At 39.8% G+C, this 115,343-nt stretch carries 84 protein-coding genes, 1 pseudogene and 1 riboswitch (1 of these 86 running past the window's edge); of the genes and pseudogenes, 32 read left to right on the plus strand and 53 right to left on the minus strand.

Annotated features, from left to right (window positions below; translation table 11 throughout):
• Both BMY50_RS24395 and BMY50_RS24400 read left to right on the plus strand, forming a co-directional pair.
• Positions 1-317 (plus strand): annotated as a pseudogene (locus BMY50_RS24395) (GIY-YIG nuclease family protein); the annotation flags it as partial.
• A gap of 161 nt (positions 318-478) precedes the next feature.
• Positions 479-2,707 carry an NADP-dependent isocitrate dehydrogenase gene (locus BMY50_RS24400; RefSeq protein ID WP_093330777.1) on the plus strand — a complete coding sequence of 743 codons (2,229 nt, stop codon included), beginning with the start codon at positions 479-481 and terminating at the stop codon, positions 2,705-2,707.
• 68 nt (positions 2,708-2,775) lie between these two features.
• Here the strand turns inward: BMY50_RS24400 and BMY50_RS24405 are convergent, their stop codons facing one another.
• Positions 2,776-3,915 carry a metallophosphoesterase family protein gene (locus tag BMY50_RS24405; RefSeq protein ID WP_093330784.1) on the minus strand — a complete coding sequence of 380 codons (1,140 nt, stop codon included), beginning with the start codon at positions 3,913-3,915 and terminating at the stop codon, positions 2,776-2,778.
• 208 nt (positions 3,916-4,123) lie between these two features.
• Between BMY50_RS24405 and der the strand changes: the two genes are divergently transcribed.
• Together der and BMY50_RS24415 are read left to right on the plus strand one after the other, a co-directional pair.
• Entirely contained in the window at positions 4,124-5,425 is a 1,302-nt protein-coding gene (der, locus tag BMY50_RS24410) for a ribosome biogenesis GTPase Der (protein ID WP_093330793.1), read from the plus strand.
• Positions 5,426-5,586: 161 nt separating this feature from the next.
• On the plus strand, positions 5,587-6,639 hold the full coding sequence (locus BMY50_RS24415; RefSeq protein WP_093330798.1) for a LacI family DNA-binding transcriptional regulator: 1,053 nt from the start codon (positions 5,587-5,589) through the stop codon (positions 6,637-6,639).
• Here the strand turns inward: BMY50_RS24415 and BMY50_RS24420 are convergent.
• The 6 genes from BMY50_RS24420 to BMY50_RS24445 form a co-directional block, all read right to left on the minus strand.
• Complete coding sequence (locus tag BMY50_RS24420; RefSeq protein ID WP_093330802.1) at positions 6,603-7,334, minus strand: glucosamine-6-phosphate deaminase; 732 nt, start codon at positions 7,332-7,334, stop codon at positions 6,603-6,605. The two genes, BMY50_RS24415 and BMY50_RS24420, sit on opposite strands and share 37 nt — an antisense overlap.
• 86 nt (positions 7,335-7,420) lie before the next feature.
• Positions 7,421-8,866, minus strand: a complete 1,446-nt coding sequence (locus tag BMY50_RS24425; protein WP_093331276.1) for a Gfo/Idh/MocA family oxidoreductase — start codon at positions 8,864-8,866, stop codon at positions 7,421-7,423.
• Between the two features lie 13 nt (positions 8,867-8,879).
• Positions 8,880-10,928: an alpha/beta hydrolase family protein gene (locus BMY50_RS24430; RefSeq protein WP_093330806.1), complete on the minus strand. Its 2,049-nt coding sequence runs from the start codon at positions 10,926-10,928 to the stop codon at positions 8,880-8,882.
• 19 nt (positions 10,929-10,947) lie between these two features.
• Positions 10,948-12,504: a SusD/RagB family nutrient-binding outer membrane lipoprotein gene (locus tag BMY50_RS24435; protein ID WP_093330810.1), complete on the minus strand. Its 1,557-nt coding sequence runs from the start codon at positions 12,502-12,504 to the stop codon at positions 10,948-10,950.
• Positions 12,505-12,523: 19 nt separating this feature from the next.
• The gene (locus BMY50_RS24440; protein ID WP_093330815.1) at positions 12,524-15,637 is read right to left on the minus strand and encodes a SusC/RagA family TonB-linked outer membrane protein; all 3,114 of its coding nucleotides are present in this window, start codon (positions 15,635-15,637) and stop codon (positions 12,524-12,526) included.
• A gap of 129 nt (positions 15,638-15,766) precedes the next feature.
• Positions 15,767-17,383, minus strand: coding sequence for a S41 family peptidase (locus BMY50_RS24445; RefSeq protein ID WP_093330818.1), 1,617 nt, complete (start codon positions 17,381-17,383; stop codon positions 15,767-15,769).
• Between the two features lie 322 nt (positions 17,384-17,705).
• Between BMY50_RS24445 and BMY50_RS24450 the strand changes: the two genes are divergently transcribed.
• Positions 17,706-18,272 (plus strand): hypothetical protein, encoded by a 567-nt coding sequence (locus BMY50_RS24450; protein ID WP_093330822.1) that lies wholly within the window; start codon positions 17,706-17,708, stop codon positions 18,270-18,272.
• Positions 18,273-18,399: 127 nt separating this feature from the next.
• Complete coding sequence (locus tag BMY50_RS24455) at positions 18,400-18,966, plus strand: DUF4833 domain-containing protein (protein ID WP_093330826.1); 567 nt, start codon at positions 18,400-18,402, stop codon at positions 18,964-18,966.
• A 1-nt stretch (position 18,967) separates the two neighbouring features.
• On the opposite strand, the gene BMY50_RS24460 is transcribed toward BMY50_RS24455, so the two are convergent.
• The 8 genes from BMY50_RS24460 to BMY50_RS24495 all read right to left on the minus strand — a co-directional run bounded on the left by BMY50_RS24460 (position 18,968) and on the right by BMY50_RS24495 (position 31,990).
• Entirely contained in the window at positions 18,968-20,068 is a 1,101-nt protein-coding gene (locus BMY50_RS24460) for a formylglycine-generating enzyme family protein (RefSeq protein ID WP_093330832.1), read from the minus strand.
• A gap of 16 nt (positions 20,069-20,084) precedes the next feature.
• Positions 20,085-21,401 carry a YeiH family protein gene (locus BMY50_RS24465; protein ID WP_093330836.1) on the minus strand — a complete coding sequence of 439 codons (1,317 nt, stop codon included), beginning with the start codon at positions 21,399-21,401 and terminating at the stop codon, positions 20,085-20,087.
• Positions 21,402-21,475: 74 nt separating this feature from the next.
• Complete coding sequence (locus tag BMY50_RS24470; protein WP_238383878.1) at positions 21,476-22,432, minus strand: sterol desaturase family protein; 957 nt, start codon at positions 22,430-22,432, stop codon at positions 21,476-21,478.
• A gap of 314 nt (positions 22,433-22,746) precedes the next feature.
• Positions 22,747-23,451, minus strand: coding sequence for a thioredoxin domain-containing protein (locus BMY50_RS24475; RefSeq protein ID WP_093330839.1), 705 nt, complete (start codon positions 23,449-23,451; stop codon positions 22,747-22,749).
• 33 nt (positions 23,452-23,484) lie between these two features.
• Positions 23,485-25,317: an arylsulfatase gene (locus BMY50_RS24480; RefSeq protein ID WP_093330843.1), complete on the minus strand. Its 1,833-nt coding sequence runs from the start codon at positions 25,315-25,317 to the stop codon at positions 23,485-23,487.
• Between the two features lie 131 nt (positions 25,318-25,448).
• A complete protein-coding gene (locus BMY50_RS24485; protein ID WP_093330847.1) occupies positions 25,449-27,008 on the minus strand; it encodes a RagB/SusD family nutrient uptake outer membrane protein in 1,560 nt (519 codons plus the stop codon).
• A gap of 18 nt (positions 27,009-27,026) precedes the next feature.
• Complete coding sequence (locus BMY50_RS24490; RefSeq protein ID WP_093330852.1) at positions 27,027-30,161, minus strand: SusC/RagA family TonB-linked outer membrane protein; 3,135 nt, start codon at positions 30,159-30,161, stop codon at positions 27,027-27,029.
• Between the two features lie 380 nt (positions 30,162-30,541).
• Complete coding sequence (locus BMY50_RS24495; protein WP_093330855.1) at positions 30,542-31,990, minus strand: phytoene desaturase family protein; 1,449 nt, start codon at positions 31,988-31,990, stop codon at positions 30,542-30,544.
• A 167-nt stretch (positions 31,991-32,157) separates the two neighbouring features.
• Positions 32,158-32,257: riboswitch (SAM riboswitch) on the plus strand.
• An 86-nt stretch (positions 32,258-32,343) separates the two neighbouring features.
• Between BMY50_RS24495 and metH the strand changes: the two genes are divergently transcribed.
• From metH to BMY50_RS24510, 3 genes are all read left to right on the plus strand, one after another.
• Positions 32,344-36,036, plus strand: coding sequence for a methionine synthase (metH, locus tag BMY50_RS24500; protein ID WP_093331280.1), 3,693 nt, complete (start codon positions 32,344-32,346; stop codon positions 36,034-36,036).
• 78 nt (positions 36,037-36,114) lie between these two features.
• Entirely contained in the window at positions 36,115-36,498 is a 384-nt protein-coding gene (locus tag BMY50_RS24505) for a four helix bundle protein (RefSeq protein ID WP_093330859.1), read from the plus strand.
• Between the two features lie 47 nt (positions 36,499-36,545).
• On the plus strand, positions 36,546-37,502 hold the full coding sequence (locus BMY50_RS24510) for a methylenetetrahydrofolate reductase (RefSeq protein ID WP_093330863.1): 957 nt from the start codon (positions 36,546-36,548) through the stop codon (positions 37,500-37,502).
• A gap of 5 nt (positions 37,503-37,507) precedes the next feature.
• Here BMY50_RS24510 and BMY50_RS24515 read toward each other — a convergent pair whose 3' ends face one another.
• A complete protein-coding gene (locus BMY50_RS24515; protein ID WP_093330866.1) occupies positions 37,508-38,035 on the minus strand; it encodes a hypothetical protein in 528 nt (175 codons plus the stop codon).
• Between the two features lie 498 nt (positions 38,036-38,533).
• Here BMY50_RS24515 and BMY50_RS24520 point away from each other — a divergent pair, with 498 nt between their 5' ends.
• Positions 38,534-38,947 carry an OsmC family peroxiredoxin gene (locus tag BMY50_RS24520; protein WP_093330869.1) on the plus strand — a complete coding sequence of 138 codons (414 nt, stop codon included), beginning with the start codon at positions 38,534-38,536 and terminating at the stop codon, positions 38,945-38,947.
• Between the two features lie 255 nt (positions 38,948-39,202).
• Here the strand turns inward: BMY50_RS24520 and BMY50_RS24525 are convergent, their stop codons facing one another.
• Genes BMY50_RS24525 through BMY50_RS24535 form a run of 3 tightly spaced genes read right to left on the minus strand, consistent with a single transcriptional unit; the run spans position 39,203 to position 40,952 of the window.
• Positions 39,203-39,928, minus strand: a complete 726-nt coding sequence (locus tag BMY50_RS24525; protein WP_093330873.1) for a thioredoxin domain-containing protein — start codon at positions 39,926-39,928, stop codon at positions 39,203-39,205.
• 32 nt (positions 39,929-39,960) lie between these two features.
• Positions 39,961-40,377 carry a DUF6691 family protein gene (locus BMY50_RS24530; RefSeq protein WP_093330878.1) on the minus strand — a complete coding sequence of 139 codons (417 nt, stop codon included), beginning with the start codon at positions 40,375-40,377 and terminating at the stop codon, positions 39,961-39,963.
• A gap of 5 nt (positions 40,378-40,382) precedes the next feature.
• Positions 40,383-40,952, minus strand: a complete 570-nt coding sequence (locus tag BMY50_RS24535) for a YeeE/YedE family protein (protein WP_093330881.1) — start codon at positions 40,950-40,952, stop codon at positions 40,383-40,385.
• A 121-nt stretch (positions 40,953-41,073) separates the two neighbouring features.
• Here BMY50_RS24535 and porD point away from each other — a divergent pair, with 121 nt between their 5' ends.
• From porD to BMY50_RS24550, 3 genes are all read left to right on the plus strand, one after another.
• The gene (gene porD / locus BMY50_RS24540; RefSeq protein ID WP_093330885.1) at positions 41,074-41,982 is read left to right on the plus strand and encodes a type IX secretion system protein PorD; all 909 of its coding nucleotides are present in this window, start codon (positions 41,074-41,076) and stop codon (positions 41,980-41,982) included.
• A gap of 20 nt (positions 41,983-42,002) precedes the next feature.
• The gene (gene recN, locus BMY50_RS24545) at positions 42,003-43,658 is read left to right on the plus strand and encodes a DNA repair protein RecN (protein ID WP_093330890.1); all 1,656 of its coding nucleotides are present in this window, start codon (positions 42,003-42,005) and stop codon (positions 43,656-43,658) included.
• A gap of 64 nt (positions 43,659-43,722) precedes the next feature.
• A complete protein-coding gene (locus BMY50_RS24550) occupies positions 43,723-44,541 on the plus strand; it encodes an enoyl-ACP reductase FabI (RefSeq protein WP_093330893.1) in 819 nt (272 codons plus the stop codon).
• 137 nt (positions 44,542-44,678) lie between these two features.
• Here the strand turns inward: BMY50_RS24550 and BMY50_RS24555 are convergent, their stop codons facing one another.
• Positions 44,679-48,140, minus strand: a complete 3,462-nt coding sequence (locus BMY50_RS24555) for a metallopeptidase domain-containing protein (protein ID WP_093330898.1) — start codon at positions 48,138-48,140, stop codon at positions 44,679-44,681.
• Between the two features lie 490 nt (positions 48,141-48,630).
• On the opposite strand from BMY50_RS24555, the gene BMY50_RS24560 reads away from it, so the two are divergent.
• A complete protein-coding gene (locus BMY50_RS24560; protein ID WP_093330902.1) occupies positions 48,631-49,536 on the plus strand; it encodes a hypothetical protein in 906 nt (301 codons plus the stop codon).
• A gap of 270 nt (positions 49,537-49,806) precedes the next feature.
• Here BMY50_RS24560 and BMY50_RS24565 read toward each other — a convergent pair whose 3' ends face one another.
• Together BMY50_RS24565 and BMY50_RS24570 are read right to left on the minus strand one after the other, a co-directional pair.
• Positions 49,807-50,208, minus strand: a complete 402-nt coding sequence (locus BMY50_RS24565; RefSeq protein ID WP_093330906.1) for a hypothetical protein — start codon at positions 50,206-50,208, stop codon at positions 49,807-49,809.
• A 396-nt stretch (positions 50,209-50,604) separates the two neighbouring features.
• Positions 50,605-50,817, minus strand: a complete 213-nt coding sequence (locus BMY50_RS24570) for a hypothetical protein (protein ID WP_093330910.1) — start codon at positions 50,815-50,817, stop codon at positions 50,605-50,607.
• A gap of 143 nt (positions 50,818-50,960) precedes the next feature.
• On the opposite strand from BMY50_RS24570, the gene BMY50_RS24575 reads away from it, so the two are divergent.
• Together BMY50_RS24575 and BMY50_RS24580 are read left to right on the plus strand one after the other, a co-directional pair.
• The gene (locus BMY50_RS24575; protein WP_139202330.1) at positions 50,961-51,182 is read left to right on the plus strand and encodes a hypothetical protein; all 222 of its coding nucleotides are present in this window, start codon (positions 50,961-50,963) and stop codon (positions 51,180-51,182) included.
• On the plus strand, positions 51,176-51,547 hold the full coding sequence (locus tag BMY50_RS24580; RefSeq protein ID WP_202907935.1) for a type II toxin-antitoxin system VapC family toxin: 372 nt from the start codon (positions 51,176-51,178) through the stop codon (positions 51,545-51,547). Before BMY50_RS24575 ends, BMY50_RS24580 begins: the two co-directional genes overlap by 7 nt.
• 184 nt (positions 51,548-51,731) lie before the next feature.
• On the opposite strand, the gene BMY50_RS24585 is transcribed toward BMY50_RS24580, so the two are convergent.
• Positions 51,732-54,326 (minus strand): ATP-dependent Clp protease ATP-binding subunit, encoded by a 2,595-nt coding sequence (locus BMY50_RS24585; RefSeq protein ID WP_093330921.1) that lies wholly within the window; start codon positions 54,324-54,326, stop codon positions 51,732-51,734.
• A gap of 192 nt (positions 54,327-54,518) precedes the next feature.
• Here BMY50_RS24585 and ettA point away from each other — a divergent pair, with 192 nt between their 5' ends.
• Entirely contained in the window at positions 54,519-56,201 is a 1,683-nt protein-coding gene (ettA, locus tag BMY50_RS24590) for an energy-dependent translational throttle protein EttA (protein ID WP_093330925.1), read from the plus strand.
• A gap of 73 nt (positions 56,202-56,274) precedes the next feature.
• Here ettA and BMY50_RS24595 read toward each other — a convergent pair whose 3' ends face one another.
• From BMY50_RS24595 to BMY50_RS24605, 3 genes are all read right to left on the minus strand, one after another.
• Complete coding sequence (locus tag BMY50_RS24595) at positions 56,275-56,934, minus strand: class I SAM-dependent methyltransferase (protein WP_093330928.1); 660 nt, start codon at positions 56,932-56,934, stop codon at positions 56,275-56,277.
• Between the two features lie 99 nt (positions 56,935-57,033).
• Positions 57,034-57,672: a substrate-binding domain-containing protein gene (locus BMY50_RS24600; protein ID WP_093330932.1), complete on the minus strand. Its 639-nt coding sequence runs from the start codon at positions 57,670-57,672 to the stop codon at positions 57,034-57,036.
• A 595-nt stretch (positions 57,673-58,267) separates the two neighbouring features.
• Positions 58,268-59,095 carry a hypothetical protein gene (locus tag BMY50_RS24605; protein ID WP_093330935.1) on the minus strand — a complete coding sequence of 276 codons (828 nt, stop codon included), beginning with the start codon at positions 59,093-59,095 and terminating at the stop codon, positions 58,268-58,270.
• Between the two features lie 488 nt (positions 59,096-59,583).
• Here BMY50_RS24605 and BMY50_RS24610 point away from each other — a divergent pair, with 488 nt between their 5' ends.
• A complete protein-coding gene (locus tag BMY50_RS24610) occupies positions 59,584-60,057 on the plus strand; it encodes a ribonuclease H-like YkuK family protein (RefSeq protein WP_093330939.1) in 474 nt (157 codons plus the stop codon).
• 535 nt (positions 60,058-60,592) lie between these two features.
• A complete protein-coding gene (locus tag BMY50_RS24615; protein WP_093330943.1) occupies positions 60,593-61,099 on the plus strand; it encodes a TlpA family protein disulfide reductase in 507 nt (168 codons plus the stop codon).
• Here BMY50_RS24615 and BMY50_RS24620 read toward each other — a convergent pair.
• The 4 genes from BMY50_RS24620 to BMY50_RS24635 form a co-directional block, all read right to left on the minus strand.
• Positions 61,096-62,148, minus strand: coding sequence for an ABC transporter ATP-binding protein (locus tag BMY50_RS24620; protein ID WP_093330947.1), 1,053 nt, complete (start codon positions 62,146-62,148; stop codon positions 61,096-61,098). The two genes, BMY50_RS24615 and BMY50_RS24620, sit on opposite strands and share 4 nt — an antisense overlap.
• Positions 62,149-62,358: 210 nt before the next feature.
• Positions 62,359-63,225, minus strand: a complete 867-nt coding sequence (locus tag BMY50_RS24625) for an outer membrane beta-barrel protein (RefSeq protein WP_093330951.1) — start codon at positions 63,223-63,225, stop codon at positions 62,359-62,361.
• A 62-nt stretch (positions 63,226-63,287) separates the two neighbouring features.
• Positions 63,288-63,992: a hypothetical protein gene (locus BMY50_RS24630; RefSeq protein WP_093330955.1), complete on the minus strand. Its 705-nt coding sequence runs from the start codon at positions 63,990-63,992 to the stop codon at positions 63,288-63,290.
• On the minus strand, positions 63,973-64,545 hold the full coding sequence (locus BMY50_RS24635) for an RNA polymerase sigma factor (protein ID WP_093330962.1): 573 nt from the start codon (positions 64,543-64,545) through the stop codon (positions 63,973-63,975). The genes BMY50_RS24630 and BMY50_RS24635 overlap by 20 nt, the downstream gene beginning before the upstream one ends.
• Before the next feature lie 257 nt (positions 64,546-64,802).
• Here BMY50_RS24635 and BMY50_RS24640 point away from each other — a divergent pair, with 257 nt between their 5' ends.
• The 4 genes from BMY50_RS24640 to BMY50_RS24655 all read left to right on the plus strand — a co-directional run bounded on the left by BMY50_RS24640 (position 64,803) and on the right by BMY50_RS24655 (position 71,924).
• On the plus strand, positions 64,803-65,933 hold the full coding sequence (locus BMY50_RS24640; protein ID WP_093330966.1) for an Ldh family oxidoreductase: 1,131 nt from the start codon (positions 64,803-64,805) through the stop codon (positions 65,931-65,933).
• 143 nt (positions 65,934-66,076) lie between these two features.
• Positions 66,077-67,249 carry an efflux RND transporter periplasmic adaptor subunit gene (locus BMY50_RS24645; protein ID WP_093330969.1) on the plus strand — a complete coding sequence of 391 codons (1,173 nt, stop codon included), beginning with the start codon at positions 66,077-66,079 and terminating at the stop codon, positions 67,247-67,249.
• A gap of 48 nt (positions 67,250-67,297) precedes the next feature.
• A complete protein-coding gene (locus BMY50_RS24650) occupies positions 67,298-70,459 on the plus strand; it encodes an efflux RND transporter permease subunit (RefSeq protein ID WP_093330973.1) in 3,162 nt (1,053 codons plus the stop codon).
• Positions 70,460-70,472: 13 nt separating this feature from the next.
• Positions 70,473-71,924, plus strand: a complete 1,452-nt coding sequence (locus tag BMY50_RS24655) for an efflux transporter outer membrane subunit (RefSeq protein WP_238383879.1) — start codon at positions 70,473-70,475, stop codon at positions 71,922-71,924.
• A 73-nt stretch (positions 71,925-71,997) separates the two neighbouring features.
• Here BMY50_RS24655 and lepB read toward each other — a convergent pair whose 3' ends face one another.
• From lepB to BMY50_RS24680, 5 genes are all read right to left on the minus strand, one after another.
• Positions 71,998-73,422 (minus strand): signal peptidase I, encoded by a 1,425-nt coding sequence (lepB, locus tag BMY50_RS24660; RefSeq protein ID WP_093330980.1) that lies wholly within the window; start codon positions 73,420-73,422, stop codon positions 71,998-72,000.
• Between the two features lie 78 nt (positions 73,423-73,500).
• Positions 73,501-74,244, minus strand: coding sequence for a 4-hydroxy-tetrahydrodipicolinate reductase (gene dapB, locus BMY50_RS24665; RefSeq protein ID WP_093330983.1), 744 nt, complete (start codon positions 74,242-74,244; stop codon positions 73,501-73,503).
• A 71-nt stretch (positions 74,245-74,315) separates the two neighbouring features.
• The gene (locus BMY50_RS24670; RefSeq protein WP_093330987.1) at positions 74,316-75,020 is read right to left on the minus strand and encodes a DUF5683 domain-containing protein; all 705 of its coding nucleotides are present in this window, start codon (positions 75,018-75,020) and stop codon (positions 74,316-74,318) included.
• Entirely contained in the window at positions 75,020-75,946 is a 927-nt protein-coding gene (locus BMY50_RS24675) for a ParB/RepB/Spo0J family partition protein (RefSeq protein ID WP_093330991.1), read from the minus strand. The genes BMY50_RS24670 and BMY50_RS24675 overlap by 1 nt, the downstream gene beginning before the upstream one ends.
• 4 nt (positions 75,947-75,950) lie before the next feature.
• Positions 75,951-76,745: a ParA family protein gene (locus BMY50_RS24680; protein WP_093330995.1), complete on the minus strand. Its 795-nt coding sequence runs from the start codon at positions 76,743-76,745 to the stop codon at positions 75,951-75,953.
• A 309-nt stretch (positions 76,746-77,054) separates the two neighbouring features.
• On the opposite strand from BMY50_RS24680, the gene BMY50_RS24685 reads away from it, so the two are divergent.
• Complete coding sequence (locus BMY50_RS24685; RefSeq protein WP_093330997.1) at positions 77,055-77,576, plus strand: NADPH-dependent FMN reductase; 522 nt, start codon at positions 77,055-77,057, stop codon at positions 77,574-77,576.
• A 1-nt stretch (position 77,577) separates the two neighbouring features.
• Here BMY50_RS24685 and BMY50_RS24690 read toward each other — a convergent pair whose 3' ends face one another.
• The gene (locus BMY50_RS24690; protein ID WP_093330999.1) at positions 77,578-78,345 is read right to left on the minus strand and encodes a DeoR/GlpR family DNA-binding transcription regulator; all 768 of its coding nucleotides are present in this window, start codon (positions 78,343-78,345) and stop codon (positions 77,578-77,580) included.
• A 417-nt stretch (positions 78,346-78,762) separates the two neighbouring features.
• Between BMY50_RS24690 and BMY50_RS24695 the strand changes: the two genes are divergently transcribed.
• The 8 genes from BMY50_RS24695 to BMY50_RS24730 all read left to right on the plus strand — a co-directional run bounded on the left by BMY50_RS24695 (position 78,763) and on the right by BMY50_RS24730 (position 90,639).
• On the plus strand, positions 78,763-81,969 hold the full coding sequence (locus tag BMY50_RS24695; RefSeq protein WP_093331002.1) for a SusC/RagA family TonB-linked outer membrane protein: 3,207 nt from the start codon (positions 78,763-78,765) through the stop codon (positions 81,967-81,969).
• Between the two features lie 60 nt (positions 81,970-82,029).
• Entirely contained in the window at positions 82,030-83,778 is a 1,749-nt protein-coding gene (locus BMY50_RS24700; protein ID WP_093331006.1) for a RagB/SusD family nutrient uptake outer membrane protein, read from the plus strand.
• Between the two features lie 157 nt (positions 83,779-83,935).
• Complete coding sequence (locus BMY50_RS24705) at positions 83,936-85,210, plus strand: MFS transporter (RefSeq protein WP_093331009.1); 1,275 nt, start codon at positions 83,936-83,938, stop codon at positions 85,208-85,210.
• Between the two features lie 42 nt (positions 85,211-85,252).
• Positions 85,253-86,257 carry an NAD(P)-dependent oxidoreductase gene (locus BMY50_RS24710; RefSeq protein WP_093331013.1) on the plus strand — a complete coding sequence of 335 codons (1,005 nt, stop codon included), beginning with the start codon at positions 85,253-85,255 and terminating at the stop codon, positions 86,255-86,257.
• 10 nt (positions 86,258-86,267) lie between these two features.
• A complete protein-coding gene (locus tag BMY50_RS24715) occupies positions 86,268-87,716 on the plus strand; it encodes an FGGY-family carbohydrate kinase (protein WP_093331016.1) in 1,449 nt (482 codons plus the stop codon).
• Positions 87,716-89,155 carry an FGGY-family carbohydrate kinase gene (locus BMY50_RS24720; RefSeq protein WP_238383880.1) on the plus strand — a complete coding sequence of 480 codons (1,440 nt, stop codon included), beginning with the start codon at positions 87,716-87,718 and terminating at the stop codon, positions 89,153-89,155. Before BMY50_RS24715 ends, BMY50_RS24720 begins: the two co-directional genes overlap by 1 nt.
• Positions 89,149-89,748, plus strand: a complete 600-nt coding sequence (locus BMY50_RS24725; protein WP_093331028.1) for a histidine phosphatase family protein — start codon at positions 89,149-89,151, stop codon at positions 89,746-89,748. The genes BMY50_RS24720 and BMY50_RS24725 overlap by 7 nt, the downstream gene beginning before the upstream one ends.
• A gap of 12 nt (positions 89,749-89,760) precedes the next feature.
• Positions 89,761-90,639 (plus strand): glycerophosphodiester phosphodiesterase family protein, encoded by an 879-nt coding sequence (locus BMY50_RS24730; RefSeq protein ID WP_093331031.1) that lies wholly within the window; start codon positions 89,761-89,763, stop codon positions 90,637-90,639.
• Positions 90,640-90,736: 97 nt separating this feature from the next.
• Here the strand turns inward: BMY50_RS24730 and BMY50_RS24735 are convergent, their stop codons facing one another.
• From BMY50_RS24735 to BMY50_RS24815, 17 genes are all read right to left on the minus strand, one after another.
• Entirely contained in the window at positions 90,737-91,768 is a 1,032-nt protein-coding gene (locus BMY50_RS24735) for a GntR family transcriptional regulator (protein WP_093331039.1), read from the minus strand.
• 315 nt (positions 91,769-92,083) lie between these two features.
• Positions 92,084-93,847, minus strand: a complete 1,764-nt coding sequence (locus BMY50_RS24740; RefSeq protein ID WP_093331046.1) for an alpha-L-rhamnosidase-related protein — start codon at positions 93,845-93,847, stop codon at positions 92,084-92,086.
• A 47-nt stretch (positions 93,848-93,894) separates the two neighbouring features.
• A complete protein-coding gene (locus BMY50_RS24745; RefSeq protein ID WP_202907936.1) occupies positions 93,895-95,790 on the minus strand; it encodes a glycoside hydrolase family 127 protein in 1,896 nt (631 codons plus the stop codon).
• Positions 95,791-95,854: 64 nt separating this feature from the next.
• Positions 95,855-98,584, minus strand: coding sequence for a glycoside hydrolase family 78 protein (locus BMY50_RS24750; RefSeq protein ID WP_238383881.1), 2,730 nt, complete (start codon positions 98,582-98,584; stop codon positions 95,855-95,857).
• 21 nt (positions 98,585-98,605) lie between these two features.
• Positions 98,606-101,602 (minus strand): glycosyl hydrolase, encoded by a 2,997-nt coding sequence (locus BMY50_RS24755; protein WP_093331049.1) that lies wholly within the window; start codon positions 101,600-101,602, stop codon positions 98,606-98,608.
• A gap of 214 nt (positions 101,603-101,816) precedes the next feature.
• Positions 101,817-105,071, minus strand: a complete 3,255-nt coding sequence (locus BMY50_RS24760; protein WP_093331054.1) for a glycosyl hydrolase — start codon at positions 105,069-105,071, stop codon at positions 101,817-101,819.
• Positions 105,072-105,174: 103 nt separating this feature from the next.
• Positions 105,175-106,530: an alkaline phosphatase family protein gene (locus tag BMY50_RS24765; RefSeq protein WP_093331057.1), complete on the minus strand. Its 1,356-nt coding sequence runs from the start codon at positions 106,528-106,530 to the stop codon at positions 105,175-105,177.
• A 10-nt stretch (positions 106,531-106,540) separates the two neighbouring features.
• Entirely contained in the window at positions 106,541-107,752 is a 1,212-nt protein-coding gene (gene eboE / locus BMY50_RS24770) for a metabolite traffic protein EboE (RefSeq protein ID WP_093331062.1), read from the minus strand.
• A 13-nt stretch (positions 107,753-107,765) separates the two neighbouring features.
• On the minus strand, positions 107,766-108,947 hold the full coding sequence (locus BMY50_RS24775) for a 3-dehydroquinate synthase (protein ID WP_093331069.1): 1,182 nt from the start codon (positions 108,945-108,947) through the stop codon (positions 107,766-107,768).
• A 37-nt stretch (positions 108,948-108,984) separates the two neighbouring features.
• Positions 108,985-109,884, minus strand: coding sequence for a UbiA-like protein EboC (eboC, locus tag BMY50_RS24780; RefSeq protein WP_093331073.1), 900 nt, complete (start codon positions 109,882-109,884; stop codon positions 108,985-108,987).
• A 2-nt stretch (positions 109,885-109,886) separates the two neighbouring features.
• Complete coding sequence (locus BMY50_RS24785) at positions 109,887-110,840, minus strand: TatD family hydrolase (protein WP_238383882.1); 954 nt, start codon at positions 110,838-110,840, stop codon at positions 109,887-109,889.
• 65 nt (positions 110,841-110,905) lie between these two features.
• Positions 110,906-111,598 carry an EboA domain-containing protein gene (locus tag BMY50_RS24790; RefSeq protein WP_093331082.1) on the minus strand — a complete coding sequence of 231 codons (693 nt, stop codon included), beginning with the start codon at positions 111,596-111,598 and terminating at the stop codon, positions 110,906-110,908.
• A gap of 46 nt (positions 111,599-111,644) precedes the next feature.
• On the minus strand, positions 111,645-112,013 hold the full coding sequence (locus BMY50_RS24795) for a transmembrane 220 family protein (RefSeq protein WP_093331085.1): 369 nt from the start codon (positions 112,011-112,013) through the stop codon (positions 111,645-111,647).
• Positions 112,014-112,031: 18 nt separating this feature from the next.
• Positions 112,032-112,820, minus strand: a complete 789-nt coding sequence (locus tag BMY50_RS24800; RefSeq protein WP_093331089.1) for a 3-keto-disaccharide hydrolase — start codon at positions 112,818-112,820, stop codon at positions 112,032-112,034.
• A gap of 270 nt (positions 112,821-113,090) precedes the next feature.
• Entirely contained in the window at positions 113,091-114,260 is a 1,170-nt protein-coding gene (locus tag BMY50_RS24805; RefSeq protein ID WP_093331094.1) for a Gfo/Idh/MocA family protein, read from the minus strand.
• Positions 114,257-115,327 carry a sugar phosphate isomerase/epimerase family protein gene (locus tag BMY50_RS24810; RefSeq protein WP_093331097.1) on the minus strand — a complete coding sequence of 357 codons (1,071 nt, stop codon included), beginning with the start codon at positions 115,325-115,327 and terminating at the stop codon, positions 114,257-114,259. The genes BMY50_RS24805 and BMY50_RS24810 overlap by 4 nt, the downstream gene beginning before the upstream one ends.
• Before the next feature lie 10 nt (positions 115,328-115,337).
• Positions 115,338-115,343 carry the final stretch of a cupin domain-containing protein gene (locus BMY50_RS24815; RefSeq protein ID WP_093331100.1) on the minus strand. It continues 1,206 nt past the right edge of the window, so the window shows 6 of its 1,212 coding nt (coding positions 1,207-1,212); its start codon lies off the right edge, out of view; its stop codon occupies positions 115,338-115,340.

Below are 115,343 nucleotides of genomic sequence, written 5' to 3' on the forward strand. Positions count from 1 at the left end.
TCCTCTATTTTCAAGAATTCAACAAGATACATATCGGCTATACCTCTAATTTGGTAGAAAGGTTCAAATCACACAATGAACTTGCAAAGAAGGGATGGACAATCAGGTCAGGCCATGGATCATCCTATTCACCGAACAATTCCCTTCGAAGGAACTCGCAAGCGCACGTGAAAAACAACTCAAATCCGCCAAAGGTAGAAGTTATATCCGGCAGCAGATCAATCAATCAAAAATGTAGACCGCCGGGCTCTTATCCGCCAGCTGGCGGACATCAGTTCGAGTCTGGTCCCCGCTACTACAGCCGGTCAAGAAATTGATCGGCTTTTTTATTCAACCTAAATCTTACATTTTTACCCCCATTAGACCTTTATTAAATTGCATAATAAAAGCAATTTACATAAGTTTGTGCACCACAATCCGTGTCAAACAGACACCGGATAAAACGTTCTTATTTTGAAAAGTAAAATTTAAGTATATTATGTCAAATACATCCAAAATTATCTACACCAAAACTGATGAAGCGCCTGCTTTAGCTACCTATTCATTATTACCGATTGTTAAAGCTTTTACCGCATCATCGGGTATTGATGTAGAAACCCGAGATATTTCATTGGCCGGAAGGATTTTAGCGCTATTCCCTGAATTTTTAACAGAAGAACAAAAAGTTTCTGATGCATTAGCAGAACTAGGTGAGCTCGCTACCAAACCAGAAGCCAATATCATCAAACTGCCTAACATTAGTGCGTCTATTCCCCAGTTAAGATCTGCAATAAAGGAACTTCAAGCAAAAGGGTATAAACTACCAGACTATCCTGATGAGCCAAAAAATGACGAAGAGAAAGAGATCAGAGCGAAATACGACAAGGTAAAAGGAAGTGCAGTGAATCCAGTGCTCCGTGAAGGAAATTCCGACCGTCGTGCACCTAAGGCTGTAAAGAATTATGCTAAAAAACATCCACACAGCATGGGTGCATGGAGTGCCGACTCTAAATCCCATGTAGCGACAATGGATAGTGGCGACTTTTTCCATAATGAAAAATCGTTGACCGTAAGTGAAGAAACGGATGTAAAGATTGTCTTCACTGATAGCACAGGTACTTCAACTACCCTAAAAGAAAAGACTCATTTGTTAGCCGGTGAAATTATAGACACCACTGTAATGAGCAAAAAAGCGCTCTTGAAATTTTTAGATGAGCAAATTGCTGATACAAAAGCAACAGGTATACTTTTTTCTCTTCATATGAAAGCTACCATGATGAAAGTTTCAGATCCTATCATCTTCGGTCATGCTGTAAAAGCTTTCTTTAAAGAAGTGTTTGAAACATATGCAAGCGACTTGAAATCTGTTGGAGCAAACCCTAACAGCGGTTTGGGAGACGTTATAAGTGCCATTGAAAAACTACCTGCTGATAAAAAAGAAGCCATTAATGGTGCAATCCAAGCTGCCATTAAAAATGGTCCAGCCATTGCCATGGTAAATTCAGATAAAGGCATCACCAATTTACATGTTCCTAGTGATGTTATTGTCGACGCCTCCATGCCAGCTATGATTAGAAGCTCTGGCCAAATGTGGAATGCTGCAGGTAAACAGCAAGATACAAAAGCAGTTATTCCAGATAGTAGTTATGCTGGCATATACCAAGCCACCATAGAATTTTGCAAGAAGAATGGCGCATTTAACCCTGCTACAATGGGTACTGTACCAAATGTAGGGTTAATGGCTCAAAAGGCAGAAGAATATGGCTCGCATGATAAAACATTTGAGATCACTGCAAATGGTAAAGTGGAAGTTATTGACGCTAATGGAAACGTGCTGTTAAGTCATCAGGTGGAAGAAGGAGACATTTGGAGAATGTGTCAAGCAAAAGATGCTCCTATACGTGATTGGGTTAAACTTGCTGTAACCCGTGCTCGTGCCTCTGAAACACCTGCAGTGTTTTGGTTAGACGAAGAACGTCCACACGATGCAGAATTGATCAAAAAAGTTAAAGCGTATCTTCCCGAACACGATGTGGCTGGTTTAGATATTCATATTTTATCTCCTGTAAAAGCTACTGAGTTCACGCTCCAACGCGTGAAAGAAGGTAAAGACACCATATCTGTTACAGGCAATGTATTACGTGATTACCTTACAGATTTATTTCCTATTCTAGAGCTGGGAACCAGTGCTAAGATGTTATCTATTGTTCCTTTAATGAATGGCGGTGGTTTGTTCGAAACGGGCGCTGGTGGTTCCGCACCAAAACATGTTGAGCAATTTGTTGATGAGGGACATCTGCGCTGGGATTCGCTAGGAGAGTTCCTTGCTTTAGCGGTTTCTCTTGAACATTTGGGAGTGAATTATAATAATCCTAAAGCGCTGGTATTGGCAGACACGCTAGATCAAGCTACTGGAAAATTATTAGATAATCAGAAGTCACCTTCTCGTAAGGTGAATGAAATTGATAATAGAGGTAGTCATTTCTATCTAGCACTATATTGGGCGGAAGCACTTGCTTCGCAAAATAAAGATGCAGATTTAAAAGCACAATTTTCTGGTTTGGCAAAAACACTATCAGAAAACGAGTCTAAGATTATCTCCGAGCTAAATAATGCGCAAGGTTCTAAAATTGATATCGGGGGATATTATTCTCTTGACGATACATTAGCATCAAAGGCAATGCGACCTAGCAGTACCTTAAACGCAGTATTAGACACTGTCAATTAAATCCCCACAACAGTTGCATAAAACACAGCTCTTTAATAAGCTGTGTTTTATGCAACTTTATCCTGCAATTACAAAGAATATTCAGGGTACCTTAATGGCACATAAAACCGTTCAAATAGTACTGCATTAGCAACGCCATCCAAGCAGTTGTCTGCCAAGGTATGGTATTCACCCGTTAATAGAAGATTTCCGTTTATCTTTTTAATTTCCACTTTGAGGAAACCATAACAGTCGTCGCAGTAATTTTCCAACCTTACATCTTTTAAGATGGCTAGATCATCCGTAACGTTCGCATCATCCAACTTAGCAATCGGATGCAATCCTGCGTACCCCCCTGCCCCTGCCACTATGTATGGTACAATGGTACCGTCGGTATAGTGCTTACTGAATCGTTGATAACTGTGGACGTGCCCGCTGAACACAATATCAGGCTTTACACCTGCCTTATCATAAGATTTTTCTAAAAACGAAATCATTTGTAAGCTCGAGCCATGATTCGTATCCGCCGAATAAGGAGCATGGTGCAAACATATAATAAGTGCTTTATCTGGTCGTTCCAAATGCGCATTCAATAATTCCTGTATAAACCAAGCCTCTTGCTCTTCCGTTATCGTACCAAACTTTGTGATATTTCCATACAAGCAAATAAAATTTGCAAGCGGAGTTTTCAGGGTCCAATACACATTCGGCTGTATCATACTCAATCGATTACTTCCCTTCGAAAAAGCTATCAATTGCTGCTCACGAGCGCAAAAAACTTCGGTAAATGCCGCTAAACTAGCATAAGGTGTTTTGCTATCAGGATTTATATCGGCATCATGGTTTCCAGGAATTGCAAATATTGGAGCGGGATACTGCTCATACGGGTCAAAAAATTGAGCTGGATACTCGTTCGCTTCACCATGATTGTAAACGATATCCCCCAAATGCAGCAAAAAGGAAGGAACGGTGAAATCCTGTTCGGCCATTGAAATTTGGCTTGTCATTTCTTTGGCAACTAAACGCTGAAAATCAGAATGTTTAACACTTCCTGTATCTCCAACCATATGAAACTGCATAGAAGATGACAAGTCTTCCCCCAGTAGCACTTTATTTATATCTAATCGATAGGGCCACTTACCAGCAGCCTTAGGCAATGGCTTCCACTTAAATGAATCATCCTGCACATTATTCAATACCACAGGTCTTTTCCTTTCTACCTTTGTCATATTATACTTCTTCTTAAAGCCTAAATCAATTGCGCAAAAATACACCACAAGTATTACGCCTACATTAACAATTTTACAAAAAAAATGAATATTATGTTAAATTAAGTCAATCCAAAGAGGAATAGACATCATCATCCATACACGAAATATCAATCCTTATCATTAACTTTGCCGCCATACAGACTACACAAAGGATAAATAAGAACAAATGTCTAATATCGTTGCTATCGTAGGCCGACCGAATGTTGGCAAATCCACCCTCTATAATCGATTAACAGAAAGTAGAAAAGCTATTGTTGATGATTTTAGCGGGGTCACACGTGATCGCCACTACGGCCAAGCGGAATGGACAGGAAAAACGTTTACCGTGATAGATACTGGCGGCTATGTACATGGTTCTGATGACGTGTTTGAAGCAGCCATTAGAGAGCAAGTATTAATAGCTATTGAAGAAGCATCCATAATCCTTTTTATGGTGGATGTAACGGTGGGTGTCACAGATTTAGATGATGACATCGCAAAGCTCTTACGTCGATCCAAGAAACCCGTTTTTGTGATAGCAAACAAGGTAGACCATCACCAGTTGCATAACGAAGCTTCAGTATTTTATAGTCTCGGCTTGGGAGAAATATATAATTTGTCGTCTATGACTGGCTCCGGAACGGGTGAATTACTAGATGAAGTGGTTAAGCATTTTGACGATGTACAAGAGGAAGAGAATACATTACCTAGATATGCCATTGTTGGAAGACCAAATGTCGGCAAATCTTCTCTTATAAACGCGTTGATTGGGAAGGATCGAAATATTGTAACGCCTATCGCTGGTACCACACGTGATTCTATCCAAATCCACTACAATCAATTTGGACATGAATTTATGCTCATTGATACAGCGGGTTTACGGAAAAAAACGAAGGTTAGAGAAAATATAGAATTTTATTCGGTAATGCGTAGCATTAAAGCATTGGAAGATGCTGACGTGGTAATTTTAATGATAGATGCAGCCGAAGGTATTGAATCACAAGACATCAATATCTTCCACTTAGCAGAGAAAAACAAAAAGGGAATAGTGTTATTAGTAAATAAATGGGATTTAATAGAGAAAGACCATAAGACTACAAAAAAATTCGAAGATCAGATAAGAGAAAAGACTGCTCCATTTACTGATTATCCAATAGTGTTTACATCTGTTACAGAAAAGCAAAGAATTTTCAAAGCCATCGAAGCAGCTTCTAAAGTATATGAAAGCAAATTCAAAAAAATCTCTACTTCCAAACTGAACGATGTAATGCTTCCGATTATTGAAAACAATCCTCCTCCAGCTCTTAAGGGAAAATATGTTAAAATAAAATACATTACTCAAATTGCAGGCAAATCACCAATGTTTGCTTTTTTCTGTAATTTACCCCAATATATCAAAGATCCCTATAAACGATTCATTGAAAATAAGCTTCGCGAAAATTTCGATTTTGAGGGCGTTCCTATACAAATATTTTTTAGACAAAAATAGATAGATTCCCTTTCGTTCCATTGTTAAAATCAAGCGCGGTTAAGCAATAGCTTTTTGCTTAAATATTTGCTATATTTACCAACGTGCTACTAATTAAACCTGTGCTGTAACAAGGGACCTTACTAATATTTAAGCGCTTAAAAAGAGCGGAAGCTGCTATTATGTCAAATCCGACTACGATAAAAGATCTCGCAAGAGCCCTCAACATATCGGTTTCCACCGTATCAAGGGCCCTCCGAGATACTTATGATGTCAGTCAAGAAACAAAAGATAGGGTTCAGGCAATGGCCGCAGAACTCCGCTATAAACCTAACTTTAATGCAATGAGTTTGGTTAATGGAAAGACGCATAACATTGGTATTATTCTTCCCTTCATAACAAATTATTACTTCTCAACCGTCATCACCGGCATCCAGGAAGTAGCTTATAATCACGACTATAATATCATTTTGTATGTTACAAATGATTCACCAGAAAGAGAGCTCAATATAACCCGTAACCTTTCCGCCACGGGCCTGGACGGACTATTAGTTTCTACATGTTGCAATTCAGGGGAACATTTCAAAGAGTTAATGTCCCGGGAAATACCAATCGTCTTTTTCGATCGCGTAATTGACGACCTCATTGTTTCAAGAGTTACTCAAGACGACTACAATGGTGCTTTTCAGGCTACCAGTCACTTGGTAAAACAAGGATATACAAAAATTGCACATATTGCTGGCCCAAAGGGGCTCCCCTTTACTGAAAAGCGTTTAAAAGGCTATACGGACGCTCTTAAACGCCATTGCTTGCCCATGCATGAGGAATGGATTATATATTCAGGCTTCTCACAAGAATGCGGCGAACAAGACACGAACACTCTTCTTAAACTGCAACCGCACTTACTGCCCAATGCTATTTTTGCGGTCAACGACAGAAAGGCTATTGGAGCAACAGTAGCTTTAAAGAGAAGAAATATACAAATTGGAAAAGAGATGGGAGTCATTGGATTTACCAATGACCCTGTTTCATCACTCCTCTCTCCAACCATAAGCACAGTAGCAGAGCCGGCGTTTGATATTGGTCGTATAAGCTGCGAATTATTGTTAAAACACCTTAACAAAAAACAAACACCTATACAAGACATTATCTTACCGGGAAAACTTATTGTAAGACAATCAACACAAAAAGAAGGTAGTTACACTAGCAAAGAGGCAGAAGACGCATCTAAATAAAAAGTACAATGAGGATGCCTTTGCAGAATACTTGCCGGATAAAGATTACTCACTTCTTTTTCTATACTATCCTTAACCGCTTGTGCTTTTCTAGCATCAGGTACTGAACAAATAATATATTTGGATTTAAGTATCTGATTCACCGACATGCTTATGGCTTTTGAAGGCACTTCTTCAAGAGAATTAAACCAGCCCTCACCCAACTGTTGCTGACGGCATTGATGGTCTAAATCTACTGCCAAATAAGGTTCTTCTGTATCAAAATCTGCAGGTGGATCATTAAATGCTAAATGACCATTTTCACCGATACCCACTAAAGCAACATCTATTGGATGCTCTTTAATTAATTCACCTAGCCGTTTACGTTCATTATTTTCGTCAGCCTCACCATCAATAAGATAAGCGGCCTTTAAATTACCTACCTTGTCAAGAAAGCGTTCCTGTAAGTATTTTCTAAAACTGGCAGCATGCGTTATGGACAAACCGATATACTCATCAAGATGAAACATCGTAACTTTTGACCAATCAATATCCTCTTTGATTAACTGATTAATCGTTTCAAACTGACTGGTTCCTGTAGCTAAAATAATATTAGCTTCCCCATTTTTACGTATAGCTTCAGCAATAAGCTTTCCCGCAGCTTTACCTGCCTCTTTACCAAGCTCTGTCGGATTTTCTGTTTTAATAATATTCATATATTTTATTTTGTTTAAATGCTAAGGATAAAATAAATTACAAGTGCTGCATAAATCTAAAACCTCACCTGTCAATTGTCTAAAGCTTACATTTTTACTTCTGTTGTTCCACCACTTTTCAATGTAATATCAACGGGTGTATTATTTTTCCATGCGCCACCTGTAAAATCCGGAATATCAATCGAGCCACTTTTATTGGCAACAGACCACTCACTAAGCGGACATATTACGCTCCAGGCAGCCGCGTCATATACATCCATATCCATTGGTAAACCATTTCTTAAGCAATCAATCAACCGCCAGTCCATCATGAAGTCCATCCCACCGTGACCTCCAACTTTTTTTGCCAGCTCGCCTATTTTCTTAACGATAGGCGGTGTATAACGGTCCTCCAATTTTTTCATTTCTACTTCATCAAGCCACCCTTCATGACTAGTAGCTATCTTACCAGGTAAAGGATATTTTTGCGCAGTAGCCTTCGTACCGCTTAAAAGATGAATGCGCGAATAAGGTCGTGGTGAAGAAACATCATGTTGTACCATAATCGTGCGCCCCTTACTGGTACGAATTGTGCTTGTATTCATGTTGCCTCTAAACGGACGGTCTACAAACTCTTTAAAAGAAGCGTCCTCCTGCGCTTTTTTTTCTGCATAAGACTTCAATAAGAAATCGTTGGAAGACATAGAAACCATATATTCTAAACGATCCCCGCGATTTATGTCCATTGCCTGGCAGATAGGACCAAAGCCATGTGTAGGATACAGATTCCCATTGTGCGCAGCATTTTCTCTTAAACGCCACAAGTTCCAGCGTGCATCCTTCTTGAAGAAACTATCTAAAATATCATGGATATAAGCACCTTCTCCATGTATAAGTTCACCGAAAAAACCTTGTCTGACCATGTTAAGGGTAAGGAGTTCGAAAAAATCATAGCAACAATTTTCGAGCATCACACAATGTTTCTTTGTTTTTTCTGATGTTTCTACCAGCTGCCAGCAGTCGTCTACCGTGGTAGCGGCAGGAATTTCAACTGCCACATGTTTGCCATGTTCCATTGCATAAACAGCTATTGGTGTATGAAGCGCCCAGTGTGTGCAGATGTAAATTAAATCAATATCTTCTCTCTCGCAGACTTTTTTCCAAGCCTCTGCACCATCATGATAAAGAGTAGGATTATGTCCTGGCCGCTTAATGCGTTCTTTAGCCTCACTTACTTTCTCAGGTCTTATGTCGCACAATGCATTGATCTGTATCCCATCTAAATAACTTATTCTCTCAACAGCTGCACCCCCTCTATTCCCTAATCCTATGTAGCCAATTCGCACCGTATCGATCTTCGGAGCCCCATAACCGCTCATATTAAACTGCTGTGTATATTTCCGACTGCTCGCTTCCAAGATATGATGAAGTTTATCTTCCGGATTCTTTGCCTTCTGTTCTGTTCCTGAGCAAGACGAAATAGCACCTCCCGCTACAGTACCAAGACCGGCGATACCGGTATATTTTAAAAAATCACGTCGGTTACTTTTCATTTTCATAATTCATCTAATTATCATTGATTAAAAATTCAACCTTAATGGGTTTATGCAACTGTTTTGTGAAAAATTCAATTTCATTATGTAATACTTTTGCGCGTTCTCGACTAAGCAATCTCCCAGACATACTACGCGGTCGATAAAAACACACCTTACTTGATGATAATGCTGCCATTAGGGAAATGTCGCCCCATTGTAAAACATTTGGTAAATGAATGGCCATATTAAAAAAATCAATCCCCGCTCGTTGGTCGAATTGGTAGCTATAGGGAGCATCGTATAAATTCAATACTTCTATGTTATTCGAAGCAGAAAAAAGCAACGCAGCAACAGCAGCTTCTTTGTACGCATTCAATTCCACACGCGTATATCCCTGTTGTTCCAGCCAATCGTATATAACATTTATATCGGCAAACCACTCCGCCATCACTGTTCTTCCCAGCCAAATGGATGATCTCGATAGTGTATGAAAATCTGGTAACTGTCCGTCAATCGCACGCGCTTCAGCAGAGCTTTGTTCACCTGTACCCCAAAGATCTACTAAAAGAACATTTTCATCTTTCTTGATCGCATGGTCAATCAATTCTGTTGATATACTATCTTTACCCCCTGGATGGAAAAATACACGACATCGTTTATCCTCAGCAGCAGCCGGATGCCATAAAAAAGGGATAGATTGACCTTCTTCCGTAACTAATATTTTCTTTTGCCAGCCATCCTCCATCCCGAGCTGTCTTATTTCTTTCACTTTTCGCTTCTCAACTTGACTAATTAACAAGCTCAAATCTGCTCGCTTCTTATCTATCGACAAATCATTTTGTTTAAACACTTGGTCGTGCATCAACAAGCCTGCCGATTGGCAGAAGGAGGCGGTTGTTTCAATATTTAAGTCGCGATCACCATTCGGATAGGTAGCTAAACGAGCAGCATCTAATGGTGAAACTTCGGCAGTCGCACTAGCCTTTCCATCCCCCTTCCCCTTCAACTGTAAATTAAACCAGCCAAGCATTGCCTCTCGCATAAGGGGCCAGTAACCATGTCCCGTATCAAACGTTTCGTATGTAAGCTTGTTTTCCGCACCCATTATAGAGAAAAGAGGTTTCGCTCTTTCATAACTTTTAAGCATTTCAGAAGGAACAAATGAAGGATTAGTATCTTTATCAGCACTTAAAATTTTCAATGCCCGTGGCGCTACTAATCCAAGTACCGCAGCCTCTTCTGTAAATGTTAAACCTTTCGGCAGAAGTTCACAAACACAATTGCTGTTCATAATATATGATTGAAAAGTCCCGACACTAACAACCGGAACAGCAGCTTTAACACGTTCATCTAAAGCAGCTAACCACATTGTCTGGTTTCCTCCTCCACTTGCACCAGTAGCACCAATATTCGTAGGATCAACTTCTGGCAAAGAACAAAGTAAATCTATCCCTCGAATATTATCGGTTAACTGCATTCCCAGTAAAGACTGTCCCACATTTAGTAGCGAGGCACCTAAATTGGCGCCATGATATTCTTGCTCGCGAATGTCTGTACAACGTTCACCAGCTCCCCATGCATCTATTGTCAGCGCAACATATCCAGCTTGTACTAATACTTGTGCTACTGATTGGAATAAGTCGGATCTTCGGGCATCCGGCCAATGTCCGTGTGTAATGATTACTGCTGGAAAAGGACCTTTACCCTCAGGCAAATATAAATTCGCCGTAGCAGACACATTTGGTCTGGTTTGAAATTTTATATTCTTAATGATATAGCCGTTTTGCTGTACATGTCCTGTTTCTTTCATTTCCAATGGCAATGTTTGAGACAAGTGTACGCCCGAATAAGTCACTATATCTTTCTTGATTGCCTCCTTCTGTTTTAACCAATCTGCCTTATTGTTAGCAACCGTTAAATTCCGGAATGCACTTGTTGCCAGTAGACGATAATGAGATGCAATGAAATCAACCTTAGGTTTATCTTCAAAAACTTTTGGCAGCATATTTTCCTGTGCATTTAGCATCATTGGTAGCATTAGTATATAGAACAAATATTTTGTACTTCGAAAACAGCTCATATAAATAAATTAAACCCAATCAATCTACGTCCCACCATACCTTTGTAGCGGCATTGTCTGCACCACCAAGCAATTTCCTTCCCGCCTCTAGTGCTTCTCCATTAGTAGAAGCCTCTACAGAAGAATAGGGCAATCTATTAATAAAGCTGCCCAATGGCAAATCAGCATTGTCCGATTGCAATAGGGGATACATGACTGGGTAACCTGTACGACGAAATTCCGACCAAGCTTCTATTCCATCAGGGAAAATAGCTATCCATTTCTGTGTAGCAATTTGGGCACGCTGTACCACTTCAGAAGCACTCCAAGCAACAGGTATGTCTGATACTGCTGGTGAATTTGCCTCATCTCCAGGGGCAACAGGAATAGCATTGCTTTGAATATAAGAATTGATGATTGATGCATCCGTAACACCCCACTGTTGCAAGCTCAATGTTATACCCTTTTCATACAATTCTCTCGCAGATCCGCCCATATTCCAGCCATTTAAAGCTCCTTCAGCCCGAAGAAAATAAGCTTCCGCGGTGGCTAAAACCTCTTGTCGAGCTTCTAAATGGGCTTCCCATGCACTCCCTTCACTATTTCTTTCAACCCATTTTACCCCAATATTAGATGTCTGATTTGGCCTGTTTCCAGGCATATTAATAGCTGTGGCCGATGACCCATTTCTTAATCCTTTAAATTCACCCGTAGCTACAGCCGGTTGAAAGAACACCGCAAGGCGAGGGTCCTGATAACCCTTTAAATAAGAGGCCATGGTGGAGCTCATGCTAAACTCATTATTAGCCGCATTAAATGCTAAACCATTTGCGTCGTCTCCATTCAGGGAACGCTGTATAGTGGCACTTTCGCCATTATCAGTCATTACTCCAGCTGCTACAGCAGCTTCCGCTTCTTGTTGTGCTCTTGTCGGATTCACTTTCGAAATCCGCATCGCCATGCGCAAACGTAATGTGTTTGCGAATTTAATCCACTTCGAGACATCCCCCTCATAAATAAGATCCTGCGTTCCAAAAACATTATTCACATTTCCATTTTTCAAATTCACGACCGCTGAATCCAGACGTTTAAATAAATCATCATAAATAGCTTCCTGTGAATCATAGGGGATACTATTTGCTGTACTGCCTGCTTGAAAATAGGGTACCGGGCCAAATTGGTCCGTATAACGTTGAAAAGTATATGCTTTCATGATATTGGCTAAAGCGTATTCTCCAGATGTTGGTTCAGTATTATCAAAAATAGCCTGTAGTTGAGGCATGGTCAGCACATAGGTTATAATTGCAGGTCTAGATAACCAGGTATCATTTAGCGCATATCGATCGGTGGTAAAACTAGTCGTAGTAAGTGCATAATACTGCGCGTATAAATCTGGCATCAAAATAGAGATCGTTTGATAATAGGGTCGATGAATAGTGGCTGCAGATTGTGCACGTGAAAACATAAAAGGAATCTCTCTAGCCCCAGCTTCCGTTAATTTCGATGGATTTGTATTAATATCTTCGAAATCGCTTGTACAAGATATTACCAATAAGAGCCATACTGGTAAGCATATATATTTAAAATGTGCCTTCATTTCGTATACTTTTTATAAGTTAAAAAGATAAATTTAAATTGAAACCAAAACTGCGCGTAGAGGGTAATATCCCACTTTCGATCCCCTGAAAATTGCTCGTACCTATCGCGGCCTCAGGATCTACCGGTAATGTACGCTTTCCAATACCGGGAATATCCAATTTAGACTTTCCGCGGTAGAAGAAGAACAAGTTTCTTCCGGTAAGCGAAAATCTAGCCGTTTTAATGGGGCTATTTTTTAAGGTTAATGTATAACCTAACGACAGTTCACGTAAGCGAAAATTAGTAGCATCATAAGCAAAAAAATCACCATAGGCATTTGTTCCACCCTGTGATACTTGCGTCCATAACTGCTCAGCAGATATAGCGATATTATTTGGACTTCCATCAGGTAGTACTCCAGGCAATACCAATCCGCCTTCCCGATTTTTCGTCGTATAATCGGCTAAACCAAAATAGCCCAATAAAGCATCTGTTCCTGAAATAACAGTTCCACCAACACGCCCATCAATCATAAAAGAGAGTGTGAATTGTTTATAATCTACCTGATTCAACCAGCTGATGGTATAATCAGGATTAAAATTACCTATGTTTTGCAATTGCTGCACTACAGGCAACCCGGCGTTGTTAATTTGATAGGCGCCATTTGCGTCTTGAGCCCATTTAAAGCCATAAATATCACCATAAGATCCTCCAGGTTTAATTAATAGGCTGCCAAAATTAGTTGATGGCGATAGGTTCGCTTGTTCAATTCCAGGTAATAACGACAATACCTTATTACGGTTCAAAGCAAAGTTCAGCGTTGTATTCCATGATAAATTATCCTTTTTAACTGGATTTCCAGTTAACATAATCTCTAAACCTTTATTTTCGATATCACCCACATTTACATATTGATTATTATAGCCCGATGGTTGTGGTAAGCCGATAAAGATTAGCTGATTAACAGTATTAGTTTTATATACAGAAGCATCCAAGCCCAAACGTCCTTCAAAAAAACGCCATTCAGTACCGATTTCCCAAGCCTTTGTTTTTTCAGGCTTTAAATCATCAATATATTTTATTTGATCTCTCGCAACAAAGCCATCACCAGCACCTGGGCTATAGGAATAAGTTTGCTGTAGCAGATAAGGATCTGCATCATTACCAACTTGTGTATACGCACCACGAACTTTTGCATAACTTACCCATGATGGCATTTTTATCATTTCAGAAAGAAGTCCCGAAAGGCCGAACGAAGGATAAAAATAACTATGAGGAGCAGGCAACGTAGATGACCAATCATTCCGTGCCGTTACATCCAAGAATAGCTGCTGTTTATAGTTAAGCGTTGCGCTTCCATATACCGATTGAATTTCTTTTTCAGCCGCTATGTTTGCAAAAGTAGGTGTGCTGGCAAAATTCAAATCAAACATATTAGGAATACGCAAACCATTTGCCAATGATTGTGTATTGTAACCACTGTTATTAAGCAATGCGGCCCCAATATTATAATTTACACCGAAATCAGTTCCTATTTCATTGGTTCCGGAGAGAAGAAAATCAATATTTCGTTCCCATCGGTTCACATGATTCTCTTGATAACGCCCTCCGGCCAGTGTAGGGACGGGCAAGGTACCCTCGTGAAATGCACCCGTAATTTTATCATCGTACCTGTCTAAACTATACCGCCCTTGAGCAAATAACCAGTCCGTTAATTGATATTTCACGGAACCAACCAACATAATACGATTACGTTCCTCGTTTAATGATGTGCGACGCACATCCCAATAGGGATTTTGAAAAAAAGAACTATTCGTCCAATATAAGGGCTGTGGTTGTAAGGTCTCGGCATTTATGCTTTCAAAATTCTTTAGCTCTTCAGATGACATGTCTCTCGGCATGATCAAGGCCTCGTTTGTTACCCCATTATCTCCTAACCGTGGTTTATTTTTTATTTTTTGATTGAGATAGGTAACTTTAACATCCGTAGTTAAACCTGGTAAAATTTCATTATTCAATCTTAAATTTAATGTATTACGATCTAAGTGGTTAGTGGGAACAATACCAGCGATTGCATTATTCGTATAAGAGGCGTAGCCTTGCATTTTCGCTGTTCCTCCAGAAATATTAACGGAATTATTTATCGTAGTACCGGTGTTATAGAAGCTACGTACATTATCCGGATAAGTAGCTGCCACAGCACCCCAACTGCCTGCGGCATCCGTTCCCGCAACACCACCATTGCCCCTGCCGTATGTATTCTGAAAATCCATTAATAATAATGGTTTATCGGTTGTTATACCGCCGCTATAATTTAGCTTCACCGCTCCATCTTTACCCTTTTTAGTAGTAATCATTAAAGCACCATTAGCAGCACGACTGCCATATAAGGCGGCAGCGGCTGGTCCTTTTAAGACGGTAATTGATTCTACGTCCTCAGGATTGATACTTGCCCCACCGTCACTTCCTGAATAACCGCTACTTAAGCTCTTTTGTTGCGTGGCAACTGTATTGGCAGATCCCCCTCCCCCTTGTTCTGTACTCATTGTATTATCAATAGGCACACCATCTACTACTATCAATGCATTATTATTTCCACTAATGGATCGGTTTCCCCTTAACACCACCCTTACCGCACCGCCGGGCCCCGTTGCTGCGGGTGTGACTACTGCTCCTGCTACCTTTCCATTTAAGCTATTCATTACGTTGCCACTAGGATCTTTCACTGTAGTTAGATCCTCATTTTTCAATTCCTGAGTAGCATAGGTTAACGATTTAGTTTGTCTTTCAATCCCCAAGGCAGTTACCACCACTTCATTTAATTGAGCAGCGTCTTCTATTAACAGTACATCAACAATTGCGTCATTACCTATTGCTAGTTCTTTCGTTTGGTAACCAACCGAAGAAAAGACTAATATATCACCCGTTTTTGCTTCAACACGATAGCGTCCTTCCGTATTAGAAGAGGTGCCGGTAGTTTGTCCTTTGACTTTCACACTTACTCCTGGCAAAGTAGTATTATCTGTCTGACTTCTGATTGTACCTGCTATAGAAGTAAGATTTTGCGCAAGAATCCTTATAGGCAGAGAGATTGTCAGTACCACTAACAATAGTATAAATAGCTGGATTTGAAAAGGCTTGTTTTTTTCCATAATTTCTCGTTAGGATTGGTAATTCAAAAGGATAAACCCTTTTTATTAAAACCAAATCACCGAGAAAAATGCATGAATAACAAAAATACTAAGAGAAATCAGCGAGAACGTTATCGAGAAACGAAGCAATTATCTTTTAAGCGCTTCAACCGTTCTAACCAGCATATGGTCCGAACTATTTTTTATTCTGAAATAAGCTTCGCCTCCAAAAAAGAAGCGGGCAACGAGTGCTTTCATATCCGATTCAATTAAATTACGGGCCAATGCAGCTTGTTTATTATTTACTTCAATTCCTTTTTTTTGTGAAAGCTTCACAAAATTACTATAGGTATCTTTTGGAAGGTTGTAGTGGTTCATATAATGATCTATGGAAAAATCTGGCGGAGTGGAAACCAAGTTGCTATAAACATAATCATTGATCAGATTTTCTCTAATTACCTTTTTGTAAAAGCTATTTATACCTAAGGTGTCAATAGGCACATAAATGTCTGGCATGATACCTCCTCCTCCATATATGGGTCTTCCTGACGTAGTATGATATAGCAAGCCTTTAAACAAGGAAGTATCTACAACGTTTTCTTTGTCGCGTGTGAGTTCACCAGAGATATATCGCTTATTTATCTCATTAAAATACTGGTCAATACCGTCTTTATATGACTTTTGTATGCTTCTTCCAGATGGGGTATAATATCTTGCGATGGTAAGGTTCACGGCCGATCCATCTTCAAATTCAAACTGATCTTGTACTAAACCTTTTCCAAAAGACCTTCTCCCTACAACGATACCCCGATCAAGGTCCTGCACCGCTCCAGCAACAATTTCGCTCGCAGACGCTGATTTTTCATCTATCAGTATGGCCAGTTTACCTTGGTCAAAAATGCCATTTGCAGTCGAAAAATAATCTGTGCGGGGTTCATGCGCTCCCTGTGTATAAACAAGTAGTTTTTTATCCTTAAAAAACTCGCTGGCAAGTGCGGTCGCCGAACGTAAATACCCACCACCATTTTCTCTCAAATCTAGTATCAGACGGTTTACACCATACTGCTTCATACGATTGAGATTTTCTTTAAAATCATTGGCGGTTTGTGCACCAAAACGCTTAATTTTTATATAGGCGATAGCCGTATCAATAATATATGCCGCATCAATGCTGCTTACAACGATCTTATCACGACGTACCTTTATTGGTTCCGAAAGATCTACCCCTTCCCTATTAATCCACAAATTAACGATACTTCCCCGTTTACCGCGTACTCTGGCAGCCACCTCTTGCTCCTTCATATTGACACCCGAGATAGGCTTATCATCCACTCCTATTAATTTATCACCAATCTTTATTCCAGCTTTATCTCCAGGACCTCCCAGTGTTACAGCGGTTATCATGAGCGTATCCCTCAGCCGATAATACTCTACACCAATACCATCAAAGCTTCCATTTAAATCTTCTCCTAATGCCTTAGCCAGTGCGGGGGCCATATAAGTTGAGTGGGGATCTAAGTGAGACAAAACCTCCTTTATAGCAAAATCCTGCAGTGTATCGCTTCCTACAACATCTACATAATATTCATTTATCATCTGTACAAGCTGTTGAAGCTTCCCATTTTTATCCACTAAAACTGAAGGAAAAATACTATTATTAGGCCTCGTATTTTCATCCACAAAACTTTGTCCGAGTAATAAACCCACAAATAGCACCCCGGCGTAAGTAGCGGCAGCAAGTAAGTTTTTTCTAGTTTCAGGACTCATAGCAATTTAGAGGTGCTAAGGTAGTTATTATAACGGAATTATGCCTTGCACTATATGAAATTATCAATTCTGAAGTAATAAGATACTCTATTATAAAGATTATTCACTTAATGGATACAAATAGCATTTACTTTTTAAGAATAAATCACTTTCGATGCTTTTGCAAATCATATATAAAAGTAATTTATCTATTTTTGTAAAAAATTATTTGATGGTTGTATAGCGCCTATTAGTAAACAAATAATTCTATTTCCGTTAACAATTCAAGCTATCAAATGTTTCAACAATAAATATTTGATAATTTAAATTTATAAGGTTAAAAATGCATGAGATTGAACCATATTATCGTTGGCGCGATGATTATGTCGCCGCTGAAGACGAACAATCTCCATTTTATGGAGCAGAATATAGTGAATTTGAATTTGACAAACAGATTTACAATTTTTTATTGCATCCACAATGGGATTCCTTCGGTTCCAACACCTTATATTTAAAAGTACTATTTGCCGATTACGATCATAATTTTTCGATTATAGAATTTATCGGCGAGTGGAATGATGCCATTAATAACGATATCATGCTTTTAAAAAGAGAAGTTGTCGAAGTAATGCTTGCTGCTGGCATCAACAAATTTATTTTAATCGGTGAGAATATCTTAAATTTCCATGCATCGGATGATTGCTACTATGAAGAATGGTTTCAGGAAATTGAGGATGGATGGATTGCCGGTATTAATTTTAGACATCATGTAATTGAAGAATTTAAAAACGCAAATATTGATTACTATATCAATTTTGGCGGTTTATTAGATGATATGAGCTGGCGCAATCATAAACCTATACAGGTATTCAGAGCTATTGAAGAACAGTTAACAAAGCGCCTACACTAAACCACCTATTTTTAAATTAACATTTAGGCATTCTTTTTTTCATCTCAGATAATTATCTTTGGTACAAACCTTGTTCTTATTAAGGCGAACGATATAGTAATTTATTATCACAATAAACCAATGGCCTATGAAAACTTTTGTTTTAGTATTGGTCGCGACTTCGTTTTATAATGTACATGTGGAAGCGCAAGAAGGCAAAGACAACAAGAATAGCAAACAAGTAAATAAAGCATCTCTTCCTACACCAAAGGAAAATGAGCAACTATTCTACTTGCAGAGGGACCCGAATGCTAATACCGTGGTGTACACCTTGAATAAAAAGGATGGAAAAATAGATGAAGAAGATCCTGTTAAGGCCTATTGGATTTTATACGAGGAAGATGGCGAGCGTAAAGATCTAACCTATATACAGCGAAAGTTTGCTTATGGTGTGAATTACAAAAAATTAGCAGAAGATGAATATGAAATATCGCTAACATCCTGCAAAAAAATCCCCATGCGTTTAGCCTATTGCCCTGAAAGTAAACAATATGAAGCATTTGCTTCCATAAACAACAAGCAAACGATTATTGAGCGGATATTTGTACGCATAAATGGTGGATCATTATTTAAACCCCATATCGATTACGTCGAATTTACCGGCCGTGATAGTAAATCAGGAAAAACCGTCAAACATCAACTACAGTTAGAATAAACTATTTTTTAGGTTTTTGATCGCTTACACATCGAAATCCAAGGTTATTACTAGCGCTGCTCACTTCTCCCTTCCCCCTACTTCCAGCCTTATATCGTTCGCAATACTGATTATTGCATAAAAATGACCCTCCCCTTTGCACTCTTTTTACAAGGCCGGGTTCAGCCGGATCATAGCTATCTGCGGGGCCCTTAGGATTATCTTTCACAGATTTTTCATACGCATCAGGACGATAAAAATCAGCACACCATTCCCAAACGTTTCCATCCATATCAAACAACCCGTACGGATTTGCAGGAAAGGACTTTACTGGTGCTACGTCAGCATAACCATCTTCGGTTGTATTTTTCGAGGGAAAATCACCTTGATAAACATTCGCAACCCATTTCCCCTTTGGTTTTAATTCATTACCCCAATAGTATACATTTCCAGTTTTACCTCCATTCGCTGCATATTCCCATTCGGCCTCCGTAGGCAGCCTCTTTCCTGCCCATTTAGCAAAAGCATCCGCATCTTCATAACAAACCTGCACCACTGGTTCATTTTCTTTGCCTTCTGTATTACTGCCTGGTCCTGTTGGATGACGCCAGGACGCACCAGGTACATACTTCCACCATTGTAAGTGATTATTCAAATCAACCTGCTCCTTTGGCGGCGTAAAAACGGCTGACCCCGGGACTAATAAATCCCTGGATACACCCGGAAAATCTTCAGGATTCAGCGCCCTTTCGGCCACAGTAAGATAACCCGTTGCTTCAACAAATCTCGCAAACTGGGCATTTGTTACCTCATGTTCATCCATCCAAAAATCGTTCACCTTTACTTCGTGAATCGGTTTGGCATCGGCAAATTCTTCCGATCCCATTTTAAAAGTACCGCCCTTAATTAGTACCATATTCGCATCATCGGCCCCCATGAGAATCGCTTCCTGTGCACGCTTAGCTGCAGCAGCTCGAGAAGGGATTCCTTCAGATATGCACATTGCTACAGAGTCTGTCTCTTTTTCCTGCTTTTTCGCTGCATTATTACATCCTATGAAAAGGCCAATGCTGGCTATTCCAACCACGCAAGTAGATAAAAAACTATATATGTTAATATTCATAAACCACACATCCAAACTAGCTAAATAATAATATTGCTAGCGCTAAGGTAACTAAGATATTAAATAATTGAGCAATCAAAAATACCCAAAATGGGCGTTTACTATTCTCTTTAATTAAATCCTTAAAATTTGTTTCTAAACCAATACTTGTAAAAGCCAATGCGAACCAAAGACCTTGAACGCTCTTTATATCGCCTTTAACCGCCGCAACCGTATCTGCATGCAGCACGAACGAAAACAATAAGGATGCTGCAATAAAACCAAGCACGAATTTCGGAAAACGCTCCCAAATCACCCCTAAACCTGGTTTCGTTGCCGCTTGCTGTCCAGCTGGGTGATTAGTATAAGTCCAATATACGGAAATTGCTAAAGCCGCCACACCTAGTAAAACATTTTGGGAGAACTTTACAATAGTACTGATTTTCAAAGCCGTCTCACCTACCAATGACCCCGAGGCAACTACAGCACCGGAGGTATCGATGCTGCCACCTAACCATGCTCCAGTAACTTCTTCAGAAAAACCAAAATAGCTCGCAATATAAGGCATACCAATCATCATCGGTATAGCCGTAATGAGCACCATAGAGACCACATACGATAATTTTTTTGAGTCTCCTTGTATAGCACCTGATGTAGCGATCGCCGCAGAAACGCCACAAATAGAAACGGCACTTGAAAGCATGAGCGCCAGCTCATCATCTATTTTGAACTTTTTACAGAGCCAAAAAGCAAAATACCATACTGACAGTACTACTACCAGCGATTGAATCAATCCGAGTGATCCAGCTTTCAGAATATCTGAAAAAATCACATTGGTACCTAATAGAACTAAACCAATCTTTACCAATAATTCTGCAGACAATGCTTCTTTTAACCATACCGGCAATTTTATAGTATTACCAACAATTAACCCGATACATAAACTAAATATTACCGCCTCTAAACCCAGCTCTTCCATTTTTGAATTACCAGCAAGCAATAACGCAAGCGCGGTTAAAAAAAACACGACTGGAAACCCCAGCAGATAAGGTTTAATTTTCCGTCCCGTTAGCAATCCACCAATAACCAAAATAACGAAGGTAAAAACGAGTTGCTGCAATAAACTCACAAAATTTGCTGTAGAGAAAGCTGCAAAAAGACTATTCGCATCAGACCATTTATATTTTGGGGCGCCTATATGAAATCCTGCAACGGCCAATCCTATAATAATAAATCCTAGGATTACAACCGTCCAATCCTCCGTTAAAAAGTTTTTTTTAGGCAAATTTTGCAGCTCGGGAGATAAGTCTTCTTCCTTGGTTGTTGATTCTTTTGAAATAATTTCTTCATTCATATTTAGTATCTGATTAGTAAAACACCAAAACTATCATAATATGTTAAAAGGAAAAAGAAATATCTAAAAACATTTTAACCTGTTAAACCTGGGGTAATAGCTTTTGTTTCTAAGATAATTTCTTTATTCTCTTGCTTGTGAATAACTGGTCCCTCCTGTTTAACGATGTCTTCTCGCACCATGGGGCCATTTGCTGCCAATTCACTCCCTGCCACTTTTGATTTAAATATAGGCCAAAGAAGCTGTGCATACCATTCATCGCCTTCATAGTGCGAGATACCGTAAGATTTAGGATATTGCCGTGTTATTAAGGCTGTTCCAAAAATAATATCCCAAAGGAAAAACATATTTCCGAAATTTCCCTTATAATGTCCCACACCATCGTTTATTGTATCTGCATGATGTGCATGATGCGTAGCTGGTGTAGAAATCGTTCTTTCAAGTATCCAAGCAATAGGGTGAAGCCATTTCTTTTCATAAAAAGGCTTGTCCCATTTAATACTGGAATGCGCCATTTTGGTTATTAACGATTTAATTCCTTTTGCAAACAAAGCTGGGTAGCCCAAGCCAAGATACACCAATATAACGGTTAAATAGGTTTGAGAAAAGAAAATAGTATAAATGATATTCTGCCTTGAAGCCATGGCCATTCCCATATACGAAGCTGAATGATGCGTTCTGTGAAACCGCCATAACCAGGGGATTTCATGATGAAGTCGGTGATACCAATACTGCGTCAGGTCATCATAAATACAAATAATAATAAAACCCCAGAAAAACGGCACCCATTCGAACGCATCTTTCGAGTGTGGCAAAATAAATGGAACAAATTTCAACCCAAAATAGGCTACCAAGGGCCGTGTAACTAAACGGGGTAAGGCATAGCAAGCAAGGTCGAGCAACTTTTCATTACGATTCCATTCCTTACCGTACAAGCCAAAAGAAAATTCAAAAACGCCTATAATTAACGTGAGCACCGCCAATCCCCAAGTATTAAGGTTGGTGAAGATTGCTTCTATAAATTGTATCATGATAATGGGCCATTAAATGATTAAATAATAATAAATTCCACAAGTGTCTATTTAATCCAAGGTTTTTCGCCTGTTAAATAGAAATAGAGAAACATCAGCAAGATTGGTAGTGCATAAATAAATATACTAAGCAAAACATTTCTCACGATTCGATCTTTTACTTCTTTTTCTAATTTCATCTGCAATCCTCCTATCCGATGAGTTTTTGTAAAAAGTTAATAGCAAAAATAATAATCAGTGTCGGGATGAGTGTTACAACAATTCCCACTAGAATTTTTTTCGCCAACAAAAGAATATCTTGAAAAGTCATGTCGTTAAATTTTATGTTTGTTCAACTGGGCAATAATTTCTTCCTTAGAGCTCAACCCGTGTTTTTTCCAAACAACTTCTTTTCCTTTATATAAAATCAGTGTGGGAAGTGCATCCACAGCAAGTTCTTTTGTTAACTGCTTATTATCATAAGCCTCGATATTAACTAATTTAAATTTATCCTTATTTTCATCCGCCACATTTTCTACAATCGGTTTCAGTTTTTTGCATCCGCCACAGTACCGGGAACTCACATCCACCAATACCAATTTTTCTGAGGTGATTTGATCATGAAAGGCTGCCAACGATAAACCTTCACCAACGGTAGACTCAACTGGTTTTCCCTCCCCTATCCATTTACTAAGCCCTCCGGGAAACTCATATACCTCTTTAAAATCCTGTGCGCGCAAAGTTGCCGCCAGCTTAGCACTCCGCCCATTACCTATGGAATAAATAAATACCGGCTCGCTTTTCTTTAGTTGCGCCAATACTGATTTAAACTGCTTTTCGTCAGATACATTCTGTGCGCCCTTCACATGATTCTGAATAAATTCTTCTTCAGAACGAGCATCTAAAATCTGAGCATATGCGCCTGCATTCAATAATTTCTTTTCAAATGTCTCGAAAGGTAACAGTTTAACGCCCCTTTCCTGTGCTATTACGATTCCAACAGTGAATAGTAGTAGCGTCAATGAGATGAATTGTTTCATTCTTTTGCATTTTAATTATTTGACACTTTGTTATTATTGTTTTGGTAATGTATTTCGCCTATCCGCGACATCGTCCCAGGTGATATAGGGATAGATATTATTCTTTTTTGCCTCTTCTTCAAACAATGATTTAAGTTCCTCGAGTTTTTCGGGGTTCTTTTTAGCCAAATCGTGCTGTTCATTAAAATCTTCATTCAGATTGAATAATTGCCACTCGATATGATTTGGATCTGGAAAACTAACATTTCGTAACCTACCTCCTTTATTATCATCAATTTTAAAAGCTAGGCCTGCTTTCCAGCCATCCTTATAGATAGATCGAGAACCAAAGATGTAGTAGTACTGTGTTTTATGTCTAGAAGGCGCTTGCTTATCTGAAAACGAATACACTAATGATGTTCCTTGAATGGTATCCTGCTTAATACCTCGGATATATGCAGGTGCCTCGATGTGTAGGAACTCTAGTGTAGTGGGCAACAAATCATTTACGTAACCATATTGATTACGTATTCCTCCTTTTTCTGTAATGCCTTTGGGATAAAAAACAATCAACGGGTTACGTGTCCCACCTTCAGAATGCGCATCCTGCTTCCAGTATTTAAAAGGGGTATTAGCGGCTTGCGCCCACCCTAATGGATAATTCCCATTCGTTGCCTGTGGAGTACCTATAAGTTCTAGATTGTCAAGATTTGCTTTAACAGCCTCTTTCTCTGATAATACTTGTTGTAAAGCTGTTGCAGGTGATCGTGTAACCGTTCCGTAGAGTGTCCCCTCTTTACTCGCACCATTGTCTCCAACCACCAATAAGATCAAGGTGTTATCAAGCTGATTGATTTCTTTAAGGTGATTAACTAATCGTCCCACCTCGTAATCGGTGTAGGTTAAGTATCCTGCATACACTTCAAAAAATCTCGTATAAACTTTTTTCTCGTCGTCGGAGAGTTTTTCCCAAGCTTTGATATTAGGATTTCTAGCCGGTAATGTGGCATTAGCAGGTATGATTCCAAGTTCCTTCTGACGTTTAAATACCTGCTCACGATAGTTATCCCATCCTTTATCAAATTTTCCCTTATATAGATCTCTCCATTTCCCTTCTACTTGGTGGGGTGAATGTGTTGCACCAGGAGCATAATATAGGAAGAAAGGTTTATTTGGAGCAGCATTCTTTTGCCGATCGATAAAGCTGATAGCTTTGTCCGTAATCTGTTCGCTCAGATGCCTGCCATCTGGCACTACATGGGCATTATCTTCTACCAGATCCGGCTTATATTGATCGGTTGCCGAACCTAAAAAACCAAAGAAATGATCAAAACCTTTTCCCGAAGGCCAGCGATCAAATGGTCCAGCATCCGTTGCATCTTGATCGGGTGTTAAACCATATTTTCCTACAGCAAAAGTACTGTAGCCATTTTCTCTTAGTATTTCGGCGATCGTTCCCTTGTCAGAAGGGATCCTTCCATCCCAGCCAGGAAAGCCAAAGGCCGACCAGCGATGAGAGAACCCGCCTTCATGTACGCGGTGGTGATTGCGCCCGGTTAATAAAGCTGCTCGTGTTGGTGCACAGATCGCTGCTGTATGGAAATTCGTATAACGCAAGCCATTATTTGCTAAGCTGTCAAAGGTTGGTGTATTGATTAACCCTCCAAATGTGCTGCTCGCACCAAATCCCACATCATCCAATAAAATCCAAACAACGTTAGGAGCTCCTGAAGGAGCTGTTATGGGGTCTACCCAAGCTTCTTTAGAGCTAGCAAAATCTTTTCCAACCACACCTTTAAATGACTCCTGCTGCTGCGTAATATTTTGTGCATGCGCAAAGGAAACGGCAAACGTGAAACCGAAAATTGTTGTAATTAATTTGCTCATCTGTTTATAATTTGTTTTTAAATTATTTTCAAATCGTTACGTATCTTCTCTTTTATTGCCCGGTAAGCCAAACGGCACTTATTATACTTAAGATAGTGGCCATACTTAAACCGTCATCATTCCGTACAGCTTTAAAATCCCGGATTCTGGGTTAATAAGTGATTGTTATCTATTTCAGATTGCGGAATAGGGTACAAAGCATGTTTTTCGGCAGCATTGTTTTTACCAACTTTATGAAGGCTCTTCACAAAAATCCCATTACCAGAAGCGTCCTTTTCCCTTATTAGATCAAACCAGCGTTGGTATTCATATACCAGTTCAAGTCGCCTATCTAAGTAAACAGCATCGCGAAACTGATCTTTGCTTAAACCCGCGGTTAGGTCTGGCAAGCCTGCTCTGCGCCTTACCCGATTAATTGATTTATAAGCTTTTGCGCTAGGACCATTTACTTCGTTTTCAGCTTCAGCATGAATAAGCAACAAATCCGCATAACGTATGATGGGCACATTTGCAGCCGACTCACTGGTTACCGCTGTTGAATTAGGATCCCACCATTTGTTAAAGAAAGGTGTTGAGTCTCCCGGTACTGCCGGATTGTTTAAGGGTAAATTATAACTTCTACCATTAGACGGACTAGTAAAACTTGTCACGAACGTTACATACTTACGTTTATCGTTAGGTTTAAATAATTTGAAAATACTAAAGAAGTTATCGTTCCCTTCTTTATAGTATCTTGCCATATGTGCGTAATTCCCTCTTAGACCCGGTATACTACTTAGTATTGCACGTGGTGCCTCGTTATTTCCCTGATTTAGGGAATTTGATTTAAATTGCGCCGAAAAAATATGCTCTTTCCCATTCTTAAACGCCGGCAGAAAAACCTCCGCATAGTTCTCAATCAAATCATACCCATAACTCCCAGAGCCGCCATCCTGCGATGAAAGCACTTCCTCGGCTATTTTGACAGCATCTTCATAATGTTCTTGTATCTTAAGCGGCAATGAGGCTTCCGTAAGGTATACCTTCGCTAGCAGCGCCTTTGCGGCTCCTGCCGTTGCGCGACCTACATCGGGTGAACTATAACTAGCAGGTAAAACCGCTGCGGCTTCCTTTAAATCTTTTTCTATCTGGCCATACACTTCGGTAGCGGCGCTCCGAGGAACTGCATAGTCATTTGCATCTATATATTTCTGATATGCTACAATAAGCGGAACATCTCCATACAAACGAACCAAATTGAAGTAATAAAGCGCTCTTAAAAATTTAGCTTCCGCAAGCAATCTGTTCTTAAGGTTTTCATCAAAATCAATTTGAGGTATTTTCTCCAGCGCAACATTCGCACGCTTTATGGCAGCATAGTGTTGCTGCCAAATTTCATAAATCCTCAGATTTGTTGAAGAATGTGCCAAAACCGACAGTGAACGCACATCTGGATTCGTGGCCCCTGGTCCTGGATCCTCATCATCACCCGCCATATTCATTCCTGTATTAAACAAGGTATTATAAGGTGTTTGAACGGAAGTACCTCCAGAATTAAGGAAGAAATAAACGGCGTTAATGGCATTTAATGCATCATCTTGCGTTTTGTAAAACTGTTCTTCTGAAATGATAGCAGCAGGCTCCTCTTCAAGAAATTTCTTACAAGAGGTAACAGTAAGGCTTATGAGGATGATATAGATAATTCTTTTCATCTGTTTATTTTTTTGTTTTTATAAGGTTAACGAGACACCCAGTTGAACGGACTTATTATTCGGATAAATACCTTGATCAATACCTCTGTTAATGAGCGACTGCTCCGACTGGCTCACCTCGGGGTCAAAGCCTGTATAGTCTGTCCATGTCCACGCATTTTGTGCCGAAACATAAATTCTCAGGGAATCCAAACCCGACTTTCCAAAAACACGCTTTGGTATCGTATATCCGAACGAAACATTCTTTAGTCGAACATAAGAAGCGCTTTCTATAAAGCGATCTGAGATGGTAATGGCTGGATCCTGAAAAGCTGCTTTTACATCAGTACTTGTGTTGTTAGGTGTCCAGCGATTCAATACTTCACGGGATGCATTCACATAACCAGTTCCTAACTCCAAGTTGGCTCTATTTGCATTATATAATTTACCCCCGAACGATCCTTGGAAGAACACTGATAAGTCAAAACCTTTATAACTGAAATTATTGGTGAGTCCGGCAGTAAAACCTGGTTGATTAGCGATTACTATTCGATCACCAGCCTGTGTAATTTGGCCATCGCCGTTGAGATCCTTGTATTTTTGTCCACCTGGACTTTTATTTTGCTGCGGCGTAAGTGGGTTGTCTCCCTCCTGAATAATACCATCTGTTTGATAAACAATAAAAGAACCTAAAGGGTACCCAACTTTTGCAATAGATGGTTGTGATATCACGGGAATAATTTGATCCACACCTTCCCCTAAGTCGGTAATTTTATTGGTGTTTTTTGAGAATATGGCAATAGTTTTCCAAGTAAAATTTCCCGTTATGTTATTTGAATTTACATATACTTCAATCCCTTGATTGGATACAGCCCCAATATTTTGATAGATGGCTGCAGTTTGTCCGCCTCCAAACTCGGCTAAACCAGAAGTTCCTGGAACCGTCCTATTCAGCAGTAAATCGGTGGTTTTCTTGTAATAATAATCAGCAACCACGGTTATTCTATTATTAAATAGACCTACATCTACACCGGCATCAAATTGAAATGTCTTTTCCCATCCGAGGTTGGGATTGGGAACAGTTACGGGAGCGAACCCGTGTACGGTGGTATTAGAAAAGTTATACCTGAAATAGTCAAGTTGTGAAAGCGATTGGTAGGAAGGTATATTCTGATTACCTGTGGTACCAGCACTCAAGCGTAATTTAAGCTGACTTATATTCTTAATATCCTTAAAAAAATCCTCATTACTCACATTCCAACCAAGAGCTGCTGAAGGGAAATACCCCCACTTATTTCCCGCCCCAAATTTTGAAGAACCATCTGAACGAAAAGTAAGAGTCAATAGGTAACGATCGTCATAGACATAATTAATTCTTCCCAGAAATGAAGCGAGCGACCAATCGTTTGCAATTGAGCTGGGTGTTCGGTTAGTGATACCCGTTCCCAAATTATTAAAAGAAAAAACATCTGTCGCAAATCCAGCAGCCTCTGCCACAGCCCCCTCACTATTTGATTGTTGTGCAGTAAATCCAACAATAGCATTAATTCGGTTTTTGTCATTAATCGTTTTGTCATAACTTAAGGTATTCTCGTTAAGCCAATTGGATGTAAACAGCGAACCAACTTGCGCCAAACCTCCCAAATCCAGTCCTTCAGCCGTAGTTTTAGGCAGATAACGATTCTGCTTATTATCTACAACATCTACCCCCACTAATACTTTTGCTTTAAGTCCGTCAATAATTTCATATTCGCCTGTTATATTTCCCAAAAGTCGATTTGTTTTACTTTCATTCAGCTGATTATATAAAGAGTTGATGGGGTTTTGTAAGTTCGATTCGAAGGGGCTATAGATGACAAATGAACCATCATCCTGATAAATGGGAAGTGAAGGGGGGGTAAGCAATAAGTTAGCAACAACTGATGTTGGCGCTATAGCCGCTTTCGACCTGCTAGCCGATAAATTACTTGTTAACTTTAATCGTTCATTATAATCATGTACGACATTCACTCTACCTGATATACGTTGAAACCCCGTATTTTGTAGAATCCCGTCCTGATCAAAATAATTTCCAGATATGGCTAATCTTGTTTTCTCCCCTCCCGTCAGAATGGAAAGGTTATGATTCTGTATGGCCGCTTGTCGAAAGGCAGCATCTTGCCAGTCGGTGCCTACGCCGCTTGTATCCAACGTATAGCCTGAAACCGAAGGTAAAGAAGTAGATTTCCCTGAGTTTGCTGCAGCATCTTTGCGTAATTGCCACCACTCGCCGGCATTTAATAATGGGATGGTCTTAACAACTTCCTGCACTCCATAATAACCATCGTAATTGATGGAAGACTTATTCTTTGTTCCATTTTTTGTAGTTATAATCACCACTCCATTTGCCCCACGAGATCCATATATTGCCGTTGCTGATGCATCTTTAAGCACATCAATTGATTCAATATCGGATGTATTTATCGTCGAAAGGGGGTTGATTTTAGAACCGGTATTCACCCCAGCATCATTAACAGAATAATCGTTACTGATGGGGAATCCATCAATTACATACAAGGGATCACTACCAGCGGTTATCGAATTGTTTCCGCGAATTTGCACACTGACGCCACCTCCCGGTTGTCCGGAAGTTTGCGTAACTACGGCTCCTGGTACTGACCCCTGGAGAAGACGTTCTGGAGACGCTACAGGCTGACTCTTTACTTCTGCAGGTACCGAAGCTATTGCTCCTGTTAAATCGCCCCTCTTCTGAGTACCATATCCTACCACGACTACGTCTTCCAACTGGTTAAAATCAGGCGCTAGGCCAATTTCTATCGGACTTCCGGTGGCGACAACCTTATTTACTTTATATCCAATATAATTGACAATTAACGTATAGGGAAATTTCTGCCCAGTTATAAACTTAAATCGTCCATCTCCATCGGTACTTGCTTTGTGAGTAGTACCCTCGATGGACACTGTGGCCCCGGGCAAGGGTTCCTTCGTATTAGCATCAATTACTTTTCCATCTAATGTTGAATTGATAAGAGGTTTAGTTGTTTGGGCAGCTATCTCTCCACTTAAAAATATCGCAAACCCAATAAAGGTTGCTTTTTTAATGAAGGAACAATTTTTAACAGCCCTATTTAAGTGAAAAAAATTAAAATATCTTTTAATATGAAAATCGATCATTTTTTAGCATATAGAATGTAGGACATACGCTATCAAGTTCATTTATGAAATGAACTTAGCAAGCAACGTAAAATTTCCCGAATGGAAGATTGATTATTTTGTAGATGTTATGTACCGTTGTTTTTCAACAACAACAGGAAGGAAAGAAAAGCTTGTGAACAGATGGGGCTTTGGCCCGCCTAAAAACTGAAATGGCAACTTTAGCTTGTTTCATCGCATTATAAATTATTACACATTAAATCTATCTTTTTAGTAGATATTTAAACCAAACAAATATACATAGCATAAAGTAGCTTTGTTAGGACGAAAATATTCCTAATTAGCCCATAAATAATACGCATAAAAGGTATTATTTGTACCTACTCTATGAAAATTGGGATTTATTCTTGAAATGAGGGCACGCTCCCCTTGAAGATTTCTTGTAATGCTTTTTGAGCGGCATGATAGCCACACATGCCATGCACACCTCCACCGGGGGGCGTAGAGGAAGAACAAATATAAATCCCTTTGGCCGATGTGCTGTAAGGTGACCACTTAAGTGCCGGTCTTGTAAACAATTGCCGAATATCCATGGCACCTCCATTAATATCCCCCCCTACGTAATTCGGATTATACCTTTCATAATCCGTAGCATTGATTGTTTGTTTCATTAAAATACGATCACGAAAACCTGGAGCAAAACGTTCTATCTGCTGCTCGATAGCATTGCTCATGTCTATCGTAGATCCATTAGGAACGTGACAATAGCCCCAAACCACCTGTCTGTTATCCGGCGTCCTGCTCGTATCAAAAAGACTTTGCTGTGCCAGTAATACAAATGGCTTTTCTGGGTGCTTTCCTTTCCAAACAGCTTCCTCACCTGCAGCAATTTCGTTAAAGGTATTACCTATATGTACCGTTCCAGCCTTCTTGCATATTTCCGATGCAAAAGGTATGGGCCCGTCTAATATCCAATCCATTTTAAAAACCCCCATACCGTAACGATAAGATTTCAATTGCTTCTTATAATTTGACGAAAACTTTTGTCCCGCTATCTTCAATAGCTGCTTTGGTCCAATATCAAATATAATCGCCTTATATCTCGGAAGCTTTTCCATCGAATCTACATAATAATTAACAAGCACTTCTCCGCCTAAGGATTTAAAATAAGAGTTTAGTGCATTGGCAATACTTTGCGAGCCCCCTATAGGTATAGGCCACCCCCCCTCGTGCCCGGCTATAGAGAGCGCAAGTGCAATCGCAGAAGTCGTTGCATGAGTAAGGGGAAGCATGGAATGTGCCGCCATGCCAGCCCACAAAGCCTTCATTTCTTCACTCTTAAAGCTCCGTGCTGTGCTAGCTGCCGATTTTAATGCCTTCATGCCAAATTTCAACATTTTCAATGGAGATGAGGGTATGTGAAGGGGGGCTAAAACGTCTTCTACAATTTCGGGCCACAATTTTACTAAGGGGTCAAAAAGATGCTCGTAAGTTTTTGCATCCTTACCAAACTGACGAGCGGTCTCCAACAATGATCCGTATAACCCTACTGCCCCTCCATTGTCCAACGGATGGGCGGCTAAAACAGGTGGTTTAACATAGGTTAAACCATGCTCTTTTAGTGGTAATGATTTAAAAAAGGGAGATTGTATCGCCATAGGATGAATCGCAGAACAGATATCATATGTATAGCCAGGCAGCATCAACTCTCCCGACCTAAGTCCGCCTCCTATTGTATCACTTCCCTCAAGGAGCAAAACATCCAAGCCTGCCATTTTCATCGTTATCGCTGCAGCCAAACCGTTTGGTCCAGAACCTACTACGACGACATCATATTTATCTTTAAGCATCTTCCGTATTTCCCAATGTTAAGTATTTTCTAAAGATACCTGCTTTTAATAAGTCTCCAAAGGATTTGACAGTTTTAATAGTTCTAAGTACTGCAAGGCATTGATACGTAAATCTAGGTGTATCAAATTACATTTGATAATCACCAAATTATTACCGACATTTGCAATGCTTATTGAGAAAGACGGAGGGATTAGACCCTGCGAAGTCTTGGCAACCTGTGCTTACAAGGTGCTACATTCTACCCGATAAACTGGGACAGATAAGCGAAAGTCACTTTCTGGGCTTTTTTCTCAATGCAAGCATAATATATAAAAGAACCCACTGGGATATCCAGCGAGAGAGAGCGTGTCGTATGAGTATAAGAGAAGAATTAAACAAACGTATTTTAATAATCGATGGGGCAATGGGCACCATGATTCAGCCATATGGCTTAAATGAAGAAGACTTCCGCGGTGAGCGCTTTCGTGCGCATCCATCGGAGGTGAAAGGCAATAACGATCTTTTAAATATTACGCAACCAGCTATAATAAAAGAAATACACAAAGCCTATCTCGAGGCTGGAGCAGACATTATAGAAACCAACACCTTTAGCTCACAGATAATTTCTATGGCAGATTATCAGATGGAGTCATTGGTTTACGAATTAAACTATGAGGGAGCAAGGCTCGCAAAGGAGGCTGCTACCGAATATACTGCGCTTACGCCAAAAAAACCTCGATATGTAGCCGGCGCTATCGGACCAACTAATAGAACCGCCTCACTCTCACCTGATGTAAACGATCCGGGCTATCGAGCAGTAACTTTTGACAATTTAGTGGATGCCTATCATGAACAGGTAAGAGGTTTGATGGATGGAGGGGCTGACGTTTTGCTTATCGAAACAATTTTTGATACCCTAAATGCTAAAGCGGCTATCTTTGCCATCATAAAATATGAAAAGGAGCTCATAAGCTCGGGCAAACGCAGCACTCCTATTGATATTATGATATCTGGCACCATAACCGATGCTAGCGGGCGGACCTTATCTGGCCAAACGGTTGAGGCATTTTTAAATTCGATCAATCACGGCAACATCCTCAGTATCGGCTTAAACTGCGCTTTGGGTGCTAAAGAAATGCGTCCGCATATTGAAGAACTGGCGCGTAAAGCCGAATGCTATGTGTCGGCTTATCCTAATGCCGGACTTCCTAATGAATTTGGTGGATATGACGAACAGCCACACGAAACGGCGCATCTATTGGAAGATTTTATCGAAAATGGCTTTGTTAATATCGTTGGCGGATGCTGCGGTACTACACCAAAACATATTGGCTGTATTGCAGCGAAGGCTGCCAAGGCTAAGCCTCGAAAAATAAGTAAACAAAAACCTCATTTGCGCTTAAGCGGATTAGAGCCTGTTACATACTCCCCAGAAAGTGTTTTCATGAATATTGGCGAACGTACGAATGTAACAGGTTCTCCAAAATTTGCAAAACTTATATTAAGTGGCGATTTTGAGGCAGCACTTTCCGTGGCACGCCAACAAGTCGAAGGTGGGGCTCAGGTGATCGATATCAATATGGATGAGGGGATGCTTGATTCTGAAGAAGCTATGACACGCTTCTTGAATCTCATTGCTTCAGAGCCAGACATCGCTAAGCTTCCTATCATGGTAGATTCCTCTAAATGGAGTGTTATTGAGATAGGACTGAAATGCCTACAAGGGAAGGGCATAGTGAACTCCATCTCCCTAAAAGAAGGGGAAGAGCTTTTTAAAGACCGAGCGAGCACCATTATGCATTATGGTGCTGCAGTAGTGGTCATGGCCTTCGATGAGCAGGGGCAAGCAGATAATTTCCAGCGACGTGTAGAAATCTGTCAACGATCTTATGGCATTTTAGTAAAGGAGGTGGGATTCCCTCCTCAAGATATCATTTTTGACCCGAATATCTTAACGGTAGCAACAGGTTTAGAAGAACACAATAATTATGCAGTAGATTTTATCAATGCTACACGATGGATTAAAGAAAATCTTCCCCTTGCAAAAGTAAGTGGTGGAGTAAGTAATATTTCCTTTTCTTTTCGCGGTAACAATGTAGTACGGGAGGCAATGCATGCTGCCTTTTTATATCATGCCATCAAAGCAGGATTAGATATGGGAATAGTGAACGCTGGCATGTTAGAAGTATATGAAGAAATAGATCCTACATTGTTGGAGTATGTAGAAGATGTGTTGCTTAACCGTAGGGAAGATGCTACCGAACGCTTAGTAGATTTCGCAGAAACCGTAAAAAGTAAAGGTAAGGTAGAAGTAAAGAGCGCTGAATGGCGGAATGGTAACGTTGAGGAGCGTATATCACACTCGCTCGTAAAAGGAATAATTGATTATCTTGATGAAGATGTAGAAGAGGCAAGGTTAAAATACCCCAGACCGTTGGAAGTGATAGAAGGACCACTCATGGATGGCATGAATATCGTTGGTGATCTTTTTGGTGCCGGGAAAATGTTTTTACCTCAGGTAGTGAAATCGGCCCGTGTGATGAAAAAAGCTGTTGCTTATTTATTACCATTTATTGAAGCCGAAAAAGCAAAGAACCCGTCAGCAAGCGACCGAAAAAACGCGGGTAAAATCTTAATGGCTACTGTAAAGGGAGATGTACATGATATTGGCAAAAACATCGTCGGAGTGGTTTTGGCCTGTAATAATTTTGAGATTATTGATCTTGGCGTAATGGTTCCGAGCCAACGGATTTTGGAAGAAGCAAAAAAGCAACAGGTCGATATTATAGGCTTGAGCGGACTTATCACGCCCTCTCTTGATGAGATGGTACATGTTGCCAAAGAAGCAGAACGGGAAGGTTTCAAGATTCCTATTATGATTGGTGGAGCCACCACATCACGCATCCATGCTGCAGTAAAAATTGCACCCGCCTATTCAGGCACCATTGTTCATGTGTTGGACGCTTCCAGAAGTGTCGGTGTAGCCAGTAATCTCTTAAACGCAGAAACACACCAGGCCTACGCCGCAAATATTCGTGAGGAATATGATAAGGCTAGAGAAAACCATCTAAAAAAAAGAGCAGAAAAAAAACTTATCCCAATTGAAGAGGCTAGAAAACAATCCTTTAAAATTGACTGGACAAATTACGAAGCTCCAAAACCATCCTTTCTGGGGACAAAAGTGTTTGCTAATTTTCCGCTAGCAGATCTTCTACCCTATATCGATTGGACACCCTTCTTCCACACATGGGAATTAAGGGGTAGCTACCCCCGTATTTTAACCGATAAAACCGTTGGCGTTGAGGCAAGCAAACTTTTTGAGGATGCGAAACAACTTCTTGACAAAATCGTGTCCGACAAGCTTTTGACAGCGCGCGCGGTAATTGGATTTTGGCCAGCCAATGCGGTGGGTGATGACATCATTCTGTACACCGATGATACACGCAAGGAAAAATTAACCACTATACATACGCTTCGTCAGCAAGCAGAAAAAGCAAAAGATCAGCCTTATTATGCCCTTTCAGACTTTATTGCTCCAACGGAAAGCGGGGTATCCGACTACTGGGGAGGTTTTGCCGTAACTACCGGCATCGGTTGTGACGAATTAGTTGCCGAATATGAAAAAAATTATGATGACTATAATAGTATCATGGTGAAAGCTTTAGCTGATCGTTTGGCAGAAGCCTTTGCTGAAAAAATGCATGAGCTGGTACGCAAAGAATATTGGGGTTATGCTTCCGGTGAACAGTTGAGCAACGAAGAACTTATTAAAGAGCAATATGCAGGTATCCGACCGGCCCCTGGATATCCGGCATGTCCCGAGCATAGCGAAAAAACTACTTTGTTTACTATTTTAGATGCCGAAAAGAATACGAGTATCTACCTAACGGAGAGCTTGGCAATGCATCCTACGGCAGCAGTAAGCGGCTTTTACTTCGCAAACCCCGCTTCGCGCTATTTTGGTGTAGGAAAGATTGGCAAAGATCAAGTGGAAGATTACGCACAGCGTAAAAATGAATCTGTAGAAGTGATTGAGAAATGGCTGGGACCGAGTTTGGGGTATTAATTAGTTGTGAGTTGCTAGTCGTGAGTTGTGAGTGTTTTCGCGTTAGGTTAATGGCAGTGCTTGTAGACAAGTTATAAAATGAAAGAAAATATAAAATCTTATACTGAGTTAGAAGTGTGGAAGAAAGCCAGAGAATTGGTTAAAGAGATTTATTTAACAACCGCCAATTATCCTCAAGACGAAGTTTTTGGCCTTGTCAATCAAATGAGAAGATGCGCTGTTTCTGTCCCTTCGAATATTGCTGAAGGCTGTGGTAGAAATCATACTAAAGACAGCATTCAATTCTTTTTTATAGGGAGAGGATCTTTGTATGAATTGGAAACCCAAATACATCTTTCTTCTGATTTGAACTTCATCAACAAAGAGGAACTTGAGAAGTTATTAAGCCAGCTTCTGCATGCTAGAAAATTATTAAATGGTTTTATACGCTACTATCAACAACTAAAGGACAAGGAGCAGTAACTGTTATCCTCGCAACTCACAACAGGCAACTGACAACTATATTATAAATGAAAATAACAAACCACATATCAAACGCTAAAGGCAAAACACTTTTTTCTTTTGAATTATTACCTCCGATAAAAGGACAAAGTATACAGGGCATATTTAATACGATAGATCCTTTAATGGAATTTAATCCTCCATTTATTGATGTAACTTATCTTCGTGAAGACTATATCTACAAACAACATCCAACAGGTTTATTGGAAAAGGTTGCTTATAGAAAACGCCCTAGCACGGTTGCTACCTGTGCTGCTATTATGAATCGATATAAGGTTGATGCGGTGCCTCACCTTATATGTGGTGGATTTACCAAGGAAGAAACGGAAAATGCATTGATAGATCTCCAGTTCCTTGGCATTGATAATGTCTTGGTTTTAAGAGGAGATGCTCGTAAAAGTGATAGTTCTTTTATCCCTACACCGGGCGGACATGCATTTGCATCGGATCTTTTAGGTCATGTTGTTAATATGAACAATGGTAAATATCTACACGATCATATGGATGATATGGAAAAAACCGATTTCTGTATCGGCGTGGCAGGGTATCCTGAGAAACACTTCGAATCTCCTAATTTAGAAACAGATTTCAGGTATCTTAAACATAAAGTGGATATGGGGGCGAATTTCATTGTGACCCAAATGTTTTTTGATAATACTAAATACAAAGCCTTTGTAAACAAATGCCGTGAAAACGACATAAATGTTCCCATAATCCCAGGCTTAAAACCCATTACTACTAGCAAACAATTAATTAGTTTACCAAAGATCTTTCATTTGGACATCCCAGTAGCACTAAGCGAAGCCATCCATGCATGCAAGAATGAAAAAGATGTAAAAGAAGTGGGAATTGAATGGATGATCAACCAATGTAAAGAGCTTATTGGCATGGGCGCTCCCGTATTACATTTTTATACCATGGGCAATCCAGAGCCAACAAAACGCATTATTAGAGGGGTCTTTTAGGCCCCCTACTCCTTTATTCGCTCTTTACTATAATATGCTAATACCTTGTACTCGTCTTTTACTTTTCCAAAAATAAACGCAAAATAATCGTCACCCACCGTGCTGTCTTCCGAATATTGGCAATAAAGCTCATATAGTGTATTTTGTCCGTCTACCACCTTCGCCAACCGCCTATAGTAATCACCACTCGATTCCACATCAATTTGCTGCAAATGTTCAATGTCCATTTTTGGAATCAATCGTTTTACATCTGAATGGTAGATTTTTGAAACAAGGTGAGCAAACTCTTCCTTCTTGATCAGGCCATCAGCCTTCTCCTCCTCGTTTAATTCATTCACGCCATCTACCCAATAAATGGTCTGAAAGGGAAAGTACATGCTCTCTGATAATGCATTAATGTCATCCGTACGGATTGATCCTTGAAATGTCTTATAGAAAGTTTTTAATTTGCCATCCATTTTTTGTGCAAAGGTTGTTTGGCTTAAAACAAACAATACCACAAAGGTTCCTTTTATTTTAGTTTTAACACTCATCTAATTAAATAATATTAAAAAATTACATTTTTTGTTTGGGGCCTAATAACCTGAGTTCGATTATTCTTTGTGAGCTCAGGTTAATAACAAAGAAACAAAAATACTTCTATTCCGCGATTCATGCACCACAATGATCATAGCATCCTTGTTTCCAAACAATTTCCTCTAAAAGCAGTTTGATGCAAAACAAAATCTTTAATGACATGTTTTTAACGAACCATATGATAATATCGGATATTAATTCCTTAATTTCATCCGTAAATAATTATTCGCTAATTTTATTTTACAATTTGGCACTCATGAACCGCAAAGCGGTTTTTATCTATCGGTCAGATGGAGCTTACCATGTTTAAACCCCGAAGGGCTCATGAACACAATTGAATATTTAAAATTTGTGAATAAATTTACATTCTCTTGTGATGAATCCGCCAGCTGGCGGGTAAACATGGACGGTTCATCATTCGATATTCATAAGGTATTAAATATAAAACAGAAAAGATGAAAAGAAATGCAACCGCCATCTGGTATGGATCAGGTCAGAATGGAAAAGGTAAACTATCTACTGAAAGTGAAGCGCTCAAGGAAGCACAGTATTCTTATAAAACCCGATTTGAAGATGGTGTCGGGACAAATCCTGAAGAGCTTATTGCTGCCGCCCATGCGGGATGTTTTACGATGAAACTAGCCTTCAATATCGACTCGGCTGGATTCGAGGCCGAAAGTTTAGAAACCACCTGTAGCATTGAGCTAAAAGATGGCGTGATAACCAGTTCTTATCTGGACGTAAGAGCGAAGATTCCAAATATCCAAAAAAACAAACTGGATGAATTAGTCACAAACGCAGAAAAGAACTGCCCCATCTCAAAAGTATTAAATACTAATATTTTTGTAGATGTGCATTTGGAGAATTAATTGATAAATCGTTGTGTAGTTGGTTTGTTGAGTAGTTGAGTAGTTAAATTGTTAAGTAGGTGAGTAGTTAAATTGTCAAGTGGTTGATTATTAGAGTATTGGTAGTTTACATCTTGCTACTTGCGTCTGATATCTTGATACCACTGCTCACAACTCGTAACGGATAACTCACAACTAATATAGTCTTGATACTTCACTAATAACTAATAACTGGCAACTCACAACTAATATAGTCTTGATACTTATATCTGACATCTAGATACTTGTTATCATATCACGCAACGCAGATTCTTCTTGATAACCTTCTACTACCTTAACAAGTTTGCCATTTTTGTACAAATGAAATAATGGAATACCTTCGATTTTCAATTTACTAGATAAGGCTTTCGCTTCATCAACGTTTAATCTATATACTAACACATTATTTTTATATTCTTCTTTTAATCTATTCAAAGCAGGCTCCATTTTCTTACAGGGTATACACCAATCTGCATAAAAATCCACTAGCACAATAGGATTTTTATGCAGCATTTGGTCAAAATCTCGATCGGTAAAAAGATCAGCCTTCTCCGGAAGGATACTCGCTGTTACCGGTAATCCATCATTTTTCCATGACATGATGCCTCCTTTCAAATCATAAATCTGTGTAAATCCCAAGCTCTTTAACTGCTCGGCAGCAGCCTCGCTCCTTCCACCACCCAAACAATAAACAAACACAGGTTTTTCCCTATCCAGTGCACTGATTTTTGATTTAAACTGTTCATCTTTGAAGTCGATATTCAGCGCATTTTCTAAATGCCCTTGATCAAACTCTTCCGGCGTACGTACATCAAGCAGCTGTGCTGCTGTTTTCTCTTTTAGCGTTTGTTCAAAAGCAGTAGCAGACAGCTTCTCGTTGGTCTGTTTAACACCTGTATTACAGCTTAACAGAACCGCTAATAACAAAGCTAATCCGAAAATTTTCATGAAATCTCTAAACATAATATGCGTTTATATAAATATAATATCCACCGTTAATGAGGTAGCCTATTTCGAAATTTCCCATATACCCAAGTGCCTAAAATAGCACTTATTAATGTTACCACTACAACGGTCGCACCCGTTCCTATCTGCGCAAATAGAGGGCCAGGGCAAGCTCCAGTAACCGCCCATCCTAAACCAAACAAAATACCGCCGTAGATTTGTCCTTTATTAAATTCTTTTGGTTTTATAACAATCGGTTCACCCGATACTGTTTTAATACGAAATTTCTTAATCAGCCATATCGACAACATGGCTACCAGCACTGCGCTTCCAATAATGCCATACATATGGAACGACTGCAATCGAAACATTTCTTGTATCCTAAACCAACTAATCACCTCAGCTTTAACGAAAACAATGCCGAAAACTAGCCCAACCATTAAATATTTAAAATTATTACGAAGCATCCTTTTTAAAAGGTTAAAATGTAAGGTAAAATTAAATTCGCCATCAAAAATCCCCCAAGCATAAAACAGCAAGTAGCAATTATCGAGGGCCATTGGAGGCTAGCGATGCCCATAATAGCGTGTCCACTGGTACAACCTCCTGCATAACGCGTTCCAAAACCAACCAAGAAACCTCCTCCTACCATCATTGCAAGGCCACGCCAGCTGAATAATTGCGACCAACTAAATAATTCTACCGGCACCAAAGAATCAAAACGGGTAATCCCGTAAGGGGCCAGCTCCTTTGTAAGATCTGGGTTAAGGGCTATAGTTGTTTGATCACTTAACATAGATGAAGCGATAAACCCTCCTATTAATATTCCCAATACAAAAAATAGATTCCACATCTCCTTCTTCCAGTCGTAATGAAAGAAAGGAATTTTTGCGGGGATACACGCTGCGCAAATGTGGCGCAGATTAGCACTGATACCGAATGGTTTATTTCCAAATATAAGTAATGCCGGCACGATGAGTCCTATCAAAGGACCAGCAACATACCATGGCCATGGTTGTTTTATAAGCGCTAGGATCGACATATTTACCAACTATAAGTGCAAACAAAGCTACCTATTTTTAATAAAGATTTGGGTCTTACTGCTGTTGTCTATTAGTCATTTTATTATGTACCTTTGATGTTATTATCATAGAAACAATAAGATGACTAAACGATACGCTATTCTATTGTTCATATTAACAACCGTATTATTACAAGGGAGTGTTTTAGCACAGGGTCTGAACGCCAAGGTACAAATACTTTCCCCTCAGGTGCAATCGACCAATAAGCGGGCTTTTGATGTGCTCAAACAATCTATTACCGACTTTTTGAATAATAAAAAATGGAGCGAAGGCAACATAATGCCCGAAGAGCGGATAGATTGCAGTTTTGTTATTACTGTAAAAGAATGGGATGGCAGTTCAAACTTTAAAGCTGAAGCGCAAATTATTTCAACTCGACCTGTATTTAATAGTGCCTATAATAGTCCTATTTTAAGTGTTTCTGACAGAAATTTCGATTTCACCTATAACGAAGGGGAACCATTGGATTTTTCGGACCAGCAATACATCAACAATTTGACCTCGCTGCTAGCTTATTATGCTTATATCATTGTAGGAATGGATGCTGATAGCTTCAGTGAGGATGGCGGTTCTGCTTATTACGCAAAAGCGCAAAATATTGTCAACAACGCACAGTCGTCAAATTTCAGTGGGTGGAAATCCATTGAGAGTCTTTCGAATCGCTTTTGGCTCGCTAATAATATGCAAGATAAAAACTTCGAACCACTACGCAATTTTTCCTACAAATATCACTTGACGGTGCTCGACAAAATGGCCGACAACCAGAGCCTTTCCAGAAGGAGTATTATCGATCTATTGCCATTATTGAAACAAGTTGACCGTATGGCACAGGGAGCTATGTATAATCAGTTATTCTATACCGCAAAATCAGACGAATTAGTAGGTATTCTCAGTGGTCTTTCCGGCCCAGATCGCATAAAAGCCATTAACCTTCTTTCCGAAGCCGACCCGGCCAATATTAACAAATACGAGAGTTTAAAAAGTCTTTAACAGAAACCGTTGCTAATCCCATGCTGAGCCGCTTATCCATAAAAAATTACGCATTAATAGATGAACTTGATATCCAGCCCGCTAAAGGACTTAATATTCTTACCGGAGAAACCGGAGCAGGAAAATCAATTATACTGGGGGCTCTATCGCTTATTCTTGGCCAGCGAGCTGAAAGTAAATATTTCTATAACCAAGCGCAAAAATGTGTGATAGAAGGTTTTTTTAACATTGCAGATTATCGTTTGCAAGATTTTTTTGAAGAACAGGATTTAGACTACGAAGTGGAGACTATTTTACGGAGAGAAATAAGTGCAGATGGGAAATCACGTGCCTTCGTAAATGATACTCCCGTAACGTTAACCACCTTGAAAGCGCTCGGTGAACGTTTAATAGACATTCACTCACAACATGCCACCCTTGAAATTAATACAGAAGATTTTCAGTTGATGACTTTGGATAGCGTAGCAGAGAACAATACTCTTTTAAGTCAATACAAAACCTCTTTTAAGCAATATAAGCAAACCAACACTGCTCTAAAAGAATTGCTGGAAGAGGTTAAACAGGCCCAAACAGAGGCCGATTACCATCAATTTCTGTTCGATGAGTTAGCGGAAGCTAAACTTGTTGCAAACGAGCAGGAATTATTGGAGCAGGAGCAAAATCAGCTGAGTCATGCGGAAGAAATTAAACGGTCGTTATTAGGCGCCAACTTTGCGTTGAACGACCAAGAGCAAGCCACTATCAGTTTATTAAAGGAGGCTGTTTCCCAGTTGCAACAAGCCGAACGCTATCTTCCGAATCTGCACGAATTGACAGAGAGACTGCAAAGCTCTTTAATTGAAATAAAAGATATCGCTGAAGAAATTGAAAAGACCGAACAGCACACGTTATTTGATGAAGAGCGACTGTCTACCGTAAACGATCGTTTAAGTTTACTCTTTCAGCTACAGCAAAAGCATCATGTCGATAACGTTTCAGCGTTGATTTTTATAAAGGATGATTTGGAGAACAAATTATTAAAAAATTCTTCGAATGATGAGCAAGTTGAAAAATTAACGCTCGAGACGGCGAAGCTAAAGAAAGAATGCGAAGCATTCGCCCATCAACTAACGGAGAGTAGAAAAAAAGCTATCCAGATGGTGCAACAAGAAGTCGTAAAAGTACTAACTGAAGTAGGAATGCCCAACAGCATACTGCAGATCGAACTTTCTTCTTCCGAACACTTACGGAACTCGGGTCAAGACGCCATTCGTTTTCTTTTCAGCGCTAACAAAGGGCAAGAACCACAACCATTAAATAAAGTAGCCTCCGGTGGGGAGCTCTCTCGCTTGATGCTCGCTATTAAGTCGCTCATTGCCAAAACCTCTGCTTTGCCAACTATTATTTTCGACGAAATTGACACCGGTATTTCAGGTGAAGTTGCTTTAAAAGTAGGAAATGTAATGGAATCCATGGCTAACTATATGCAGGTCATTGCCATTACCCATTTACCTCAAATTGCCTCAAAAGGTCAATCGCATTATCAAGTTTATAAGGCGGACGAGCAAGAAAAAACACGCACCAATATGCGGAAGTTAGCACAGGGAGAGCGGATAGTGGAGATCGCACAAATGTTAAGCGGACTTAATCCGGGTGAAGCAGCCTTACAGCATGCCAAAGAGTTATTGGCAGGTTAATTTAAAAAAAAGTGTATTTTTACGGCCTTAATCTAGTATATAACAATAAATAAATAAAACCGATATGGCTTACAACCTACTAAAAGGGAAAAGAGGAATTATATCTGGCGCTTTAAATTCGAGCTCCATTGCTTGGAAAGTTGCCGAAAAGGCACATGAAGAAGGTGCTACCTTTGTATTAACAAATGCTCCTATTGCAATGCGCATGGGAGAATTGAACGCTTTGGCAGAAAAGACAGGTGCTGAAATTATTCCAGCTGATGCGACAAGTGTAGACGATATAACCAACCTTTTTACCAAATCTCAAGAAATTTTAGGTGGTAAGATCGACTTCGTTTTACATTCTATCGGCATGAGTGTGAACGTTCGTAAAAACATCCCTTATACAGAAGCGAATTACGACTACTTCCAAAAAGGTATGGATGTATCAGCTTTATCTTTTCATAAAATGTTAAGTGTAGCGAAGAAATTAGATGCTATAAATGAATGGGGAAGTGTAGTGGCCCTCACTTACGCTGCCGCACAACGCACTTATTCCTTCTACAACGATATGGCAGATATCAAGGCTGCCTTAGAATCCATTGCACGTAGCTTTGGTTACCATTATGGGGTAGAGAAGAAAGTGCGTGTTAATACCGTTTCACAATCACCAACTAAAACGACTGCTGGATCAGGCATCAAAGGATTTGGCGACTTTTTCGACTTCGCTGACGCCATGTCTCCACTAGGAAATGCTACTGCAGAACAATGTGCTGATTATTGTATTACTTTATTCTCCGACCTAACCCGCATGGTAACGATGCAGAACTTATACCATGATGGTGGTTATTCGTCAACTGGTGTTACTAGCACGATTTTGGAGAAATTTGGAATAGACTCTTAGGTCTTTTTTTAGGTTCTTTTAATAAGATACTAAACAAATCTGTTCATTTACGAAGAGCTTTTTACTAAAACGGCTGCCTCACTTTGAAGTGAGGCAGCCGTTTGAATTTCGCCGATCAATATGGAGCATTATTTTCGCTACAATTTGATTTCATTATCTGCGTCACAGGGGGCCAAGCCGGGGTTCCCACCATAATGAGCGGCTATACGTTTTGGTTTTATCTTGTCATATTGTTGTATTTCTCGAATAAAGAACTCTCCCTTTGCACCCAGATTAACCGTAATTGTGATAGCTTCCTCTATTTTTTCGGCGAAGAAAGTAATGTAGGCGTTCCCGCTAGCAGGACTACCGTCATCTACAACGATCACTCTTCCGAAAACACTATTATCAGCGTGTTCAAATTGCTCAAATTTAGTGGCACGTCCCGAACCTACGTTGATCTGAACACCTCCAAGTAATACGGGGTGCGCTGGCGTATTGGGCGGAACACCATATCCTACTAACGACATACGCGTATCTTCAGAAAAAAATCGTTCATTAATTTGTTTCTTTTTTAACTGTTCATTGAACCATTGCTGTCCGGCATATTCAGATTCAACCATTACTTTTACCTTCTTAGTCTCTCCAGGATTCAATTTGAGGGATGAATGCTCGAGATATAAGCGGTAAAAATGTGCAAAGTATCCCTTGATTTGCGGAATAACGTAAATATCCGTTATCTTGTCGAAAGGATTATGCAATGAAACCGCTGTTATTTCCCGATGAGCCGGAGAAGCTGCTGCCGAAATATAACGACTATAGTTAGTCTGCGCCATATTATTGCTATCCGTTACTTCCACAATATTTGGGTTTACTGAAGTATCAATATACAAGGGCGTTCTTGCGACGATACACTTATGACCGTCATTATTGGGTATCCACGATGTAGTAAACTCAACGAAGGGTGTCGCAGCCGATTCTGGCGGTATATCGCGTATATCACTTCCCAAGAACGCTTCCGGTGCTCCACCAACTGTAAAATCCTTAATAAAGAAGTCGACCTTTACATTTCGAGCGGTCACCGGACCTCTATTTTTAAAGCGGGCGACTAGCGTATTAGGATGTCCTATCCATGGCTGATTGTGGAGCGCAGGGTCGGCTAAAGATTTTGTATTCTGAACTTCAATATCTGGGCTTTGCCAGATATCACCTCCAGGCCAAGGACGAATGTACAGGTCAGGACGCCCATTTGTACCATAACGTATCCGTACTGTTGCAAAATCACTAGCTGTTGATAGTACAGTCATATTAAAATCACTAATGGCCATACTGGAAGTATCTGTCTCTTTGTAATCTTCACCTGCATCAAAAAAAGAGTTCTCATTTTCCGCATCGCGGGGCAGCCTCATAATTTGTGGGCGAGCAATGGGGAAGGTAAATGTAGAAGATATCATATCAGTTCCCAGCACCACATTGGTACCTGTATCATCTCCGGAGGGATTCTGAAATTGTTGATCGCCAATCTGAATAAGCTGGCCAGCTCTGTATTCGAAATAGTAATTCCAACCGTCTGCAATTCTTATCTCTATCGCCGATACTCTGCCTGCTGGGGGGGCACCTAACTCCGAAGCATGAATATTTATCGTCATATCCAAGGGGATGGTAGATCGAGAAAAGTCGAGCGGCAATACCCATTCAGGTCTTACCCACCCTAATTGCATTTTATTACCAATTGAAAAATGAGGTAATAGTTGTTCACTACTCATAAGATCAAAGCTCGTAACATCCCTCGCAGCCACCGCAGCAGAGTAAAAGGTGTTACCACTGGTATATAAATCCGGCAACCCAAGATTATGGCCTATCTCATGTGACAAGGTCTCAAAGACCGTGCGCGAATCCCTTACGGATGACCAGTCATCCGGCATCCCCAGTACACTCATAGATGCCGAACCTCCCGGAACCGTAAATGCACCTCCCCAAGCCTGGGGCCAAAAGAAATTATCTGTTGTTGCCGTACCCTGAGAGCGGACAATTAAGATGAGTGATTGCACTTGCTGAAAATTGATTAAAGCATTACCGCCACCATCTGTCAGCGTTGCGGCGGCAGAAATACAAGCTTGTGCAAAGGCAGAAGCATCTATGGGTCTAAACGAATTACTGGGCCAGGGGGACACCATAGCACTAAAATAATCTGTCCATGCATTCGGTAAATTCACAACTGGCGCTTGTCCACCAACAAGATTCAGCGTAAAAACATGCTGCGATACTTCTTGAAAATAAGCCCTTGCACTTCTCACTTTACCATCTGCATCCGGAGCGGTTCCTACCGTACCATTTACCCATTCATCTTGAATAGTGGTTAAAGCAGCGCCTCCTGGATACCTAGCGGAACTAGTGTCAACCATTAAAAGACAGACATTACGCGTTCCTGATTGTGGTAAAACATCAATATTCTGCGGTGTAGTTGGTCCGCCACCCCAGGTGTAACCGGTATTAAAGTGCGACAAACTACCTGTTAACCAATGTGAAGGGCTAGCATTATTATCTGTCCATACATCGGTTATTTCGTACTCAAGAACTCCCACTACCTCAGCTGTCCCTTTTTTGGTAATTTCAAGTTTATGATTACCTACCATGTATCCAACGAGCATCATCACCTCATTCGGTGCAGACTCGTTGTCTTTTGATAGCGAAATCCGTCCCGATCCCTCTCCGCTACTAAATGTATAAACAAGGTCTTCTAATGTTAACCCAGAAGTATCGAAATGAAAGACTAATCGTTCAAATGTGCCTATAAAAGGTGTTTTGTTATGAACTTCTATCTGAATAGGATATGGATTAAAATCATACCAAAATAAACGTTTTAGTGCGTTTACAATAATCAAGTTGCCGTGCTTCACGGCACCGGCAATGGAAGTACCTAATTTATCTTCTACCACAACAGCCGTTTCGTTGTTTAAAAGATGATAACTTTTAACAGTATCTGTAACAGATGCCTCCGTGAAAAGAATTTCTTTCTTTGCGCCATCTATCCAGGACAAATATGCAGGTTTTTTTAACCCGCTTAATACCTCGCTGTTTACCCCTGTATTTAAAACTACTTCCTGGATAGTGCCTGTTTTATGCTCACTTACGTAGGCTTTACCATTTCCATCAAGCAGTAATCCGATGGGTTTATTTAAGGCGCTGGTAATGACCTTGGCTTGCTTTTTAACAAAACTAAAAACAGAGAGGCTATTATGCGCTTGATCCACAAAGTAAAGTACCTTATCATCTATCGCGAGTTGCATAATTTGCCCGGGCTGACTCCATACTTTTTTGGCCGAGGATTTATTGGCATTTGGCAGCGATACTTGATAGATAGTAGCAATATTGGCAACAGTATCATTGTCTGCTACGAATAGTGTCTTTCCATCATCGGCTATCGCCATACCAGACACTTTTTTATAACCCTTACCAAGGAGGCTCAGCGTACCGGTTTTTAAATTCTGTGCCCTAATACGGCCCGTATTCGATGAAAAGATAAAGGCCGTTTCCTTTAGTTTAATTAGCTTGCTGGGAATTGGTGCCAATATACCACAAACAAGCGTTGCTTTAAATTCTTTTAGTTGAGTAGACATATAACATTAATTTATCGGTGAATAATTCTTTAATGTTTAGTCGTAGGGAAGGATAAAAAGGGAAACAATAAGATGCAGGACAAAACGATGATTTTGAAAAAGAAGGAAAAATCATGCAGGTAGTACCTTTAAAAATTTCCAATTTCACTTGTAATTTCTTATCTTGTCTTGACTTTTTTATGATAATAATCTTTTCAGACACCTATTAAAAAAACAGAAATTTCCTTGAAGCACAAAAACACTAGCGAGTAGTTTGCAAGGTATTTTCTTCGAGGTGAGTCCAGGGTGAGTCTACATTGAATCCAGGGTGACACTAGGTTTTTATAGTAAAAACCTGGACTTACCGTAGACATAGTGTAGAAAGTGCCTGTAGTAAACTCGAAGCAATTAGCTAGAAGGTGTTACCATGGTATGAGGGCGGGTCGCAGAAGATAGGAACAGCTATTAAGATTGCCAAGCGTATTGGCTATAACAACGAATATACGACATTATGGCGAAAATAAACAAAAAAGGACAGCCGAGTGGAAAAATAGGAAATGTTGTTTACCGGGAGTTAAACAATAAATCTATTATGCAAAGGATGCCGACAAAGGTGAAACAAACAACAAACACTCAAATTGCGGCACAGGAATTTGGTATCAGCAGCAATGCCACGAAAATTATCCGACAGATAGCAAGCTTACTTTTCGAGTATATAGATCCTTATATATCCGGCAGGTTAAACGCTATCATGCAAAAATGTATCAGCCAGATACCAGAAGCCGCGGGACACAAAAACCTAAATCATATTGACCCCAGTCCTTTCATTGGTTTCCAATTTAACCCAGATGCTGCTTTTGAGAAAACTTTCCAAGCATTTCCCCACTGTATTATCCAGCAGGACGGTTCTGTAGAGATTACGATCCAAGCCATTACACCCAAGAAAGATATTCCCTTCTTACAACGCGATATCAATCCGGATCCCGGTGCATTTTTACGCGTAGCACTTGTAAGCATAGATTATGCTCATGAAGAATATCAGATACTTGCTCATGAAGAGATTGTCCTCGCTAAAGCAAAAATGGAAAATGAACCATTACCCGACACCTTTGACGTGCAATGGAAATGCCTCAAAAAAACACCCAGAGAAGCCGTGGTATTTGTATATTTTTCCTTACACTATTACCAATTGGATTGGTTGGAACACAGAAAAATTATCGGCGAAAAAACAATGAATCCAGCCGGCTTCTTACATGCTTTTGCTGTTAATGAGGAAATGTATACGCAGAATCATGCTGTCGCCATAGGCCCGGAACACCAGCCCTTAAGGGAAGCCGAATGGTTTTACACCATACTTTCAGCAAAAAAGATTGAAATAGATCGCATCAAAACCAACGCTGGAAAGAAGAAGAAATAATTTAGAACATTCATAAAAAGAACCTTTCATCATTGAAGGTCCAATCCATTGCCTCTATGTGGCCCGCTCTACCCCTATCCATTCGACATGCCTTAGCCGTGTCCTATCCATGTTCCATATATCATACCCCTGAACAGTATGTAAAAAGCCTTAAAGATCAATATAGACAGTACCTATTAAGGTGTATATCGAACTAGCTTCAGGAGGACGACAATTATATAAAGTTCACTTTAAGTGCATTAAATAATAATGCTACCTAAAGGCAAATATCTATTGAATAAAATCAGAATCTGAGAGTACAATCTTAACAACAATTGACGCAGCTGGTGGTTGTAACTCAATTCCATCCTCAAGTAGTGGGTCTTCTACCTTAAGCGTTACAAATCCAGCCGTATAATTAACAGAATAAGAATATCCATTATAGGTGGCTGGCAGAATATCATAACTTTGCTCTTTGTCTCCACTTATAGCCACACTCACATTACCCTGTTCGAGATAATACTGTTCTAATTCTGGCAAATCAATATCATGAAATAAAGTTAAACCATCCTGTGAAAGCTGCCACTGATTACTAGTAACAGTATAAATAAATGTTCGATTTGGCATTATAGTTTCCACCACCTCCGTTTTCTTACACCCACTCATTCCCATTAAGCCTACTACTGCGATCATTAAAAATAAATACTTCTTCATTCGCTATTGTTTTGGTTATTCGTTGTTAGTTATTTGTTAATGGTATCAAGATACAGGTATCAAGTATCGAGATCTGTATATCATCCTTTTTTCAAAAATAAGAAATATCACTAGTTATCCTATTTAATATAGAGATTTCTCCGCTCCACACAGTCCCTTACACTGCCTTCGGTCGAAATGACGACTTGGGCCTTATGTCTTTCTTTCATCTTAGAGTCATAAAACTCTAAAAGGTTTAAGCAAGAATCGATCCAGCTTTATATATAAGTAGCAAGACGTAAGTATCAAGATATAAGTACTGATTGTAATCCGTTGGTGGTGTTTGAATAAGGTTATTACATTAAGACTGTTCTAATCTAGGTTGTCCCATTAAACTCACCGGTTGCACAGCTTATCATAATCCTTGTTGGTGATCTTTTTTTCGGAAACTACTAGATCTATTTCATCCCCTAATTTATCAGAATAATGCTTAACAAGTAAATCTCTGATTTCAACAGACTCTTCGTAGCTCATCTTGCGATTGAACATTCTGAGTAAGCTTAATTGAACATCGTTTAGTCCAGCTGCTTGTTTATCAATACTTGTCATATTTATTATTTTTAACAGTTAAACAAATTTAATAAATTTACCACGTAACTCGAAAGATCGTTTAAAAGACTCACCATCAATATTTCAGTATGTTTTCTTATCTTTGTAATAGTAAGAGCATTGACATTCAACATTTTTCAATTATGTCAGATATTCAATTAAAATATAATCTACTTGATGCCGCCTCTAAAAGGGAAGTAAGTGATTTTGTTGATTTTCTATTGAATAAGAAGAAGAAAAAGACGGAAAGCATCTCATCCTATAAAAAGAAAATTCTGAAGGTTTCCTCTTGGACAGACGAAGATATTGCAAAGATAGAAGAAGCACAAAAACATATGAATAACTGGACCCCTTTGCAATGGTAATAGATACAAGTGTATTTATAGAATATCTTCGCGCGCCTAATAAGCACAAAACCACTTTATTTACACTTCTGAATGATCAGGAATTTTATATTTCTTCTATATCTATCTATGAATTGCATATGGGAGCCACTAATCAGCAGAAAAAGAAGGACATTCAATTATTAACTGAAAACCTTACCGTCTTGGAATTTGATGAAATTATCGCGATAAAAGCATCTGAGATTTATTACGATCTAAGGGTCAAGAATAAAATGATTGAATTTAGAGACATCTTTATTGCAGCAACTTGCATAGTTAATAACCTTCCTATCAAAACTCTTAACCATAAGCATTTTAATAGAATTAAAGATTTATTGATAGCATAAACTTCACCGGGGAAATCTCGTACTCAAACTTTATAAATATTTTTATGCCTTGCCTCTTGGTACTTAGGTCTTCATATCCATTGGTACTTAGGCCTGACGCTAATACGACACCTTAATACTACTCAATAAAAAAAAGCGTCGCTATTAAAACGACGCTCTTTTTATTTAAATGGTTGCATTTTAATTATGCATTATCCTTCTTCTCACTACCATCTTTTTCATTATGCTCTTCATGCTCCTTTTCCTTTTTGATATCGGTTGGTTTTGAAGAGTTTTTTGCTTTTCCATTAGAACCATTTACTACAATCTCTTCTTTTTCTTTATTGTAGTCGATTTCTAATGTTGCACCATCAGCAAGATCTCCCTTCAGGATTTCTTCAGCGATCGGGTCTTCTAAGTACTTCTGTATTGCTCTCTTTAACGGACGAGCACCAAAGTTACTGTCAAAGCCCTTATCTGCGATAAACACCTTCGCGTCTTCCGTTAGCTTAACGGTATAACCTAGCCCTTGGATACGGGTAAACAGTGATCTCAATTCGATATCGATGATTTTGAAGATTTCTTCTTTTCCTAATGAATTGAATACAATCACATCGTCTACACGATTTAAGAACTCAGGTGCAAAAGCACGTTTAAGCGCATTCTCGATCACACTACGCGAATGGGTTTCAGCTTGTGTAGCTTTAGCATTTGTGGTGAAACCTACGCCTTGTCCAAAGTCCTTCAACTGACGTGCGCCAATGTTAGAAGTCATGATCACGATCGTATTTCTAAAATCAACCCTTCTTCCCAAGCTATCGGTAAGTTGGCCTTCATCTAAGACCTGCAATAACAAGTTAAACACATCTGGATGGGCCTTTTCAATCTCATCCAATAATATTACCGAATATGGTTTTCTACGAACCTTTTCAGTAAGCTGGCCACCTTCTTCATAACCAACATAACCCGGAGGCGCTCCCACTAAGCGGGATACCGCGAACTTCTCCATGTACTCACTCATGTCGATCTGGATCAGCGAATCTTCACTATCAAACATAAAGCGCGCTAATTCTTTGGCTAATTCCGTTTTTCCTACGCCTGTTGGACCTAAGAAAATGAATGAACCAATTGGTTTTTTAGGATCTTTCAATCCGGCACGCGTACGTTGAATCGCTTTCACCAATTTATGAACGGCATCATCTTGACCAATAATCCTACCTTTCATCGAGTCGCCCATACTTAATAGCTTTTGACTATCAGTCTGACCCACCCTTTGTACCGGAATACCAGTCATCATAGAAACCACCTGTGCTACATCATCCTCGGTTACCGTATAACGTTTTGTTTTCGTTTCCGCTTCCCAAGCTTGCTTTTCGCGATCAAGTTCTTCTAGTAATTTCTTTTCAGTATCTCTCAGTTTGGCCGCTTCTTCATATTTTTGGCTTCTTACAACTTTGTTTTTCTCAATTTTGATATCTTCGATTTTCTCTTCGATATCAATAATACTTTGAGGAACATGAATGTTTGTAAGATGCACTCGAGATCCAGCTTCATCCAAAGCATCGATTGCCTTATCTGGCAAGAACCGATCCGTAATATACCGTGTAGTTAAGCTCACACAAGCGTCAATAGCTTCTTGCGTATAGGTAACGGCATGGTGTTCTTCATACTTATCTTTAATTCTGTTAAGGATTTCGATGGTTTCTTCATGCGTAGCCGGTTCAATCATTACCTTCTGGAAACGACGATCTAAGGCACCATCTTTCTCAATATACTGACGGTATTCATCCAGCGTAGTAGCTCCAATACATTGGATCTCTCCACGGGCCAAGGCTGGTTTAAACATGTTAGAGGCATCCAAAGAACCCGATGCACCACCTGCACCCACAATGGTATGGATTTCATCAATGAATAAAATTACATCTGGCGATTTCTCCAGTTCATTCATTACTGCCTTCATGCGTTCCTCAAACTGTCCACGGTATTTCGTACCCGCAACCAACGAGGCTAGATCAAGCGTAACTACTCTCTTGTTAAAGAGTACTCTAGAAACTTTACGTTGAACAATACGTAAGGCTAAACCTTCTGCAATAGCAGACTTACCTACCCCTGGTTCACCAATTAGGATAGGGTTATTCTTTTTACGACGTGAAAGAATCTGAGACACACGTTCAATTTCTTTTTCACGTCCTACAATAGGATCTAAACGACCTTCCTCTGCTGCTTTGGTTAAGTCTCTACCAAAATTATCCAATACAGGGGTTTTCGACTTAATATCAGAGACTTTTTTAGGTTGACTGAAACTATCTTCATCCCGATAATCATCATCACCTGCGGTTGACCCACTGGCCTGATCAGTTACTTCCGTTTTATTCTGCTCTACCTCAGCTTTAAAGATATCGTAATTGATATGAAACTGTTGAAGTATTTGTGAGGCAATATTATCTTCGTCCCTTAAAATAGAAAGTAGCAGATGTTCAGTACCTATTATTTCACTCTTAAATATTTTCGCTTCCAGGTAGGTGATTTTCAACACTTTTTCCGCTTGCTTGGTAAGCGGGATATTCCCCAGGTTAGCAGTAGTCGATGAGGTACCCTTTACTGCATCTTCAATAGATCGGCGCAGTCTGGTGGTATCTACCCCTACATGCTTTAATATCTTGATCGCTAAACCATCTCCCTCGCGGATCAGGCCTAGCAAGAGGTGCTCGGTGCCGATATAATCGTGTCCAAGTCGTAACGCTTCTTCCCTGCTATAGGAAATAACGTCTTTTACGCGTGGCGAGAATTTTGCTTCCATGAATGTATTTACCTTTCTTTTAATGCTCTAAATGTAAAAAAATTATTAATTAAACATCTAGCGCTTTCTGTAACTTTTATCAACAATTACGCCATTTGTAATTTCTGATAAGCTTGTCAGTCCTAATGATATCTAAAGTTACGTCATTATGACTAAATATCACCATCTTTGCAGGAGAATTTTATCAAAGATATGTCAGACGAGAAAGTAATCTTTTCGATGGCTGGAGTAAATAAGATTTACCCACCTCAAAAACAAGTACTAAAGAATATTTATTTATCCTTCTTTTATGGGGCAAAAATCGGTGTTATCGGTTTAAATGGCTCCGGGAAATCCTCTCTCCTTAAAATTATAGCTGGTTTGGATAAGTCATACCAAGGTGAAGTGGTATTTTCTCCAGGTTACTCGGTAGGATATTTGGCCCAGGAGCCCATCTTAGACTCTGATAAAACGGTTAAAGAAATAGTGGAGGAGGGTGTAGCAGATACCAAAGCAATTTTGCAGGAATACGAAGAAATCAACGAAAAATTCGGTCTTCCTGAAGTCTACGAAAATCCGGACGAAATGGAAAAACTGCTTAATCGCCAGGGAGAACTGCAGGATAAAATTGATGCTACAGGCGCTTGGGAATTAGATAGCAAACTAGAAAGAGCTATGGATGCACTACGTTGTCCTGACCCCGATGCAAAAATTGTCAATTTGTCAGGAGGCGAACGCAGGCGAGTGGCATTATGTCGGCTTTTATTACAAGAACCTGCTGTCCTTCTGTTAGACGAACCTACAAACCACTTAGATGCCGAATCTATCGATTGGCTCGAACAACATTTAAAACAATACCAAGGCACTGTAATTGCCGTAACGCACGACCGTTATTTTCTGGACAACGTTGCAGGCTGGATTCTTGAACTGGATCGTGGTGAAGGAATCCCCTGGAAAGGGAACTACTCTTCTTGGCTTGATCAAAAAGCGAAGCGTCTATCTCAAGAGGAAAAAACGGAGAGTAAGCGCCAGAAAACGTTGGAGCGTGAGTTGGAATGGGTTCGTATGGCACCAAAAGCCCGTCATGCCAAATCCAAAGCCCGCTTATCAAATTATGAAAAACTTGCTTCTGAGGAAACGAAAGAGCGTGAAGATAAGCTGGAGCTCTTTATCCCACCCGGGCCTCGTTTGGGAAATGTAGTGATCGAGGCACAGGGTGTTAGTAAAGCTTATGGCGATAGAGTGCTATTTGAAAATCTCACCTTCTCTTTACCCCCCGCGGGAATTGTGGGGATCATTGGCCCCAATGGTGCTGGTAAAACAACTTTATTTAGGTTAATCACTGGGCAGGAGCACCCCGACAGCGGTTCCTTCAAAGTAGGCGAAACGGTAGCACTTGGGTATGTGGATCAACTGCACGATGATCTTGATCCAAATAAAACAGTATGGGAAAATATTACTGGTGGTCATGATAATATCGTATTAGGCAATCGCACCATTAACTCAAGGGCTTACGTATCTAAATTTAACTTTAACGGTGCAGATCAACAGAAAAAAGTAAACATACTCTCCGGAGGTGAACGCAATAGGGTCCACTTGTCTATTACGCTAAAGAAAAGTTCGAACGTTTTATTGCTAGATGAACCAACCAATGATATCGACGTAAACACGTTACGTTCATTGGAAGAAGGACTGGAAAATTTCGGCGGGTGTGCAGTTGTTATTTCCCATGATAGATGGTTTCTTGACCGCATCTGTACGCATATCTTAGCTTTTGAAGGCGATTCACAAGTACATTTCTACGAAGGAAATTATTCAGATTATGAGGAAGATCGTAAGAAACGTGTTGGGGATATCACACCAAAACGTTTTAAGTACAAGAAATTGGTGAAATAAAAGAAGTTGCGAGTTGCGTGTTGTGAGTTACGAGATTTGTCTGGCAACTCATAACTGGTAACTCGTAACCATTTTATTTCCTTAAAATAAAGAACACATCTTCTTTAACAACTGGCTCTCCAGTAAAGGTTTCTCCCTTTGTTGAAATGACTGTATAACTTATATCCTGAAACGGACTTTGTTCAAATAACGCCACCCCTTCTTCTGGGCTATACAGGGTAAAACCGTATTTTGTGAAAGGTAATGTTTCCATAAACCCCCTACTTCTAATAGCAATACATAAAGCTCCGGCTGGCTTTAAAACACGATATAACTCCTCCAGCTGTTGAGTAGGATTTCCCCAGAAATAAAGGGTGTTTACGGTCAATATTTTATGAAAAAACTGACTTTCGAAGGGTAACGAAAACCCATCGAGTAAATGAAACGAAGCCATTCCTGCTTCGCAGTAAGATTGATTATTTTTCTTCGCCTCATCAATCATCAGAGCAGATATATCTCCACCAAAATAGCGAACATCCTTAGCTTTCTCTAACACATACGACGCAAATTTTGCATTTCCAGGACCTAGCTCAAGCACCCTGTCTCCATTATTTATATTTAACAGATCAATGGCATGAAGCGTCATTTCACCGTTACTCTCATTCATCCTATTTCCAACATCAATACCTTCTGCACCAGAAGGCCTAGCTAGCTGTGCAGCAATTTTCTCAAAATCCGGTGTATTTTCACTCATACCACTATAACAATTAAGTATTTAGTCTTTGTTTTCGTTGTGATCGGATACCATAGGAACCAAATAACGAATAACTAACAACAAATAACCAGTAACCATCTATTGTAGTTCAAATTTAAGCCACGATTCACCACTTCCTCCGTATACAAAATACTGAGGATATAAGATTTCCGCCAACAGTTCCACATCATCTGCGATTTGCATTAAATTCCCCTTTAAATGTTTTGCCCCATCTACAAGAAAGATTTTATTGTTTTTGACAGCATCCGTATTTTTCCATTCGACTTGTTCAAGAGTAACAGGCAACTCACCCAGTAGTTCATACATCCCTTTCTCTTTAGTTAAAAAAACGATTAATCCCGGGTTAGTATCTCCTAATTCAGGTTTATAAGGTTTTCCTCCAGCTGTTTCAATAATGGATCGCAAGTAACCTTTTCCATCGTCGTCTAAAGCATTATGTTCAACCACAAGCACCTTTGGCTTCTGCCCCTCTTCAATAAATTTCAGCTTATGGATCACAATATTTATTCGCTCTTCCAGCTCCTCTACTAATGCCTCGGCTCTCTTTTCGACATCCAATGCTTTACCCACATCAGCAATCCATTGATAGATTTGCTCGATATTAGTTATATTTAATAGGTTAACTTCTTCATTCGTTTCCAGTAATTTAACACAGGCTTCATCTAAATCAAGTGCATTAATCAAGGGAGTCAGTATAGCTTCTTTATTTTGCATCATTTTTTTGCTTGGAGCAAACTTAGATAAATTGAGGTTTTTTCACAAATTATAAAAGAACCTTTTCTTAATCAACTTTTCTTGATAAAAGTTGAGCAAAATCAAGGCTTTGTATGCTACGTTGCACCTGATTGCAAAGTATCCGTGGCGCATATTGCAGCCGCTTCGCTTCTTCAATCCGCTTGTTTATTGCAAACTGAACGACGCTGCATATGCTTTGCTGCTCGCTGCGGCCGTATCCTCCAAGGCCGTCCAACCTTACGCTCAGAAGTCCCGTTTTGACTACCAATCAGGGCGCTTCTGCTTGCTCGCAAAAGCTCTCCGTTCTACATAAAATCCGCCTTAGAGAGTTGCGGTTAGCAATGGGATGCACTAACACTGTAGCGACTCTCTACAGCGGGAGTCTTTGCTACTTTCTGCGGAAGAAAGTAGATAAAATTAATCCTTCTTTTTTATTCGACAACAAGAAATAAATAAAACCAACTATTCTATAAGAATCCTCAAGAAATTTGCTGGACCCGAGTAAGACAAAAATGACAAAAACACAAATTAAAAAGGCCCACACATGTGAGCCTTTTATGCAATTAACGTTAGTATTTTATTCGCTTAGTTTTACTTCGCGTGTAATAGTAGTATTATCTCCTTTTACTTCATTTCCATCAGGGCCCACAAGTGTTAATTTAACTTTTAAATCACCTTTAGGAGCTCCTTTGATTTCGTAGGGACCCCATTTATCTAACGTGATAGTGGTGTCGTTAATTTCAGCCTTTACTTTATTTCCAGAAGCAGAGAGCTCGGTATTCACTAAGTAAAAATCTAACAGTAGGCTTTCAGTATCTTTTCCTTTGTATTCTCCTTTCGGGCGACTGTAAAATAACGCAGCGTCCGCTGGAACAGGTAGTTCTTGGTATTTACCGTCATCCGTAATTTTAAAATGCTTTAGAACATATGCTTTAGGTTCCTTGATAGATTCATGATATGACCTGGATAGGAACGACAACAAGTAATGCTCAGATCCCTTTTTTAAGCTTACGCTATTTTCTGGTTTATATAAAGCGGAATACGGACCGTTATCTAAAATAAAATGAATATGTTGCCCTTCCGCAGAATTAGCCATATGATCGGCATTGTGATCAGCAGTATGTTCTGTTAATGTAAAGTTTTTCACAGCATATTTAACCTCCAATTTAACGGAGTCATTAGATGCACCTGGAGCCGCTGTTATAGCCGAAACGGCTAACTCTGCTCCCGGAAATGCTTTTGAATCGGCTACTGGCGTAACTGAAATTGGGGTTTTAGTTTCGTCTACCATCGTAGTACTGTCTGTACCGCTTTCAGTATTGGTTCCAGACTGATTACATGCTGACAAAGAAGCTACAATAAATGCTCCAGCAGCCAGTGCCATAATTTGAGAATTAAATTTCATTTTTTCTTATTTTTTCAGTGAGTAAGAATTAAGATTAATACCTAACTATACAGCTAAGTAACGGATTTTGTTTAGAAAAAAACGCATAAATCGCCTGTAAAAAAACTATTAGAAATAAAATTGATTTAAAATATAACTTAATGCCTGCTCTCTTTCGACCCTCCGTCGGGTATCTCTCGCCTCCTATCCGCCCTATATACACGGTATATTCGCTGTATAGGGGCCAAAAGCGTATTATTAGCGAATAACTAGCGAACGAATAGCGGGTAAAGATGACATGACGGATCATAAAATTATCTGTAAAGCCCCCTAGTTTATTTTCAAAAAATTCACTAACAACAGGATAATCTGTTGAAAATTAGCCAAATGTTAACAAATAAACCATATCATTTTTACACCAAGCTAACATAAATGCACTAACTTTATACCAGAACAAGAGGCGGACAGGCAGCAATTTAATTAATTGACACATCCTTATATTAACTCTTATGACCTGGAAAAAATTTAGCGGCGAACCCATTCGCAAACCACTCTTAGATGAAGTAGGCTTGGCCATCTCCAAGGAATATGCATTAGGCAACAAACTCAAAGTATGTATTGGTACCGATTCACAGGTAAAAGGAAATATTACCGACTTTGCAACAGTGATAGCTTTCATCCGTGAAAAGAAAGGGGGGTTCATGTTTATCCATCAGGAAAAAACGCTTCTAAAAATGAGCATCAAAGAGCGCATGTTAGCAGAAGTACAACGAAGCATTGAAACAGCCTATGCACTTTGCGATTTGCTCGACCAATACCATGTGGATTTGGAGGTACATGCAGATATTAATACAAATCCTATGTTCAAATCAAATCAGGCACTTCATGAAGCGATGGGATATATTCTAAGTATGGGATTTGTGTTTAAAGCTAAACCTGAAGCTTTTGCCAGCTCAACCTGCGCTAATAAAATGGTTCAATAAAAGAACGTTTTTCTTAATCAACTTTTTTCATCACTTGTTGGTTTTAAGGGCATTCAAGCTTTCCCTACGGGAAGGTTCTTGATAAAAGTTGAGCAAACCGAAGAACGTAGTGATGAGTTCATGAACACCTTTAAAAATAAACAAGAGTGAATAAATCAAGGCTTGTGTAGGCTACCTTGCACCTGATGGCAAAGCATTCATGGTGCGTATTGGAGCCGTTTCACTTTCTCAATCCGCTTGGATACTGCAACATGAATAATGCTACACATGCTTTGCTGCTCGTTGCCTCGGTGTCCTCCAAGGCCGTTCTTCCCACGCGCAAAGCTATATTTCAAGGCTAAAGATATTATGTTCGGTTAAAAGTAGAGGCTATCCGTTCTAATTAAAATATCGCCTAGGAAATTTGCGGCTTGCAAGTTGATGCACTACCATTGTAGCTAAGTTCCAAGCGATGAGTTTTTTGTTACTTTTTTGCGGAAAAAAAGTAAAATATCACAGTCGATTTTCCCTAAATTTGCTAATATTTTCTTAGAAAATGCGATATATTCTCTTTTTTATAGTAGGCTTTCTGCCGATATTCTCCTACGCACAAGATCAACAAGAATGGTTGGTTAAAATAGGTGATAACGCACCCAATTTCGAATTTACCCTAGCCGACAGCAGCGTGAAAAACCTTCATGATTATAAAGGAAAGATAATCTTAATTAACTTCTTCGCCACCTGGTGCCCTCCCTGTAGAGCGGAATTACCCAGAGTGCAAAAGGAAATTTACGATATATACAAATCAAATAAGAATTTTGAGCTTTTCGTTTTCGGTCGTGAAGAAGACTGGAACAGATTAATGCCTTTTATACAAAAAACGGGTTACACCTTCCCTATCTTACCAGATGTTAAAAGAGAAATATTCTCGAAATATGCAAACAGCGGCATCCCACGCAATGTTCTTATTGATGAACAAGGAAAAATAATTTACCTATCCCTAGGATACACAGAAGAAGAATTTAATAACCTCCTTGACGTTCTAAAGAATAAATTAAATTAGTACACCACAAAATTATCTACTTTCACATCTACCCGTTGTCCAACATGATATTGTCTTGGGTTTTTATTAAGCCATCTTAACCGGAGCATTTGATCCTGCAATAAAATTTCTTCGTAAAACCCTTTAAAAAGAATTGAACGTATTTCAAAAGTGCCAATCGGATTGTCTACGATGCTTAACCACTCCGGGTGAATTATAATTTGATTTCCTTGTATATCTGGTAAAAGAAAGGACGCCTGTTTTCGTGACAGAATGTTACTATTAGCTAATAAAGTTGCAGCATAGGCATTTGGCGGATTGTTATAAATCGCTAAGGGCGACCCCGCCGCCATTAATTTCCCCTCCTTTAAAATCAATAAAGAATCTGACATGGCCAATACTTCAGCCGGATCGTGAGACACCATAATAATGGTAAGACCTATTTCGTCTACAATCTTCCGGATATCTTGTTGTAAATGATCTCGAAAAGATGCATCTACCTGATTAAAAGGCTCGTCCATCAACAATACTTCAGGCCCGGTAACTAATGCCCGAGCGATAGCAACCCGTTGTTTTTCTCCTCCACTTAAATCCACTACGCGCTGTTTGGCCAATCGTAAAATCCCTAAACTGTTAAGCGCAACTTCAGTTTTATCGTGTTTCTCCTGTAAATTAGTATTTGATAAACGAGAGGCGACATTATCCCAAACATTGGCATAGGTGTTCAAATCTTCAAAGTTTTGAGATACCAAGCGCATAGATGTATGTCCAGGGATCAGCTTCTCATCCGGCCCAGGGACCTTCCACCCCTTAAAGCGTATCTCCCCATCGTCTGGTTCTAACAAGCCATAAATTAATCGCAGCAGCGTGCTTTTACCACTACCGCTTTCTCCAATTACAGCCGTAATTTTTCCCTTATCAACGCCAAAAGATATATCTGTCAACCCTAGACTATCTGGCTTCTCAGAGAAACGCCTGGATAAATTACTTACTTGAATATACGATAGTCCCTGTTTCTGTATGTCAGAAGCTATAAAATCGCATGAAGAGAATTCTGTATTGTTTGCCATCTAAAAAACCATCCGCACCCTTAGTGCAAACGCTTCGAAGATATTAATTTTTTTTAAATCAAGTCGAAGGATTACTATACATAAGACACAAGTAATAAGATTGGACTGCGCTGTGTTTACTTATATCTAGTTTTTATTATATCTGCAAACCTGCACGGGTACATAAATACGGCAGCGTCTACATACCCTTATGCTATTTGCTTGTTTAAGCTAAAAAAACAGCATTACTCCAAAGGACAGATTCTTGAGGCCTTCCTGTTGTGGGCTATTTTCAAACATATCATTAAAGTAGTATTTGGCATATAATCCAAATGACTGATACCCTACTCTCGCAAAGGCACCATAACGAAACTTAGCGTAGTTAAAATCGTCTTTCACTTTTCTTTTTCCTTCTTCATCGCTTTTAAATTTCTGGCTTCCACTCAATAAAAAACCACCTATGGGGCCATAGGCAACTTTCAAATCTCTATCGGAGCCAAAACGATGCTCAAAAGTAATGGGAATTCTGAGATAGCTGGAACTGAATCTATTTTTCTTATAATCTATGTCCGACTGAACATAGGTTAATGGGGCAGTATTGCGCTCAAAAATTATATTCTCCTTCAATCTTATGTGCGTCCAATCAAAACCAGCAGCCATAAATAATCTGAATTTCTCATTAAACCGATAACCAAATTGAAAAACATCAAAGCCTACATTGATGGTTTTCCAGGTTCTATTCTTTAAGAAACTGTTTTCGGGACTTAAGGTAAAACTGCCATTGTCTAATAAAGTTGCCAATCCTAAATCAAAACGAGAAAAAGTGATGCCTAATATTACCTTTGGCTTTTTACTGTATGTCTTTACTTCTTTGTTATCCTTTTCCTTCCCGTCTTCTTTGGTGACCTCCAATAATTTATCGCTATCACTATCGAATTTAAAAGTTATTTTTCGCTTCCTTTTCGTCTCAGATTTAACAGTGTCCATATTCGTTGTGTCTGCCGAAAGCGACACAAGGGGAGTTTCCCGAAGCTTGTGACCAAAAACAGTCGTTCCAATGCAAAAGAAAACTATTCCAGTTAATAAAATATATTTCATATAGCTGCTTTTAAATATTTCTATAATTTATTATGAAGTTTCGATATTAGTATTAACGTGATTTATAATTTAGTTTTTAGGGCTTTTAAATCCAGTGCTATTTTTAATATCCCTTCGTCATCATTAGCGAATGAAATTACCTTTTTGTCACCTTGATTTACAGATGCCACCACATAATTGAGCACATCGCTCACAGCAAAAGCCTTTTTATTTCTTTTAAGTTTTGTCTCCTCAACCGGTTCAGAAGGGATTAATGCTAAAGAAGCGATATGCTCAGGTAATTTAACATGGTTTTCAACCAACAAAATATTCGGCCTCGTTATTTCAGCATTAATTGGTTGATGAGGAGAAGTTTGTTCATCCTGAACAGCAACGTCAATTACCGGCTTCTGTTCAATATATTCTTCCTTTAAGCCTTGAGGTTTATCCGCATGCAATTCAATTACTCCATCGTTCGTGGTGGCCACCTCAGCTATTTGGGGTTGCAAAACTTCCTTTTGTTCTACCTGTTGAATCGCTTTGCCACTTAAATAAATAACTTCATGTGGTTTCTTTACGTATAAAGTAATCGTCACGAGTACCACGCCAATAGATGCTGCAATTTTTATCCAGCCTAACGAGACATTTCTCCTTTTTAAAGATACCTTTGGTTGCTCATCGATTTCTTTCTCGATATTATACCATAAATGTTCAGGCACATTAGGTGTAAAAGCACCTATCTTTTCTCGTAATTTTTCATCAAATCCCCTATCCTGCATATGTTCCATAATTTCCTTCTCCTTCCGTAGTAATCAATTTATTTCTTAACCAAGCTCTTGCCCTAGATAATTGTGATTTAGAGGCCCCTTCGCTAATCTGAAGCGTATTCGCTATCTCTTGGTGGGAATACCCCTCAATGGCGTACATGTTAAAAACAATTCTATAGCCATCAGGCAGCTGTTGAATAAGCTTCATAAGATCCTCCGTCTCTAGATTATCCATGTCGAATACCTGTTGCTCATAGTCAAAAACTTCCGTGATGTCTGTTGTCTTTAGCATTCTTAAATTTTTACGATAAATCTCTATTGCCGTGTTCACCATAATACGCCTTATCCATCCTTCAAAAGAACCTTCACCTCTAAAGTTTGAAATATTTTTAAACACTTTTACAAACCCTGTCTGCATCATATCTTCCGCCTCAAAATCATTGGATGCATATCGTAAACAAATACCCAACATTGGAGCAGCAAGTCTTCTGTAAAGCATTTCCTGCATCTTACGTTCGCTGCGCTTACAGCCATTTACTAATTGTTCAATTGAGTATGTATGCTCCAAATCCATCGTATTTTTTAATTAGATGTTTTATTTACCTAAATGGTTGCATCCGGTGTCAAATAAAATCTTCTTTGAACATATCCATTTTATTTCGTTATATTAGTTTGAAGAATTTGTGGCCGATTCCGATAATCATTAATTATTCATCGCTTTAAGCCCTTAATATAGGCATAATAATTTTCCATCTAACAAAGCAAAAACAATTATGTTGGGGTGAACATCAGATAAAAACTGGGCATCTCAAGCAAAAAAGTTACTTTTGCATGTTAGAACAGTATCATCTCAAATATTTACACAAGAATATCTTGGAAAAAAAATATTATACCATACAAGAGACCGCACTACGTCATTTTACGGAACAAATATTTCGAGCCATGGGATGTAGCGAAGAGCATGCCGTTCTTTCGGCAGATGTACTAATTAAAGCAGACATGAGAGGCGTTGACTCGCACGGAGTCGCCCGTTTAAGCGGTTATGTGCGTCTTTGGCAAAAAGGTCGTTTAAATGCAAAGCCCGTTATGCGCATAATTCATGAGACCCCAACAACTGCAACTGTTGACGGTGATCAAGGTTTGGGTTTAGTGGTGGCTCCCTATGCAATGAAAATTGCTATTCAAAAGGCGGAAACCTATGGTTCCGGCTGGGTGGCCGTTCGCAATTCTAATCATTTCGGTATCGCTGGTTATCACGCATTAATGGCTGTTGAAAAAGATATGATTGGCTATGCGATGACCAATGCAAGTCCGCTGGTAACACCCACGTTCAGTAAGGAACGTATGCTAGGTACCAATCCCATGTGTTATGCTTTTCCAGCAGGCAAATACCCACCCGTCATTATCGATATGGCGACCTCGGCTGCCGCAAATGGAAAGCTTGAGATTGCACAAAGAAAAGATTTGCCGATTCCTGAAGGATGGGCCCAAACTTCTTCAGGTCTTTCTTCTACAAATCCAAATGAACTTAAGCAAGGAGGGTCCTTACTTCCACTTGGAAGCGACCGTCTGCATGGTAGCCATAAAGGTTACGGTTTAAGTGCCACAGTAGATATTTTGAGTGCAGTTTTATCCGGTGCTAACTATGGTCCTTGGGCACCTCCTTTTGTTTCCTATTTAGACCCTGTGCCAGATCCGGTAGGCCTGGGCCTAGGTCATTTCTTGGGGGCTATGCGGGCAGATGGATTTAGACCGATAGCAGATTTCAAGCAACACATGGACAACTGGATAACACGTTTTAAAAATGCTGAACCGATTAACAAAATCCAACCTGTTATTGTTCCCGGAGAACCTGAATTGGTTGCTGAAAGAGAAAGAAGTATCAGTGGCATACCAATTATTGAAGATGTGTGGGATGACTTAAAAAAGCTTGCTGAACATTTAAAGGTAGATCATTTATAATTACAATTAGTCCGTTTTTTTGCTGTTTGGCATCAATTCTGAGACTTACAGTAGAGCTATCAATAAAATATCAGACAAAGCAAAACGCTTTAAAATTCACTTAAAAACAAATAAAAGGCATAGCTGATAAAACAAAAAAATAAATGATTATTCTATTAAAAACAAGCATCAAAACACTCCTATTTTTAACTATACCTGTTTTTTTTACAACCTTTTTTTCAGGATGCCACTCTGGCTCCTCCAGTGAAGATGCTGATTCCACTAAACGACTTTCAGTTCCCGTATTTATGGTAGATACTGGTACGGCGATTACTGTGCGAGATTATTTAGGAACAATTGAAGGAAAGGGAAATGTAGAAATCCGTCCACAGGTTGAGGGCGTTCTTGAAAAAATTTACATTGACGAAGGCTCTTATGTAAAGCAGGGGCAAAACCTATTTAAAATTAACGAACTTCCTTATCGTGAAGCCGTAAAAAATGCTGTAGCCGAAGAGACGGTAGAAAAGGCAAAACAAAAAAATGCACAATTAGAGGTCGAAAGTTTAAAACCTCTTGTCGATAATGATGTCATTTCAGATGTACAGCTACAAACTGCCCAAGCAAACAATGAAGTTGCAAAAGCTTCTGTTGCAAAGGCTGCAACAGCTGTTGCCACCGCAAAAATTAATTTAGGCTTCACCAATTTAAAGGCTCCTTCTAGCGGCTATATAGGGCGTATTCCTAAACGTATTGGAAACGTTGTAACAAAAGGTGATTCACAACCCCTTACCATTCTATCAGACACACGGGAGGTATATGTATACTTTTCCATGAGTGAGTCAGACTTTTTACATTTTACCAAAGGTGGTCGTTCTAACGATTCACTTGCAAATAATGATAAATTAATACCTTATGTCCGCCTAATATTAGCGGACGGTACTGAGTACGCCGAGAAGGGAATCGTGGATGCCATTGACGGCCAGGTAAATCGCACCACTGGCGCAATTTCGCTTAGAGCCTCCTTCTCAAACCCAAATGATATATTACGGCAAGGAAACACAGGTACACTTAAAATGGAAGAGCGGAAACCAGGTGTTCTGTTAATGCCACAAGTGGCCGCTATTGAGCTACAAGACAAAACCACTGTGTATGTTGTTACGCGCGATAATAAAGTTAAAATGCGTGCAATAGTATTAGGCGGAATAAGTGGTTCTAATTATATCGTTAAAGAGGGATTAAAACCTGGCGATCGGGTTGTACTGGCCGGATTTGAACGTTTGGAAGATGGACTCGCAATTAATCCGCAATTACAAAACCCAAAAAACATTTCATTATAAAACTTCAATTTTAGCGGCGGCAATCCCAGGCGTCCAAAATCTGAAAATATGTTAAAAACAATCATAAGCAGGCCCGTGCTGGCCACCGTAATTTCCATTTTACTGGTAATGCTTGGCGTGGTGGGAATGATGCAATTACCTGTTACTCGTTTTCCAGAGATCGCTCCTCCAAGTGTAAGTGTTACCCTATCTTATCCCGGAGCAAATGCCGAAACTGTAGCACAGAGCGTGCTTTTACCAATTGAAGAGGCAATCAATGGTGTAGACAACATGGCATATATACGGTCTACTGCATCCAATACTGGTTCGGGCAGTATCAATGTTTTTTTTAAAGCAGGTACCAACCCCGATCAAGCAGCCGTAAATGTGCAAACACGTGTATCGAAAGCTGCCAGCCAAATTCCGGCAGAAGTAAATGAAGCGGGTATCAGTGTGATGCCCAAGCAAAATGGAATCATCATGACCATGAATATATTCAGTGATCATCCTGAAAAAATTTATGATGAAACCTTTCTGCAAGCATACGCACAAATAAACATTAACAGAGAGTTATTACGAGTGTCTGGTGTGGCTGCTATTAGCCGTATAGGCGCACGTGATTACTCCATGCGCACTTGGTTGAATCCCGAAAAGCTCGCTTCTTATGGCCTTATTCCACAAGATGTGATTACAGCCATTAAAGATCAGAATTTTGAAATAGCACCCGGAAAATTTGGAGAAGCATCAGATGAAGTATTCGAAACCGTTCTTAAACACCGGGGCCGCTTTAGTAATCCCGAGGATTATGAAAATCTTGTCATTAAAACAAATCAGGATGGATCTGTTCTTTATCTCAAAGACATTGCTCGTATCGAATTTGGGGCTTCGAATGTAGGTACAGACAATAAGGTAAACGGATTTCCTGGCCTCACCATTAATGTTGTGCAGACAAGTGGTTCTAATGCAGTGGAAATTGACGGCCAGGTACGAAAGGTATTGGAAAAACTCCAAAAAACTTTCCCTGAGGGGATAAAGTATGAAATCACTTACAGTGTACGCGATCAAATAGACGAATCTATCAGTCAAGTAAAACACACACTCTTTGAGGCTTTCTTTTTAGTTTTTGTAATTGTATTTATCTTCTTGCAAGACTTCAGGTCTACCCTTATACCGGCAATTGCCATTCCCGTTTCGTTAGTCGGCACCTTTTTCTTTTTGTTGCTGTTCGGATTTTCTATTAATGTATTAACCATGTTTGCGTTGGTACTGGCTATAGGCATTGTAGTGGATGATGCAATCGTAGTGGTAGAGGCTGTGCATCAGAAAATGGAAGGGACCGGCTTATCTGCCAGAAAGGCTACTCTCTCGGCTATGAGTGAAATTACAGGAGCCATTCTTTCTATTACGATGGTAATGGCAGCCGTATTCCTGCCAGTAGGATTTATGGAGGGACCATCGGGCCTATTTTACAAACAATTTGCCTACACCTTAGCCACAGCCATTTTGATTTCTGCTTTGAATGCATTGACGTTAAGTCCGGCGTTATGTGCCATCCTTTTAAAGAACACACATCATGTGAAGAAGGGTGAAGCGCTAAATGGAAATAAATTGAGCCAATATTCGAAAAAATTTTTTGGTGCTTTTAATACCGCTTTCGATTCCCTCACGAATAAATACGTTCGTTCATTAAATTTTTTAATTTCAAAAAAATGGCTCAGCATACTAGGGCTTGCTCTTTTATCTGGCATAGGTGTGTTTTTGATGAACCGAACTCCTGCTAGTTTTATTCCAACAGAAGACGATAGTTTTATTACATTTTCTATGTCTATGCCTCCAGGAGCCTCCTTGGCGAGAACAACGGAAGTATTAAAAAAAGCTGACAGTATCATTCGTCAGCGAAAACAGTTGTCCGGGATGACAACCATTTCAGGCTATAATGCGATAGATGCCACAGCTAGCCCGGCATTTGCAGTGGGTTACATCAACCTAAAGGAGCACGACAAACGTGAAGACATAAAAGATATCAATGCTTTTATGGATACCATACGAAATGATTTATCTCAAATCGCCGAAGCAACTTTCAGTGTTTACCCTCGGCCAACGGTACAAGGTTTTGGTGACTTTAGCGGTATAGAACTCGTATTGCAGGATCGTTTAGGGGGCACCTTCTCTTCCTTCAGCAAAGTAGCTGATAATTTTATTAAGGATTTAACACAGCGACCCGAAATCGAAACAGCTTTTACACCTTTTAAATCTAATTTCCCCCAATATCAGCTAGACATAGATTTTGTAAAAGCCCGCGCTTTAGGTGTTACAGCAAAAGATCTTATGACAACGGTAAGAGGTTATTATGGCAGAGGACAAGCGGGAGACTTTAGTCGCTTTGGAAGGCAATATAGAGTATACATTCAGGCTGATGCGAAGTTCACGAATGATCCTGAGTCGTTCAAATCTATTTTCGTAAGAAACGAAGACGGGAATATGGTTCCTGCAAATACGTTAATTAAATTAAAGAAGGTTTTTGGTCCAGAAACAGTAAACCGGTATAATCTCTTTAATGCGATAGCTATCAATGCCACCCCTGCGGCAGGTTTTAGTACAGGTGACGCAATGAAAGCCATTGAAGAAGTTGCAGCAAAAAACCTAACGGCCAATTATAGCTATGAATGGACGGGAATGAGTTTGGAGGAACGGCAATCCAGCGGCCAAACAACATTAATTTTTACGTTAAGTATTCTTTTCGTTTATTTCTTGCTTGCCGCTCAATACGAAAGCTATATTCTTCCATTTGCCATCTTACTCTCTGTTCCTGTAGGTTTAGTAGGTGTATATACTGCCGTTAATCTTGCAGGTTTACAGAACAATATTTATGTACAGGTAGGCCTAATAATGTTAATTGGATTATTAGCAAAAAACGCTATTCTAATTGTCGAATTTGCTGTTCAACAGCGCAAAAATGGTTTATCTATCTATGATGCTGCTATCGAAGGATCCAAACTAAGATTAAGGCCAATTTTAATGACCTCGCTTGCTTTTGTAGCAGGCTTGGTACCGCTGATGTGGACTGTTGGACCTTCTGCTCAAGGCAATCATTCTATTAGTATTGGAGCTGCTGGAGGCATGTTATTCGGTGTAACCATCGGTGTTTTTATTATACCTGTACTTTACTTGGTATTTCAGCATTTAGATGAAAAAGTAAAATCAAAAATGATCCAAGATGATGATGAGTAAAAAATTAAATAAAATGAATAAAATAGGGTGTGTTCTAACAGCCTTTATCATCCTTCTGGGGTTCCAGGCTTGTAAGGTTGGTAAAGACTATAAGCGTCCACACCTCAATCTTCCAGAAAAGTATCGGGACGAAATAGACAGCGCGGATTCAGTAGGTATTGGAAATATTTATTGGAAACAGTTTTTTGTCGATACTACCTTACAGAAATTGATAGACACCGCTATTGCATACAATTACGATATGCAAAAGACTTTAAAAAACATACAAATAGCAGATCAACAGGTCCTGCAAGCACGTGCCCAATTTCTACCGGAAATAAATGCTGAACTCGGAACCATCAACCAACAATATCGTTCTAAAAACTACTATGGAACACATGGAGCAGCAAAATGGTATGATAGAAAAGAAAAAAATGCTCCTAATTCAATGGCCGTAAATCAATCGCAATACATTACCGGATTGAGTTTAAGTTGGGAATTAGATATTTGGGGAAAAATACGACGGTTAAACGAAAGCACATTAGCGCAATATTTGCAAACTTACGAGGCACGTAAACTATTACAAACAAGACTGGTTGCGGATGTTGCCGAGGGATATTATAACCTTTTAATGTTGGATGCCCAATTAGAAGTAGCTAGACGAAATTTCCAGCTAACTGACAGTACATTAAGAATTGTTAAGTTGCAACGAGAGGCCGGGCAAGTAACCTCGCTAGCCATCCAGCAAACTGCTTCCCAAAAACTTGCAGCGCAATCGCTTATACCCCAGTTAGAGCGTCAAGTTGTGATTCAGGAAAACAGCTTAAGAGCGTTAGCAGGACAATTACCCGAAAGCATAAAAAGAAACGCTTCATTAACAGACTTCTTAATAGAAGATTCTGTTTCTGCGGGCATACCACTTCATATGGTAAACTACCGTCCGGATGTTCGCTCCTCTGAATTAGCCTTAAGAGCAGCAAATGCCGAAGTAGGGGTTGCGCAAGCATACCGGTATCCAACGCTTACCATAGATGCTACGGGTGGGCTGAATAGCATGCTCCCATCTAATTGGGTAAAAATACCAGGCTCCTTGTTCGGGGGTATCATTGGAAGTTTGACGCAGCCTATCTTTAGTAGAAGAAAATTAAAGACTGATTTTGAAGTAGCTAAATTAGAACGAGATAAAGCTGAATTGGATTTTCAACAAACTGTATTAGACGCCATCAATGAGGTTACAAATACCTTAATTACATTGAAAAAACTTCAGGAAGAATATGATATAGCAGAAGAAAGAGTGAAGGTAGCCCAATTAGGTATTAAACAAGCAGGACTTCTCTTTAAAGCTGGTTACGCAACCTATTTAGAGGTTATTACTGCGCAACAAAATACGATTGACAGTGAACTTGAATTAGTAAGTTTAAAACAACAGCTCTTATTGGCAAGAGTTGAACTCTATAGAGCTTTGGGCGGAGGATGGCGAGGATAGTTTAGTTGTGAGTTGCCAGTTATGAGTTGTGAGTAGCAACACCCGCAACTGGCAACTTTCAACTCACAACTAGTTAATGGATACCCATAAAGATCCTGTTCCATCTAATTTTATCAAAGAAAGAACCTTTATCGTCTAAACTTAACCAAACAAACAATGCTTTTCCAACGATGTGATCCTCTGGAACGAAACCCCAAAATCTTGAATCCAAAGAATTATGGCGATTATCTCCCATCATCCAGAAGTAGTTCATTTTAAAAGTATAGCTATCCGACTTGTTACCATTTATATAATATCCGTCTGTTTTCTTTTCAAAAGTATTTCCTTCATAAATGGTAATAGCCCTTTCATATATGGGAGCAGTCTGATCATTTAGCTGCACGGTCCATCCCTGATGAGGGACGATGACTGGCCCATAGTTATCGCGATTCCATTTGGCACCTTGAGGAAAAATATCTTGTGTAGGTTCTGGAGTACCTTTAGGATAAATAACAGGTCTAACCTCTTTTACATTGCTCCAACCTTTAATAGTGTTAGCCAAAGAAGGCGTAAGATAAAAACCATAAGAATTAGGCACGCCTATTGGAAAGGTCTCAATGCGCATATCATATATCCGATCCGGATTAATATCTGTTCCATCAGTGATAACTTGATACATCAACTGTCCTTCTACTGGTGTGATTCCTTTTTTCCCATTCACATACACCTGTGCATCTATAATAGCAATAGTATCTCCAGGAACCCCGATGGCTCTTTTTATATAATTTTCTCGTTTATCAACAGGTCTATTATAGGGAGCATCAGCTTCCATGGGATAGTTAAATACAACCACATCATTGCGTTTGATCTTCTGCAATCCCGGTAGCCGTCTATAATCCATTTCTAATCCATCCCAGTAAGCCTTCGTCCCTGTAATGGGCATTGTATGATGGGCAAAAGGAAAGGCTATAGGCGTCATTGGTAAACGAGGGCCGTAGTTAATTTTGCTTACAAATAGGAAATCACCCGTTAGGAGACTCCGCTCCATTGAACCGGATGGTATCATATAAGCCTCTATTAAAAAAGTTCTGATTAAGGTCGCAGCCACCACCGCAAATACAATCGCATCAGCCCATTCTCTAGTAGCGGATTTTTTATAAGGATATTTCTTCTTAAATTCCTCCGTTGCAGAGGCTCCCCAATAAGTGACACTACTATCGGCACCCCACCATGGAAACACGATAAAAGGCACTAGGATAGTCCCAACCTGGTCTAAAAAAGATCTTCTTCCATAGCAGCGTACAAAATCTATGTAAAGTCCGACACCAATAAATAAATTAATTACCGGTACAATCAGTAAGATTACCCACCAATTTGGTCTTCCCGTTAATTGTGTAATGATATATTCTCGATAAAATGGAATGAGGGATTCCCAACCTTGCCGCCCCGCTTTTACAAAAAGCATCCACAATCCAACCTGTGTCCCTAGAAAAAATATGATAAGAAAAGCTATCAACATGCTCTATAAAGTAAAATTAAAATTAAAAAATTAACCGCCAATAACTACCGCTAGCCCCCAACAACGAATAGCCAATAACTAACAACCAAAGTCAAACATATCAGTTACCGTGTAAAACCCCTTTTTCTGATGCAACCATTCGGCAGCGACCACCGCACCCAAAGCAAAACCAGCTCTACTATGTGCGGTATGCTTAAATTCTATCTGATCAACTTCAGAGCTATACAAAACAGTATGGGTGCCAGGCACATCTTCTATGCGATGTGATTCTATAAGCAGTTGATCTTTTTTTGGTACTACCTCCTCCCCTTCTCCTACTAAATCGTTTACCCATTCCGTCTTATCATCGCTATACTCCAAAATTCCTTCAGCAATTGTGATGGCAGTTCCACTTGGGGCATCCAGCTTTTGCGTGTGATGTATTTCTTCTACCTGTACATCGTATTGCTTGTATGGATTTACGGCTTTTGCCAGCAGCTTATTAATATGAAAAAAGATATTCACGCCAATACTGAAGTTAGACCCGTACATCATGGTTTTGTTACCAGAAAGGCAGTTTTCTTTTATCTCTTCCAAGTGATCATACCAACCTGTGGTACCTACCACAATGGGTAAGTCGGCCTCGAAGCAAAGATTTATATTATTTATTGCGGAATGAGGGGTGCTGAAATCTATGGCTACATCAGCCACATATAAATCATCTGCCTGTATATCGGGCCGATTATTCTCATCAATAATCAATGTAACCTGATGCCCTCTTTGCAAGGCTATTTTCTCAATTATACGGCCCATTTTACCGTATCCAATTAAGGCTATATTCATGGTATGATTGGATAAGTTCGTTTAGGCCCGCAATATACGATTTTAGTTAACATGTATAGGGTATTTTTGGCTTACTTAAGAGCAAACGTCGCTTTTAATCCTACAACGGGCATTGAGCTGTAAGAATAAGCACCAGGTGCCTGCAAGAGAGTAGGTCGTATATTAAAGGTAAGATCATCGCTCATATCGTAGCGTTTGAATTTAGCATCAATATAGGCATCAATCACATTCAAGGCATACCATCCAACGGTTATTAAAATGGTGAGATCTCGATTTCGTCGGTAAAAATCCTTTGCATTAATCAACCAATCTGTAGGCACAGTCATCGGATATTTCGGATTTTCGTTAAGCCCTTGGTTGGCCAACCGGAACCGAACTTCCTTCAATGTTTCCTGATAATTATTTTGCGCAAACACAAAAGAATATCCAAGACCTCCAAAACCTGCCCAAACAATAGGCGCTTTTACATAACCCCACCCACCATTAAAAAGCTGCCCCCAACCAGGAAGAATAGCGGAACGACGTGCAGCTTTTTTAGTTAATGCCTCAAGTGCTAAACGAGTGGAATCCTTATAAATAATAGGTTTTTGCTGTTCTTCTTTTTCTTTCGCTCTTTTTTTACGCTCTTTCTTTGAAAGATTAGTCGTATCAGTCATATTATAACCATCCCGACTAATGTCTTTCGGGGTACGGACACTATCCGGCACCTGTGCAGAAACCCGACAAACACCTATTGTCACGAAGGCAATTAGAAAAAAAAATCGTAGAATAATCATTACCAATCTAATAATTCCAAGATCCGGCTAAGATCATCTTCCGACATAAATGGAATCTCAATCGTTCCTTTACCATTTTTTCCGTTTACGTTCAGTGTTACTTTTGTAGCAAACTTAGATGCCAAATCGTCTTGAATTTTCTGAAACTCAAACGACATAGATTTCTCTTTAGTATTAGCTTTGGATTTATTCTTACCGGCTGCGTCATTTACCAAGCGCACCAGCTCTTCCACTTTACGTACGGAAAGGCCTTTATTAATAATTTCCTGAAAAATATAAAGTTGTTTATCTACGTCTGTTACATTAATTAATGCGCGGGCATGTCCCATACTTAATTGTCCATCACGTATAGATGCCTGAATGGCAGGCGGAAGCCTCAATAAGCGAAGATAGTTTGTTACGGTTGAGCGGTTTTTGCTAACTCTATCACCAAGTTCTTCTTGTTTTAAATTGCATTCATCTATCATTCGCTGAAAGCTTAAAGCAACCTCTATGGCATTTAGATTTTCACGTTGAATATTCTCAATAAGCGCCATTTCCAGCATCTGCTGATCGTTGGCAGTACGGATATAAGCAGGTATTTCCGTAAGCCCCGCTATCCTGCAAGCCCTTAAACGTCTTTCTCCAGATATTAGCTGATACTGATCGCCACCAATCTTCCGAACGGTTATCGGCTGTATCAGTCCCTGCAGTTTTATAGATTCTGCTAACTCATTCAATGCAGTGACATCAAAATCAGTTCTTGGTTGAAAAGGATTCACCTCAATCGCTTCTATTTTAATATGACTCACAGATCCTGGTGGCACTTCCCTGCCCAGCCCATCATTAGCAGATTTTTGAGCCGCACTTACCTGCCTAACCTCTTCAGTGTCGTTCAACAGAGCACTTAAACCTTTACCTAATCCTATTTTTCGCTGTTGCGCCATATCTTTATACTTTTGCGTCCTGTTGCTCTTTTTGCAATCCGTTTTTAATTAATATTTCTCTTGCCAAATTTAGGTAATTGATGGCTCCTTTAGAATTTGCATCATGCATAATAACGGAGATACCAAAGCTTGGTGCTTCACTTAATCTTGTATTACGTTGTATAATGGTACCGAAAACCAAGTCATTAAAATGCGAGCGTACTTCTTCTACCACTTGATTGGATAATCTCAATCGCACATCATACATGGTTAATAAAATACCTTCGATTTCCAAATTGGTATTCAACCTGTTCTGAACGATCTTAATGGTATTAAGTAATTTACCCAAACCTTCCAACGCAAAATATTCGCATTGAACAGGTATAATAACTGAGTTGGCCGCAGTAAGGGCATTGATAGTAATCAAACCCAAGGAAGGAGAGCAGTCAATAATAATAAAATCATAATCGTCTACCACTTGGTTCAGCACCGACCGCATTTTAAATTCCCGATCATTCAGATTAATCATTTCTATTTCAGCACCTACTAAGTCTATGTGTGCCGGTAATAAATCCAAATTGGGTGTATCCGTTTTTTGTATAGCTTCCCGAGGATCTAGATCGTTGATGATACACTCATACACACTTGCCTTGATCGCTCTTGGATCAAAGCCGATACCCGAAGTTGAATTAGCCTGAGGATCTGCATCCACTAAAAGTGTCCTGTACTCTAACACAGCTAAACTCGCTGCTAAATTAATGGAAGAAGTAGTTTTACCCACTCCGCCTTTTTGGTTGGCTAATGCTATGATTTTACCCATTGTTCAATTGTAAGTCGTCATTCATATAATCAACAGTTTAACAGATAACCCATCCACACTACCTGGTGTCTATTTATCATTAAACTGGAAAGATGTCATAATATTGTGTTAAGAAATTGTAATGTCATAGTTAGATAAATAGCTGGCATTCTTTCTGAAAAACACTTTATCATTATATAGTTTTAAATCAAAAACGCCTTTTATTATTATCTTCGCAGTTTTTAACACCTTATGTTAAGGTTGCTAAGATACAAAATTTAAACAGCTTAAAAACCTGATTGGGTTTAGATTTTATACACATTTATCCACATGATAACGATTATAGTCGGCACAAACCGCAAAAACAGCAATTCGCTCAAAGTAGCTGCTTATTACAAAAGGCAGCTAGAAAAGAAAGGATTTGGATCAGAAATTCTTTCATTGGAAGAATTGCCGGACAATTTTATTGTCAGCGACCTTTATGGAGCGAGAAGCGAATCTTTTCAACCCATTCAAGAACGGATAACAATGACAACGAAATTTATTTTTGTCATTCCTGAATATAATGGCAGTTTCCCAGGTGTCTTGAAAATGTTCATCGATGGTTGTTTATTTCCCGACAGTTTTGTTGGAAAAAAGGCTGCGTTAGTAGGCATCAGCAGTGGAAAATATGGAAATATTCGGGGGGTGGAGCATTTTACCGGCGTATGTCATTATTTGAATTTACACACACTGCCCTTAAGAATTCATATTCCTTATATCAATCAAGAATTGAATCAGGATGTTGAGTTTCACAAAGAAGACACGCTTCGATTTACAAATCAGCAAATTGAAGAGTTCTTGCAATTTTAAACTAAGACGCTACCACTACCTTTACTCCCTTTTTTTCAATTTGCTTAATCAACGTTGATGGTACATTTTCATCTGTAATAATATATTGAATTTCGTTGAATTCACAGATTCTACCTATCCCTCGTTTTCCAAACTTTGTACTATCGGCTAATACCGCAACAGTTTGTGCAGCTTTAATCATTTTTTGATTAAGCCCTGCTTCAGCTAAATTGCTGATCGATAAGCCAAAATCTACATCAATCCCGTCCACCCCTATAAACAATACGCTACAGGAAATATTCTCCAAGATATGTTCTGCGTGAACACCCGCAACAGAAGACGAATTGGGCCTTACTAAGCCACCTAATTGTAGTACCTCAATATTTTTTTTACCGCTCAGCTCAAAAGCAACTTTTATCGCTGGCGTTATTATCGTTAAAGGGCGCTCTGCTTGTAAAATTTTTGCCAATTCAAAAACAGTCGTTCCCGAACCAATCATGATGGAGTCATTCTCTTTAATTAAAGCCATTGCTGCTTTTGCGATCTTCTGCTTTTTGTCGGGATGAATGAGGGCTTTTTCAATAATAGGTCTATCATTTGCATAGGGATTGGTAAGCGAAGCACCACCTCTAGTACAAAACAGCAGATTTTTGTCTTCCAAGAATTTCAGATCTTTCCTTATTGTTACACCGGAAACTTTCATCGTTTCTATCAATTCAGGAATAGTTGCACTTCCATTCGCCTTTATAAGCTTTATGATTGTCTCGTGCCTTTTGGTAATATTTCTCATAAAACGTCCTGCTAGTCGTATGACACAATAGTAATAAATATTTATTAAAATCCCTAAAGGGCTTACCAAAACATTTCATATTGTTGTTTTTTATTAAAAAAACTAAATAAAAACATAAAATTTTATTGTATTTTGTTAAATTAAATAAAATATTCTATTTTAGCCAAGCCATTATAAACGATTAAAAAAGAAAAAACACCTAATATAGAGCCATTTGAAAATAGCTTATAAGAGCCCCAATAAATCGGACCTGATAAGCTAAGCAATATATCAAACAGCTCTAAAAATTAAATAAAACCTAAATAATCAGCAATTTACTATGGAATCAATCGACCACTAAGGAACAGAAAAGAGATATTCCGAAACCAGATAAAACAATTATAAACAAAATAAAACTTCCAATTAAACTTTAGTAACATGAAAAGAAAGATTTATCTAGCATTTTTCTGCTTACTCTGTTGTACATGCTTAATGGCACAGCAGCAGCAAACCGTAATAGGGATTGTAAAAGACCAACGTGGGGCACCACTACCCGGCGTTTCAGTATCTGTCGTTGGCACGAATAAGCGGCAAGGTATCTCCACAAATGAAAAAGGTGCCTTTAATTTAGTGGTACCTCTTGGTGCTCAGCTATCCTTTTCTATGATCGGTTACATTTCTCAAACGCTATCTGTAAAACAAGGTTCATCCATAGAGGTAACCATGAAAGAAGGTCAGGCCGACTTACAAGAAGTAGTTGTAGTAGGTTATGGCACGCAAAAAAAAGCAAATCTAACCGGTGCCGTAGACCAAGTGGGTAAAGAAGTATTTGAAAACAGGCCACTAACAAGCACCACTCGCGGTTTACAAGGAGTCATTCCCAATTTAAATATCCGAATGACCGACGGGAAACCAACAAGAGACGCCGAATTCAATGTAAGAGGAACTACTTCTATTGGAGCTAAAGGATCAGCACTAGTACTTATCGATGGGGTACCCGGCAACCCTGATTTACTGAACCCGAATGATATAGAAAGCGTTACGGTATTAAAAGACGCGGCCTCAGCAGCCATTTATGGTGCACGAGGAAGTTTTGGTGTTGTGTTAATTACAACAAAAACGCCAACCAAAGAGCGTTCCGTTATTAACTATTCATCCGGCTATTCCAGAAATGATCACACGATACGCCCGGACCTTGTAACGGAAGGCTACCCATGGGCAAAAACTTTCAATGATGCTTTTAGTTCATGGAATGATTACAGTGCCGACCCACAAAAAGCAAATAGCGTATTCCCATGGTCGCAAGAATACCTGGAAGAACTTCGCAAAAGGCACGAAGCAGGGAATACGCCCTCTGTAGATATAGACCCTGCAACCGGAAACTATGTCTATTACGGAAATACCGATTGGCTTAAAGAGCTGTATGCCGACCACACACCTTCCATGGAACAACAATTAAGTTTTTCAGGTAGCGGTGAGAAAACATCCTTTTATCTTTCCGGAAGATATAACAATCAGGGAGGAATTTTCAGATATAACCCGGATAAATTTAACCAATATAATATTCGCGCTAAAGGAAGCATTCAGGCAAAGGACTGGCTACGTATTGAAAATGATATTGCTTACAATGAAAGGGGCTACTTTACGCCGATTTTAAATCATGCAAGCAATACGCCCGTTTGGCGAAGAATTTCAGATGAGGCCTTCCCTGTCGCCATGCTACGCAATCCAGATGGCACGCTAACAGAAAATGCCTCTATTGTGTTTGGAAGTTTTATTTCCGGCAATAACCACTGGGACGAATCCCGTCGCCAAACTCGTAACACGACCCGACTTTTTTCAAATTTTTTCGACAATAAATTAAAGATAAATGGTGATTTCACATTTGACAAGACCTTTTATAATAGAACGCGACTCTATACCCCGGTCCCCTACAGCAACGCGCCTGGTATATCATTGGAACGCGGCATCAATAAAATGAACGAGCTAACGGAAAACAGCACCTATTTAGCACTGAACACGTATGGTCAATATACAAATCAATTTGGCAAACACAATCTAAGTGCTTTATTAGGGTACAACTACGAACGCTCTAAACTTGATCGTCGTTACGTGGAGCGCGACAACCTGATCAACCCATCACTTCCAGATTTCTCATTGATTGACGGACAAAATTTCACCTTAACCGGAGGGGGTGACGAGTGGCTCACAGCTGGTGGTTTTTATCGCATCACATATGATTATGAGGGGAAGTACTTATTGGAAACAAATGGCCGTTATGACGGGTCTTCAAAATTCCCGAACGGGCAGCAATGGGGATTTTTCCCCTCTATTTCAGGAGGATGGCGCATCTCTGAAGAGAATTTTTGGCAAAACAGTTTAAAAAATATTATTGGAGAAATGAAGCTACGTGCTTCTTATGGAAGTCTTGGAAATGGCAATATCGACCCCTATCAGTTCCTAGAAACCATGAACGTTGTTAAATCAGGCTTAATTCTTAGCGGCATAAGTCCAAATTACACCTCCAACCCCAATGTCATTCCTGATGGACTTACATGGGAAAAAGCAACCACGATTAATTTAGGGGCAGACATCTCCCTTATAAAAAACAGACTTAGCACAACCTTTGATTGGTATACGCGTAAAACGACTAACATGTTTACGGTAGGTTTGCCCCTGCCCGCCATTTTTGGAACAGGCGTACCAAAAGGCAATTATGCAGATCTGAAAACGATTGGTTGGGAACTTTCAATTGCCTGGCGCGACGAGATCAAAACAGCAAAACCCATTCATTACGACCTTAGATTTACGCTTGCTGACAGTAGGGCATTCATTACCCGATTTAACAATCCACTTCATCTCATCACTACTTATTATGAGGGACAGCGCGTAGGCGATATATGGGGTTTTGTGAACGACGGTTTTTTCGCCGACCAACAAGACATTGACAACCACGCAGACCAGAGCCTTATACGCGTATCAGCAGCTAACACCCCTCTTCCCGGAGACCTTAAATTTAGGGACCTTAATGGAGACGGGGTAATTGATCAGGGAACCAATACTTTAGATAATCCGGGAGATCAACGGATTATTGGAAACACCGAATCTCGCTATCAGTTTGGCTTTAATGCCAATTTCAGTTGGAATAATTTCTTCTTAACTAGCTTCTTTCAAGGTGTTGGTAAACGTGATTTCATGCCTGGCAGCGACAATTCGTTATTTTGGGGTCCGTACAATAGACCTTACAGCTGGCATCCAACCTATGTAGTGGAAAACATGTGGTCGGAAGAAAATCCAGATGCCTACTTTCCTCGTTTACGTGGCTATACGGCGCTCAATTCTCGTGGTGAGCTCACGTTTAATCAGACTCGATATCTTCAAAATGCAGCTTACATCCGTTTGAAGAGTTTCTCAGTAGGATACAACCTTCCAAAGTCGTGGCTAGATAACCTTAACATAGAAAATCTCAGTGTATACTTCACCGGACAAAACCTTTGGACATGGTCGCCCATGTTTAAGCATAACCCAAATATGGATCCAGAAAACATTGAGCGCGCCGATCCTGAATTGAATTCTGGAGCCGGACAAGGAATGGCTTACCCTATGCTCAAGACATATACATTAGGCATCAATGTTACGCTTTAATTATTTATAAACCGCTATGCGGTTCATGAAAATAAACGCAAATTAATTAATTACTTAGAGATGAAAAAGACATTTTTAATAGTAAATATCGCTATCGTATTTTTGACTTCTTGCCAAAAATCCTTTGAGCTAACCCCTCCGGACAAACTTTCTCCATCCAACGCCTTTAAGACCGAAAAGGACCTTCAATTATACGCCAACTCTTTCTACAATGATTTACCTCAAGGAAATGATATAGTAAGAGGCGATCAAACGAGCGATTTCTTAGTAGGATCTACAATCGACGCGTATCTTTCAGGAAGCTATTCTGCAGAGCAGGCAGGAGGATGGAGCTGGACATCGCTCCGGAACATTAACTACTTCCTTGAACAAATGACAAATGCTGAAATCCCCGATGATGCACTTAATCATTTCCAGGGCTTAGCAAGATTTTTCCGTGCAAATTTCTACTTCAATAAAGTTAAACAATTTGGCAATGTGCCCTGGCAGGCCACCACTTTAGCTATTGATGATCCCGATTTGTATAAAACGCAAGACCCCAGGGAATATGTAATGGACCGCGTACTGGAAGACCTAAATTTTGCTTGCGAGAATATCAGGGAGCCGATCGATCCTACCTCCTCCAATATTACTCGTTTAGTTGCGCTTGCTTATAAAGCCAGAATATGTTTGTTTGAAGGCTCCTATCGTAAATACCATGATGAATTATCGCTACAGGCAAGTGCAAATCAATGGTTGTTGGCCGCTGCAGATGCAGCGAAAAAAGTGATAGACGCACAACAATATCGCCTCAACATCGAGTCGGATCCAGTGATGAGTTTCAGAAACCTGTTTATAAATGAGCAACCTAAAAGTAATGAGATCATGCTGGCCGCCGTTAATAACCTATCGCTCCGCGTATTGAACGATGCAAACTGGTATTGGACAAGTGCTACCTATGGAAGGAGACTAAGTTTCACCAAAAACTTTATTAATACTTTTCTAAATATTGATGGCACCCGATTTACAGACCAAGGTAACTACAATACTATCCCGTTTTGGGAAGAAGTTGAAAACAGAGATTTAAGACTTCAGCAAACAATCCGTATGGGCAACTATAAACGGGAAGGACAAGCTGCACCACCAGATTTCACCTACACTTATACAGGGTATATGCCTTATAAGTTTACGCTCGATTCAAAAGCGACCGACGGGAGAGCAGAAAACAGCAATTCATTACCTTTAATGCGCTACGCGGAAGTGCTCTTAAATTATGCAGAAGCAATGGCAGAATTAGGCTCTTTCACGGCTGCCGAGTGGAATATAACTATTAAACCACTACGCGAACGGGCAGGGCTACTTAATACCGAAATGCCTATCGTAGCAGATGAATATTTAAGAAAAGAGTATTTCAACAATATATCCGATCCTCAATTGTTAGAAATTCGACGTGAGCGAGGCATTGAATTAGCTATGGAGGGTTTTCGTTACGACGACCTTATGCGTTGGAAACTTGGAAGCCTGCTACTAAAACCTTATATGGGGCTCTATGTTCCTGCCATGAACACGGCCTACGACCTAAATCAAGATGGCAAGGACGATGTATCTTTTGTAACAGCAGTGCCATCCAATCCCCAAAAAGGAATTGTGTATTTTGTTGTTAACGGCACACAACATTATTTAACCGAACAAAACACTGGCAATATCGTAGCACAAAACAACTTAAAAAGAGTGTTTGATGAGTCTTTCATGTATTTGAGGCCTATTCCGATAAAAGAAATAACACTCAATCCCAACCTCAAACAAAACGATAAATGGGAATCGAAATAAGCTTATTGGCATAGTCATCACAGCGGCAAAAATGCCGCTGTGATGACAAAACCAAAACGCTTTGTATTTATTAAATTAAGTTTATTTAACTTAAAATTTGTTAATTTTTATTTCTTTTTGTTTATTTGAAAGGTAAACCAATGTAAACACATAAATTATGACGCATAACTCCTCCACTTTGCTCACTAAAGCTGGGCTACCGAAATCCCTCACATGGGGATATTTAGGAATACTAATCTTTATGATGGGCGACGGAGTGGAGCAAGGTTGGTTAAGCCCATACCTGCTAGAACATCAAATGAGCATTGAGCAGTCTGCCTCCCTCTTCACCGTGTATGGCATTACAATAGCAATTTCTTCGTGGTTTTCAGGGGTATTAGCAGAAAGTTATGGACCCCGCAAATCTATGGCAGTCGGTTTGCTGTTATACATCATAGGAACCATCGGATTCGTTGGGTTTGGAATGGCAAAACTTAATTACCCCATTATGCTAGTCACCTACGCAATAAGAGGATTTGGTTATCCTTTATTTGCTTATTCTTTTCTAGTATGGATAACCTATCGTACACCAACAAACATGCTAGGAAGAGCCGTAGGGTGGTTTTGGTTCGTTTTTACAGGCGGATTGAATGTTTTAGGTGCTTATTATTCCAGCTGGGCAATAGAGCGTCTTGGTTATCAGAATACCCTTTGGAGTTCCATTTTTTGGGTTGCCGTTGGAGCCTTCTTTGCATTAATTATCAATAAAGATCAATTTAATCTTCAAAGGACCCAGCAACATAGTACTAAAATGCAAGAGCTCATGAAAGGCTTTACCATTATTAAAGAAGAACCGAAAGTTTTATTAGGCGGCATTGTACGTATCATTAATACAACAGCCCAGTTTGCCTTTCCAGTATTTCTACCTATTTACATGGCCCAATTTGATATTTCAACGAAAGAATGGCTTCAGATATGGGGCACCATTTTTACGGCCAATATTATTTTTAATCTCTTATTCGGTTTTATTGGCGACCGCTTAGGATGGCGCAATACAATCATCTGGTTTGGAGGAATCGGTTGTGGTATAACAACTTTATTACTCTTCTATGCGCCAACTTGGTTTGGAGGAAGTTATTGGGCTATCATGATAGCAGGTGTATTATGGGGGGCGCTTTTAGCGGGTTACGTACCACTTTCTGCGCTAGTGCCCTCTTTGGTAAATAAAGACAAAGGTGCCGCCATGGCTATATTAAATTTAGGAGCAGGGTTACCGGTTTTTATCGGGCCAGCCATTGTTGGTTTGCTAATAGGTATGGTAGGCAGTGAGGGTGTAGTATGGATACTTGCTGCTCTCTATTTCCTAAGTGCCTTTTTAACCATTTTCATCACGCTACCTTCACCATCGGAAGAACAGGATACAGCCTTCTTAACGGAAAAAAACTTAATTTAACGAGCCGACCTATCTAGGTTGCCCCTTATTAAAAATGACTATATGAATATTTTGATCACTGCCCCTTATCATGAGAAGGCGCTTAAGGAACTTGAAACACTTTTTGGCCCTGTTACCTACCGCTTATGGAAGTCCAAAGGAAGCGCTTACAACGAGCATGAATTAATGGCCTTATTACAGGAAGTTAAACCAGATGCGCTTATTACCGAGCACGATGAGGTAACAGAAAAAGTTATACAATCATATCCTACCTTAAAATTCATAGGTGTTTGTAGAGGAACACCTTCTAACGTAGCAATAGAAGCTGCCACTCAATTGGCTATACCTGTTTTTAATACTCCTGCAAGAAACGCCCAGGCGGTTGCCGAAATGTTTATCGCGAACCTGATAACCTTTATGCGAAATACCTTGGCAGGAATAAAATGGCTTGAAGAAGAAAAATGGGAGGAAGGCGCGCATACCTCCTATTTACAGTTTAAGGGAAATGAAATAGCAGGAAAAAAAATAGGTATGGTTGGTTTTGGAGCAGTCGGTCAAACGATCGCTAATATCTTACAGCATTTCCCTACGGAGATTATGTACTATGACCCGTATTATACTTCCGAAAATCCTCATTATACAAAAGCCTCTCTACATGATCTCTTTAGCACCTGCGACATAGTGGCGATTCATCTTCCTGTTACCGAACAAACTATTGGCATGATTAATAGAGACTTCATTGCACTAATGAAACAAGATGCGATCTTTATTAACACCTCTCGAGCGGTCGTTGTAAATAGAGAGGCTCTACTTGATGCAATTGAACAAGGCAAAATCAGAGGAGCCATATTGGACGTATTTGACCACGAACCCCCAGATGAGATAGATTATAAACTGATCCACCATGTACACGTGTTGGCAACTCCGCATATCGCCGGAGCAACGCACGAGGTGGAAGATCATCACGCTTATATTATGAATGGATGTTTAAAAGACTATTTCAAAGAGGGAAATAAAAACATCAAACAGTTGGTAAATAAACGTATACTTGATTCAATGCCATCTTAATTATAATCGAATGAACTTGAAAGAAAAAGAAGCTTACTTGATTGTGGATATCGGCACGGGCAATGCACGTGTGGCAACGGTTTTACCAAACGGAACAATTTGCTGTTTAAGAAGGGAGAATGTTCATTATGAAAAAGACGACGCCTATCCAGATTCCATATCATTCGATCCCAATACCTTATGGCAACAGATCGTTGAGATGACCCTTCAGGTACTTCAGGAAACAAATGTGAAAATAACGGCTATTACAGCCACCAGTCAACGTGAAGGTGTTGTTGTACTCGATGAGCAAGGCAATGCCCTTATAGGCATGTCTAATCATGATAATCGTGGAAGGGAATGGGAACATCTGGTTCAAGATAAATCAGCCATGTACGGCATTACCGGTCGATACCCTAGTGCCCTCTTTTCGGCCTTAAAATTAGTAGGCCTCAGAGAAAGAAGACAAACTATTTGGAAGCAAGCGGCCTCTTTTACAAGTATAAGTGATTGGATCGAATTTAAATTTTCCGGAAAATTGGGATATGAACATTCTCAAGCATCAGAGACATTACTGTACGATGTTCAACAAGGCAAATGGACGCCAGAACATTGTGCTATTTTTGGCCTTTCAACGCAACTATTACCACCTCTAAAACTATCGGGAACTATTCTTGGAAATATCTTGGCTCCTTTAGCGGAAATGTTGGGAATTAGCCCAGAAGCAATCATTGTAAGTGGTGGATCTGACACACAGGTAGCCATCAAAAGTGTTTCTCCTGAAATAGACGACGTTGTCATTGTTTCCGGCACAACAACGCCCCTAGTTAAGGTTGCTAATAAATATATTATCGATCAATACGAAAGAACCTGGACAAGCAGACATGTGGAACAGGACACCTTTCTTTTAGAAGCCAACGCAGGGGTAACAGGACTAAATTATCAACGGCTGAAAGAAATTTTTTATCCTAATGAAGGCTATGATATCATTGAAAAAGAATTAGCTAATATTAATCAACAGCAGTGCATCGCCTCATTAGGCTCGCTGGTGGCCGACGAGAAATCTCCACTTACCAAAGGAGGGTTTATTTTTAACGCTCCTGTTTCCCATCAATTAACACGTGGAGATTTCGCTTGGGCCATTCTTTGGGATATCGCCTGCAGCATCTATGAAAATTACAAAACCTTATGCGATGTTAGCCCCCATTCAAAAGACTATTTATTGGCTTGTGGCGGTGGCGTTCAAAGTCTTACTTTACGCCAATTTTTAGCAAATCTCTTTAATAAAAAAGTGGTCATCAAAAATACCTATAGGCAGTCCTCCGTAATAGGAGGTGCGTTTATATGTAACCATGCACTACATAAGACAGACGATACATCGCATATTTTGGAAACCACCACACCAACGGATCCTATCTACTATGCAAAGCGCTATCAAGAATGGCAAGCAACCCGTAAAACTTTTAAACAAGTAGTATAATGGCATATGTAATAGGGATAGATATCGGAACACAAGGCGTAAGAGCTGCTCTTATAAGATCAGACGGCACCGTACAGTCCAGTGTTTCCATTCCATTTAAGCTTACGGCGATGGCTCGGGAGGAGCAATCACCATTGATGTGGTGGGGCAATACCTTAGTGGCGCTAAAAGAGATAATCAAAAAAGCCTCGGCCGATATTAATCTCCATGAAATTAGCGCTATTGCAACTACGTCCACTTCTGGAACTGTCATCCCAATAGATGCCCAGGGGCAACCAATACACGATGCATTAATGTATAGCGACAAACGTTCCATGGAAGAAGGCATCTTATGTAAAAGTCTAGCGCAACAATACGTTCCGAATGGCTTTAGCGGATTCAATGCCTCCTGCGGTTTACCAAAAATACATTGGTTTACGAAAAATTTTCCTGCGAAAGTGCCTTCCATACATAAATGGATACATGCGGCCGACTTTATTACGGGCAGGCTGAGTGGTATTTATCACATAACAGATGTTACAAATGCGTTGAAAACAGGTTATGATGTTGCCAATTATGCATGGCCTGAATATATTATGGAGCATTTAGCCAATAAGCATTGGTTACAAGAAGTTGTACCTTCTGGCACAGTCATTGGTAAATTAACCTCTTCGCTCGCAAAACTATTAACTATTCCAACAATTGATGTAGTTGTTGGAATAACCGATGGCTGTGCCTCACAGATGGCTTCAGGAGCCATTACTCCTGGGAGCTGGAACACGACAATAGGTACTACATTAGTTATCAAAGGCGTGACAGAAAAAGCGATTATTGACCCTTTAGGCAGCATCTATAACCATCGGCATCCAGAGGGATTTTGGATGCCCGGAGGGGCAAGCAATACGGGTGCAGATTGGATAAGTACAGACTTCAATTCCAATGAGCTTGACTACTTAAATGATCAGGCGGCAAAATTGATTCCTACAGCTTACCTGGCATGGCCATTGAGACAGGAAGGCGAACGCTTTCCTTTTGTCGCTCCTCATGCCCGGGGCTTTTCCCCCAAGAACTTGTCAAAAACTGCACTTTACACAGCCAATATGGAAGGGGTAGCCTATATCGAGCGTTTTGCTTATGAACAAATTGAAAGACTTTCTTTAGAGCAAGTGAAATCGATCTATACAGCGGGTGGTGGAAGCAATAGCGATACATGGCTACGTATTAGAAGTGCTGTGCTTAACAAACCAATTTATCGATGTCAAGAAGCTTCTGGCGTACTCGGAGCGGCCATATGCGCCGCTTCTAAAACAATCTATCATTCCGCTTCTGAAGCGGTCAAAAATATGACGAGCATAAGCTTTGAATCGCTACCAGATCAAACGTTGATTCAACGATATGAAGAAAATTATCATAAATTTATTAAAGAATTAATAGTAAAAGAATATCTTACATCATGTTAAACATCTATTTACTTCGGCATGGCGAAACGGCCTATAATGCCGATGGAAATCGCTATTGTGGCAAAACAGATATAGAATTAACTGAAAAAGGAGTGAAACAAGCACAAGTCCTTCGACAATCGCTTAAAGACACTCATTTTGAGGCTGTTTATTCGTCTCCCTTGCAAAGGGCATATAATACTGCTCGTATTGCATCGAATGATAGTAATCTTGTTATAAAAGATGATCGATTAATTGAAATGGATTTTGGTGCGTGGGAAGGTAAAACTAGAGAAGAATTTATTGCCGAAGCCCCTGCGCTATGGACGAACTGGGATCAAGCGCCTGATATTAATAGGGCTGGAGGAACAGGTGATACTGCCACCGACATAGTAAAACGAATGGATAGCTTTTTCACGGAAATAGCGGCCAAACATGCCAAAGGCGCCGTGCTGGTAGTGGCACATAATACCGTTAACCGTCTTTACCTTGCTTATAAACTCGGCATGCCTTTAAGAAATTATCGCAGGATAGCTCAGGAAAATTCAGCCATCACTTTATTTAATTTAGATGAATTTGGAATATTAAGTTTATTAAAGCTTAATGCTCATTAATTAAAAACCATCATGAACCGCTTATTTTTTATTATTATTTTTATGTGGATTTGCTTCTCAAATCCGAGTTTTGCACAAGATGGGCTCAATACCATCTCATTAGCAAATGCTAACGGCTTACATGCCTTTTTTAAGTATTCACCACAGGGTAAACCTATCATTTCCGGACACAGAGGTGGCACAGAAAAAGGGTTTCCAGAAAATTCGATAGAAGCATTTGAAAATACATTAAAATACACACCCGCTTTTTACGAGATAGACCCTCGACTCACAAAAGATAGCGTAATTGTACTCATGCATGATGCTACCTTAGATAGAACAACAACAGGCAAGGGAAAATTGAGCGACTATACGTATGATGAAATTAAGCAATTATACTTAAAAGACGTAAATGGTAATATTACATCCTATCGTATTCCCACATTAGCAGAGGCCATTGAGTGGGCGAGAGGAAAAACCATCTTAAATCTCGACAAAAAGGATGTTCCTATGGAGATGACTGCCGCCATCATAAAAGAGCATGATGCCCTCTCATTTGTAATGGTAACAGTGCACAATGCTGATCATGCCAAATTCTATTATAAAAAAAACAGCAATCAGATGTTCTCTGCTTTTGTAAAAACGCCCGATGCTTTAAAACCATATGAAGCCGCAGGAATTCCCTATAATCAAATGATTGCCTATATTGGTCCCGATATCAAACCTGACAACCAACAGATGTATTCATTACTCCATGCCAAAGGCATTCGTTGCATGATTTCTTCAGCACCTACGTATGATAAATTGCCCACAAAAGAAGAACGGGCCACTGCCTATCGAGCTATTATAAAAGATGGTGCAGACATTTTAGAATCGGACTTACCAATAGAAGTAGCAGAGGCTATTAATTAGTTGCGAGTTACCAGTTGTACGTTGCGAGTTTTAATACGCTTATAATTAGTTGTGAATTACCAGTTATGCTTGCGAGTTACCAGTAATACACTTATCGTTAAATTGAGGCTCTTTTGAAGAGATAAAAGGGTACTTCTATGTGTCGTTTCGAATTTTCCAATATCAGATGCGCAGCGGTTGTCCCCATTTTTTCAAAATCGGTAGAAATCGTCGTTATACCGTTCAGAATAAATTTTTTAACGCGTGTTTCATTATAAGAAATTACACCCACTTGTGTACCTACCTGTAGTTTCATAGAGATGATTCTGTCTAACAGAATCACTAAGTCATCTTCCATTAAATTAATATAAGCTTCCCCCTCACTGATTGGTTCATTTATAATATCGCTTACTAATAGATGATCAAAAGCATATTGCTGACAAAAGCGATAAAATCCTTTTATGATTTCTCGGGGAAAATAACTTCTATCCGGAAAAATCAGTTTTAAGGTATGGTATTTAGCCAATTCTTCTCTCGCCTCCTCCAAGGCATGATATATATCTTCTTCAAAATTTTCATATACTGCCGCATAATCCCCTTCAACGCCCGGCACCTTCTTGTCTAAAAGCAACAATTTCTCTTTAGGAATTTGATTAATTACTTCAGCCGCCTTGTCTCTACCTTCTACAAAATGGGGTATGATGACATAATGCGTATATTCTTGTTTTTGGTTCTGTAGAAGTTTCTTAAAAAGATTAAAATCATTATTGTAAATATAAAAATCTACCGCCGCATCAGCTCCCAATGTGTTTACAAAAGCATCATACACGATCTTTTTGTGCGCACTCAGTTTATTAAAAAGTAACATGATACTTCTTTTTTGCCTAAAATCTATTCGGCTAACATAATATCCTTTTCCCGGTACTGAGTCAATTACACCTAGCTTTTTTAGGTAGCGATATCCCTTTTCTGCTGTATCCCGCGAAACTTCTAAAACAAAACTTAATTCATTGATAGAAGGAAGCATCGTATCTTTTTCTATTTTGCCTTCTTTTATCGCATTTAATATCGTATTTGTTAATTGCAAATATTTTGGAGTAGCAGAAAATTCATCAATCTTAATATAATCAAAAAAAGGGTCGCACTTCATGATATAGGTTAAAAAACTAAAGGTAGGTAATTTTAGTGAATTATTTTAATGAGTATTGGGTATTACCTACAACTTCTTTATTAAATTCTCTAATACTTTTTTTCATCAAATGCTTGTTCTATAAGGCATTCAAGCTTTCCCTTACAGGGAAGGTTTCCGAAAAAAGTATCCAAAAACTCTGGCTTAAAATCTTCTGGCAAAGTCTCTGCTATTACTTAGATAGTGCTACCAGAATATTTTGAGGCCAATTTCAAGCCACCGATCAGTTTTTCCCTCGACCATATACGTCATTTATCATGGTTTCTTTGGGTAATTTTAGTGAATTATTTTAACCCCTTTGGGTGCTTTAAAAATAGTTTTTACCTTACCATTACGATCTTTTGTATGTTTTACCCAGAGTGTTCCCATGGGAGTTGGAAAGGTACCTTCTGCAAAACTAAGATCACCCAAATGAGGTATTATCTGAATTTCTTTACATCCTGGAGCAATCACCTTAATTCCTAACACATGTTCGGTAAGCCAAGCTGTTGGACCTGAAGCCCAGCCGTGAGATAAACTATGTCTAAACCCCTCATAACAATAGGCGCCATAGTCTCCATGAATATCTTTTTTCCCTGGGGGCACGAGCTCATCTATTCTAGCTGCATTTGGAAGCCAATCCATATTGAAATCCTCCCAAAAGGTTGTGGCCCCAAGATCGAGCATTGCGCCCCAATATGTTTTGATATCGTCTATAGCTGTTTGGTAGTCGCCAGCTTTCGCCAAAGCTTGTAACATATAATAGCCGTAGAAAGTAGAGAAATCTTTCACTCCGCCAACGGTCAGGACCTCCTCAGAAGCCTTCTTGGCAGGCATTAAATCAGCTAACGCCATTAAAGCCGCTGCCTGTTTTGATCCGTTAGGATCAGGAACGTATTTTTTCAATCTGGTAACAGCTGCTTCACAAATACTAGCTGTTTCGCTATCGCCTAATATTTTTGACAATTCGGCACCAGTATTTAAGGATAGCACCATCATCGCCTGTAGGCCTGCATGTATGCCCTTCTCGTTTTCGCTGGAAGGCCAGTCCAAAAATCGTGTACCATCTAATTGTTCCTTATTATTTTCATCAATCTTAGCAGCAATTTGTCTAAGCAAAGACGAAAGATATTGCTGTTGTTCTTTCAGGTATGTTAAATTTCCATTATGCATATACCAATCTCTTTGTATAATAATCCACCACATAGAGTAGGTACTGATGCCATTCATCCAGTTAGGAAGCGGTGTAATCTCTTTTGAGAGGTCTAAACTTTTTGGCACAACCTCATTATAACCAAACACGCTGTTAATCGTTGCCACCTCTGGATGCATATCGCCTACCCATACCAATCGATCCCTTTTTATTCCATCCCACAAATATTCCTGCATATTTAAATGCACGGTATAAGCACCGGTCTCCCAGATTTTGTTCAGCCGTTCATCGCTACTTGTAAAAGAACCAACATAAGGAATATCTCTATACGTAAAGATGGCACGGACTTCTTTAAGTTGGAGCTCAGCGCTATCCTCTTCAAGATCAATTTTCACAAACCGAAACCCACTTTCACCAATCTGCAGTTTTCCTAACCATGGAAGCAAAGTAGTGAAATCGCGCAGGGCATGATCGTTCGTAGCACCTTTTACTCCTACATCACTCATAGCTTCACTTGCTGACTCCCCAAAGCGCACCCTAACTTTTACTGGTTTATTTCCTTTCCACATTCCGGTAACAATTTCAACACCACCATGTAACTCTCTTCCGAAATCAAGCAATAAACTTGTTTTATTACCATCGCCAATATTTTTCAAGACACACATGTTTTGATTGGACAGATCAGCTTGACCGATCCCCTTTGCCAATAGCGCCTCGCTATTATTAATGTGGCCTGACGTATAAAGTATCTTCTGAGGCGGAATAAACTTTCTTGTTAGGCTACTTGTGGGGTATTCCTTTGCAAAGTCTAAAGGATTCTTTAAGCGTTCCTGAGCGAGACATAGAAGATGGGTAAATAAAATGACGATGGTGGTGATATTTTTTTTTGTTATAATGGATGTAAACATTGAATTGGTGTTGTAATGGTATGAAGAATGTTTTAAATATATTCAAATTATTTGTCTCTAGGATCTACTAGCTGTGGCAGCCACACTTGAAAAAACGGCTGATTCTTATCGTTACCTGCCGAAGCATAATCACATAAATTAATAGGAATCGGTGCTGCACCACCTTCGGAATAAGATTCTGGAACAAATAGTGCTGAATATTGCATCCAAATTCCTTCGGAATTGCTTTTAGCCTGACTTAAGTTGATATATCCTTTATCATTGACAATAGGCTTTAGAATAGCACCCACTGGCGTAGTATCATTAAGCCTCGCATCCCTTGATAAAAGCACAGGGCCTCTCATAATAGCCAAATAGGAAGGATTCTTTCCTGTTTTCTCTATTCGACCTCTCATATCAAGATGAAGTTCAATCTGATCACCCGGTTTCCAAGTTCTTTCAATAGAGCGATATGAACCTACTTGCACGCTGTGAACCTCTTTCCCATTAACCTTTACAGTTGTTTGCGCGCTCCATTCGGGGATACGTAGCGACACTGTTAATGCTGCTGCTTTATCTGGATACACCTGCAACATAACCTTATCTTCTACCGGATAAGCCGTATGCTGTTTTACTAAAACACGTTTCTTATCTGGCATTTTTAGCGTGTACTCGCCATCAACATAATAATTAACCTGCACACCTTCATTTGTTTCGGTTACAGCATAAAAAGGAAAATTAAATAAACCCCGTGGCCCGCTGGCTTCGCAACAATTTAGGCCCATACCACATTGTTCACTTCCCGGTAGGCGCTGCCCGGTTAGGGGCGTATATTTTGCCCAATGAAAACCATCGCTGCTCATAGATCCCAATAAAGCATTATAATAAGCTTTTTCAACTGCATCCGCATACTTAGCTTCACCGGTTAAGCGTAGCAGTTGTGTACTCAACTTAATCCAGGTAACTGTAACACAGGTTTCTTGATAATGATAAACAGGATTGCCCTGTAAGGCTTTACCTCCGAACCACATTTCTACAGATGCACCCGATCCAGCTACATTGATTTCGGTATCTTTTATATTCTGCCAGGTATTTTCAACAGCTTTTTTATATTCGTCTTTTCCCGTTAGCCTATATAACTCCAACAACCCTTCATAGCAAGACATCATTTCATACGCCTTTTGCCCCTGCTCCCAGCTGTACCAATTTTTAGGTTTGGGAAAACGATCTGCTACATTGATGTTACTTTTACTGATGAGCTGTGGCCCTTCTGATGTTTCCCATTGCTTAACAATTTCTTCTGCAAATGCCAGGTATTTTTTTTCTTGCGTTCGCCCATACAACAAAGCAATGGGTTCCAGCACAGAGGAAGCGGCCATCCCTCTGTAATTTCCTTTGGTTACAAGAATGCCATCTGATTTGGCGAGGTCATCCATCAGGTTATCGGCCAACCTAGCAGCCGCTTTTAGGCTTTTCTTATCTCCCGTAAGATCATAGTAGTCTAATAAGCCCAGCATGCAATATTTCCGCCCCCAAACATCCCATTGTTCCAATAAGTGTTCCTTATCATAGTTGCCTATATAGCCATTTGGCGTTTGAGTAGCTATTAAACCGTTTACGGCATAGTCAAGCACTTTTTTCAGTCGCGGTTCAGGTTTATAACGATAAGCAAGTACTGCCGAAGTAAACCACTTACCCCAAAATTCGGATTGCCACATCCGAGTTTCAGTTCTATTTTCCGCTTTAAAAACAGCAATTAGCCTATCTACATCCTGCACAAGAATTCTATTTTCATAAGATGCATTTAAACGATCGCCGATCGTTCCATTCATATGAACGCTAATTACTGGACTAAGCCGATCTTGCACCTGCTGTTGACTGAATACAAGTGATGGCAATAATAGTACAGAAACAGCAAACAAGCTTCTAATGATGAACGTATTAAATGATTGAAAAAGAACCATAAATAGCATATTGGTTTTGAGTTTTAAAATACTTTTATATTGAAAACAGGCATCACGCGCTCAATCACTTATCTTTTACGTTAAATGTAAACTTATATTTACCTGAGCCCAACCAGTGCTCCTCCTTTGCTATATCCTTTCCATTTTCCTGTTTTATCGTTCCAGGCACAGCGTTCGGAAAAACAACTTTAGCTTTTGTATTAGGTGGCACTTCCACAGCTAGCTGCATAACGCTGTTTTGAATTTGCCATGTAGCGCTTACCTTACCATAGACGCTCTCAAAAGAGGCTTCAGCATTCGTAATCCCGCCGCCTGGTTTGGGTGCTACCATAAATTGCTTATATCCAGGGAACTCCTCGATTGGTTGAATCCCGGCGATATTTTTATACATCCAATCGCCTATAGCGCCATAGGCATAGTGGTTGAAAGAGTTCATTTCTTTATTTTGGAAAGTTCCATCTGGTTTTATTCCATCCCACCGCTCCCAAATAGTAGTAGCCCCTTTTTTAACAGGATATAGCCAGGAAGGATATGTTTCCTGCATCAATAGCTTATAGGCGATATCTTCGTAACCGAACCGGCTAAGTACATGACATAAATAAGGTGTCCCTAAAAACCCGGTAGTAAGATGGTAATCATAACTTTCTATATTTTCTACCAATCTTTTTGCTGCTTGCGCTCTCCTACTCTCAGGCAGCATATCAAAATTTAATGCTAATACATAAGCTGTTTGAGAGCTGGAAACCAATCTCCCGGAAGGCGTTACAAATTCGTTTAAGAAAGCTGCTTTTACCTTCTCCAGCAGCGATTCATATTTTAATACATCCTCTTGCTTACCCAGCACCTTTGAAGTGTTGATCATCAGCTGTACAGAATGTGCGTAAAAGGTTTGGGCTATTAAATATTTATCAGTTATCGCTGCTTTACCATCTCTATCATCATCAGGAATATAAAATAGCCAGTCACCAAAATGCCAACCCTTATCCCACAAATTATTCGTGCTGTTATTTGTCATAAACTGCACCCACTTAGCCATGGATTCATACTGATCAGCAAGGATTTTTCGATCGCCGTAGACTTGATAAAAGTCCCACGGAATAATGGTAGAAGCATCTGCCCAACCCGCCGAACCTCCTTGTTCACCTTTCCAATAATAGGGAATAACATGCGGTATCGCCCCGTTTGAGAATTGATCTGCCTTTAAATCTTTTAACCATTTTATAAAAAAACCGGCTACATCCATATTATAAGCAGCCGTATTAAAGAATGCTTGTGCATCACCCGTCCAACCCAAGCGCTCATCACGCTGCGGACAATCCGTAGGTACATCTAGAAAGTTCCCTTTTTGTCCCCATTGTATATTGTGTTGAAGTTGATTGATTAGCGCATTGGATGTTTTAAACGTGCCGGTAGGTGCCATATCTGAATGTAACACAATTGCTTCTATATTGTCGGTCGTTATCTTCTCTTTTGCTCCCTCAATTTTTATATAACGAAAACCTTGAAAAGAAAAATGCGGATGGTAGGTTTCTTCTCCTTGACCACTTAAAATGTACATCAGCTGCTGCTTTGCTGCGCGTAAATTTTCTGTATAGAAATTACCTTCTTTATCTAACACCTCCGCATGTGTGATTGTTAAAGAATCGCCAGCTTTACCATTTACTGTGAAATTCACCCATCCAACAAGATTCTGACCAAAATCAATTACTTTCTCGCCTTTTGGCGTGGTAATCACTTTTATCGGCTTTATCCGTTCATGGGCGGTTACCGGAGGTGCACTGGATATAATAAGATTATTAAGGGGAAGTTCACTATTAACCAACACTTTATTCCAACCTTTACTATTAAAATCCGCATTTGACCAGTTAGCAATTTCCTTTCTTGCATCATATGTCTCCCCATTATATATGTCGGCTGAGCGTATCGGCCCATTGGTAGACATACTCCAGCTTTCGTCTGTAGCGATCACCTCTTTTTCTCCATTTTCGTATTCAACTAACAGTTGTGCTAATAAGGCAGGCTCTTTTCCATAAAAATTTCTTCCACCCATCAAATTACCGCGATACCATCCATCACCTAGCATTACGCCGATTGCATTACTACCACTTATTAATTGCGTGGACACGTCGTAAACCTGGTATTGTAATTGCTTATGAAAACTTGTCCAACCAGGGGTAAAATAGGCATTCCCTAATCTTTTGCCGTTTATATAGGCGTCATAAAGTCCATAAGAGCTAATATAGAGTCTTGCCTTTTTTATCTTAGTTTTTAAGCTAAAGGCTTTTCTGAATAAGGGCGAAGGAGCAGTTTCTGTAGGGGTGACTTGACTGCTCTGAATCCACTTTGCTTTCCAATCACTAACATTTAGCAGTCCCATTTCCCAAAAATTCACTTCGCTCCATGGAGAGACATTTCCCTTATTATCCCAAATACGGACCTGCCAAAAATACCGCTCTCCACTTTTAAGTTCCTTCCCGTTATAAGGTATGTGAACGGAAGCTCCGTTGCCTATCTTCCCGGAATTCCAGTAAATATTTTTTCCTTGTAAGCCTTTTACATCGTTTGCCACTCTTATTTCATAAGCGGTCTGAAGAACATCCTTTGCATCAGCACTGATCTTCCAACTTAAACGAGGATGAGGACTGTCGACCCCAATAGGATCCTTCTTGTATTCGCAGGTGATACCGTAGACCTTAATTGTTTCTTTGCCTTGCGTATAACCGCACCAGCAACAGAAGATCAACATGCAGCTCAAAATTTTTGTATTCATATTTAAAATAAATTTCTTGTTCATCGTACCATTATTTTTCAAAGGTTATTTATCCCACGCTTGTAATATGCTAACAGGGCCCAACAACCCTGAAGACCTCAACGTGTCATTCTTATCATACGGATTAAACGTTGTGAACGTAATACGTCGGCTATCATGGGGTTTGTAAGCCTGATCGCCTATTAATCGATTTATCCAAAGATTAGCCACTTCAATTTTTAACTGGTTATTTTTCTCTTTAATAGCTTCCGTCACATCAACACGCCAGGGTGCAGTCCAAACGGTGCCTAGGTCTTGGCCGTTTAGATATACCCTGGCCATATTTTTCACACGTCCCAGGTCAATAAAAATTCGTTTAGCTTTCGGTTTTTTTGGACAATCAAATGAGCGTTCATAGCTAACAATACCTGAATAATATTTCACACTATCGTTCGACGATTTAGTCCAATCCGTCAAAGTATCATAAATAGACTGTTTAGGCCCACCTAAACGGGTATCGAAAGTCAACCTCCAGTCACCATTTAATTTTTTTAGCTCTGCTAGCTGGATATGATTGCTTACCTGTTTATCAAAATCGTTATTTTCACTTTTAAACTTTGGGAAAACTACAAAATAACTTTGGTAAGGTTCAAACCTAATGGAAAGCGTAATGCTATTCCCTTTCTTATTAAATTCGGGTAATAACCGTCTTTCGCCGTTAATAGGATCCCATAGTTCAGGAGAGGTATTGGCCGTTTTGAACTGAGCATTAACCAGCGTTGCCTGCGCTGTTTTGTTAGACAAAAAATAAATATCAAACTCGGGTGATGTCCGGTGGGTATATCGAACGGATTCAGTACCTTTAAAATCTTCCGCAATTCCTTTCTCTTTTAAAATATGGCTTATAAGCTCGTAAGTTGGATAAAGTTCTTGGCTTTTGTACAATGCAGCACCCCACCTTATCTCACCCTTCCCAAAAGGCCTATTAGCAACCGATCTTGTTAGTGTGTCGGTCCCCCACAGATCCATACTGATTGATTTAACCTTTTGATCACATATCGGATAATCAACCAGACTAGGTGATTTTTTTGGCGGGTTGCCAACAACAGTGGCTCCATCTTCCACGAGTGATTTTATCTTATTTATGAATTGCGGTGTCATGGTAGCAATGTTCGGCAATACCAGTATTTCATAACGTGCCCCACCGGGGAAAACTACCTGATGGTTTTTTACAGAAGCCTTCATGAGTTGGAGTGGGCTACAACCATCAAAATTATAACCCCGTTTATCAGGCATGGTCTCATCATCTGTTGTGGCAGACGAAGGCGGCGTAAAAACTTGGGGAGCGCCTTCTGGTGTTACATATAATATGTCTGCCACCGTACGCCCTTGCTGTAACATGTACGAGCATCTTGCAATATATTGGTGATAATCGCCAACCAGCGGCCACCAAGTTTGGTTTCTATCCCAATGAACACCGTACGGTCCCATCGTCATGCCCGGCCGCAAGCTATCGGGTAACGACTGATGCTGAAAAGTATGGTATAGAAACTGATTAATACCGGATGCAAAGGCCCAGTCTCCCTGATTCTTCATCACTTCGGGGTACTGCTTCCATGCCTCATCATTTTGCGCTGTAAACGACTCGGCCGCTACCACTTGTTTCCCTCCAACGTGTGCAAGTGATGTTGCTTCATGTACACTAAAAATCGTATTAAAGCCATAACCTTCGCTCCAAAATTCTGCCATCGGCACATCCGCTATAGCCCCTAAATCGAAGTCAGCATTAGGATTCATGTCATAAGGTTCTATTGATAATTTCAACTTACGCTGATGACTATAATTCTTTAAATATTGAGCATGATTAGCCAAAATAAGCTCCTGCGCTGTTAAACGTAAATCCCACAAAAACCGCTCACTCGTTTCGGTATCCTTTACGGTATAACCAGCATAAACAGGGTAAAAAGGAAGTGGATCATAACCTCTTCTTTTTGTAAATTCTTCTCTAAATTTAGTGGTCCAATTTTGAGCTCCCATTTCCCAACTATCAATATGCAAGCGCTTCAAGCCACCCGGTAAGTTATGGTTTCCGGTTCCAATTTTTTTCAGCAATACGCCTACATAGTTCTCCAGATGTCCGCGAAAAGCTGCGCTATCCATCTTATCTACTTCAAAGCCTAAGCCCGCTAACGGTGCCGGGCGCGTAATTGCACCGTTATTTCGGCTACCAAAACGCATAACAGTCCAATTCCCCTCGGGCACATTCCAATTAAGTTTGCCATCAACTGTCAGCTTATCGCTTAAATCAATAATTTGCTGTTGCGGAATAGACCTGTTTATTGAGCCTTCCAAAACCGCCAACATTGATAGTCGCGGCTTTACGTTGGGTACCGAAGAATAAGGCGCTCTATAGTAGAGTGCTTTTTCATCAATATCAGGTAGCGACTGCTGATCTGAAGGTGTGGGAAAGGCAAGCACGGCCACATCTCGGTAATAATTTAGCCATTTTTCTTTTAGCTCCTGCGTAAAAATGCCCTCACCGAAATAGGGTTTCTTTGGTATTGGTAGAGGTAATTCTATATGCTGATGACGGCCATTGCCAGATACGCTCACACTGCTCGACACTAAGTGCTGCATAGACTGCTCGGGCTTTACCCACCGTCCGCCACTTCCTGCCCAGCCCGGTCCGGAGCCCAAAATTACCGCTATATTTAATCGTTCAGCCTCTTTAATAGCGTGGGCAAAGCAATCTTGCCATTCCTTTCCTAAAAAATTCACGTTGCCCCTAGGAACACCTACATTCACTTCCAAAAACACCACACTTCCAATCCCAGCCTTTTTCATGGATTCCAGATCTTTCGTCATAGCGTCCTTCGAAATATTACCATCCATAAAATACCAATAAACGCCCGGACGTACGGAATCAGGAGGATTTACAAAAGCCTCATAGAGTTTATCAGTCGTAACATGCTGTCGACTAGCTCTGTGACCACAGGTAGACAAAGTGAAAACTGAAACGATCACTACTAAATAGGTAAACAACTTCCTTTTGCAGGATACCATAAGATAAGTTTATAAGTGATGATTTTAGGACTTCTAATTCAGATAAAGTAAGCTATTAATCTTATAAATAGCAACCTGTACCATCCTGAAATTTTTATTTTTCCTGGTCCTCAACGAACAATCTTTAACAGCGCTAAAGATCAAACTATAAGTACGTGATACGAGATATTTCATCTTTATTTAATCACTATTTTAGCAAGTGGTAAATTCTTCGTTAATACGAATATCGTTCTATGGTTACTGGCCCCAACAAACCTGCTGCATGCAGCTTTGAATCTGCGGTATAAGGATTAACATAGCTCCAACTCTTTCGCTTGTTTTCGGGTAATTGCAGATCACCAATTAAACGATTTACCCAAGTATTTACCACTTTTATCACTAACTTGTTTTGTCCCGCGTGGATGGCCGATGTAATATCCAGTTTATAGGGAGGTGTCCAAACACCACCAACATCCTGATCATTTACTTTGACTTTTGCTAAAGCTGTTAAAGACCCCATATTAAGGAAGACCCGCTCGTCGGCAGTGGGTTCCTGAAGATCGATGGTTGTTTGATACCAAGCTGCTCCCGAATAATGAGCAATGCGTTCATCAGGGTGCTTTGACCAATCGGTCAGCCGATTAAATATTACTGGTTCTTCCGGCCCGCTCGCTTCTTTACTAAATGTCACGCTCCAAGGTTGATTCACGGCAATAGTTTTCTGAGCAGCTGGAAAATTCAGTCTGTCGGGCGCATCCTTCTTCGAGCCTTTTTTACGAAAGATAACAAATGCACTTTCATACGCCTCTAATGACAGCGGAATGGTTGTCGTATGCGCATCGGAGGTAAACTCCGGTAAATCCCACTGTTCACCTGTTATTCCATTCCATAACTCAGGAATCTTGCCGCTGACACGGAAAGACGGGTTAATTGTTACCTTTTTATCAGCTTGGTTCGACAAGAAATAAATATCCCCCTCTTCCAACCTCCGATGGATAAAGAGCGCAGTATCCCGGTCGGCCAATTTCATATCGGGCAGAATTTCCATTTTAGTGAGTGCCTCTTGCAGGTTGAGGCCCTGCATCACTAATCCTTTACCATACTTGTGGGTTGTCACCTGTTTTCCATCAATATTTCCCCACAATGTTTCCGCTAGTTGCTGCACCTGTTTGTCTGCTTCTCTATAATTTTGCAAACTAGGTGAGCGCTTTGGTTTAGGGCCTAAAATCACTCCGCCGTCTTTGACAAGTTTTTCAATTTTCTGCAGTAGTTCAGGCGTGATCGTTTCCAATTGAGGCAGTACCAATATGCGGTAAGACATCCCATCTGGCAATATAAACTTGCCATCTTTCACTGTTAGTCTATCACGAATCACTTCACCGTTAATATAGTCAAACGAATAACCTTGTGGAAGCACAGGATCCTGTATTCCGGTCATTTTCGGTGCATCCTCTCCGATAAAATAGGCTACATCCGCTACGTATTTCCCCTGCTGCAACATGAAATTGCAGCGCTTTAAATAGCGAACGAACATATCCATATCATAGAACCAGGTATTAAAGCGATTAAATTCGTTACCGAACCAAGCATTCACACCCGGCTTTTTATCCTCATATGGTTGTTGAATATACACGTGCAATAAGGTATTGTTTATCCCCTCCGTAAAGAAACGGTCACCTCGCTGTTTCATCATTGCAGGATAGCGTCCAAAAGTGTTGCCCGCAGCGGTAAATGATTCTGCCGAAACTTTATTTTTACCATAAATATGTGCAGCAGAAGATGCAGCACGATTTTCTATATTCCCGAGCTCCCCCTCACTCCAAAACTCACCTCCTACCTCATCCGATTGCCCGCCGTATTGTAGAAACTCACCTGGAAATCCCCAATGCCCGTAATTTTCAAGCCATATTGTTAAGCCATGTTTGTGGCTAACATCACGCAGACCACCCACATATTCATAGGCAACATTATCTGCCACAAAACGTCTTAGATCCCATAGAAATCGGTCTGATTCATCCTGGCTTCCTACCACATTTCCATACATCACGGGAATATATTTGGCCGGGTCATAGCCATAATGTTTTTTAAATTTACTGATAAAATCATCCGTCCAATTCTGTCCTCCCATCTCATAACTATCTTGTACAGCCACCCTCCAAGTTTTGCGATCCTCCGCAGGTATTCGCTTTATTATCTCCCCAAGAAAAGCATCAAAGTGTTTTATCACATGTTCATGATTCATTTTGTCAACTTCCAGTCCCGTTCCCTCTGGAGATGCCGGCCCGTTTTTAACACCCGTTGGTACCATACCCGTACGTAATATCACCCAATCCCCTGCCGGCGCTTCCCAATTTAAAGTTCCATCTGTAGACATATTTGTGGTGATATCCAGTACATCGGATTTATTAACGAGGTATTCTTTATCAGCAATGGCTGCTTGCCGCTTCCATTGATAGTCATGCCAATAAGGTAAAGGTGTGGGATGCATTCTAGCCAGCACTTTTTCATTGAAACGCTCCACTTTGGGGGTTGACGTGATTTCTATTTCTGCAATCCCTGCGCCAGGTGAAACGTTATCAAAAGTCAAACGAAAAGATTTTCCTCTCACAGCGTCAAATGAAACGGTTACCGGCGCAAACTGTTCAAAACCAACATTGAGTTCATTATTGCTTCGATCCAAACTAAATTTTTTAACTTCCTGATAGCCATCATCAAGTAGTACCTCGAATTTAACATCCATACGCATATTACGTTTCGAAGGATAGACCGTTAAACTTCTTGCTACATATTCTTCAGGAGAAGAAAAGGTAAGAACCGAAGCTTGGTTTTCAGGTATCCGCACTTCCGTTTCCTTATTTTTATCGATAAGTTTTGATAGTGCTGCAAGTGTTGGCTTTGACGAAATTTTTGGGGATCGATCGGCTAATGAATTTGCATAATCCTTCGGTGCACGAAATGCAATAACACGAACATCTTGAAATGCTCCCGAAGGCTTTGAAAGTTTCTTTGAAACTTTTTGTCCTCCTTTTAACAAGGTCTCGGTACTGGCCAAATAGCGCATAGCCTCCTCCGGTTTTACCCATGGCCCACCCGACTGGCTCCAGCCCGGACTATTGAACAGTCCGATTTCAATATTAAGATCCGTGGCCGTTTTTAAAGCCGTATGTGTAATATCCCACCATTCATCTGAAAACAATTTAACCTTTCCATAGGGTACATCCTCCAAACCAATGTTGCCGATAAAAGCTCGGTTAATACCAATGGCTTTCATGGCTTTTAAATCTTTAATGACCCCCTCTTTAGAAATATTATCAGAAAGCCAATACCAATAGACACTTGTCTGAATGGAGTCTGGTGGTGTTTGAAATCCTTTCTCGATATTCGAGAAGGCAACATTATTTTCGTTTGATGAGCATGATGCAAAAAGACATAAAAACACAGCGAACAACTTCGTGCCAATACTTTTTCTATGCAAGCGATTATAGATCATGAAATTAGGATTTAATTGGTAATATTGTTTATTACAAGTTTAACATAAATATCAATTGGTTCATCCTGTACTATCCTGATTGCTACAGCAGACCGAATTGATATTATTGAAATAAGCAATTCCAGATAATGTTAAAAACGTCCGTAGCTTCTATTTGAGAACAATTATTTAAATCCGGATGACTAATAATGACAGGATAGTATTCTTTGGAGACATTTGCACATCCATGTGAACCTCTAACCAAATCAGCATTTAGCGGGATGACGTCTAATACATACCGCAAACCTAATTTTTTCCGGAGCAATTTATAGGCCGCTCTCCATTTAGATGTCATGAAAAGCTCAACAGGATCATATCCTGGCTTTTTATGAATATCTACTACTCTCGCATAGTCTGGAGCTTTTTCATTATCCAACCAAAAATAATAGGTAAACCAACTTTGCTGATCAGCCACCACAACAAAATCACCTGCTCGCTCATGTTGTATATGATGCGTAACTTGTTGTTCCCGATCCAGTACTAGTTCTATTCCTGCTATGTTTTCAAGCAAAGCACGGACTTCTTGTTCCACAGCCTTATCATTGACATATACATGTGCAATTTGATGATCTGCTACAGCAAAAGCTTTGGAAGCGCCAGGATCAAGCAATTCCAAACCCCTTTCGACTCGAACTTGCAAAAGCCCATTTTCTCGGAGTAGCCTATTAATATGAATCGGATTATTTACCGGGGAAATTCCGTATTCAGACAACAATAATATCCGGGTGTTTTTCTTTTCATAGTACCCCACTAATTGCTTTACGATAGCATCGATCTCTTTGAGCTCTTTAGATATGGCATCCACATATGGACCAACTTTCTGTAAACAATAGTCTAAATGAGGCAAATAAATAAAGCTTAGTGTTGGATCGTAACGTTCGTCGGTTAAGATAGCCGCATCTGCGATCCACTGGGTAGATTTCACATTCGCATTAGGCCCCCAGAACTGGAATAAAGGAAACTGTCCAAGCTCTTGTTGCAGATAATCTCTTAATTCTGCTGGGTGGCTATAACAATCTGGAATTTTTCTTCCATCTGCCAAATAATTCGGTCTGGGGGTGACAGAAAAATCAACTTCCGAATACATATTGTACCAACCAAACAGCTGTGAACAGGTAAACAGGGGATCTTGCCGTTTTGCTTTTTCCCATATTTTTTCACCCTGCACCAGTTTATTAGATTGTTTCCAAAATTTAACTTCACAATCTTCCCGATCATACCAACCATTCCCAACAATACCGTGTTCTTCGGGCAGTTTGCCTGTTAGAAAGGTTGATTGTACCGCGGTGGTTAAGGCTGGCAGCATTGGGCGAATAAAACCAACATGGTTTTTCGCAATGTATTCTTTTAAAAATGGTGTATATTCTCCTATGATTGAGCTAGAAAGGCCCACAACATCTATCACTACCGTTTTATTCATAGCACTGAATTTATATCAATTGGTCATTTACCCAGTTAATTTCTCTAGCAATTGATGCTACCAGTGGCTGCTTCAGCGCTTTTGGTAATACATCCCAAGTATAGGTCTCCACTTCGAGATGCCTAGAGATAGCATCTTGCTGATATATTTCCAAAACTTCTTTGATATCTTCCTGGGTAGATTCAAGGTGACCATAATTTTCCACAAATAAGGGTACATGATAATGCGCGCGCCATTCATTAACGGCCATATTTTCTACATCTAACAGTGCAGCTGGAAGATCTTTGTATCTTATTAATGTATCGTCTGCCGTCTTGGCGATTACCTGATGTAAATAAGTATCTTCATTAAAGACATCGAATGTTTTTTTAAGTTCCATCCTAGCGGATAGCAAAGGTGGAAGTTTCGCCTTTAAAGCTGCGCTGATTTGTATTTTCCCGATATGGATGCCATTTGATCTTATTTCTTTTATAATCTCGCCGTGCGATTCATAGCCCAATGCAAAATGGCAAATATCATAACATAAACCTATATGCCTTTTAATTGCGGTCTCTACTTCGGCCTCATTCAAATTAAATGCTTTTGATAAAATTGGAATACCGATAGGTAATAAATCATTGCGATACCAATCAAGAAATTCTTCACCATTTTCTAATAAACCATCCGGTTCAGGTTCAATATCTAGATGTAAATAGTTTCCCGTTGTCTTCTGAATCCGCATTAAATGCGCTGCAATTGCTACAATGTGCTCGGTAGCTTGGCGTTTTATCTCCTTAAATCCACTATTGGAAAAATTGTGCCAATGCCTATAGCTTAATGGCGAAGTAGAAACGCCTCCATCCACGTTTTTAGGTAACAGCTCCTTTAAAATATCAAATAATCGCTTCGTATAGTCAACACGCATATCAGTAGACCAATCAGGAGCGTGTACCTGGTCTTTTACTTTCGTTTGATGGAATGCACCATAAGGGAAGCCATTCATCGTAAATACGTACAACTGATTTTGAGTGAGCCAGTCCTTAAAAGCAAGCAGTTGGGCTGGTTTAATAAGCTCTAAACTAGCCTCATTGGAAAGGCGCAAGCCAATACCCATCGATGCATCCGGAGAAACCAGTTTTTTTACTTCAGGAATATAGACCTTTAATGCTTCAAAGTGTGATTGCCAGGTTTCTCCGGCATGAATATTTGTACAATACGTTAAGTGTCCTTTTTTAACAAACATAATAGTGAATAAATTAAAATTCGGCTAATTCGTATATTTCTTGGTTGATGCTCATCTTTTGTAAAAGATGGATTGCCTCTTCAATTACAACCGTATTCATTTCATGAACCTCGTACCCTTCCCCGATGGTGCTTAAAAGCATAACCGTTAACTGCCCTCCCAAATGTTCTCGGAACTCCTGAAGTCCGCCCAGTAATTTTCGCCTATTGTCTTCTGATACTAATATTTCATTAAAAACAGGCAAGTTAAAGCGTAGCAAAAGCCTTAGTATACGCATACATTCATCCTTCGTTAAAGAGCCCACTAAAAAAGAGTACACACTATCGATGGCAATACCAATGGATACGGCCTCTCCATGTATAATTTCAAATTCACTTAGCTGCTCAATCTTATGAGCACTCCAATGACCAAAATCGAGCGGCCGTGATGAGCCCAGTTCGAAAGGATCACCACCACCTATATGTGCTATATGCAAATTGGCACTGTGTTCTATCAGGTATTGCATGGCAGCCTTATCATGTTGCATGATGCTATCTGCCATCTCCTCCAGCCATAAAAAAAAGTGGCTATCTTTAATGAGCGCTACTTTGATAGCTTCAGATATCCCGGAGACCCAATGCCTGTCGGTCAAGGTCGTTAGGAAATGATAATCATTGAAAACTGCTACGGGAGGGACAAACGTGCCTAAAAAGTTCTTCTTTCCAAAATAGTTAATCCCATTTTTAACACCTACTCCCGAATCGCCTTGCGATAGCACCGTAGTTGGAATACGTATGTGTTTAAGACCGCGATGCGCTACCGCGGCCGCATATCCTACCAAATCTAGAACACTTCCGCCTCCGATAGCTATTACATAAGAGTGTCTATCAATCTTATAATGATTGATGGCCTCAATAATTTGATAAAAATAGTTAAGATCATTTTTAGCTACCTCACCGCCTGCGACAATAATTTTCTCCTTAACTACTTGAATATTGTTTGCTACTTTAAAATATTCATCAATTTGAGAAGCTAAGGCTGGATGAAGAAAATGAACTTGCTCATCAATTACAAATAATAAGCGTTGCGTAAAACCCGGTTGCCGTACCGCTTCAAGCATATTTAGCAATGCAGCATTTTGCGATGAGAAAACATGCTCCGTGAAGTAAATATCATATTGAAAATTAACCTGAAAACTTTGTCGTAAAACATTCATAGTGGAAGTATTAATTGGTTAAACAAATTCAAAAACGTTAAGTAACTGCGAAAAATCGACCTAACCACCTACTTAATGGCAGCATTAAAAGCATAATTGCTGCCAATAAAAAGACACCTGAAGCCAGCGCCCATCCTGCGTTCATTACAATCAAGCTGAGTATACCAGCCCTCACTGCTTCCCTTATATTTTTACCTGAAGAATTTTTTATTGCTTTCCATAAAGGGCGGTAAACCATCCATGCAAAAATCAATAGCGTTGTAACGGTTAAAAAAAAATGCTGGTTATGATTTGCCAGCGAGCCAATTGCAGCTATAACAATTGCATATAAAACCGCTGCAACGAGCAAAGGCTTTTTGGTGCTTCCCGACACTTCTCCCCTACTGATTAGCGTTATAGCCCCTATATATAAGATGGGAACAAGCGCCACGTACCACATAGCAATTACCTGATTTGGAAGAATACTGACGCCAAGCAGGAGATTTAAACCTCGACACAAGCCCATATTTGGTGGGCCGAGCATTGCATGATGTTTGCCCCATTTGTTGTATAGCAATGCCGTAAGAACAATAAAAACAGCTAAATATCCTGCAGTAAAATTTACCAGAAAAGCAGCGATCACACCCATCACAAAAAAAACAGTTCCAAGGATGAAAGCCCGTTGAATAGGTATTATTCCGCTTGGTATTGGTCTTTCCGGGCGTTCTATTTTATCAAGGGCAGCATCAAAAACATCATTGAACACGATCCCTCCACCATAGAGTCCAATAGTAGATACACAAAGTAGAACAATAGTATCCAATGCGACCGTCGAATGGTCTATAAAAAAAATGCCCGATAAAGAAATACCTGCTAATACATCTGTGATGGACGTTATTATATTCGCAGGTCTTAACAAGCGCATATACGCTTTTAGGAGACATGAAGTTTCAGGCATCCTTAACTAATTATAATGGAAGACTTATCTATTCTCGGTTGTTGACCACCACGTAAAATGCTATTACCGGCAAATTTCTCGCGTTGGTCTATTTGTTTCATAGCTAGAAATGATGTCACGTCCAGTTGACCACTTTGGGCAAAGGCGGTAATGGCATTCTGGTATGTCACCAATTCGATATCTTTTTCAGGTATTCCATAGGCTTTCATTAAGGCTGCCGTTTTAGGTACGGCGAGCGGATCACTGATACCCCAATCTGCTGCTGAGTTGATCATAATTCGTTCAGAGCCATACTTTTTAACGAGCGCCACCATGCGTTCATTTCCCATTTTTGTAAAGGGGTAAATGGTAAAAGCTGCCCAAAATCCTCGATTCAGGACTTCTTCAACGGTCTCTTCATTATTGTGATCAATAATAACATGCGTGGGATTTAGCTGATGCTCTAATGCAATTTCCATACTTCGAATGGTACCCTTTTTCTTGTCACGATGGGGCGTATGTACCTGTACAGGTAGTTCGGCTTGTTTAGCTAATGCTAACTGTAAGCGGTAGTATTTTTCTTCAGCTGGGGTTTGATCGTCAAAACCAATCTCACCAATGCCGACCACGCCCTCTTTATAGATAAATAAGGGTAGCAATTCCATTACTTGCTCTGCTAAGTCGATATTATTTGCTTCTCTAGCATTTAAGCCTATGGTGCAATAATGTTTGATACCAAACTGAGAGGAGCGGAATCTTTCCCAACCGATTAAACTATTATAATAATCCCTAAAGCTAGCTAAACCCGTTCTAGGTTGCCCTAGCCAAAATGCCGGTTCTATAATGGCAACAATCCCTGCATCGGCCATTGCCTGATAATCATCCGTTGTTCGAGAGGTCATATGAATATGGGGATCAAAAAAGCACATCCCCTTAATCGCCTCCAAATTCAAAACCTCCGTTTTTATAGTTGACATCTGGGTATTCATAAATGATTGATTTCCACACATAATTTTATTTTTTTATTTGATTCTTAGGAAACTTAGAAGCGATTTTCTTGTCCTATCATATTCCACAGTAATGGGTTCACGGTCCGACCTGCGGCCAGACGCTCTTGCGCATAATCAACAAGCGACAGGATAAGCGTTTCATTCATACGTGCGTGTAAACCTAGGATCCTACCTAAATCTTTATCTGTAAAAAAGGCCTTTAAAACAAGTTGATTCCAAGCACTTTCGGGTAAATAGTTTGCCGGGTAAGGGTTTTCATACATGATAGCATCCAAAACGGAACCTATATTGCTTCGAATCCCTTCCGTACATCGGAGCACCCACTCATTAGGATGTTCCAATACCGATAGCGCACTATAGAGGGCAATAAGTTCATTCATGTCCGCATGCATAAACAACCGCTCAATTAATGCCATATAATCTATACGACCCTCGCTTTTTACAGCTAACAATAGGCCCAAACGCGCAAGTCGATGTTTATCCCAGTCCGAAAATTTAAATCCAGACATTAATTGGCCTACTTCTTTTTCTTGAGGTTGGCTTACATGAACCCGTTCTTTTCCTAACTTCCTATTTATTGCCACAAATGGGGTAAAAATTTCAGCTGGATTGCTTTCGATGGCATCCGCTTGCCGTAAAAACCAAGTCAACTCGGTCGCCTCCAAATTTGAATGGATAATAGTTGATATAAGTGCTTTAAAAAGTGTTCTATCTTCGACATTCATTTTATCTCTTTATTTTTTATTATTCATGTTGGTGTCCTTAAGTAGTCTAGAAACCAGCAAAATAATCAAGTCCCAATGCCGCACTAATAATAAGTAGTCCAAAAAACTCACGCGTTTTTTCTATATAGGGCTTGGAAGCTTGCATACTCTCCACGATACTTGGCCGGTTATATTTGGTAATCCAATCCAAAACACCATCTTTTGCAAAAAAGAGGATTACAGCATAAAAAAGATAAAACCCGATAGCGATTAAGTAGAGTGTATAGAAATATCGATCAAAGATGGTTAAACCACATAACAAAGCTGCTACAACATAAATTGGCACCCATAACCAAGAGTCTTTATCATTTAAATTGACATAGGCAAAGAGCATAAACGATAAAAAGAAAATACTATTTAGGATAATTAACCACATGATATACTCTTTTTAATGCTACAAGGTCTTCAATTTTATATCTTTAAACGCCACTTGCATTGGTGGACCTACATGAATCTGAACACCAATTGAACCAGACATTTTGCGGTTTTTAGTATCATTATCTACCACATCACTCATCAAAATGCCATTCACATAATGTTGTAATCGATTTCCTTTTGCCACGATACGACATTCATTCCAATCGGCCTCTTTAATCGAACTCTTAAGCTTATCTAGATCTCCTAATGTATCTTTCACAATAACAGTTGTCCATGCGTTGTTCTTCGACTCACCTTGCTCATCATCTGGTACCTCTACAGCCTGACCTCGATAGGCAAGGGTTGTTCTTTTACGTTCCTCATAGTTCTGTCCCGTGTACTTGTTTTTTCCATCGATATCAGCCTGATAGCCTTTTAAAGCATTTGGAATACTTGCTACCGGGTCGCTCCTGTAGTTGATTCCGCTATTTCCTTCTGGCGAGATTTTATACATTAATGTTAATTCAAAATCAGCAGGTTCTCCACCTTTCCAAATGATAAATGTATTTCGCTCTAAAGGTTTATCAGAGGCTTTCCGTTCGCCAATCAACATGCCGTCTTCCACACGCCAGTAAGCTGAATCTCCCTCCCACCCATCTAGGGTTTTACCATCAAAAATGTGCACGAACCCACTATCGGCCTGTTCATTATCGGTGGGTGTGTCCTTCTGTTTATCCGCATTTGATTGACCACAGGCAGTGATGATCATCACTGGGAAAAGGACCAGTAGTCCGCTTCTTTTTAAATATTTAATTGTTTTTTTCATTAGAATATATTATTGATACATTGTTCAAGAGTATCGGATATTATACCGAAACCTCTTTTAATTTCATGTTACTTTTTCCCGCAAAAAGTAACCAAAAGCTCTGGCTTAAAATCTTCTGACAAGGCCTCTGCCATTACTTAGATCGTGCTACCAGAATATTTGAGGCCAATTTCAAGCGAACGAACAGTTTTCCCTCCGATCATATGCGTCATTTAACATAGACTCTTTGGGTAACTTCTCTGACAGTCATTTTAGTTTATGTTAAGAAATTTAACCAGCATGGGTTTTCCAATTTACATCTGTTGTTTGCCACTTTTTTGAAGAAGCCGAGTTTAGTACTGCCTCACAGACTTTCTGTGTTTCAAAAGCATCTTGAAAAGTAGGAGCGCACGCTTCCCCTGATTCGAGACTCTTTAGAAAATCAGCTACCTGATGTACAAAAGAATGTTCATAACCGATGGACAACCCCGGCACCCACCATTTATTCATATAAGGTTGATCTCCATCTGTAACATGTATAGAACGCCAACCTCGTGTAGCGGCATCGTCTTCATTATTAAAATATTCCAGTCGGTTTAAATCGTGGAGATCCCAACGCAGCGAACCCTTTTCACCATTAATTTCAAAGGTGTATAAAGCCTTGTGTCCGCGGGCAAAACGTGTAGACTCGAAAAGTCCTAATGAGCCGTTTTCAAAATGGCAGTGAAAGATACAAGCATCATCAATTTTCACGTCTTGTAGCTTCCCTGTATCTTCATGTAAACGTTGTTTCACAAAGGTTTCCGTTACCGCAGAAACATCTCTAATACCGCCATTCAACCACATGGCGGTATCAATACAGTGCGCTAACAAATCTCCGGTAACACCAGATCCGGCAGCATCCGCATCCATGCGCCAAAAGACGCTCCCCCCCTGTGGAAGGTTTTCATTAATGGTCCAATCTTGTAGGAAATTAGAACGGTAATGAAAAATTTTACCCAACTTGCCCGTGTCAACTATCTTTTTTGCTAGGGTTACCGCAGGAAGGCGACGGTAATTATACCATACCGTATTTTTAACCTTTGCTTTATCAACCGCATCAACCATTAATTGCGCTTCTGCCAAGGTTCTTGCTAGTGGCTTCTCGCATAAGATCATTTTTCCCGCTTCCGCCGCCGCGATGGCAATTTCCGCATGCATATTGTTTGGGGTACAGATATCAATGGCGTCAATATCATCTCGTTTAATTAGCAATTTCCAGTCTGTTTCAAACGATTCATATCCCCATTGTTGTGCAAAAGCTGTTACCTTTTCCCTGCTTCGTGCGCACACAGCTTTAAGAACTGGCTGGTAAACCAGTTCGGGGAAAAAATTAGGTACTCTTCTATAACCATTTGAATGCGTTCTACCCATAAAACCGCAACCAATTAGTCCTATTCTAATCTCTTTTTTCATCATCATTTTATATTTTGATTGAAATTATCTTCGTTTTCATACCATCCATGCAGCTCCCGAACCTGAATCATCGCAGCTAAAATATTATTCCATGTATCTTGCTTTTCCATCACCTCATTTGGAAACATGCAACCATCCCAACAAATATGTCTAAAGGCTTTGGTTAGATTTCCTTGATCATCCCTCAACCAGTAGCCCGCATCCTTTCCAATATCAAGCTTCCCGTTCGGGTCATTCGCTAAACAATGGCGTCCCGTTTTATCATGAGAGCCAGACCCGAAAACAGTACCATCGTTTTGAGCAATATGAAAATCTATCGTCCAGGGTCGTAACCTTGCTGTCAGTTGCTTAAGCGCATTGCTAAGCTCTTCTCTATCTTTCCATTGAAAATCTGCTGGTAGGATGCGGTCCTCCGGACTGTTATAACCCAACAAATACAATAGTGTATGCGCCATATCAGCTTGAAAACCGATATTAGGTCTATCCACTTGTTCCAACGTATCCAACATGGTCTTCCAACTGTGCATGCCTCCCCAACAAATTTCTCCTTCCGCTGCTAGTTGTTCCCCAAAACCAGCGGCCACATCACAGGCCTCCCGAAAAGTCTGCGCAATCATTTTTGTGCTGTGTACAGGGTGTTCTGCCCAGGCGCTGACACTTGAAGCAGAATCTATACGGATAATATTGGTCGTTCGTATTCCAAGCTTTCGCAGCTTTTCACCAAAACGACAGGCTCGCCGTACTACATCTACAAATCGTTTTCTTTCCTCTTCAGACCCCATTGCGGCGCCCCCAGAAGGAGGCCAAACAGGAGCTACCAGCGTGCCAATTTGTAATCCAAAATCGCGTACTTTATCATGCAGTTTTTTAATCTCACCTTCAGAAGCATCCATCCTTATATGTTCATCAAAGAGACCTAAATCAATGCCATCAAATTTTACTCCGTTCACTTCTGCCGCCGCTGTTTTCTCCAATAGGGTATCCAATGGAATGATGGGCTCAGATCCATCTCCTTTGCCCACTATTCCGGGCCAGGTTGCATTATGTAATTTTGGGAAATTATTCTTTTTCATCAGTATGCAATTAAAA

The sequence above is a fragment of the Olivibacter domesticus genome (genome assembly GCF_900109575.1).
Classification (GTDB): Bacteria; Bacteroidota; Bacteroidia; order Sphingobacteriales; family Sphingobacteriaceae; genus Olivibacter; species Olivibacter domesticus.

Coding starts and splice junctions, on each gene's coding strand:
- BMY50_RS24400 (WP_093330777.1), top strand. CDS start 479: ATGTCAAATACATCCAAAATTATCTACACCAAAACTGATGAAGCGCCT.
- BMY50_RS24405 (WP_093330784.1), bottom strand. CDS start 3,915: ATGACAAAGGTAGAAAGGAAAAGACCTGTGGTATTGAATAATGTGCAG.
- der (WP_093330793.1), top strand. CDS start 4,124: ATGTCTAATATCGTTGCTATCGTAGGCCGACCGAATGTTGGCAAATCC.
- BMY50_RS24415 (WP_093330798.1), top strand. CDS start 5,587: ATGTCAAATCCGACTACGATAAAAGATCTCGCAAGAGCCCTCAACATA.
- BMY50_RS24420 (WP_093330802.1), bottom strand. CDS start 7,334: ATGAATATTATTAAAACAGAAAATCCGACAGAGCTTGGTAAAGAGGCA.
- BMY50_RS24425 (WP_093331276.1), bottom strand. CDS start 8,866: ATGAAAAGTAACCGACGTGATTTTTTAAAATATACCGGTATCGCCGGT.
- BMY50_RS24430 (WP_093330806.1), bottom strand. CDS start 10,928: ATGAGCTGTTTTCGAAGTACAAAATATTTGTTCTATATACTAATGCTA.
- BMY50_RS24435 (WP_093330810.1), bottom strand. CDS start 12,504: ATGAAGGCACATTTTAAATATATATGCTTACCAGTATGGCTCTTATTG.
- BMY50_RS24440 (WP_093330815.1), bottom strand. CDS start 15,637: ATGGAAAAAAACAAGCCTTTTCAAATCCAGCTATTTATACTATTGTTA.
- BMY50_RS24445 (WP_093330818.1), bottom strand. CDS start 17,383: ATGAGTCCTGAAACTAGAAAAAACTTACTTGCTGCCGCTACTTACGCC.
- BMY50_RS24450 (WP_093330822.1), top strand. CDS start 17,706: ATGCATGAGATTGAACCATATTATCGTTGGCGCGATGATTATGTCGCC.
- BMY50_RS24455 (WP_093330826.1), top strand. CDS start 18,400: ATGAAAACTTTTGTTTTAGTATTGGTCGCGACTTCGTTTTATAATGTA.
- BMY50_RS24460 (WP_093330832.1), bottom strand. CDS start 20,068: ATGAATATTAACATATATAGTTTTTTATCTACTTGCGTGGTTGGAATA.
- BMY50_RS24465 (WP_093330836.1), bottom strand. CDS start 21,401: ATGAATGAAGAAATTATTTCAAAAGAATCAACAACCAAGGAAGAAGAC.
- BMY50_RS24470 (WP_238383878.1), bottom strand. CDS start 22,432: ATGATACAATTTATAGAAGCAATCTTCACCAACCTTAATACTTGGGGA.
- BMY50_RS24475 (WP_093330839.1), bottom strand. CDS start 23,451: ATGAAACAATTCATCTCATTGACGCTACTACTATTCACTGTTGGAATC.
- BMY50_RS24480 (WP_093330843.1), bottom strand. CDS start 25,317: ATGAGCAAATTAATTACAACAATTTTCGGTTTCACGTTTGCCGTTTCC.
- BMY50_RS24485 (WP_093330847.1), bottom strand. CDS start 27,008: ATGAAAAGAATTATCTATATCATCCTCATAAGCCTTACTGTTACCTCT.
- BMY50_RS24490 (WP_093330852.1), bottom strand. CDS start 30,161: ATGATCGATTTTCATATTAAAAGATATTTTAATTTTTTTCACTTAAAT.
- BMY50_RS24495 (WP_093330855.1), bottom strand. CDS start 31,990: ATGCTTAAAGATAAATATGATGTCGTCGTAGTAGGTTCTGGACCAAAC.
- metH (WP_093331280.1), top strand. CDS start 32,344: ATGAGTATAAGAGAAGAATTAAACAAACGTATTTTAATAATCGATGGG.
- BMY50_RS24505 (WP_093330859.1), top strand. CDS start 36,115: ATGAAAGAAAATATAAAATCTTATACTGAGTTAGAAGTGTGGAAGAAA.
- BMY50_RS24510 (WP_093330863.1), top strand. CDS start 36,546: ATGAAAATAACAAACCACATATCAAACGCTAAAGGCAAAACACTTTTT.
- BMY50_RS24515 (WP_093330866.1), bottom strand. CDS start 38,035: ATGAGTGTTAAAACTAAAATAAAAGGAACCTTTGTGGTATTGTTTGTT.
- BMY50_RS24520 (WP_093330869.1), top strand. CDS start 38,534: ATGAAAAGAAATGCAACCGCCATCTGGTATGGATCAGGTCAGAATGGA.
- BMY50_RS24525 (WP_093330873.1), bottom strand. CDS start 39,928: ATGTTTAGAGATTTCATGAAAATTTTCGGATTAGCTTTGTTATTAGCG.
- BMY50_RS24530 (WP_093330878.1), bottom strand. CDS start 40,377: ATGCTTCGTAATAATTTTAAATATTTAATGGTTGGGCTAGTTTTCGGC.
- BMY50_RS24535 (WP_093330881.1), bottom strand. CDS start 40,952: ATGTCGATCCTAGCGCTTATAAAACAACCATGGCCATGGTATGTTGCT.
- porD (WP_093330885.1), top strand. CDS start 41,074: ATGACTAAACGATACGCTATTCTATTGTTCATATTAACAACCGTATTA.
- recN (WP_093330890.1), top strand. CDS start 42,003: ATGCTGAGCCGCTTATCCATAAAAAATTACGCATTAATAGATGAACTT.
- BMY50_RS24550 (WP_093330893.1), top strand. CDS start 43,723: ATGGCTTACAACCTACTAAAAGGGAAAAGAGGAATTATATCTGGCGCT.
- BMY50_RS24555 (WP_093330898.1), bottom strand. CDS start 48,140: ATGTCTACTCAACTAAAAGAATTTAAAGCAACGCTTGTTTGTGGTATA.
- BMY50_RS24560 (WP_093330902.1), top strand. CDS start 48,631: ATGGCGAAAATAAACAAAAAAGGACAGCCGAGTGGAAAAATAGGAAAT.
- BMY50_RS24565 (WP_093330906.1), bottom strand. CDS start 50,208: ATGATCGCAGTAGTAGGCTTAATGGGAATGAGTGGGTGTAAGAAAACG.
- BMY50_RS24570 (WP_093330910.1), bottom strand. CDS start 50,817: ATGACAAGTATTGATAAACAAGCAGCTGGACTAAACGATGTTCAATTA.
- BMY50_RS24575 (WP_139202330.1), top strand. CDS start 50,961: ATGTCAGATATTCAATTAAAATATAATCTACTTGATGCCGCCTCTAAA.
- BMY50_RS24580 (WP_202907935.1), top strand. CDS start 51,176: ATGGTAATAGATACAAGTGTATTTATAGAATATCTTCGCGCGCCTAAT.
- BMY50_RS24585 (WP_093330921.1), bottom strand. CDS start 54,326: ATGGAAGCAAAATTCTCGCCACGCGTAAAAGACGTTATTTCCTATAGC.
- ettA (WP_093330925.1), top strand. CDS start 54,519: ATGTCAGACGAGAAAGTAATCTTTTCGATGGCTGGAGTAAATAAGATT.
- BMY50_RS24595 (WP_093330928.1), bottom strand. CDS start 56,934: ATGAGTGAAAATACACCGGATTTTGAGAAAATTGCTGCACAGCTAGCT.
- BMY50_RS24600 (WP_093330932.1), bottom strand. CDS start 57,672: ATGATGCAAAATAAAGAAGCTATACTGACTCCCTTGATTAATGCACTT.
- BMY50_RS24605 (WP_093330935.1), bottom strand. CDS start 59,095: ATGAAATTTAATTCTCAAATTATGGCACTGGCTGCTGGAGCATTTATT.
- BMY50_RS24610 (WP_093330939.1), top strand. CDS start 59,584: ATGACCTGGAAAAAATTTAGCGGCGAACCCATTCGCAAACCACTCTTA.
- BMY50_RS24615 (WP_093330943.1), top strand. CDS start 60,593: ATGCGATATATTCTCTTTTTTATAGTAGGCTTTCTGCCGATATTCTCC.
- BMY50_RS24620 (WP_093330947.1), bottom strand. CDS start 62,148: ATGGCAAACAATACAGAATTCTCTTCATGCGATTTTATAGCTTCTGAC.
- BMY50_RS24625 (WP_093330951.1), bottom strand. CDS start 63,225: ATGAAATATATTTTATTAACTGGAATAGTTTTCTTTTGCATTGGAACG.
- BMY50_RS24630 (WP_093330955.1), bottom strand. CDS start 63,992: ATGGAACATATGCAGGATAGGGGATTTGATGAAAAATTACGAGAAAAG.
- BMY50_RS24635 (WP_093330962.1), bottom strand. CDS start 64,545: ATGGATTTGGAGCATACATACTCAATTGAACAATTAGTAAATGGCTGT.
- BMY50_RS24640 (WP_093330966.1), top strand. CDS start 64,803: ATGTTAGAACAGTATCATCTCAAATATTTACACAAGAATATCTTGGAA.
- BMY50_RS24645 (WP_093330969.1), top strand. CDS start 66,077: ATGATTATTCTATTAAAAACAAGCATCAAAACACTCCTATTTTTAACT.
- BMY50_RS24650 (WP_093330973.1), top strand. CDS start 67,298: ATGTTAAAAACAATCATAAGCAGGCCCGTGCTGGCCACCGTAATTTCC.
- BMY50_RS24655 (WP_238383879.1), top strand. CDS start 70,473: ATGAATAAAATAGGGTGTGTTCTAACAGCCTTTATCATCCTTCTGGGG.
- lepB (WP_093330980.1), bottom strand. CDS start 73,422: ATGTTGATAGCTTTTCTTATCATATTTTTTCTAGGGACACAGGTTGGA.
- dapB (WP_093330983.1), bottom strand. CDS start 74,244: ATGAATATAGCCTTAATTGGATACGGTAAAATGGGCCGTATAATTGAG.
- BMY50_RS24670 (WP_093330987.1), bottom strand. CDS start 75,020: ATGATTATTCTACGATTTTTTTTTCTAATTGCCTTCGTGACAATAGGT.
- BMY50_RS24675 (WP_093330991.1), bottom strand. CDS start 75,946: ATGGCGCAACAGCGAAAAATAGGATTAGGTAAAGGTTTAAGTGCTCTG.
- BMY50_RS24680 (WP_093330995.1), bottom strand. CDS start 76,745: ATGGGTAAAATCATAGCATTAGCCAACCAAAAAGGCGGAGTGGGTAAA.
- BMY50_RS24685 (WP_093330997.1), top strand. CDS start 77,055: ATGATAACGATTATAGTCGGCACAAACCGCAAAAACAGCAATTCGCTC.
- BMY50_RS24690 (WP_093330999.1), bottom strand. CDS start 78,345: ATGAGAAATATTACCAAAAGGCACGAGACAATCATAAAGCTTATAAAG.
- BMY50_RS24695 (WP_093331002.1), top strand. CDS start 78,763: ATGAAAAGAAAGATTTATCTAGCATTTTTCTGCTTACTCTGTTGTACA.
- BMY50_RS24700 (WP_093331006.1), top strand. CDS start 82,030: ATGAAAAAGACATTTTTAATAGTAAATATCGCTATCGTATTTTTGACT.
- BMY50_RS24705 (WP_093331009.1), top strand. CDS start 83,936: ATGACGCATAACTCCTCCACTTTGCTCACTAAAGCTGGGCTACCGAAA.
- BMY50_RS24710 (WP_093331013.1), top strand. CDS start 85,253: ATGAATATTTTGATCACTGCCCCTTATCATGAGAAGGCGCTTAAGGAA.
- BMY50_RS24715 (WP_093331016.1), top strand. CDS start 86,268: ATGAACTTGAAAGAAAAAGAAGCTTACTTGATTGTGGATATCGGCACG.
- BMY50_RS24720 (WP_238383880.1), top strand. CDS start 87,716: ATGGCATATGTAATAGGGATAGATATCGGAACACAAGGCGTAAGAGCT.
- BMY50_RS24725 (WP_093331028.1), top strand. CDS start 89,149: ATGTTAAACATCTATTTACTTCGGCATGGCGAAACGGCCTATAATGCC.
- BMY50_RS24730 (WP_093331031.1), top strand. CDS start 89,761: ATGAACCGCTTATTTTTTATTATTATTTTTATGTGGATTTGCTTCTCA.
- BMY50_RS24735 (WP_093331039.1), bottom strand. CDS start 91,768: ATGAAGTGCGACCCTTTTTTTGATTATATTAAGATTGATGAATTTTCT.
- BMY50_RS24740 (WP_093331046.1), bottom strand. CDS start 93,847: ATGTTTACATCCATTATAACAAAAAAAAATATCACCACCATCGTCATT.
- BMY50_RS24745 (WP_202907936.1), bottom strand. CDS start 95,790: ATGGTTCTTTTTCAATCATTTAATACGTTCATCATTAGAAGCTTGTTT.
- BMY50_RS24750 (WP_238383881.1), bottom strand. CDS start 98,584: ATGAACAAGAAATTTATTTTAAATATGAATACAAAAATTTTGAGCTGC.
- BMY50_RS24755 (WP_093331049.1), bottom strand. CDS start 101,602: ATGGTATCCTGCAAAAGGAAGTTGTTTACCTATTTAGTAGTGATCGTT.
- BMY50_RS24760 (WP_093331054.1), bottom strand. CDS start 105,071: ATGATCTATAATCGCTTGCATAGAAAAAGTATTGGCACGAAGTTGTTC.
- BMY50_RS24765 (WP_093331057.1), bottom strand. CDS start 106,530: ATGAATAAAACGGTAGTGATAGATGTTGTGGGCCTTTCTAGCTCAATC.
- eboE (WP_093331062.1), bottom strand. CDS start 107,752: ATGTTTGTTAAAAAAGGACACTTAACGTATTGTACAAATATTCATGCC.
- BMY50_RS24775 (WP_093331069.1), bottom strand. CDS start 108,947: ATGAATGTTTTACGACAAAGTTTTCAGGTTAATTTTCAATATGATATT.
- eboC (WP_093331073.1), bottom strand. CDS start 109,884: ATGCCTGAAACTTCATGTCTCCTAAAAGCGTATATGCGCTTGTTAAGA.
- BMY50_RS24785 (WP_238383882.1), bottom strand. CDS start 110,840: ATGTCAACTATAAAAACGGAGGTTTTGAATTTGGAGGCGATTAAGGGG.
- BMY50_RS24790 (WP_093331082.1), bottom strand. CDS start 111,598: ATGAATGTCGAAGATAGAACACTTTTTAAAGCACTTATATCAACTATT.
- BMY50_RS24795 (WP_093331085.1), bottom strand. CDS start 112,013: ATGTGGTTAATTATCCTAAATAGTATTTTCTTTTTATCGTTTATGCTC.
- BMY50_RS24800 (WP_093331089.1), bottom strand. CDS start 112,820: ATGAAAAAAACAATTAAATATTTAAAAAGAAGCGGACTACTGGTCCTT.
- BMY50_RS24805 (WP_093331094.1), bottom strand. CDS start 114,260: ATGATGATGAAAAAAGAGATTAGAATAGGACTAATTGGTTGCGGTTTT.
- BMY50_RS24810 (WP_093331097.1), bottom strand. CDS start 115,327: ATGAAAAAGAATAATTTCCCAAAATTACATAATGCAACCTGGCCCGGA.